The following is a 115,343-nucleotide window of genomic DNA, read 5'->3' as shown; positions in this document are numbered from 1 at the left end:
TAGTTCCTGTTTTAATATTTAACAAGTCATCTAGCAATATATGCAAATCATGGACTGAGCGCATAATCTTTTGTCCTTGCTTATACACTATATGTCCTGCATCCGTTAACTCTACATGTCTTGTGGACCGATTCAATAGCTCAACATGGAGATTATCCTCTAATTTTTTTATGCTCTTACTTAATGACGGCTGGGATACAAAAGACTCATTTGCCGCTTTTGTAAAACTTCCATATTCCACCACATCCATAAATGCCTTTAAATCACGTAATTCCATTTAATGACCCCTTATTTATTCTTATTTGTTATAAATAAAATTCTAAAAGTATTTATTAGTAATAAATTCTATTCCTTCTCTTTTAATCCTTCTTCCATACCGTAACGGTAATAAATTCAAGAATAATAAGGTTTTCTTATATGTTCGATAATATTTAAATAACTAATTTCAGGAGAGCAGTCACAATTCTTTATTTCTATTTTACGTTTCTCTTACTGTTCTTTATACGATTTTTTTCTTTATTTACTAGTCACCCTATGTAATATTAGGAATAAGGGATGGTAGAAATAAAAGGGGGAGTATTAGATTGAAAACGTTAACAAAACTATCGAATGCTATTATGGAAAAATATTTGCCTGACCCATACATATTTGTCACTATACTCACAGTACTAGTGTTATTATTAGGGGTCACATTAACAGATTCCTCTCCATTAGATATGGTTACTTACTGGGGAGACGGCTTTTGGGAGTTATTATCCTTTACAATGCAAATGGTCATTGTTTTAGCTGCTGGACATATTTTAGCGAATAGCCCTGTCTTTAAAAAAGGCTTATCAGCAGTGGCTAGTAAAATTAAAACGCCAAGCATGGCAATTATAATTGTGACTTTTATTTCATTAATTGCCTGCTGGATTAACTGGGGATTTGGACTAGTCATAGGGGCACTTTTTGCAAAAGAAATTGCACGTCATGTTAAAAAAGTGGACTATCGTTTATTAATTGCCAGTGCTTATTCAGGGTTTGTTATTTGGCACGGAGGTTTAGCAGGTTCCGTTCCATTATCAATTGCAACGGAGGGGCATCCTTTTGCAAATATTATGGGTGTAATCCCAACAGATGTTACACTTTTCTCTTCATACAACTTATTTATTGTCATTGTCATTGTACTGACATTGCCATTATTTAACCGTTGGATGATGCCAAAGGAAGAGGATGTCGTAGAAATTGAACCTTCTTTATTAATCGAGGAAAAAATAGCGCTGCCAAAAGCTGAAAATCATTTTGCAAGCCGTTCAGAGCGCAGCTACATTCTAACAATATTAATTGGTCTTATCGGTGTTATTTATTTAATTCAGCATTTTATTACAAAAGGCTTTGTTTTAAATTTAAATGTTGTAAATACGATTTTTATTGTACTGGGGATTATTTTTCATGGTACACCGCAGCGTTTTCTTGCCGCTGCCCAAGATGCAATTAAAACAACAACAGGAATAGTATTCCAATTCCCTTTTTACGCCGGTATTATGGGGATGATGACCGCTTCTGGATTAGCGGCGGTATTTTCTGAATGGTTTGTCAACATTTCAAACGACCATACTTTCTATTTATTCACATTTTTCTCTGCGGGGCTTGTCAACTTTTTTGTACCTTCTGGCGGTGGTCAATGGACGGTTCAAGCACCCATTATGTTAGATGCTGCAACGACTCTAGGTGCGGATTATGCCAAAACGGCTATGGCGATCGCTTGGGGAGATGCTTGGACAAATATGATTCAGCCATTTTGGGCCCTCCCAGCACTCGCAATTGCAGGTTTAAAGGCAAAAGATATTATGGGATTCTGTTTATTTATCCTGATCTTTACAGGAATTATCATTAGTATCGGACTGTACTTCTTCTAGTTAATATTGAGTTTTTTAGAACCTCACAAAGAGCGTTAATACCGTTCTTGTGGGGTTTTTTGGTTTAGTTTAAGACCTAAGTAACCATTTTATTTTTTATAACGTCGATATATTAGACTAGTTGAGAGTTTTTTGAGAGTTTCATTTCCTATAATCAAATAAGAAATTTGTCATAATTTATCAAAGATTGGAGATAGCACAGATGTTGAAGCAATTGCTTGAAAATCGTACCGTTAATTTGGATTATATGGGTTTCTCATTTCAGCACCACGTATATGAACTACAAAATTGTGTAGAAGTATTAGGAATTGAAGCGAAGTGGCTACAAGTTGAAAATAATCAAATTGCAGTGGCTTATATGGACGATAATAGTATTTTTATAAAAAGTATGCACTACGGGAAAACAATGATGAAGTTAACAGATGGTATTCATGAAGCAAATGTACAGCTATCTGTTTTACCTTCAGGAGAAATAAATGTAGAAGTTAAGCCTTACATAGGAAATGCTAATATTGTATCTGTTTATTTCCGAGCAATTTTAGCAGATACTGCGATTGCCATTGATTTAAAAGGGGCACTGAAAAATTTCCTCATTGCTAATCGGTTTATGAACGATGGGGACAGTATTTTGGAAGTACACTATCAATCCATGCATCCCAATGTCTTAAAAGATTCTTATGCGGGTAATTTTGTATTAGGTTGTCATCCTATGGGCGGTTCCATTACAAATTGTAATGAATATGCTTTGGCTAATCGTATAGCAAATTTAAAATTTACAAAAATCATTATTTTACAAGATGGCGTACACAAAATTATTGCCTTAAAAATGTTATTATCTTTCGTCATTAGCAATCGAATTTTTGTTAATAATGAGCTATCAATGGACTCTCATCTGTCGTTGTTTTAATTATGCTTTCGGATGGACTAAATTGATTCTGTTAGGATGTTCATTATTACTGTTAAAAAGACAAATAATCTTCAGCGACGTGTAGCCGGCAATTGCAGCATGTACAGGAAACGATTTGCGTGCAGCCCCTTCTCCCTATACAGAGGGAACGTCATTATAGCTACACCAATGTTCTATCAAATTATATAAAAAGGAATTTTTTTGATGCTGATTTTTTTAATACTGTTTTTTGTCGTTATCATAGGAAGCTATTTGATACGGAAAACGCTGCATATTAGAAAGTGCCGTATGGAAAAGAAAAAGGTTATGGAGGAACGGCTAAAGCACCTTATTATTACGAACACTAAGCAGCCACAAAAATAATTTAAACGCACTTTGTTATAAACAAAAAATTTAAATACAAACTATACTTTTTATTTCATTTCTAATTAGTTTAGTGTTAAACTATCTATTGTTATTTAAATAAAGTTATATTGACTATGATTTATTTTTAACTGTCAATACTCTGTTTATCACTCATTCTAGGAGGAGTTATGTATGAAACGTGTGGAAAATAAAGTAGCGCTTGTTACTGGCGGCGCGTCAGGAATTGGTTTATCCGCAGCAACTTTGTTAGCGAAAGAAGGAGCAAAAGTTGTTATTGCTGATTTTAATATTGAAGGAGCTAAAGAAGTTGCAGCTACTTTAGTGAAAGAAGGTTATGAAGCATCAGCAGTGTTCTTAGATGCAGGCGATGCTCAATCTATTGAAGATGCCGTAGAATTTACTGTTGCACAATACGGTACGATTACTGTTTTATTTAATAATGTTGGTTTAACAAACTTACAAAAAGATTTAGATGTTGTAAATATTGATTTAGATGAGTGGGATCGTCTAGTAAATGTAAACTTAAAATCAGTTTTACTAGGTAGCCGCTTCGCTATCCCTCATATGCAAAAAGCTGGTGGTGGTTCTATCATTAACACAGCTTCTATGGGCGCATTTGCAAGTGACCAAATACGTACAGCATATGGTACGACAAAAGCCGGCGTTGTTCACTTAACTAAATATATTGCCACTCAATATGGTAAAGATAAAATCCGTTGTAATGCTATAGCGCCAGGGTTAATTTTAACACCTGCAGCTAAAAATAACTTACCACAGGATTTACTAGATATTTTTACAAAATATAACGCGCTACCATACAACGGTGAAGCTGATGATATCGGCTACGCAGTAGTGTATTTAGCATCTGACGAATCGAAATTTATGACTGGTCAAACACTTCAAATCGAAGGCGGCCATTACATGGCAAACCCAACTATTGCAGATACAAATATTTGGGCTGCCAATCTACAAAAATAATTACCTTTTTAACTAATTGAAGTCGTTTGCACTTACAAACAGTGTTTAAATTTCTCGATATTTATCCCCTTGTTGTCTAAGGCTGTAGATACATTCTGAACTAAAGGAATTGTCTACAGCCTTTTTTAATTGTTTGAGTACCTGGCAACTATCCCTTTTCGAAGGCTAATTTAATGCCGAAGCCAATTAAAACGGTGCCTGTTAGACCTTCGATTACTGCCTTTGTCTTAGGCTTCTTCATAAAAGCACTAATTTTATCTAATAAATAGACATAGAAGACAAACCATAAAGCGGTTAAAGCGGTATAAATAAGCCCCATTAATAGAAATGGCAAAAATGTGCTGTTAGAACCGTCTACAAATTGCGGTAAGAACGTTAAAAAAAAGACTGCTACTTTTGGATTTGTAACATTGGTTAAGAAGCCTTGTTTAAAGCAAGATTGATGTGCATATTTGTTGTCGATTTGCGTCTCCTCATCGACAACTGGTGACTGCGCTCGCATCGTTTTTAATGTCCATAATGTCTTGACACCTAAGTAACATAAATACACCGCTCCGACGTATTTTACAATCGCAAATAGATAAGCAGATTTTACAATTATCGCTGAGAGGCCAATAACCGGCGCTAATGTATGAATAAATAATCCACAGCAGGAGCCTAGAATCGTTTGTAAGCCCCCTCTTTTATTGTTGGTTAATGTATTTTTTGTCGCAATAGCTGTATCAGGTCCCGGCAAAATAATTAATAAAATACACATCAGTAAAAACATCGGTATATTCTCCATGTTAACCGCCCCCTCTTGATTCGTCTGAAAATTATAAAAATAATTTTACCATACGTAATCTGCTTGAAAAAGATTGAAAAAGAGCGGACTTCAAAATCTTTTTCATTCTAATTAATTGACATATAACCATAAGGTGTTATATATTCTTAACACCTTATGGTTATATTTTTTAAAAAAGAGGAGACTTTACGATGTCAGAGCAACTGCAAAATATTGTGAAAACCGTTACATTCAACGCGCCTATTGAGAAGGTTTGGGAAACTATTACAAATGCTGAAAAACTAGGATCTTGGTTTATGCCCAATGATTTTAAACCAATAGAAGGGCATGCATTTACACTACAATCACCCTTTGGACCATCGCCCTGTAAAGTTGAAAAAGTAGATGCACCAAATTTTGTGCGTTTTGCTTGGGATACTGATGGGTGGTTTGTTACATTTGAGTTAAAACCGTCTGGTGAGCAAACAGTATTTACATTAACTCATGGTGGCTGGAAAGATGCATCTCATCTAATTCCAAAAGCAAACATGCCTGCGGACGCTGTTCGTCAAAATATGGACAATGGTTGGTCAATGCTTGTTGGCAAAAAATTAAAAGAGACTGTGGAAAATGCATGACGCAGCTTGCAGACAAGGTTGATGTTTTTCAAGCAATTGCTGACCCGACAAGACGTCATGTACTACAACTATTAGCATCAAGCGATAAACCGATAGCACTAATTGCTGACCACTTTACAATTAGTAGAACTGCTGTCGTCAAGCATCTACACGTTTTAGAACAAGCCGAGCTAGTATCCGCCCAAAAGAAAGGGCGAGAGAAAATTTACACTTTACACATGGATCGATTAAAAGAGATTGAAGACTGGCTACAATATTTTGACTTGTTTTGGGATAATAAATTGGCGCAGTTGCAACATATTATTGACAACGAATAGCGTAAAACATAAGCCGCAACAATATGCAAAATTGTTGCGGCTTACATGTTTTTATCTCATATAAAATAATCCACCATTTATAATTTCTATTTTAATTTTTGCATCATATTGTTCTTCTAATGCTTTTTTCTCAACCTCATAACACTCTGGCTTTTCCTCTATATCTTCATAAAAGTAGTCTAAAACGCGTTGGTCTCGTTGCCATCTCTTTTTAGCTTGTTCAGCCCATGTATGGTCATCCTGTTGAATAATTGCATCGATTGCTTTGTCCAAGCGTTGAAGTGCACGTTCTGGCTTAATAATATGCTGTACATAAAATGCATTTTCAGATTGCGTGCTATCCCAATCGATGCTAATTATTGCTTCATGGAAATTATTATTTATCGTTCCTGTCAGTAAGTTAATACCAAAAGAGTACAGCATTTCTTTCGTTCGATCGCAACAATACGACACTTTATAATTTACGCCTAGCCACGGGGTAAGCAATACTTGCCCTGTCCCTGCATCCACTTTTTGAAACATTTGAACAAAAGCTCCTAGCTCTCTTGTTGCTTGAAATATTTGATTGAGCCTGGGTGAGCCAAAATGGACAACTTCCCCGATTACTTTTCCTGACATTGTATTTTGATCTGTAATAAAGGTAACTTGTGCAGGGTTTGGTTCGCCATTGGTTGCTTCTACATATTGCCAGTAAAAAGGGCGGTTCATTATTCTTTTATCCATAGCAATCGTTAATTGTACTGTTAAATAATGTTCATCCTCAAAGACCATATCACATTCATTTTCTAAGAAAAATTGCCGTAAATAATTATGAACTTGTTGTGAATACATGCCCCTCTCCCCTTACAATAACAATCTTTTATTTCATTCACTTAGGCTCCATTTCCAAATTTCATAAGCAACAATGCACTTCTACTATGAAAGCTTAGACGGTTTTTTTGATATTCGTTAAAATGGCATCTAAGTCACCAACTACCTTTTCAAAAACATCGATTTTTGTATGCAGCAATGCCAAAATATCTATTTCAATCGTGTCTTCTACTGCAAGATTATAAATATGAACATCATGTTCTTGACCCAGACGATGCACACGACCTATGCGTTGTTCAAGCTTCATTGGATTCCAAGGCAAATCGTAGTTGATGACGTGATGGCAAAATTGAAGGTTAATCCCCTCTCCACCTGCCTCAGTTGCAATCAGCACTTGCGCTTTTTCCTTAAATACGTGTTTCATGTAATCCCGCTTGTTTTTATTAAACTTACCATTAAATAAAACACTCGTAATACCGTGTGAGTGTAAATACCACTGCAAGTAAATTTGTGTTGCACGATACTCTGTAAAAATAATGACTTTATCTTTTGCTTGTTCAATAATCTCAAGCGTTTTTTGGGCCTTTGAATTGACTTCTAACGCCATTACTTTGGCTAAAATTTCTTCTAACTCTTCACGTTCAGTACTGTTTTCAAGCATTTTAGATAATGTTAGTGCAGTTGCCTCTTTGCTGCTGCACATTTCCTTTTGCAACGTAATTAATGAAAAAGAGGCTGTAGATGTTAGCGTCCCAAGCAGCTGATACACTTCCATTTCCTCTGGGCTAAACTGAATTGGCACAATTTGAACACGTCTATTGGTCCACTCAATACCCGTGTCCTCTCTTCGATTTCTTACCATCACTTGATTGACTAATTCTTTTAAATAGTCATCATGCTGTAAATCGTGCTTGCTTGCAGAAAATGCAGACTGGAACGTTTCATAATTACCAAGATGACCTGGTTTTAGTAGCGAAATAAGATAATAAAGTTCAAAAACATCATTTTGAATAGGAGTTGCCGTTAGTAATAAGCAAAACTTCTTCTTTAATCCTTGTACGAAATCGTATATTTGGGTTTTATGATTTTTTAATTTATGCGCCTCGTCAATAATAATCATGTCATAATCTTGCGCATAAATAAGTTCTTTATGTGGGCTTTTTTTGGCGGTATCCATGCTCATAATAACAATATCGTAACGCTCAATTGGGCAATTTTTTTTATACGCTATTGCGGGAATGTGGAATTTTTGATTCAATTCTTCTATCCATTGGTTAATCAGAGATGCTGGTGCTAAAATTAAAGCCTTTTTTACAAGCCCTCGTATCAAATATTCCTTTAAAATAAGACCTGCTTCAATCGTTTTACCAAGTCCCACCTCGTCTGCTAGTATCGCTTTCCCATTCATACGTTCAATAACGGTTTGCGCTGCTTCTAATTGATGGGCAAGTGGTGTTAGTTTGGGCAAAAATTTAGGCGCTTGTAAACCAGTAAATTCCGGAATTAAATTCATTTTCACAATTTCATAGTTCATTTTGTACAAAGTCCAACTATGCCATTTTTCAGCATTATTTAGCCTATTTAAAAAGCCTTCTTGCCAATCGGACGACCTCTCCACTATCATGATCATCACCTCATGCTATTATTTCTAAATTAGGTTGTCCAAAAAAGAAAAAGCTATGACCATTATTTATAGGAATATCTCAGTAAGTAAGACGATCTTTTAATCGAATAAAACCAACCCTATTTTCTAGTTTTCGTAAAAAATACTATTTTCCTTTGATTTTTAGTTCTATTTTCAAATTTTTCGAAATAAATTTACATTTATAGGCTTATTTAATATTCTTAGTAGAAATAAGCACACAATATTGCACTAAGATTTTAGTAATTGCTTTGGAAGACGGTAATTTTTGCTAGAATAACAAAAATATAAATGTTGAGGAGAGGGTTCCATGTCAACTAATAGTCTTTATCAAAAAAATTATTTTAATCGTTTAGGTGAATTCGCTAACCTTTCACCTGAATCGTTTCATGCCTTTGTTAAATTCGATACACTCGCATTAAAGGAAGGGAAATTATCGGCTAAATTAAAAGAGTTAATCGCCATTGCTGTGGCTCATACGACAGGTTGTCCTTATTGCATTGAATTGCATATTACACAGGCTAAACAAAAAAATGCTTCAAAAGAAGAGGCTAGTGAGGCTATTATGATTGCTACCGCACTCAAGGCGGGTTCCGCTCTAGCCCACGGGGTCAATGCCTTAAACGCCTATGATGGCAATGCGGATGAGGAACTATATAAAGAACAGTATTTTTTACGAATTAAAGAATTTTCTTCTCTACATTCTAGCGCCTTTAATGCTTTTATTGACTTTGATACAAAAGCAATGAAGGACGGGCTATTAACAGGATATGACAAAGAACTCATTGCTATCGCTGTTGCCCATACTACAGGCTGCCCTTATTGCATTTCTCTACATGTCCAAGCAGCAAAAAAATTAGGCGTTTCCAAAGAGGAAATTGCTGAGTCTATTATGGTTGCTACTGCATTAAAGGCTGGTTCTGCTTTAGCCCATGGTGTCAATGCCTTAAACGCCTTCGATCAAGTAGCCCTTCTAACGTAAAATATTTAGACTGTTTTGTTAAAAGAGCAAGGTGTTAGATTGACCGCAATCAATCTAACGCTTTTTTTTGCGGTAATCGTTATTATTCGCTAAGGTAACTCGCTTACAAATTCAATGTTTTTTATTAAATGTACGCTTTAAATACTTTTTGTTACACTATTGGAAAAAGAGGTTACTATGAAAAGAAAAAAAATCTTTATTCTACATGAAATTTACGGTGTAAATGATTTTATAAAAGATCAAGGACAAACATATAGTGATTCAAATACAAACGTAGAATGTATTTCTCTGTATTCCAACGGCAAAGTATTTTCATATAGTCAGGAAAAGGAAGCTTATCAATATTTCACGCAAGAAATCGGCTTTGATCGCCCACTTGAACGACTAACACTTCGTCTATTAGAAGCAAAAGTACAATATGATGAAGTGGTTTTAATCGGATTTAGCGTCGGTGCAACATTGGCATGGAGACTCTCTAACTTACCAATTCATCGTATTATTTGTATTTACGGCTCACGAATACGTCAATACTTAGACGTCCATCCTACATGTCCAACACTGGTCATTTTACCTAGTCATGAAAAAAGCTTTGATGTGAATGAATTGAAAAAGGAAATAGAGCGATTGCCGTTTGTACAAACTGCTCAATTAAGTGGGAAGCATGGCTTTATGGACTACAACAATTCAAACTATTGCAAAAATAGTTATTTACAGGCGCAATCTGTCATTCATCATTTTTTACATAAGGAACAGCTATAAGGAGTGCTTAGCATGAACCAAAATAAATATATTGAAATCGAACCTTATATTGAATCAGGAAATATTATTTATCCAAGCTTTCAATTTCCACTGCAACCAGACTGTATTATTGGCATTTATACTGACGTTGCTAAAATCAAGCCATTAATGGAATGGTTTTTAAAACAACCTAATTGTTATACTTGTTTGCGAGAAAGTGCTTTATATGAACGCCTGACAGTGATGGAGTATATTCAATTTTGTTTGAAGCTTTATACAATTCCCTTGCACAATAAAGACGAAATTTTAAAGCTTTTAACACTTACCGAACACAAAAACAAAAAAATCAATAAACTTCAAAACGGTGAAAAGCAACGTTTAAAACTGCTTCATACATATCTTAATTCAGCACAAATTCAAATAATCGAGGAACCATTTCAAAATCTAGATGAATTTTCAAAGCATAGCGTACAACAATTACTTGCCGCTCTACAAAAAAAAGAAAAAACCGTTATTTTACTGTCAAATAATTTGGAAGACTTAATTACTTCGAGTGGCGAAATATATAGATTAGATGCATTAGGTTTACATGCACTGGATGTAAAAGAGGATGAAATTGAAACAGTTTCCACACCAATCGACAATGCACCTATCCGCTTTGATAAAATCCCAACAAAGAAAAATGACAAAATCATTTTATTTAACCCACCAGAAATAGATTATATTGAAAGTGTGGAAGGCGTTGTGAGCGTATATGTTGCAAATGAAGCCTATCCTTGCACACTATCTCTTAATGACTTAGAACAGAAATTGACACCATTCGGCTTTTTTAGAAGCCATCGTTCTTATATCGTTAACCTCCAAAAGGTACGCGAAATCATTACTTGGACCCGCAATAGCTACAGTCTTGCGTTAAATAGCAATGAAAAAACGGTTGTCCCTTTGTCGAAAAACAAACTTGCGGATTTAAAAGAAATACTCGGAATATAGTAGATTTCCCAGGAAATAAACGACTCCTGTCAGCTAAATATTTCTCCATTGAAGGTCATTTTTCTGCCTTTCACCTGTAATTTAATGTCTACTTCTCCATCACACTGTAAAGTTAAGTTAACAACAACTACAGGAGGTTTACACATGGAGACAGTTATTGATGTACAACATTTAAATAAGGTGTTTAATAGGGAAACTGCCTTGCAGGATGTTTCTTTTACAATTAAAAAGGGTGAAATATTCGGTTTTCTTGGCCCAAGTGGCTCGGGCAAAACGACGACTATTAAAATTTTAACTGCACAAACAGAAAAAACTGCAGGTGACGTTTCATTATTTAATCGACCTGTCAGTGAAATGAAGAGCAGTCAAAATCGTCAACGCTTTGGCATTTTAACTGATAATAGTGGACTGTATACGCGACTTTCAATCGAGGAGAATTTATTACTCTATAGTAGTTTATATCAATTGACCAATTCAGCAGTAAAGGAAGCATTAGATTTTGTGAACCTTTATGCAGAACGTAAAAAGAAAATAAGTCAACTTTCTAAAGGGATGATACAGCGTGTGACATTAGCTCGTGCCATTATGCACAAACCTGAATTACTATTTTTAGACGAGCCAACTTCAGCACTTGACCCTGTTAATACGCAACATATTTACAATGGCTTACGCAAATTAAATGAGCTCGGGACAACAATCTTTTTAACAACACATGATATGAGTGAAGCAGAAATACTGTGTGATCGAGTTGCCTTTTTACATCAAGGTAAAATACGTGCGATTGGTTCACCAAAGCAATTAAAAAAAGAATTTGGAGATGAAACTATTACGGTCGAATTAACAAATGGTCAATACGAGACGATTCAAAATGGCGAACAGGATGCACAAAAACTATACGATTGGATGCAATCGAATGCAGTTGCACGTCTATACACAAACGAGCCAACTTTAGGAGATATTTTTATGCAAATAACAGGGAGTGATTTAATATGAACATGTCATTTACACGTATTCAAGCAATTTTTATGAAAGACTACAAGGAATTTTCACGAAATTATGCAGTATCTGTTATGGTTTTTTTACCCCTTATATTAGCGTTTGCTTACAACAAGATTGGCACGAGCAGTATTGATGCATACTTTTTACCAATCAACTTAGTATTCGCAGTTGTAACTGCCTATGTACAATGTTGTTTAATTGCTGAAGAAAAAGAGAAAAATACGCTTCGAAATTTAATGCTATCCCCTGCTTCACTGGCAGATATTTTAATAGGAAAAAGCTTGTTCGTCTTTATTGTTACTGTTGTTGTAGTTAGTTTGGCTATTTTCCTTGTTGGTTATGAGCCTGCCAATCTTTTAATCCTAGCGATTGCCCTATTGCTCTCTACCGTATTCTATATTGCTTTAGGAACATTATGTGGATTATTTGCCAAAACGATTATGGAAGCATCCATCATCGTGATGCCCGTGATGTTTATTTTCTCCTTCGGACCGTTTGCCCTATCACTGGCTTCTGTCTACCCAATCTTAGAATTGGCGAAATGGCTACCAAGCTCACAGCTAGTGCTATTAGCAGAAGCTTTAGAAGGTCCCTATACGATGATGGATTGTATTATTCCAATCGTTACGATTACCGTTTGGTCGTTGTTAACATGGGGAATCACAGGATTTATTTATAAAAAATTAAATTAGGTAGATTAAGTGCCAGGCACTCAAACAATTTAAGTGCCAGGCACCCAGACAATTTCACTTATTTAAAGTAATTGTTGTTCAAGTTGTTCGATTTCTTGTAATGTATCAGCATACCAAATACCAATAAATCGCGATGCTACTTTATTTTCAAAATAATCCCCATCATAAAAGGATAGTGGCAATAGAACACCTTGTTTAATACATTGCTCGATTGTTTGAAAAAATGATGCATTCTCCTCTACACCTTTTGATGCATAGGAAGCAAATTTATTAACCGGTTTGCCTAACGCTTCATGAAACATAAGCATAGATGTCGAGCCGTTTTGACGGAAGTTTAAATCAATCGCTTGCACATCTCCTGCTTCTGTTACGATTAAATCAAATCCCGCAACACCCACAAAGCCCTCTGCTACACCACGCTCCATTATATGGCTTCCTACTTCAATCACTTTTTCTGGTACTTTCTCTACAATAACATTTCCTTCGTATATGCCATTGTCATCTGTCATTTGTTTAGAAGCACCCAAATATTGTATACCAAGCGCTTCTGAATAGACGAACTGGCAACTATAATTATCCTTTGCTTGCAATAACTCTTCAATAATAATACTTTCTGTCCCATTCATTCGAAATTGACGTAAACCTTCTGTGAGCTCATCCTGATTCTGGCAAATAATAACGCCGTACCCACCAGAAGTGGGCGAATCATCTCCAGGCTTGAGTACAACAGGTGGCTTCCAATTTTTCATTGCATCCGATAATTTATACAGCTCAATGTTTAAACGGCTTGGCACGTATTTACTGTCAATTAAATGATCAATGTAAGCTTTCGTATTAAGCTCATTAAATTTTGCTGCATCCATCCAATAACAATTTCGATTCATATCCTCTGCGTCATGTAAATACTGACAAACAATCGTCTTCCCTTCCGCACACCATGCATCTAATTGTGCTAAATATTCTTCTTGCGTTTCATACGTATACGGTTGCTCTATCCAAGCTAAACCAGCTAAATCGTGTAGCTTTTTAGCTTTTGCTGTTTGTGTTGCACGGTGCACTAAAACGGGAATATCAGCAATGGCTACTTCCCTTGAGGTTAATGCATCTAGTTTATGACAATCATCCATCATCCATGGATTATCGCTATATGGTGTACGAGGTGTATAAACAGCATTGTCACCATATATTTGTCGCAATGTTAATTTTGGCTTCAACATACTAATCCCCCACTTTTCAAAAATAGATTTTAAATAATCTACCCTTGAATAACTAAAACCACACTTTTTTTGACAAAAACTAGATTATTAGACTACTAACCATCCATTTTTTTACTGATTTTTAATAAGTAAGAGGAAGCGCTACTGTGTTTTGAAGTTACTCCATTTCTAACAACATTTCTAACCGTGCCTTTACTTCTGGCCATTCTTGTAATGTAATACTATACATCACTGTGTGCCGTGTTGAGCCATCTTTACGAATCATATGATTGCGTAGAACCCCCTCTTTTGTAGCCCCTATACGTTCGATTGCCTTTTGTGAACGTATATTGTCATAATCTGTTTTAATTTGAACTCGTTGTAGACCAAGTACTTCAAAACAATAGGTAAGTAATAAATATTTACAATTCGTATTGACCGCAGTACGCCAAAATGAAGGAGTCAACCAAGTAGTCCCTATTTCTAACCGTTGATGCTTGCTATCAATATCCATAAAACGAGTTGAGCCTATAATTTGTCCTGATAACTTATCCACAATGACAAATGGATACTCCTTCATGAGGCTTTTGTTAGACAATGCATTTTCCACAAAGTTCTGCACATCACTTTTATCCTCAATCGTTGTGGACATATATGACCAAATCTCTGGATAACTGCCTGCAACCAATAGCGCTTGACTATCCTCTCTCACTAAAGGTCTTAATAATACAACGTTATTTTCTAACATGTTAAATTTCATTGTCCTTCACTCCTTTTTTCATTATTAAACAGGATTTTTGATATGATGAATATAACCAATTTTCAAAATTTCAACCATACCAAGGAGCTGTGAAATGAAATGGAACTAGCTATCTCCTTTATCGGAAATAAGCCTAAATATGCACAGATTTATGAAAACATAAAACATGCTATTCTTTCGAAAAGGCTTCTAGCCCATGAACAATTGCCTTCCAAACGAATGCTTGCGACAACATTACATGTTAGCGTTCATACAATAAAAGAAGCCTATGAGCAACTGCTTGCAGAAGGTTATATTTATAGTAAAGAGCGCTCAGGCTACTACATTGCGCAATTGGAGTTTGAATGGCTCCAACCATTACAAACAGAAAAATCGGCTCCTTTGCCTATGACCGAACAATCAGTAACCTATGATTTTAGTAATGGTCATGTGGATAAAGACGCGTTCCCCTTCTCCATTTTCCATAAGTTAATGAAACAGCATTTTACTATTAACAGTTTATCAACAAGCCCATGGCAGGGAGAAGCAGCTTTACGACAGGAAATTGCCAAGTATGTTGGACGCTCCAGAGGTATTCATTGTGAAGCATCACAAGTATTTATCTATAGTGGGACACAAAGCCAACTGCAAGCATTATGTCATTACTTTGGCCCACAAACGCATGTTGGCTTAGAGGAACCTGGGTTTAAACGTGTAAGGGCTACGTTACAGCAATGTGGTTTACCCATCTATCCAATTGCTGTGGATAACTTAGGTGTAACGATACCCCAACAGACTATTCACATGTTATACACAACCCCAGCTCACCAGTTTCCACTGGGGATGGTTATGTCGGCTGAACGACGGGCAGCACTGTTACACTGGGCGAACTTAAACGAGGCATTTATTATAGAGGATGATTACGATGGGGAATTTCGTTATAAGGGACTTCCAATCCCCTCTCTAGCAAATATGGATCAACTACAGCGGGTCATTTATTTTGGGACATTTTCAAAAACACTACTGCCGTCTCTTCGGATTAGTTATATGATTTTGCCTAAATCGCTCATTGCATCATTTTCTAGTTTTTATCAGGAACAAAAGTCCGTTGTGTCAAAAGTAGACCAGCTTGTACTAGCGGATTTTCTTGGACAAGGGCTATTTGACAAACATTTAGCCAAAATGCGTACGATTTATCGAAAAAAACAGCAAACCCTACTAGCAGCTATTGCTAATCATTTCTCCAATGAATTTATAGTTATAGGCGAACATGCTGGTCTACATATTATTGTAAAACTACCAAAAAGATTATCGGAACAAGATGCTCTTCATCTTGCTCATACAGTAGGCGTTAATGTTTATCCTTGTTCAACTTCATTTCAATCCCCTGCTGAACATGCGATGATAATTATTGGCTATGGAGGATTGTCACTAGAACAAATTGAAGAAGGTATTTCCTTACTTGCTTCTGTATGGCATGCCTCTTAATCTATATTCATTAATGTTTATGCATGTACTTGAAACTTTTTAAACTAGATTACGTATTCTAACTAAATGCATTCACAAGGGGAGTAGATAAATGGAGAATCGAGAGCAATTAATCAGCTATTTACAAGAAATTGAAGCGTGGGAGAAAGACCAAAAAGGACTATGGTTTTGGGAGAAATTAGGGCGCATTCCATTTAAAATTTTAGATAAGATGACCCCTGCCTTTATTCAACAAAAACTAGCTTTACTTGTTGATGAGCTAGGAAGTTATATTCAATCTGGTGGAAAATATTTAATTAATGAACAAATGATGATTCAAAAAATCCGTAACCAGTCTTCGAATCCTAATTTATTTGCAATTTCTGATATCGGGAATATTCCTTTAGAGGAGATGATCACTCTTAGTGACAAGCTTCAAAAAGAACGCGTAAAATTAGCAACCGTACAAGGTGCTTCGACTGGTTTTGGTGGTATTTTCACATTGGCGATTGATATTCCTTTTATATTAGGTATGGCTTTAAAAACATTGCAAGAAATAGCCATTATTCATGGCTACGATCCGAATGATAAAATGGAACGTATTTTCATTGTGAAATGTCTACAATTTACGTCAGCGGATATTGTGGGTAAAGAAGCTATTTTAGAAGAGCTGTCCTCTATGCACGACAGCAAGAACGCATCAGAAACGATGATTTCACAGCTTCAAGGTTGGCAGGAAGTATTTTTCACGTACCGCGATCAAATGGGCTGGAAAAAGCTTTTCCAAATGGTACCGATTGCGGGCATGATTTTCGGAGCATACGCTAATAAAGGCATGATGCAAGATGTTGCGGAGACAGGCATCATGCTATATCGAAAAAGAAGAATATACGAAAAACTAAATTAGTGCCAGTCACTCAAACAATTCTCACACAATTTAGCAAGAGCCTGGGAAAGGCTCTTGCGGTGCCAGTCACCCAAACAATTCTTACACAATTTTAATTAGGATTTTTCCTTGATGTTGACGGCTCTCCATAAAGGCATGTGCCTTTTCCATATCCTCTAAAGCAAACTCTGCTGCTATAGGCACTTGGAAACTTTCATTCTGTAATAAAGAAAATATTTCTGGAGCTACATGTTGCAATAATTCCGGCTTTAAAGCACGCGTCGTTCCTAAGCTAAAGCCTTTTACATTACGGCAACTACTATGTAAGTCAGATGTTTTTATTTGACCTGCCTGACCGCTACTGTTACCAAATTGCACAAGAGTACCGTATGGAGCTAAGCAATGAAAACTTTCTTCGGTAATGGCTCCTGCAATCGAATCAAAGACAACATCGACACCAAGACCATCTGTATAGTCATTTACTTTGGCACTAAAGTTCTCATATGTCAGAACATGATGTGCACCTAACTCATAGGCAATGGCTGCTTTTTCTTTAGTGCTAACAGTACCTATTATTTTCTTCACTCCACGCCTTTTTGCCATTTGAATAAGCATCGTTCCTACTCCACCTGATGCAGCATGAATTAAAATACTATCGTCTGTACCTAGTTGTGTAATTTGATGTGTTAACATATACGATAAAAATAAAACTGTTGGTATAGCAGCTATCTTTTTAAGAGGTACGTCATTCGGAATGTGGAACACTAGCTGTTCATTTGCGACAACATATTGTGCATATGCACCATTTTTAGGAAAAGCAATCACTTGGTCTCCTTTTTGAAAACCACTGCTATCATCAAAAACCTCTTCTATAACACCCGCAACATCTAATCCAAGGATCATTGGAAAATTCGCTTTCGCTTTATTGCCCGTTCTGTTTTTGATATCCGCAAAATTAACACTTGTATAGGACGCCCGTATTAGCACTTCCCCTTTGGAAATTGCTGGTTTTGGACAATCCACAAGTGTTAATACGGAAGGTGGTCCAAAAGCATTTATTGTAACAGCCTTCATCATTATCCCCCTTTCTGTTATAGTAAAATTATAACTAACTTTACATAAAAAAGTTACCATTTTTCAAACCGATAGGAGGATTGATGATGATAAAACCTAGGAAAGATACTTACAATGGCATTGACTGCAATTTCTTTGATATGAATAGTGACAAAATTTGTTTTATGTTCTCTGGTACAGGCTACAACTATGACAAACCCTTACTACATTACGCTACTTCATTGATGCTTGACTTCGACTATGATATTGTCCAAGTATGTTATACATTTGAACAACAATTGTTCCACAAGCCGCCAAACGTTATATCTGAAAAAGTTTTTAATACTGTCGATTCTATCGTGACCTATTATTTACAAACAAAAACTTACCAAAAAGTTGTTTACCTTGGAAAATCGAGGAACTATGCCAATTATTGATTTTTATATGCAACAGGAGACCGTTTTACCTTCCCACTATATACTGTTTACACCACTGCTATCTTTGGAACATACTATGCAAAATTTAATCCATCGACATTCCTTTTTAGCTATAGGAACAGCTGACCCTCACTTTACAGTGGAAAGACTTAACCAACTAACTTCTCATCAGCTTGCTATTGTAGAAAATGCAAACCATTCACTTGAAATAGCAAACAATACACTAGAGTCGATTAATACCTGTCACACTATACTCACCGAGCTTAAAATTTTTCTTCAAAACGGTAGTTCTTTCTAAAAAGCTCAAGATACAGAAAACCCTAAGAACGGTCATGAATAAATGCCGTTAAAGCAATATTAAGATTGCAGTGTTAAAACACCATCTTCCATGCGGTACACTCGGTCACAGTAAGTTAACATACGCTCATCATGCGTTACCATGATAGCCGCCTTTTTACGCTTTTTAACCTCATTAGAAATTAGCTGCACGACTTCGAAAGCACGCTTAGAATCTAAACTAGCTGTTGGTTCATCTGCTAAAATCACACTTGAATCATTCATAAATGCTCGGGCTATTGCGACACGCTGACGCTCTCCCCCAGATAGCTCATTTGGGAATTTTTCAAGCTTTTTTTCTAGTCCTAAATCTGCCAACAATTGCTTTGCAAACTGCTGATCAGCACTTGATACTTTACCTGCCATTTTTTTTACTAGCAGTAGTTGATCTAGTACATTTAAATAAGGAATTAGGTTAGATGTTTGTAAAATAAACCCTATTTCATTTAGACGGAATTTAGCAAGTTCTTTCTCCTTTAGCGTCTCAATTTTTTTACCATTGACGATGACACTACCTGAAGAGGGCTGTAACAAGGCTCCAACTGCCGATAATAATGTACTTTTTCCTGAACCCGATGGACCAATAATGGCTACTATTTCACCTGCATCTACTTCCATTGACACATTGTTAAGAGCTGTAATTGTTGAACTGCCTTCGTCATAGGTTTTTGTCATATTTCTTACTTCTAAACGTTTCATCTACTCCACTCTCCCTAATGCTGTTAATGGATCTACTTTAGATACTTGGCGAACACATACAAATGAACTTAACACACTAATTAGTAAAAGTGCGAAACCGTAAAGTACAACAAGCGTAGGGTCTAAATTAAAAGGCATGTCTTCCGGAAAAACTAGTGCTGTTAAATACGTAAGCACTACGCCTACTAAAATACCTACTAAAGAAATGATAAACACTTGGGAAACAATTGCCTTTGTTATAAAACTATTTTTTGCACCAATGGCTTTCATTACACCAAATTGTTGCGTCTTTTGAATCGTTAAAACATAAAAGAAGACCGCAATGACAAACGCAGAAATGGCAACGAGAAACACTAACATCATTACAATTGTCCCGTTCTCTTCCATATATCCTGGCATTCCATTAATTGCCTGACTTTTCGTTGCAGTTTCGATGCCCCCGATTTTTTCACTAAAATTCTCTGCATCTAAGTTAGGTGCCTGTAGCGCTATCGCATTTACTACATCATCAATGCCGTTATTGGCACCTGGTGCAGCAAATTGATAGGCTCTCCATTGTTCTACTGTGCTAAATAATACTGGTAAATGGTTATATGTTTCGTTTTCAACAAAGCCGACAATTTTTAATACAATTGTGGAACTGTCCACTTTGATTTCGTCACCAATTGCATAGCCTTTGTCTTGTAACGTTTTATTGGCTAAAACACCATTTTGAATATTTTTATCTAACTTCTTACCTTCTATTACTTTGGGTTCGATAAACGACCCAGGTTCAATTCCTAGAAGTGCAATATCTGTTTTTTCATCAATACCCTTCTTAGAAACAGCCGCCATTGCAGAGCCAAATAGTGCACTATCTTCTACTTCACTTTGTGCATCAATCTTTTCTTTTAAAGATGCGGAAATTAAAGATTTACTAAATTTTGAACCTGAACCCTCCTCGTATACTACATAATGAGCATCTAGATTTTTGATAGAAGCTGCACTTAATGTCGAAAGTCCATTTCCAAGCCCTGACAAAATAAACGTTAACCATGCTATTAACACAATAATCATTGTAATCATTGAGTAGCGTAACTTTGCATGTTTAATTTCTTTTAAAGCTAAAAACATCGATTGTTTCCTCCTAGTATTTTTATAAGTTACACATGTGTCACTTTTAAATAAAAAAGTACACATACGCAACTAGTATTATACTCATTAGTTACACATGTGTCACTTATTTTTACCTCTCACACCGTTTAAAATTAATAGTTTCGTAAAGTTAAAAAACTGTACTTCATCCATTTGACTATGATTTGGAATATTAATACTCTGAAAAATAAATCCAAGGACAAGATCATTAGGAATATCATCATCCACAAACCCTTCTTTTTTTCCTTGTTGGACGATACGCATTAAAGGTCCATACATATTAAAATGCATCGCTGACAGCTTTTCTTTTTTTTCTTGCATGTGAGGTTTATTAGTTGTTGGAATAATTTCAGCAATACCTAATAGTAAATGTAAATCCTTTGAACGAAAAATACTATGCAATAACTCGTCTAATTGGTCAAGATAAGATAACTCCGCAGGAATTGATAATAAATCTTTTACACTTTTATCCATCTCATGTAACATAAAATCCATCAGTAGTTCATCTTTATTTGTATAGTATTTATAAATGGCAGCTCTTGAAACTTCTAATGATTCAGCTAGTCGAGCAATCGTAAATCCTTCATAGCCAACAGCTAATACCAATTTTTTCGATTCCAAGAATAAATCGAGCGTACTAAACTTACGATCGCGGCCCATATATTCCTCACTCCCTACACGAATTGTTGGATACTTTTAGCATACGCTACAATTAAATAGTTCACAATAATTACTGTACTTTCTATTAGTGAAATAAACACTAGAAAATGACTGCACAAAACTAAAACACCCCGTTAAATGTTAGTTTTCACATTAACATCCACGGGGCATTTTATTTAGTTATGATTAAAAATTAATATGCTAAGCCGAATAATGCTTTAATGTGTGTCAGATAGCGAATGTTAGACGCTTCTTTCATAAGTGTTGCAGGTAGACCTTTAAGTTGTGTGTTGCTAGCTCCAATTGTTGCAACTGCATCTTTACGTCCTAGGCTGGCAAGTGTACCAGAGTTAACTGCAGAGAATGTTTTCATCTCTTGGTTTTTGTATTGTGCAAATAAATTGTATCCTGCACATTCACCCATTTGCCAAGCAACTTGTGCAGTTGGCGCATAAAGTGGACGTCCGCCGTCAGCTGGTAATGCCACAGAAGCATCTCCGATTACAAATACATCTTCGTGTGATGTAGATTGTAGGAATTCGTTGATTGTTGCTTTGCCACGGTCAGCTGCAAGGCCTGATTCAGCAACGATTGGAAGTGCAGCTACACCACCAGTCCAGATGAATGTATTAGCAACGATTGACTCACGATCTTTAAGTGAAATAACGTTACCATCAACGCCTGTTACTGGCGTACCTGTGATAAATTCTACACCACGTTTTGTTAAGCTTTCCGTTGCACGTTCAATTAGTACATCTGGAAGTACTGGTAAGATTTTAGGACCAGCTTCAACTAGCTTAATTTTAAGATCAGCAAAGTTTACACCGTGTTGTGCAGCGATTTTTGGGAAGTTGTCCACGATTTCACCAACAAGCTCAACACCTGTTAAACCGCCACCGCCGATAACGATTGTTGCATCTGCTTCGTCTTTAGATTGTGCATATGCTTTAATACGATCTTCAATGTGACGGTTAATTTTGTTTGCATCGTTAACAGATTTAAGTACCATTGAATTTTCTTCTAATCCTGGGATACCGAAGAAACCAGTTTGGCTACCTAAAGAAACAACTAATGTATCGTAAGATAAAGTGTAACCAGTATCTAGGTCAACCTTTTTAGTATCTACATTAAATTTCGTTACTTTAGCGATTTGTAAATCAATATCTAAACCTTTAAAGATTTTTTTAAGCGGTAGCGCTACTGCACCTTCTGCAATAGTACCACCAGCTAAACGGTGAAGTTCAGTGATGATTTGGTGCGTTGGGAATTGGTTTACTACTGTAATTTTAGCTTCATCAGCTGATAAATACTTACGTGCTGTTAATGCAGTTAATACACCTGCGTAACCAGCACCTAAGATGACGATTTCTTTTGACATGATTAATTAATCCTCCGTCCTTACGAATTGAATATATCTCGAACTTTATTTTGATTTACGTTCAGCGTTAACTTGTAAAAATGCATTAACAAAACGGAAAACATTTTGAACTTGTGGGTCTTTTATCATTTTCACAAGACCAAATAAACCGATGACTTCTTGGCTTTCAGAAGCGCGATCTTTTGCCTCAATAGCTGTTGCTGCAAGTTGTTTAGCTGATCCTACTACTGGTCCAGCCATTTCTGTTACAGCACCAACAGTATCGCTTTTTAATACGTCGTCTGTTGCAACTGCTTGTGCAAACTCATATGATTTAGTTAATAACGTCATCATTTCAGTTAGCTTTGGTAATTGTTCAACTAAAGTTGTTAGAGATTCTTGCACCTCAGGCTTTAATAGTTGGTCTAGTACATCTAATTGTTCTTGACTCACAGTTAATTGTTCAGACTGTGCTTGGTTATTCGTTTCTGACATTTTGAACTCTCCTTTGCCGTCACTAATACTATTTTTTATATTGCCTCCATGTAAAAAAGACCATTAAGCGATCTTCTTAACAGTCGTTACAGCGGGTATCTTACATTCACCAGTCACAAGGGCTGGAAAGCGAATTTCATGATTTGTTACATATTCTCCATTTTGCACAAAGCGCATCACAATTCCATCCTTATCTTATCTTGGTGACATTACAACATCCATTATAAGACTGTTTGCGCATTATTTCAATCAACTATGGCACAATCTTTGAAAAATAGTTTAATCGTAAACTAATTTTAGCGGTCTGCACTCTTTTTCTTCTTTTTTTGGAAGAAAAATCAATTTTACTCATGCAATTTAACAACTCAAATGCCATAAATTATGTTATTAGCTACAATTTTTCTCACTTTTCGATGGATAACCAAAAGAAAGTAATAATTTCTTTTGACGCCAAAGATACTGTGTCAAAAAGCCTTTTTCCTTCACCATCTTTAAAGTAGCCCACTGACATTAGCGCCATAAACGTATGGGCAAAAAATTCTGCATTTCCTTTGCGAATTGTCCCTTTGTCCATTTCACTTTGCATCGCTCGCTCAATCGTTTTATACATCTCATTTTCTGCAGCATGTACTTCTTTCAATTGTGTTTGTGATAAATTGATGGTCGCCTCTCGCATAAAGTTCTTCATATCAATATCAACAGTTGCTGATAAATGGACTTCAATGAGTTGCTCTAATCGGTCTTTAAAAGGAATCGGTTGCTCTAAAATTCGTTCAATATGATGTCTAATTCTATGCATCATTTCAACTAAGGCCGATGTATATAAATCCCCTTTAGTTGGGTAGTAGTAATAGATAGTGGCTTTTGTAACATTACAGGCTTTGGCAACATCATCCATGGACACGTTTTTGTAGCCATCCTTAATAAACAGCATTGTCGCTGTTTCTAAGACAATATCTTTTGTAGGTTTAGCCTTGTCATCATGGCGAGGTCTTCCTAGAACACGCGGTGATTGTTTCAACAAGATCGCCTCCTTATAATGTGTAGTACTAAACATATTATAACATATCAATACTTCTGTATTGATTAATTAACCTTCTAGTATATATAATTAGTGTACATTACATGAAACGGAGGTTTTCCAATGAAAAAACATCCACTTGAGCAATGGGGCTCAATGGTATCCAGTAAAAAAGGGCGTTTTCTTGCACTTGGATGCTGGGTATTACTTGTTCTCGTCCTTTCGTTTGCTTGGCCGCAAATTAATAGCATCGAAAGTGAAACGGGTAAAAACTTGCCTGACACCGAAATGTCCGAGCAAGCAGCAGCCATTATTGCTGAAGAATTCCCAAATGATGCAGGTACACCTTTATTACTCGTTTGGCATAGAGAAAGCGGCCTAACACCAGCTGATTTTGGAGCTATCCAAAAGGTTTATGCAGAGCTAAATCGCAACCCTTTAGAGCATCAAACATTAGTTCCACCATACGATAAAATGCCACCACAGGCTTTATCAGCATCTGCATCTGACAACGGTTCTACAATTGTCACACCTGTTTTCTTTGAAAAAGATGTTGCCACAGATGTTTTACAAGAAAGTCTAGATACATTATCAAAAACAATGGATTCAAACAATGTTCAACTGGATCAAGATTTATCAAGCGACGCACTACATGTTCGCTATTCTGGACCAGTCGGTATTGCAACGGATGCTGTTAGCTTATTTTCACAAGCTGATGTAAAACTAATGATAGCAACTGTCCTGCTTGTATTAGTGTTATTAATTCTAATTTATCGTTCGCCATTACTTGCCATTATTCCTTTAATTGTTGTAGGGCTTGCCTATGGTGTTATTAGTCCAACACTCGGTTTCTTTGCAGAGCAAGGATGGATTGACAAAGATTCACAAGCTGTATCCATCATGACGGTTTTATTATTTGGTGCTGGTACGGACTATTGCTTATTTTTAATTTCAAAATACCGTGAAATTTTACTTGACGTTGAAGATAAAGCGACAGCGATGAAGCTCGCTGTGAAAGAATCGGGTGGCGCTATTATGATGAGTGCCCTTACCGTTGTTATTGGTTTAGCTACACTTAGTCTTGCCCATTATGGCTCCTTCCAACGCTTCGCAGTGCCATTTAGCTTTGGCGTATTGATAATGGGCATTGCTGCACTAGTTGTTTTGCCAGCAATTCTTGTCGTTATAGGGCGAGTAGCCTTTTTCCCATTCACGCCACGTACAGAAGAAATGGCAAAAGCAAAGGGCAAAAAACAGCATAAACCTTCCCATAAAGTGAGTCATAAAATTGGACATTTTGTAACGCATAAGCCATGGATTGTTATTGCAGTCACTGTCTTGCTCCTTGGTGGCTTAGCGGCCTTTGTACCACGCATTCAATATACTTTCGACTTATTATCTTCTTTCCCAGAAGATATGCCATCACGTGAAGGCTTTACTTTAATAGAAGAGAATTTTTCACCTGGCGAACTGGCACCTGTTCAGCTAGTAATTGATACGCAAGGCTCGGATGTTAATTTACAACAACAGCTTACAAAAATTCCATATATCGATAATGTGTCTGATGTACAAATTGGTACGAAAAATAATTCGATACAATTGTATGAATTATCATTGAATGCCAATCCATATGCACAAGAGTCTTTAGAGCATATCCCTGAATTAAAGGCTGAAGTTGTTAAGCTTCTTAAAGATTCTGGTTTAAAAGATGCTGACTCACACGTATGGCTTGGTGGCGAAACAGCAAGCCAATATGATACAAAGCAAATTACCGAGCGCGATGAATCTGTTATCATGCCGACAATGATTGCTTTAATCGCATTATTATTATTTGTTTATTTACGTTCAGTAACAGCAACTGTTTATCTGCTTGCTACAGTAATTATTTCTTACTTTGGTGCGCTTGGCGCTGGCTGGCTTATTTTGCATCATGTCATGGGTGCAGAGGCAATTTCAGGCTCTATCCCGCTATATGCCTTTGTATTTTTAGTGGCACTTGGTGAGGATTATAATATTTTCATGATTTCAGAGATTTGGAAGAAACGAAAAACGAAGGACCATTTAACAGCAGTAGAGGAAGGCGTTGTGCATACAGGTAGTGTTATTACATCTGCTGGACTCATTTTAGCAGGTACGTTCGCAGTGCTTGCTACATTACCAATTCAAGTCCTTGTACAATTCGGTGTTGTAACGGCTATTGGTATATTACTGGATACGTTTATCGTACGACCTTTACTTGTACCAGCCATTACTACGGTGCTTGGCAAATATGCATTCTGGCCAGGAGCACTCTTTAAAAAAGGTCATTAAATGGTGACAGGCACTCAAACAATTTAGCATTTAACAATACAAAATAATAAAAATCCCACCGACAGTTTGAGCGGTGGGATTTCTTTGTCTATCTTATGAATTTGTTGGTTTTTTTAAATCCATTGTAGCTGCCGCACTTTCAACTTTTACACGTTTTAAGAAGAACGCTAGTATTAGTGCTAGAACCGTCACAAAAGCAGCGATTAAGAAAGAATGTGTAATGCCGTCTAGTAAAGCTGTTTGCATAATTTGCTCTTTCATTTGTTGCATTTGCTCCGCTGTTGGTGCAGCACCAGATTGAGCTGCATGTGCTTTAGCCTCTGCAATTAAATCTTCTGCTGTTGATTTTGTACGGTTATTCATAAATGTAACTAATACCGCACTACCAATAGCTCCAGCTACTTGTTGCAAAGTATTATTAATAGCTGTACCATGTGGATTCATCATCTGTGGTAATTGGTTTAAACCATTTGTCATAATTGGCATCATAACCATCGACATACCAAACATCCGAATTGTATACATCGATACGATAAATGTATAACTAGAATCCATCGCTAATTTTGTTAAGCCGAAAGTAGCCATTGTTGTTATTGTTAGACCGATTATCGCTAATATACGCGGTCCAAATTTATCGAAAAGTTTACCAGTAATCGGAGACATAATCCCCATTGCAAGGGCACCAGGAAGCATCATTAAACCTGCTTCGAATGGTTCAATCCCACGAATTGATTGTACATACGCAGGTGTTAAAATCATCCCCGAGAACATCGCCATTGAAACGATTACGGAAATCGCAGAACTTAATGCAAACATAGGATATTTGTAAATACGTAATTCTAGTAAAGGCTGTTCCATACGTAATTGCTTAAAGATAAAAATAATTAAAGCAACAAAGCCAACTACAATCGTACCGTATACCCAAGGACTCGACCATCCTTTGTCACCTGCCGTACTGAAACCGTATAAAATTCCACCAAACGCTACTGTCGATAATAATACAGAAGGAACATCTAAGTGTACTTCACGTGTTTCCATGACATTGTCTAATTTCCAAATACCAAATAGTAGACTAATAATGGCAAATGGTATAATCATTTGGAACAACATACGCCAATCATGATGTTCAACGATATAACCAGATAATGTCGGACCTATTGCTGGTGCAGCAATCATAACTAAACCGAAAATACCCATTGCCGCTCCACGTTTTTCTTTTGGGAAGCTAGTTAGCATGACGTTCATTAATAATGGTGACATACTAGCAGCCCCTGCCGCTTGCACCATACGACCTGCAAGTAACATGCCAAAGTTTGGAGCAAAGCCAGCCATAATTGTACCTATCGTAAAGATAGACATCGCCGTAATAAATAAATGTCTATTTTTAAAGCGCGTCACAAAGAATGCTGATGCAGGTACTAAAATACCGCTGACCAGCATATATCCAGTTGCAAGCCATTGTACCTTTGCATACGTAATACCAAAATCTTTCATGATTGTTGGCAACGCAACATTTAACAATGTGTTGTTAAGAAAAGCAACAAAAGCACCCACGAACAAAATAGCAATCATGCCATAAGGGGGCTTTTTCATTGTTAAGTCATTATTCATTTATATCCCTCTATTCTCTCTTGTTGTTTACGATAAAACTTATTTTATACTCGCAGTCTACTTTTTTCAAGAATTAAGATTAAAAAATTTCAAAACGTTGATATAACAGCGTTTACATTGTAGAATACTAGTATAATAACTTTAAAAAGGTGAGGTCATGAATAAAAGAAAAAGACAAATAATTACTGCAGCTCGGGAACTTTTTATAGAAAAAGGATTTTTAGATACGTCCATTAACGATATTATTAGTGCGGCCAAAGTTTCAAAGGGCACTTTTTATAATCATTTTGTTTCTAAAAATGAATGTTTGATTGCCATATTGGATGAGGGGCGCGAGGAGGCTAGTAATCGTCGACACGAGCTTCTTTATGGAAAGGATCCCACTGATTTAGAAATATTAACACAGCAAGTGGCTGTGTTGATGCATGTCAATCGCGAGCATAACCTCGTACAAATTTTCGAGTCGATTTTCCATTCACGGGATAGTGAACTTAAAAAAATCCTTTTGAATTATCACTTACAAGAATTAGAGTGGCTTGCCAATCGACTTGTACAGGTTTTTGGTGAAGAAATTAGACCGATGAGCTATGAATGTGCCGTACAAACATTGGGGATGGTGAACCTGTCCTTACGTGCAGTCCTAATAGCGGACTACAAATATATAAATCGCGAAGCCATTGTACGGGTAGCATTGCGCAATATAAGTGTCATTATACCTACCATGCTTGAATCCAATGAAGTCCTTATAAGCGCTGAAATGTTTAACGCGATACAAAACGTAATTAATTATCAACAAGTAAGTAAAGATGTCGTCATTGACCAATTAGCAGGCTTTACTAAAGGGCTGTCAGAGCATGACACGCTTGAAGGTTTTGAATATGCAACATTTCTTTTAGAGGAATTGCAGCAACAAAAACCAAAACTCTTTATTATCGAATCATTGCTCACTCCTTTCAGAAAAGCATTCGTTGGAACGGAACATGCTGCTGAAGCACGCGATATTGCCAATAGTTTATGGCGCTATGTAAAAATGCAACAACCATCAGAGCAATGTAAAAGATAATCAAAACCCCCGATTAGCATGCTAATCGGGGGTTTTAGTGGTGCCAGTCACCCAAACAATTTTAACGATTTACTTTACGGTCTTTCGGGCCTACCCAGAAGCCAATTATAATACTTAAAGCAACCACTAGAAACGGTGCATAAAAAATAATAAATTGATTCACTGTAAAACCTCCTATACGTGGTGATTCCGTTTACCACAAGCATAATCACGATCAAATACAAACCATTTCATCACTAAATAAAGTGAAGGTATGAGTAAAACAAGACCACCAATAAAGGCAATGACCAATGCTATCGCCATCGATTCATTTGTAAAACTATCATGAACCGATAAATATGGGTACAACAAGTAAGGATAATGAGAAATACCATAGCCGAAAAAGGCGAAGCCAAACTGCACGACCAATAATATAACGGCCAGCCCATATTTTTTCTTAGCACCTAAAAGAATTAGAGTCATGATAAAAAGAGCACCTGACATGGCGAATAGCCACCATAAATTCAGCATATTTTCATAATGCGCAGGATTGTGTCCCTTTAATTCCACCATAATCCCGATAACACTTGCAACAAGTGGAATTGACCAGCCAAGTGCATATTTTCTCATTAAATCGGAAGCGTGTTCATCGTTCGCTCTTTTACCGTACCAAGTTAAAAATACTGCGGAAATATACAGAACCGCTACAACACTTAACAACACGATTGACCAAGTTAATGGACTAGTAAAAAGTTTCGCAATTTCCAAATGAGGCTGATCCTTTACCATTGTTACGAATCCACCCTCGGAAATCGTTAATACAATGGAAAGTGATGCTGGGATAAATAAACCAGTGACACCGTACATTAGCTTATAGCCAATGTGTCCACTTTTTGCACTATAAGATTCAAATGCATAATAACTGCCCCGAATTGCAATTAAAATTAGAGAAATACTTACGGGTACTAGCAAAATTGTTCCATAATAGTAAGCTGATTGCGGAAAGAAACCAACAATACCTACAAAGAAAAAAACTAAGAAAACATTTGTAATTTCCCACACTGGTGATAAATAGCGTTTTATCACTTGTGATAAAATATGATCTTTCCCAATCATGACACTATAGGCGTTAAAAAAGCCTGCCCCAAAGTCAATAGATGCAACGATGACATAACCAAAGAGAAATAACCATAGTACAGAGATGCCCAAAACTTCTAAGCTCATGGTTCTTCACAACCTTCAACTAATTTATGTTCTGCAAGTTCACGTTCAATTGGATTGTCACGGAACATCCGAATAAGCGCTATGATACTACCAATTGCTAAAACGATATATAAGCCCGCAAATAGAATTAACATCGTATCTACTTGCCCACTCGTAGTCGCACCTTCCGATGTTTTCATATACCCTCTTAAAATCCATGGTTGTCGCCCTACTTCTGCTAACCACCAGCCCGCTTCTATTGCAATAAGTGCAAGTGGACCACCTGCAACAATTACTCTTTTAAATAGTTTAGACGAAACAAATTGCCAATTTCGCCATTTACCAAGAACATAAACAGCTGCCACTACAATTAATAACGTGCCAATCATCACCATTACATCGAATAAATAGTGAATATAGAGTGGTGGCTGTTCATCTTTCGGAAATTGATCAAGCCCTGTCACTTCTGCAAACGGATTATTATGCGCTAATACACTTAAAGCATAAGGTATTTTAATAGCGTATTTTATGTCTTCTCCATCCAATACACCAAATAAAACAAGGGAAGCGTCTTCTTCCGTTTCAAAATGCCATTCTGCTGCTGCTAATTTTTCAGGTTGATATTCCGCTAAATATTTGCCTGAAAAGTCTCCTACTACAAGTGCTGCCAGTGAAAAGACTAACCCTAATTTCATTAGTAAATACAGCGCTTTTTTATGATATACGTGCGCAGACCCTCGTAGCATGCGATAGGCAGCAATGGAAGCTAATAAAAAAGCTGCCGTCATATAAGATGTTACTAAAACGTGCGCTACCTTTGTCGGCATTGCCGGATTAAACATGGCTAGTACGGGCTGAATATTAATCAGTTCCCCATCCACAATATCAAATCCTTGCGGTGCATTCATAAAGGCATTCACGATTGTAATAAATACTGCTGACATAGAAGCACCAATGGCTACTGGTACTAATAATAGTAAATGTCTCTTCGGATTTTTGAAGCGATCCCATGTATACAAATACAACCCTAAAAAAATGGCTTCAACGAAAAACGCGAACGTTTCCATAAATAGTGGTAGAGCGATAATTTGACCAGCTAATTCCATAAAGTTTGGCCATAATAAAGAAAGTTGCAAGCCAATTGCAGTTCCTGTCACAACGCCAATTGCTACTGTAATAACAAATCCCCGTGCCCAACGTCGAGCGAGTAATAAATAATGCTCATCTTTATTTTTAATCCCAACCCATTGAGCGATCATAATCATCAGCGGTATACCAACACCAATTGTTGCATAAATAATATGGAAAGATAATGTTAATTCGGTTAAGGCACGGCTCCAAAATACAGCTGAATCATTCATATTTATACATCTCCTAGCTACTAAATATTCTCCCTATAATAGACATCAACATTATCCCAGCAACTATAAAACTAATAAGTATTAACTTTTTCTCTTGGGATTTATATGCAATACGATTTTGTTGTTTATTTACCATACGAATCAACCCTTTGATTCCTCATAAAATTGCATCTCCTTTTTCTTCTATGCCACCAGTATAAGCAACCCAACTTTTTAGAAATATAGGGGTTTTCCACTATAAAAAAACGACATTGACAACTTTGTGAATGGCATCAAACTTTCTATTTACATAAAAAAAGATTACTCCCAAAACGAGTAATCTTCTGCATTCATATTTTGTTGGTGTCATCATCTAATGAATAGTCCCACCCCTGATAATTAAAAAACTTCTGTATGATTAAACATTGATTATCATAAGGGCAATTTTTTATTTTTCAAGAAATTTCAATTCAAAGACAGTACCATTGTTATCAGAATGTACGCATATTGTTGCATTATGCAAATCAATCAGTTGTTTTGTAATGGCTAAGCCAAGACCTGTGCCCGTTGCATCATCTGTTGTATTTGTACCACGATAATAGCGTTCAAAAAGATTGTCTAATTCATCTTGTGGAATACCTGGTCCTTGGTCTGTAATCGTTAACTTAATGCCTTTGTCTATATTTTGAGCCTCTACAAGAACCTTCGTACCTTCAGGTGTGTATTTTTTAGCATTGGTAATTAAATTATCTAATATGCGCTTTAATAAAAGCTCATCGGCTTCAAGCATAACGTCCCCATATACTTTGATTGATACTTGTTCATCTGCAAATTGGGGTAACCATGTGGCAAGTGCTAATGATACTTTCTCGAGCTGGATTGCTTTATTCTTTAGTTGATAAGAATACGTTAAATCTTGTATAAGTAAGTCCATATAGGTTGCTTTTTCACGCATTGTATTCGCGAATATTCGCATCTCTTCTTTCGTCCATTCATACTCTTCGGAAGCAAGCATCGTGGAATACCCATAAATCGAGCTCAATGGTGTCTTTAAATCATGCGATAAACCCGTTATCCATTCCTCGCGTAGTTGCTCTGATTGCTGGATTTGTCTTTCATTTGAAGCAAGGCGTTCAGATAAATGATTAAGCGATTCATCAACAGGTTGGAATAATTTAAATTTCCTTTTCAATTTCCCCGTCTTTTGATGATGGATTTTATTATCACTTACTTCCCGATAATCGAACTGCGTTAGTCGTTCAATACGAGAGATTACATATACAAGGGGCCGTACAAATTGACGTGAAATGCTCATGGATAACAAAATAATTCCTACCAACAAAATACTATGCCCGCCAAAAAATATGGACACAAATAAAATCATTGCTTTATTAAAAGGCTCTTCAAATGGCTTATAGGAGGGGTTTGGCATACGTACTATTAGCGTTGAACCATCTTCTAATGACGTACTTTGCCTAAGCTCGGCTTGCTCAAAAATATCATATTTTTCATCTAGCAACTGCGGCTTATGCAATTTCTTATAATGCTCCCCGATTACCTTTACACGATTCCAACGCTCATTATAAATTTCAATCGCAATCTGATTAGCTTGTAAGCGTTCGAGTAGCTCCGAAGGGAATTCTTTCTTTTCACGAATCACCTGCAAGACCTCATTGAACATAGGCTGCAGAGGCGATGTAGGTAAAAACAACAAATAGTATTTGGGTATTTCCCACGTATGCATGCCTGGACGTTTAAGCGCCATAATTTCACGGTCCGTCATGCTACACAGCTCACAACTATCCCCTGTATAATCGACAATTTCCATGGCATTGTTCAATAAATATAACTGCCCTACATTTTCCTCTGCGCGTTTTTCTAAGAAATCGGCTATTTTTACGGATTTACCATTTTTCACAATTGCATTATCTTCAATTTCAAAAGAACTCATCGTATGGATGTTATCACCGACTCGTTCATTTATAAAAAGTCCAAAAACCACTAAACTAATAATGAAGCCCAAAATGATAAGTAAATAAAATATGATAAAGTAGGATACAAAACGCAGTGATAATTTCCCTGCCGGCTTCATACTTGATCATCTCCAACTAATTTATAGCCAATCCCTCTTACCGTAATAATGCAAGTTGGTTTACCAGGATTCCTTTCTATTTTTTCACGTAACTTGCGAATATGAACCATTACCGTATTATCGTCAAATAAAAAATCGCCCCACACACGTTCATAAATTTGTTCTTTCGATAATACTTGCCCCTCGTTTTCACATAAATACTTCAATAAGTAAAATAAACGACCACTAATCAATTCTTTTTTTCCGTCTACAGTTATTTCTGCTGCATCTATATCAAAAGTAAAACGGCTACATGTGTAAACGTGACTTCCAGATACATTCTTTTGCTTCATATATCGAGTAAATTGGACTTTTACCCTTGCTACTAGCTCAAGCGGATTAAACGGTTTCGTAATATAATCGTCTGCGCCATTCATAAACCCTCGAAGTTTATCTGCATCACTGCTCTTGGCTGTTAAAAAAAATAGCGGTGCATCACTTTGCTTTCGAATAACTTCCGCCAAATCAAGCCCACTACCGTCTGGTAGCATGATATCTAATAAATAAAAATCAAAAACATTATGCTCAATCGCCTTTTTTCCATCTTCTATCGTCGTGCATAACGTAATGTTTTCAAAACCTTCTTTTCTTAAAATAATTTCGATCATTTCCGCAATCGCACGTTCATCCTCTAACACAAATATCGCCGCTTCTTGCACCCTGTCACCTACTTTTAAGATTACTTTAAGGTAGTCGTTATTTCACTATAAGCTTTACCAACTACACTATATATAAGTTAACCAATAAAGGAGTTAAAAGGCAATGATAGCAAATCGTGTACGCTTCATCGATGCAATGCGTGGATTTAGTTTATTTGGTATTTTAATGGCCAACTTGCTTATTTTTCAGTTCGGCATTTATGGAAAAGAAAAACTAGAACATCTATCGACTCTCGATACAGGGGCGTTATATTTTGTAAAAATTTTTATCGAAGGTTCTTTTATGCCCATATTTACAATGCTGTTCGGTTTTTCTCTTATTAAATTTATACAGTCAATCCGTAATAAAAAAGGGAAAAGTCGCTGGTCCATTTTACGTAGGGCAACGGGATTAATCACACTTGGATTTATTCATTCTACGTTTTTATGGGAAGGTGACATTTTACTGTTTTATGGAATTATGACATTATTTTTAATTCCATTCATAAATCGCAAACCAAAAACATTATTTATTTGGGCTAGCGTATTATTTGTATTGGCAACCGCTTTAACATATGGTTCAGACGAAACAACAGAAAAAGAAGAAAAAAAAATGGCCGTATATATTGATAAAGCAAATACCACCTATGCGAATGGTAGCTATCAAGAAATTTACGACTTTCGATTAAACGTCATGCCTCCTGACGTAGATGACCCACTTATGATCTATTTCATAATCATTTTTGCGCCATTATTTTTTGCACCATTATTTCTTTTAGGCATGGGGCTAGCGAAAAATCATGCTTTTGAACATATGCAAGATGAAAAGAAATGGTATATCCTTGGCTCATTATTTGTACCAATAGGCATTACTTGTAAAAGTATTAGTTTTATAGATAGCCCATTTTCTACTATGTTGCTTGTAGGTGGCTCAATGGTGTTAGCTGTTGGTTATATTTGTTTGGCTGCTCTACTATTTCATTCTCGACCTATTCAACGTCTGTCTACCGCTTTTGAAAGCGTGGGGAAATTATCGCTAACCAATTATTTATTACAAACGGTGATTTGTACGACCGTGTTTTACGGTTATGGACTCGGCTTATTTGGCAAATTGGGCGTGTTTGGCGGCGTTATTTTGGGAATTGCAGTATATAGCTTGCAATGCATTTTAAGCATTGTTTATTTAAAGAAATTTAAACGGGGTCCATTTGAAGCGCTGCTCCGTATATGGACAAATTGGTCTTGGAATGGACGCATTAAACAGAAAGGAAGTAAATCCTATGAATAGTGAAACGAAAGAGGATTTCTCAGACACTTGGTGGTTTCTTGGCATTTGCGCAACAGCAACTGTAGTCTTAACAATTTTTGCATTTTAAGCGTCATTATTTTCTTGGGAACAACCGTAAAATAAATATAAGAAAACATTACATTGATACCAACTGGATTTGTCATTCGTGTTCATCCGTCCCCTGCTGTATACTTGATACATACAAACAGCTTAGGGGGCGTTTTAGTGCTTCAGCGAATGATTATAACAGGCTACAAACCACATGAACTAGGCATTTTTAATGATAAACATCCTGGTATCCCTATTATCAAAAAAGCTTTAGAAAATCGCTTAAGAAATCTAATAGATGAAGGTTTAGAATGGGTCATTATTAGCGGGCAGCAAGGTGTTGAAACATGGAGCGTGGAGGTTGTCTTAACATTAAAAGAGGAATTTCCTGACTTAAAATATGCAGTTATCACACCCTTTTTAGAGCAAGAAAAAAATTGGCAAGAAATGAAACAAGAAAAGTATTTATCACTAGTAGCGCAAGCAGACTTTGTAACGAGTGTGACAAAAAAGCCGTATGAGGCTCCTTGGCAGTTTACAGAGAAAGACAAGTTTATTATTCAAAATTCGGACGGTTTGTTGCTTGTTTATGATGAAGAAAACGAGGGCTCTCCGAAGTATATCAAGCGGTTGGCAGAAAAATATATGGAAACCCACGACTATACGCTTCTAACCATCAATTCCTATGATCTTCAAGTAATTGCAGAGGAAATGCAACAGCAAGATTGGTAAATTACCCTATCCCTCCCCTACAAGTTACATTTCTTAATTCTTTACTATAGATAAATATTGATATAATTTTCTGACAATTTTATAATAGAGAGAATAGTAATGAATCTTGAAAGGAGCTGTTGTCATTTGAATAGAAAAATCGAAATGACCCTTGAGTCTTCACCTGTGAATGTCTCACACGATACGTATCGCCGAGAGTGCCAATATACGCGAGGAATTCATATTGAGGAACAGGAATTTAAAGCCATTTTAAATTCAATGTGCCACGATTCGCGCTTATATTTTGATTTTCACAATCCACGGAAAGAAGTTAAAAAGGGAACTTATTTAAATGGACACTCCGGTTTAGCACGCAATATTTATGATTACTATAAAACGCATTACAACATTGAATTAACTGACATTATAAACGGCAAAGACTTTTATGTAAAAATTATTTAACTGGGTGCCAGTCACTCAAACAATTATCCTGAAAACAAAAACTACACCATGACTTGTCTAGCAAGTTAGGCGTAGTTTTTAGTTTGCCAATTAATATCTTATTTCCACAGTCCGTTTTGCACCATTTTTTCTTTATTGCGGAAAGCAACTAAGACAGAAACAATATTAATGATTAACATGATTACAATAATGTATAAAACAGCTGTGTAGCTTCCTGTGAAATCAAAAATATAACCATAGGCTGGAAGTGCAATAATACCCGCTACTGCCAAGCCAATTGAAACGGTCGAATAGATTTGACTGTAATTTTTATTACCAAATAAGGCAGAAGTAATAGCAGGCGCTAATGTTCCTATACAAGCTGTGACAAATCCGAAAAGGCCAACAGCTACAACGATTGCAATTGTACTTTCAACAAAGAAGAGCAATAAAATCATAGACACTAAGCCAATCGACATGGCGATAACGGTTGTATTTTTAGCACCAATTTTATCAATTAAATACCCGAAAATAATTGACCCTAACAATACACCAACCATTAAAGCAGCCATCACATTACCAGTAAACTTCACACTAAATCCTTGATTTACAAGATACGTTGGAATATGGATTGAAAAACTTGCTATTGACGTAATAATAAAGAAGAACAAAATTAACAATAAAAATGATAAAGACTTTTTAGCATCTGCAAACGAGATTCCGGTATTGCTAGTATCTGTTTCTACTTTCTTCTCTACATTGTTATTGTCCGCTGCACCATAAGGTAATAATCCTTTTTCTTGTGGTGATTTTCTTAAAAATAAAATAATTGTTGGTACGATAATAATAATCGCTGCTACACCTACAATAATATAAGCACTTCGCCAACCTTGAGTGGCAATTAAGTTACCAATTAAAGGTTGTGTAAACGCTCCGATCAAACCTCCAGAAGCAGTAATAATACCTAAAGCTAGTCCACTGCGCTGTTTAAACCATTGATTGACTAATACAGGTCCTGCTAATACTGTAATTAATACGCCACCAATAGCTAATGGCATTGCAAGGATATACCATCCCCATACAGAGTTCATCATACCGAATAAAGCAAAGGCACCCGCTTGTAAAATAATAGCAACGCTAAGTAAAATACGGGTATCATACTTCGCCATTAATCTCCCACCAATCGGTAAAAATACCATTGTAACGATAGATGAAATACTTAGATATAACGTTAAATTTCCAAGACCTACACCAATGTCTTCAGATACGGGTGATAGGAATAGTCCTGCCGAACTGTTTAATCCCGACTTAGCTAAACCAACTGAAATACATAAACCTAGTAATACTAGCCATGCAAAGTGAAACCTTTTCTTATTAGCACTCATTTCCCTTTTTCTCCTTTTATATAAACGACTTTGTTTTACATAAAACGCCAAAATTCGCCATTTAGCTACAAATTGGCACATATGCCATGATTTATTTTGTTGTATATTTACATTACTTAACTTGTCCATTAGCCTAAGCTTATGCACATGGTTCAAGTAAGAACTACTTCATAAAAAGAATGATCGGCTTCATTGTTTAAAAGAACAAATGCTGAGGAATTCTTGTACACAGATTGCCTCTAAAAAGCTACTACTTTCTTTTTATTAAATCTGCGGTAGCTTACTTTTCACATTTCTGCAAGCGAATTCGCAGTTGACCATTTATCCTCTAAAACCGCGTTATATTAGACTTTATCCTGCTTTCTCCCCACATAAACACCTCCAATAATTGTGAAACTTTTGTGACCTGCAATTTATTTTAACATTAAACTGTTTAATATTAAATTAATTAATTTCACAGAAAATTTATTTATTGAACGAGAAATACTTGACATAACATTTTCCCTCTATTTGAAAATTTTTTTACAATTTCAAAATTGATTACGTAGGTAGTTCTAACTAACATCGGTAAAAATTGAAAATAATACTTTACTACTTCCAGTTAAAATAACTATAATCAATTCTAATAACTAGTTTAAAGATAAACATTCCACTTAATTACTATTTTAAAATAATAAATTAAACAGGAGGTCTTTAGTGCAATATGATTGAGCAATTACAATTAATGGACTTGAAAAATAAAAATAAGCTGATGCTTTTTACTTATTTAGCTTCAACAATTTTAGGTTTACTCGGCACATTATCTTTAAAACCAGATTTTTGGATTATCTTTTTTTATAGCTTTCAAATTATTTTTTATCCATTGTTATATATAGTCAGTAATCGTTATCAAAAAGAGTATGTCTTCCCCTATTTGATCGTGATCATTATGAATGTCTTTAATATTGGTTTAGTCATGATTTATGGTGGGGAATTATCCACTGCTCTTTCAATTTTTTTCTTTGCTATCTTTTCTGCTGTTCAATTTAATACCAAAATATTTAGTATTGGCTATAGTCTAGGGTTTATAACGCTTGGTTTAATTTATCTCTTCCCTAAACCTGAATTTGCTAGTGAAAAAATTACTTCTTTTGTTATCATTTATTTGTTTATTGGATTTCTGTTAACAATCTTAATCCGTATGAATCAAAACCAATTTAAAAAGTTACAAGCATATAGTGAAATCGCAGAAGCCGATGCAAAAACAAAAGAAGAACATAGACTTCATTTAGAAAGCGAAATCGCCGTTATTGCTGAAAGCATTAGTAAAATTAACGAAAAAGTTCAATTTGGTTTAAGATCGCAAGAAGAAATTCAACTAGCCATGAATGAAATCTCATCAGGTAGTATGTTGCAAAGTGAGCAAATATCTAAAATAGCGGACAGTGCACAAAATAACTTAGCAGCAATCCATTCCATGAATGACATAACAGTTCGTTTAATAGATGACTCTATTCAATCTAGTAACTTAGCGGATGAAGGCCAAAATAAAATAAATCATCTTACAACGGAGATGAATAGTCTGCAAAATGTAATATCCAACTTAAGTGAAAACTTCAAAACCTTAACGGAAAAAATTGAAGAAACAAATCAGTTTGCCAATGATATTCAACAAATAACGGAACAGACAAATTTATTGGCATTAAATGCTTCGATTGAGGCGGCTCGTGCTGGGGATGCTGGAAAAGGATTTTCTGTTGTGGCTCAAGAAATACGAAATTTAGCGGATTTAACGAATAATCTTACTGTCAAAATCAGTGAAAATTTAACGGAAGTCAATACAACCAATAAATTAGCACAGGTGAACATGACAAGAAGTAGCGACACATTGCATCAAAGTGTAGAATCTACAAAGTTAGTTAATTCAAACTTTATTCAATTAAGCAATATTTTACATTCATTAAAAATAAAATTTGATGAATTTGAGCATTTATCAAATGAAGTAGCTGTAAACAGCAAAAATGTTGACTCGTCGACAAATGATTTTGCTGCCATTATTGAGGAAGCTACTGCAACCTTACAACAAATGAATGCATCAATTGAAAACATCACAGCTGACAACCATATTATTGCAAAGTACATTGATGACACAGCCAAAAGCACTGAAAACATAAAAAATACTTATTGACTGTACAAAAGAGAAAAAGTGTTAGATTGACTTCAATCAATCTAACACTTTTTTGCTATGTTTGTTATTTTCCAAACTCATTTTACAAGCCTATAAGTCAGAAACTTGTGCGCTAACAGCTTTATTATTATATATTTCTGTATCCAACTCTTTCGTTACACGTGCTGTTGTAACCCCTGCTGTCATTGATCCACTTACATTTAGAGCGGTACGCCCCATGTCGATTAATGGCTCAATTGAAATCAAAATACCGGCAAGTGCAACGGGTAGATGAAGCGCTGATAGCACAAGAATAGCTGCAAATGTTGCACCACCACCAACACCTGCTACCCCGAACGAACTAATTGCAACCACTGCAATAACTGTCATGATAAATACAGGATCTAATGGATTAATACCGACAGTTGGTGCAATCATAATTGCAAGCATTGCAGGATATACACCAGCACAACCGTTTTGACCAATTGATAAACCAAATGAACCTGCAAAGTTTGCTATCCCTTCTGGTACACCAAGTCTACCAGTCTGCGTTTTAATATTCATAGGTAGAGTCCCCGCACTTGAACGTGAAGTGAAGGCAAATAATAGTGTTTCAAGCGATTTTTTTAAATACGTAAACGGGTTTAGACCGCTTAGAGAAATAATTAGTAAATGAACAAGGAACATAATAATTAACGCAACGTAAGAAGCAATAACGAATTTACCTAAGTTGTAAATTGCCCCGAAATCAGATGTTGCGACTGTGCGTGCCATAATGGCTAAAATACCATATGGTGTTAAGCGTAAAACAATTGTTACAACACCCATTACTAATGCATGCACTGCATCAATGCCTTTTTTAATGGTTGCAGCCATCTCTCCATCTTTACGTGCGACACGTAAATAAGCAAAACCTAAAAATGCTGCAAATATAACAACTGCGATTGTAGATGTCGAACGAGCACCTGTTAAATCAAGAAATGGATTCGCTGGGAACAATTCAATAATTTGCGTTGGTAAATCAGGTGCAGTCATGCCCGTTGTCTTTTCTTCTATATATGCCCCACGCTCTGTTTCAGCGTCGCCTTGCATAATTTGAGTAGCATCTAAATCAAATATTGTTGCTGAAAGAATCCCTACTGCTGCTGATACTGCTGTCGTACCGATTAAAATTGCTAAAATTAAAGCGGCCATTTTGCCAAAATTTTTGCCAATTGTCATTTTCGTAAAGGCAATCAAAATAGAAATAAATACTAGAGGCATTGCCACCATTTGTAACAGTTTCACATAACCCGTACCAATAATGTTGTACCAAGATGTTGTCTTGGCTAAAATTTCCGAGTCAATACCGTAAAATAATTGCAACCCTAGACCTAGTGCGATACCTAAACCTAGACCAGCAAAAACACGATTTGAAAATTTCACGTGTTTTTTATTCATAATAACTAAAATTCCAACGCAAGCAAGTAACAGTGCTACGTTAAGAATGACTTGTAAAGTTGACAATAGAAAGCCTCCTAAGATGTTTTATTTATAATGTAAACCGAATTATATACCTATAATACCTATTATTCAAGTATGTTTTATTAAGATTAAGATTTTTAAAAATGTAAGCGGTTCAATTTCTTTGATTTAACGACTAAAAAGGACTACAATCAAATTAGTTTAACAGTAAACTTATTGTGAGAGAGGGAAATAATTTTGGGAAAATTGCAAAATAAAGTAGCGATTGTTACAGGTAGTGGAGCAGGAATCGGTAAAGAAATTGCGCGTAAATATGCACAAGAAGGGGCAAAAGTTGTTATTGCAGACTTCAATGAGGACGCATTAAATGCAACTGTTACTGAGTTTAATAAAGCTGGCTTTGAGGCATTTGGTGTCAAAGTAAATGTTGCGGTAGAAGAAGATATTCAAAAAATGATGGCTAATACGGTTGCTCATTTTGGTCGTATAGATATTTTAGTCAATAATGCCGGAGTTGGTGACAATATGCAGGCGGCGGCGAATGTCGAAGATGCAGTTTGGCAACGTGTCATGGACATTAATGTAAGTGGTGTAATGCGAGCTATTCGACAAGTATTACCAATATTCATTGAAAATGGCGGTGGAACAATTGTCAACATGGCGTCCATTGCAGGATTAACGGGCGGTCGCGGTGGACTAGCTTATACTACAGCGAAACACGCAGTTGTAGGTATGACAAAAAATATTGCATCGCACTACGGTTCACAAAATATCCGTTGCAACGCGATTGCACCCGCACATGTAGAAACTGGCTTTGCTGCAGCCATGACGAATGTTGACCCATTTGGTATGCAACAATCTGTACGCGGTGTACAACTTATGCCAAAAGCTGGTCAAGTTTCAGATATTGCTAATATTGCACTATTTTTAGCTTCTGAAGATTCCAGCCTTATTAATGGTGTCGCTTTAGCAGCTGATGCTGGCTGGAGTGCTTACTAATAAAAAAACCTACCTCGTTTATAAGACGAGGTAGGTTTTAATGCTGTTCGCGAGTATTTTGCTTTGTTCCGCGGGTAATTCACCTTTCTTCGCGGGTAATTCACCTTTTTTCGCGGGTATTTCTCTCTGCTCCGCGGGTAAACCTCTCTTCTTCGCGGGTATTCCTTCTGCTCCGCGGGTAATTCACCCTACATCTTCAATATTTAATGTATAAGGTAGGTTGCTTTGTCATTAATTAGATAACAGCTTCCATATATCTTTTTGCATTCCTTTTTTAATCGTGCTACTGCATCTGATAGTTGGTCAACTGAAGTAAATTGCTGGTATTCGTTTGTAATAACCGCAATTGATAATGAAGTACATGAAAAACGCTCTAATTTTCCAGCTCTATTAGGAACTTGTAATTTCACTAAATCCTCCAGCTCATAAAAATCAATAATTTGCGCATCAAATTCTTCTATAATCGTTTGACAGATGATTGCTACTTCATAATGTGGGAGTATAGCAACAAAATCATCGCCACCAATATGTCCTAAAAAATCTTCTCCACCTGCAATATTTCTTTTGAGAACATCTGTTAAATACAGTAAAATTTTGTCTCCTTTATTAAAACCATAGGTGTCATTATACGTTTTAAAATGATCCAAATCAAAATAAATGAGACTATATGTTTCAAGATGTAATGCCGCTTGTAATTTTTCTTCTATTAATTTATTGCCAGGTAAGCTTGTAAGTGGGTTTAAAAAGCTGGCAATGGCTACTTGCGTCTCTACAAGCTTTAACAACAGTTCTCTAATACTGACCACACCAAAATAGACACCTTTTTTAATGACAATGATATCATCGTACAGGTCCTCTGCTCGTCGGCCCATCGCTTCTGTACTGACTTCGATAATAGGTGTGTCATAATCTACAATTAGAGGATTTTCTTTAATAATCAGCTGGTTTTGTCGACCCATAAATAGATTATAGCCATAGCGTGTACCAATTTTTTGATAGAAATGTGTGCGGGTAATATGTCCAATTGGACTGCCATCTCGTACAACAACAACACTTCGCAATGATGGATTGCTTGTAAAAAGTAAATCTACATCTTTGTTTTTCACAAATTCATCAATACTAGGAACGTTTTCTGTGACTTCTCCTATCTGCATGGTCATCCACCCTTAATTCCCCCAATTGAATGTCTTTTGATGGCCTCCCTAACGCATACCCTTGTGCATAATGGATGCCAATGTCTTGTAAATAATTGATCTCCTCTTGCCGTTCTATGCCTTCTGCTATAATTTTTGTTCCAGCTTGCTCCGCATATTTCATAAGCAATGTAACAAGCTGCTGCTGCTCACTGTTTTTATCGATATATTGAATTAACGAACGATCCAACTTAATAAATTCGGGTTTTAAATAAATCAATGTTTTTAAACTATTATAACCGGACCCCATATCATCCACTGCAATTCGATAACCCTGCGAACGATAATGTGATAATACCCTTTCGAACTCTACAAAATCTAACACAGCGCTACGTTCCGTTAACTCAAAGACTACTTGCTGTGGTTTAATACCTAGCTCTTTTAATAGTTGTAATGTCTCTCCACTATTATATTTTTTATCCAGCAATACATTGGGATGGATATTGAGAAATAGGATAAAATCTTCGTTTAGTAACTCCCCGTGAAGGCGCTCTTTGAAGCGTTGCAATGATAGGTTCCGACAAAAGCATTCAAATAAAAACACGCAATCCGTTTGCCCTACAAATTCATAAAATTGATCGACATTGTTAAATAAATTAGAAGGCGTTGGTCTATTCAATGCCTCAAATCCCATTGTTTGTTTTGTTTGTAAATCCACAATTGGCTGAAAAAAAGTATGTAAATCTTTTGTTTCGATAATTTTATTTAATGCTTTTAACCGTTTTATATATAAAGTATTGCTTTGATGCTGTTCATATAAATGATTTAAATATAAGAATAAATTGCTTGTCTTTACGCTTTGTCTCACAACAGACTCCATTTCTGCACCTCTTAAATTGGTTATTAGTATCCATTGTAAGCTTTCATTGTAAACGCTCTGTGAAGTAGTTGTAAAAAGAACGATGTTGATTTCCGAAAAAGTGACTGGCACTGAAAATAATTAATTACATGAACGCAGGCTCTATTGAAACATTTAAATTTGCAATAAAAGACAATAACTATATTCATTTATCTTAAAATGATGGTACGATACTTAATAATAAATTACTGGAAAGGTAGCTAGATTCCAAAATGAACGTAAAAAACTTTTTGCAATTGCCGATTACAAAGGATTTTACAGTCGTTGCAGGTAGCAATGGTTTACATAAACCTGTCCAAAATGTTGAAATTCTAGATTTTGAATTTTCGCCTGATATTCACACTGTTCGAGAAACGATATTTACACCAAATAGTGTAATTCTTAGTAGCTTATTATTTGCAAAGCAACAGCCTGATTATTTAGTAAATGCTGTAAAAAATCTGATTCAGTTAGAAGCAAGCGCATTAGCATATAAGCCTGTTATTTATAATGATCTACCAGAAGAGGTACTCGCATTAGCCAATGCACATCATTTCCCAATCCTGCGATTTGGTGGAGATGAATTTTTTGAAAAAATTATTTTAGAAACAATGGCTTATGCAAAAACGCAAGACTATACATTCTTTTTAGAAACCATTATGAAACGCCTCATTAACGAAGATGTCTCTGCAGAGCAAATCACATCTTTTTTACAACAATTGAACAAACCGTTTGAAAAATATGTATTCGTAGCGAATTTTCAAATGCAAGCCGTATCGAATACACAATGGATGCAACCTTTTTTGCAATTGGAACCACTATTAAAAACAGGAGTTATTTGCAAATACAAAAATAGCCTCTTTATCTTAATGACCAATCTATCACAGTATTTTCAATTCGAAAAATTTCTTAATGAATGGCTTACAATGTATGATATTTCTACAGACAAATTGACTGTTGGCTATAGCCAGGTGCATATCACACAAACGGCACTTCACCTTGCAGTACGGGAAGCTTTCGCTGCCCGCTTAATGGCAGAAATTGATATGACTCCTACTTGTCATTACACTCAGCTTGGTTCTGATAGCTTGCTAATTGAGTTACATCGCAAAGATCCTCAATTTGCCATGCATTATGTAAAAAACTATCTAGGGCCCTTACTTGATGAAAAGAATGATACTGATTTCATCAATACCGCAATCACCTATATTGCAAAGAAAGGTAATATAAAAGAAGTGGCAGTTGCGCACTTCTGCCATCCCAATACTATCCGATATCGCATGACAAAAATCCGCCAATTGGTAGCACCGCTAGATAATGATTATGTTTTTTATGAACGCTTATCAGCAGCCGTTAAATTGTACTTATTACATAGCAAAATAGCCGATTAAATATTCGCTTTGGAATAAGTACAAAAAAACGCCTGAAAGTTTAGAAACAAAGTCAAAATATTTTCTTCCTTCTCATGCTATTCTTATTGGAGTTAGGAGGAAGAAAGATGAAACAATACATAGCTGATGGCATGCTGCTTACAACTGCTATCGTTTGGGGTAGTGGGTTTGTTATTACAGCCATTGCACTAGAATATTTAACTGCTTATCAAGTGATGGCAGGAAGATTTATATTAGCTTCGATTATACTAACCGTCATTTTTGGATACAAATTAAAAAAAGCAACAAAATCAGTCGTTTGGAAAGGTGTTTTACTAGGCACGATATTGTATATTGCCTTTGCCCTTCAGACAGTTGGTTTACAATATACGACTCCCTCTAAAAATGCATTTTTAACCGCTGTTAATGTAATCGTTGTTCCACTTATTGCTTATGCCGTCTATAAACGCCGAATCGATGGTTACGAAATCATTGGCTCTATTATAGCGCTTGTTGGAATTGGCTGTTTATCATTACAAGGTTCCCTCACAATGAATATAGGAGATGCCCTTTCTCTAGCATGTGCTGTTGCCTTTGCTTTCGATATTTTTTGTACAAACCTTTTTGTACAAAAGGAAGATGCAATCGCTCTTACCATTGTGCAGTTTATAACAGCATCCGTTTTGGGTATCTTGGTCGTCGTCAGTCAAGGCGATATCCCTACTAATCTTGAAAAAGAAGCTATCTATTCAATCATTTATTTAGGGATTTTTTCAACTACTATTGCGTACCTTTTCCAAAATGTAGCAAATCAATATACAACGGCTACAAAGGCAGCCATTATCTTATCAACAGAATCCTTTTTCGGTATGGTGCTTTCGGTAATTTTTTTGCATGAAGTACTGACAGGCAGAATGGTTATTGGCGCAGTATTAATTTTATTAGCTATTTTAATTGCGGAAGTAAAACCCGCCTATCCAAAAAAGCGGATGATGAATAACTGACCTTAACCTCATCTATAAATAGTTTCAGTGTTTACTGAAGCTATTTTTTATTTTGCATAACTGGTTATCATACTTGTCGTAATACCAACTACTAACACAGTAATTATGGAAAGGATTAGTGTATTAGAAGATAATAGAAATCCACCTAAAACGATAACAATCGAATCAATAAAAAAAATAAGAATCCCCACATTAATGCCTGTTTTATCACTTAAAAACTGTGCAACTAGATCTGTTCCACCAGTGCTTGTCTGAAAGCGAAGCATTAAACCGATGCCAAAACCAACTAAAATGCCCCCAAAAATTGCACTATAAATCGCATCGATTTGAATTATATTTCGTATAGGCTTCAACAGGTCAATAATAAAAGACGAAGCAATTAAGCCATGTACACTATTGTAGAAATAAGCTCTGTATTTAAACCAAGCGATAACAAATATTGGAATGCTTAAAATAATAATCATAAGTCCGATTTTTAGTTGATACAAATAGTACAAAATAAGTGCTACCCCTACAACGCCTCCGTCTAGTATTTGATAAGGTGTTAAAAATAGATTAATGCCTAATGATATACAGATACTACCTATTATGATGACCAAGCCTTTCTTCAGAAAAAACATACAACCCCCCTCCGAGACTAAGCATGTCTTATAGTATGAAAAAATTGATTTGAACATGTTTGTGGACATTACCTTTACAACAAGAAAGAATATTTTCTCACCTAGAAATTTTCTTAGAATTGAAACGTATACATCGTGACATGCTCATTCATTGTGTAAGTGTAGGGAGGAGGATTTAGAACGAAAATAGAAGGTCAACTAGCCTCCTATCTTAGTGTCTCACTTACTACTTGTGAAGGAAGCTATAGATGCAGCAAAGATTATTCGCCAGAAAATAATGAAAAAAGAGACATTACCCAAACAAAAGGATAGCGTCTCTTTTTATAAGTTGAAAACTTTAATTTGCACATGCTTTTACCAACAAAATAATAACGATTATCATGACAAGCGAACCAATATTGACTAAACACCCTTTGCTAGGTGAACCGGTATGCGCTTGTGCAGATGCACTGTTCAAAGCGCCTCCAGGATTTTTTCGCTGTTCTTTCACTTTTAAATTTTCCCGTTCTTGTTCTGACATGAAAGCCCCCCTTTTTCAAATTGAACTTCCTCTTACTTCTTTCATAGTATCATTTCCAACAAACGATTCCGCATAAAATCAGAATATTCATTAATTCAACTATATTGCATGCAAATTAAGGAAGTAGAAAAATGTTTAGTATTGGTAATTTTTAATTTAAAAAATATTCTATTGAAATATATATGTATTGGTTATATACTACAAACGATAGTGATAATCATTATCAATTATTTTTTTTAATAGGAGTGTCATTCTAATATGAATTCAAAGCGTTACTTTTCATTATTTACAATGTTATTTATAGCTATTTTTTCTTTAGCTTTAGCTGGATGTGCAGAAAAAGAGTCCGGTGCTGCATCTAGTGATTCAAAACCAGAATCTGATGCTAGTGATACACAATATCCAATCGTTATTAAGCATGCTTTTGGAGAAACTGTAATTGATAAAAAACCTGAACGCGTTGCAACGATTGCTTGGGCAAACCATGATGTGGCATTAGCACTTGGTGTTGTGCCAGTGGGCTTCTCTGCTGCAAACTACGGCGTACAGGATGATAGTGGCATGCTGCCATGGACAGCTGACAAGTTAAAAGAGTTAGGTGAAGAAAATCCTAATATTTATCAAGATACGGATGGTTTAGATTTTGAGGCAATTGCTGATTCAAATCCTGATGTAATCTTAGCTGCCTATTCAGGTATTACACAAGAAGACTACGATACATTAAGCCAAATTGCGCCAGTTGTTGCATACCCAGAAATTCCATGGGTTATTTCATGGCGTGACCAAATCCTATACAATGCAAAAGGTATGGGTATGGAAAAGGAAGGCAAACAATTGATTGCTGATACAGAGAAGTTAATAGCTGATAAGGCAAATGAATTACCTGAATTAAAAGGTAAAAAAGCAGTATTTGCTTCGTTCAATGCAACTGATTTATCTAAGTTTTATATTTATACGCCTGCTGATCCTCGTGGTGAGTTTTTAGAAGAATTAGGTATGGAGTACCCACCAAGTATTAAAGAGCAAGTAAAAGATGACTCTAGTTTCTATATTGAATTAAGTGCTGAAAATGCAGATGCTTTAAAAGATGCAGAAATTTTTATCACATATGGTGATGAAAAAACTTTGGCTGCACTACAAGCTGACCCTATTTTAGGAAAAGTGCCAGCAATCCAAAATGGTTCAGTCATTGTCATAACTGATAATACGCCATTAGCTGCAGCAGGTAATCCAAACCCATTATCCATTCAATATACAATTGACGAGTACTTAGCATTAATCTCTGATGTTGCGAAAAAGTTGAAATAATATGATGAATACTTCCGTTTCAGAAAATAAGCATGTATGGATGCCACGTCACTTCGGTAAGCTGATTATTTTGCTTGCTATATTACTTTGTCTAAGTGTGATGGCATCGCTTATATTTGGTTCTCGGATGATTACTTGGACGCAACTTCTGGATGGTCTATTCCATTCAGAAGTTGCTTCTCATGAGGCAAGTGTTGTTCGACAAAGAATTGTTCGAACAATTTTTTGTTTTATGTGTGGTGCCGCTTTAGGTGTTTCAGGTGCATTAATGCAGTCTGTAACGCGTAATCCAATTGCGGATCCAAGTATACTAGGTGTAAATACAGGGGCATCCTTATTTGTTGTTTGTGGGATTGCCTTTTTTAATATTAGTTCTGCGGATCAATATATTTGGCTGGCAATTGCAGGGGCAATGATTACCGCTATTTTTGTCTTTACTGTTGGTTCAATCGGGAGTGGCGGCGCAACACCAATCAAACTCGTCTTAGCCGGCGCTGCTACAAGTGCCATACTATCATCACTTGTCGTGGCTGTTATGATTCCACGTACGAAAGTGATGGACCAGTTTAGATTTTGGCAAGTTGGTAGTGTAGGTTCTGGTAGCTGGGATAATATCTCACTGTTTATCCCGTTCTTAATAGTTGGAATTTGTATTGCTATCTTCTCTGCGCCAGCATTGAATGCACTAGCATTAGGAGAGGATGTAGCGACTGGCTTAGGTGTTAAAACGGGGACAATACGCTTGCTCGCTTCATTTGGCGGCGTGTTATTGTGTGGTGTGGCAACAGCATTAGCTGGACCGATTGGATTTATCGGTTTGTTAGCAACTCATTTAATTCGATTAATTATTGGTCCAGACGTGCGCTATGTTATTCCCCTTTCAGCATTCGCTGGGGCAATTATTTTAACCATTGCTGATGTGTGTGGAAGACTATTAGGGAGTCCGAGCGAGCTTGAAGTAGGTATTGTAACTGCCTTTATCGGAGCTCCCCTATTAATTTTTATTACAATGAAAGCGAAAATGCGTGCATTATGATGAATGAAACAATGATGTCTATTTATAGTTCAAGAATGAAACGAAAACGTCGTTTCCTACTTATGACGGGTTTGTTAGCAGTTATTTCGATTGTACTTATGGGTTTAATGCTTATGCTTGGCAATACCATTTATCCAGTAAAAGATGTTGTCAGCGTATTATTAGGTGCGGAGGTAAAAGGAGCTTCTTTTGCAGTCGGTACAATTAGATTACCACGAATGATCGTTGGACTATTTGCTGGCTTTGCATTTGGGGCGGGTGGCTACATTTTTCAAACAATGTTGCGCAATCCATTAGCCAATCCAAATGTAATTGGCATCACTGCTGGATCAAGTGCTGCTGCTGTCTTTTGCATTATTGTTCTGCATGCGAGTAATGCATTTGTCTCGATTGCATCAGTAATAGGCGGTCTTTTAACTGCTATCGTTATTTTTATATTATCTAAAGGTAGCTCGTTCTCAATTGGTCGATTAATTTTAATCGGCATCGGTATTCAAGCAATGTTAAATGCGTTTATTTCTTATTTAATGGTTATTGGGAATACGCATGACCTCCCTTCGGCTATGCGTTGGTTAAGCGGAAGTTTGAATGGTGCGAAAATAGAAAATCTTTATCCATTAATTATGGCTGTTTTAATTTGCACCCCCATTGTTCTTTTTTTGGCTAGTCGATTAGAAATATTAGAGCTTGGTGAACTAGCAGCGACATCACTTGGCGTTGCTACAAACAAAACGAGGTTGGTGCTCTTGCTTAGCTCGGTTTTAATGATTGCGTTGGCTACAGCAGCTGCCGGACCGATTGCCTTTGTTGCCTTTCTAGCAGGTCCAATTGCCAAAAAGATTGTTGGTGTAGGCTTTTCAAATATCGTGCCTGCTGGCTTAATTGGCGTTATTTTAGTATTGGCGGCCGATTTAATCGGTCAGTTCGCATTCGATACCAGATATCCTGTTGGCGTAATTACGGGGATTATTGGGGCACCGTATTTAATTTATTTATTAATTCGTATCAATCGAAAAGGAGATTTGTAATATGAAGCCAACACATACATTTCGAGCGGAACAAATTACTGCTGGTTACGACAATAAAACGATTTTACAAGACGTTAGTGTAACGATTCCTAGCAATAAAATAAGCATAATTATCGGAGCAAACGGTTGCGGAAAATCTACGCTACTAAAAACGATGGCACGACTCATTACGCCAACTTCAGGGCAAGTAACATTGGATGGGCAAGCTATTCAAAAAATTCCACCGAAGCAACTTGCCAAAATACTAGGCTTGTTACCACAAACGCCTATCGTTCCAGAAGGAATAACAGTTGCCGATTTAGTTGGTAGAGGGCGATTCCCCCACCAGAGCTTTTTAAAAGGTTGGTCTAAAAAAGATTATGAGGCTGTTGCTGAAGCGTTGGAAATGATGAACATTACAGAATTTGCTGATCGCCATATTGATGAATTATCAGGTGGACAAAGACAGCGTGTATGGATTGCCATGGCATTAGCGCAGCAAACAGATATTTTATTTTTAGATGAGCCAACAACGTACTTAGATATTACGTACCAAGTAGAAATTTTAGATTTACTGACTGATTTAAATCGTAAATATGGCACGACCATCGTCATGGTGTTACACGACATTAACTTATCAGCACGTTATGCAGATTATATATTTGCCCTACATGAAGGGAAGCTCGTAGCAGAAGGACCACCATCTGACATTATTACAAATTCATTAATTAAAGATATATTTGCACTCGACTGTATAGTAATGGAAGACCCTGTATCCCATTCACCATCCGTCGTACCAATTGGACGACACCACAACCAAATTGACAATATAGCGCTGAAATCAAAATCAAGCTAACAAAGTAGCGATGCATTTCATTGACATGACAAGGGAAATTGAACAGGAGTTAGACGCTTGTTTCCTTTCCCTTGTCTTGTTTCTTTTTCTCATAAAAAAATGCCACCTCCTTTGATCAGGAAGTGGCATTGTTTGATTTAAATTTCTCCATGCATCGGGTCATTTTTATACTTTGGCCCAATCATGTTAAATAAAATGTTTAAGATAATCGCTGTAACCGAACCACAGACGATACCGTTTGACGTAAGAACCGATACGTATGATGGCAATGATGCGAAAATATCTGGAACAACCGATACACCTACACCAAGGCCAACTGCAATCGCAGCAATCATGGCGTTTTCCGCTGATTCGTTCATAACAGGTACAAGCATGCCCATGCCTTGTGTAATAACCATACCGAACATCGCCAACATTGCCGCACCAAGTACTGGTGTTGGAATAATTGTTGTGAGTGCTGCAATTTTTGGTAGGAAACCAAGTGCTACTAGTAAACCACCTGTGATGTAGATAACTTTGCGATTTTTTACGCCAGACATACGTGTAAGTCCTACGTTTTGTGAGAATGTAGTATATGGGAAGGCATTGAAAATACCACCAATAACAGAAGCAAGACCTTCTGAACGATAACCACGTGCTAAATCTTTTGAATCTAGTTTTTTATTGCAAATATCGCTCAATGCGAAATAGACACCTGAAGATTCTACTAAAGAAACCATCGCGACAAGCGTCATAGTTAAAATCGCTGTCGCATCAAACGTTGGCATTCCGAAATAGAACGGTTGAACCATATGGAATACACCCGCATCTGACACAGGACTGAAATCCACTTTACCCATAAATGCGCCAAGCACTGTACCGACAACTAAGCCAATTAAAATTGAAATGGCACGCACAAAGCCTGTAGTAAAACGGTAAACGACTAAAATAATTACTAATGTAATAAATGCTAAAGCCACATTAGAACCCGATGCAAAGTCTTCTGCACCTTGTCCACCCGCCATATTGTTCAATGCAACTGGTAATAAAGAGATACCAATAATGGACACAACAGAACCTGTTACAACTGGTGGGAAGAATTTTACAAGCTTACCGAAGAAGCCTGCAATGACCATAACGATTAGACCTGATGCAATAATGGAGCCATAAATATCGGTAATGCCTTGTTCAGGGTTTGTCCCAATTGCAATAATTGGACTTACTGCTGTAAAAGTACATCCTAAAACTACTGGTAAACCAATACCGATAAATTTACCTGAATACACTTGAAGTAATGTTGCGATCCCACACATCATAATGTCAATCGCTACTAAATAAGTCATTTGCTTTGAATCAAAACCTAAAGCGCCACCAATAATAAGCGGAACTAAAATCGCACCTGCATACATCGCAAGTAAATGTTGAATAGCTAGCGTCGTTGACTTAAAGGCATTCATTACGCGCGATCCTCCGTTGCAAATGTTACTTTGCCGTCTTCTAAAGAATCCACAATTGCTAATGATTCAACGCGAACACCTTGCTCACGTAATAATTTTCCACCGTCTTGGAAGCCTTTTTCAATCACGATGCCGACACCGACAACATGAGCCCCTGCTTGCGCTGCAATATCAAGTAATCCTTTTACTGCTTCACCGTTTGCTAGGAAATCGTCGACGATTAAAACATTGTCATCTTTACTTAAAAAATTACAAGATACTGAAATATCATTTGTTTCATTTTTTGTGAAAGAATGTACTTTTGACGAATAGAGATTGTCTGATAATGTTAAAGATTTACGTTTACGAGCAAATACTACTGGTGCACCGATTTCAAGACCTAACATTACAGAAGGTGCAATTCCTGAAGATTCAATTGTTAGCACTTTAGTAATAATTTCATCAGAGAAGCGATTTGCAAATTCATGCCCAATTTCTTTCATAAGCTGTGGATCAATTTGATGATTTAAAAAAGAATCAACTTTTAATACAGACGAAGATAAAACTTTACCTTCCTGCATAATTTTGTCATGTAATAACTTCATTGCTGCTTTTCCTTCTTTCTTAAAATAATAAAAACGCTGAATACTTTGATTCCATTCATCTACGAGTGGAGCAAGGCATTCAGCGTAAAAACGTCGAAACTAATAGAAAACATCATCGCTAGTATGAGTTTTTCTAAAGCAATGCTACCCATAGTCGATTCATTTACGGTAAATCGGTAGAAACTTACGAGCCATATTCTCGCTATTATATGAGTGAAACAGTATTAAGCTGGTTGAACTTTCTTATTATAAATATCCATTTTTATAATTTCAATATGAATATGCATAATAAGCTGATGCATGTCTTCTTTCGGCAGATGCTTATATCTAGTGCTGAAAAAAGTTTAAATTTTCGGAATTTAATGGTATTTACACATTATTTCATGGTAAACGTTCGTGTTTTGCAATCAATGCTCTGATTATATCAGACTATTTTCGACCTTGCTAGTCATTATTTAGATAAATGGAAAGGTACGGTCATAATGACGACATTTTTGTGAAATAACAGCGATGTACGAATTAATAAACTCGACTGATTGTGTAACATGTGATGCCAACCTTTCTTCGGTAAAAACTGTGGAATGACTACTGTTACTTGATAGCCTGTTTTCGCATATTGGTGTTCTACCTTATCAATAAATTTTTTTAAAGGTTGCGTAATACTTCGATATGGCGAATAGTACGTAACGAGACGTATATCTGGTTGCCATGCCTTCCACTTTTCCTCAAAGGCTTTAGCATCAGCCTGATCAAATGCTACATAAAAGGCAATAATTTTTTCCACATTCAACGATTGCACATAATGCAGTGAATTTTCTACCACTTTTGTAATCCCCGCTACCGGTACAATAAAAACATTTCCGTCTACTATCGGCAATGCTTCTCCATTTAGTCGTAGTTGTTCTCCGACTGCATTGTAATGCTGCTTAATGCGATGAAACATCCAAATAATCATTGGTAAAAAGATGAATACTGGCCATACTTGAGGTAATTTTGTAACAAAGAACATCATCGCCACTACAAAGGAAATGGCTGCACCTATTGTATTTATAGCGAATTTCGTCACCCATCCATTTGGCTTTTCACGCCACCATTTTCGCATCATACCAGTCTGCGCTAATGTAAATGGTATAAAGACCCCTACTGCATAAAGAGGAATTAAATGCTCTGTTGCACCGTCGAACAACACAATAAGGACAATCGCTGCTAATCCGAGCATCATAATCCCGTTGGAATAACCAAGTCGATCTCCACGAATTTGAAAAATTCTTGGTATAAAGCCATCTCTTGATAAATTAACTGCGAGTAAAGGAAATGCTGAATAACCTGTATTGGCAGCAAGTACTAAAATCATAGCTGTCGTACCTTGCACGATATAATAAAATACATTGCGTCCAACACTCGCTTCAGCAATTTGAGAGACAACCGTTGCTTGAGCGTTTGGCACAACTCCGTAAAAATAAGCTAAGCCAACGATACCAATAAACAGCACTGCTAAAATACTTCCCATTGCTAATAGCGTTTTCGCTGCATTATTTGGTGCAGGGCTTTTAAAATTCGGGATAGCATTGGATATCGCTTCTACGCCCGTCAATGCCGAGCTTCCTGAAGCAAATGCCTTTAATAGTAAAAACAAACTAATGCCCGCAACTGGCGTCCCGATTTTTGGATGCAACTCAGCGGGAACTTGCCCCGTTGCGACGTTATAGATACCTATCCCAATAAGCATTAACATCACAACGACGAACAAATATACAGGATACGCTAAAACAGATGCTGATTCTGTAACGCCACGTAAATTTAATAGTGTTAGGCAAATAACAAAAAACACTGCAATCGGTACATTATAAGCATGTAAACTTGGAAATGCTGATGTAATAGCATCTGTCCCAGCAGACACACTAACTGCAACCGTTAAAATATAATCAACGAGTAATGACCCACCTGCTACAAGACCTGCATTAACGCCTAAGTTTTCACGGGACACTACATATGCCCCGCCACCATGTGGATAGGCGAAAATAACTTGTCGATAGGATAACGTGAGTGCCACAAGGAGCACCACTACGCCTGCTGCAATCGGTAACGAATACCAAAAGGCAACCGTACTTACTGTCATGAGCACAAGTAAAATTTGCTCTGGTCCGTATGCTACTGATGACAATGCATCAGATGATAATATAGCCAATGCCTTTGTTTTACTAAGCTTTTGTTCCCCTAATGCATCGGATCTCAATGGTTTACCGATAACATAACGTTTGAATGAGGATTTCATTTTTAACACCTTCTAGATTTTTAGAGTGTGTTTCGCCTTTCTAAATCAATTACACCTTTGCATAATCGCTCTTTCTAGCTACTGGGGCTTGGGATGCCAAATGACAACAAAAAACGTCTACAAGTCATCACAAATACGACTTGTAGACGTTGTAACGTCTGACAAGCTCCAACTTTTCTGCTCTTAACGCTTACGAGGTTAGCTGTCGGATTCGGGCCTGAGTAGCCCTACTCTTGTAAAGAGATTCACCCCAAGAATTGTAGAGACAATCCATCAAAATTGGGTCCCCCGCGTTTAGTTGCTTCAGCGATTTAGAAATTTGAAACTTTTATAATGATGTCATATTACGCCTGTATTAATAAAAAGTAAAGAACAGATTATATAGTTTTCGTAAATTTTTTCCTTATATGTAGAAGCCCATTACTGGTAAACGTTTCGGATTATTTTTGCTGATTTCCATGGTTTTATCCGCGATTTAACTCACTTCAGCAGTGATTTCCCATTGTTTTTTGGCAATGATAAAAAAAACAAGCAAACTTCTTCACATTTTTCAGTTCTAGCTATAGAATAGTAGTATCATTATTTTCCTATAGGAAACTTTATTTCACTAACGATACTTTTTGAAACGAGGGAACAACATGGCCTATAAACCGATTAAGAAGTCGGCAGCCGAAGCTGTTTTAGATGGCGACATAAAAGGCTGGCAACGTATTTTACCCTTTCTAGGTCCGGCATTTATTGCAGCGGTTGCCTATATCGATCCCGGCAACTTTGCCACAAATATTACAGCTGGCTCGCAGTACGGTTATTTACTTCTTTGGGTTATTGCCTTTTCTAATTTAATGGCTGTACTAATTCAATCTTTATCAGCAAAACTTGGCATTGCAACAGGAAAGAATTTGCCGGAAATAGCAAGAGAGAACTTTTCTAAAAAAACTTCTATATTTTTATGGATACAGGCTGAACTTGTAATTATCGCAACTGATCTTGCAGAGTTTATCGGTGCTGCCCTCGGTCTATATTTATTATTTAACATCCCAATGCTACCAGCGGCACTAATTACGGCAATCGGCTCATTCGCCATTTTAGAGCTACAACGCAGAGGTTTTAGAGCTTTTGAAGCTGGTATTTCTGGTATGGTGCTAATTGTGGTACTCGCATTTGCGTTCCAGACATTTTTAGCTCAACCTAATTGGGGTGAAGTAACACTCGGAATGCTGACACCACATTTCGAAGGAGTCGATTCCCTATTACTTGCAACAGGTATTTTAGGGGCTACTGTTATGCCGCATGCAATCTATTTACATTCTTCCTTAACGCAAAATCGCGTTATTGGTCGTAATGACAATGAAAAGCGACGTATTTTCCGTTTCGAGTTTATCGATATTGTAATTGCAATGATTATTGCCGGCGCGATTAATATGAGCATGCTGATTATTGCAGCAGCGGTGTTCCATACGCAAGGATTAGTAGTTGAGGATTTAGATATTGCCTATAATGGTTTACGGGATGCTCTTGGCCCTATGGCAGCCGTTTCTTTCGGTCTTGGTCTTCTTATTGCAGGGCTTGCAAGCTCTTCTGTCGGTACATTAGCAGGAGATGTTGTTATGCAGGGCTTTATCCAGCGTAGAATTCCTCTCTATTTGCGCAGAGCCATTACAATGATTCCACCACTGGTCATTATTGCATCTGGCGTCAATGCAACCTATGCGCTTGTATTAAGCCAAGTCATCCTGTCATTCGGTATTGCTTTTGCGCTTATCCCGCTTGTGATGTTCACAAGTAAAAAGGACATTATGGGTAGCCTCGTCAATCACCGTATCACAACAATTCTTGGCTGGTGTGTCGTTGTCATCGTCGTAGCGTTAAATATTTACCTATTATGGGAAACGCTATTTGCTTAATAAAATAAAGATGAAATAATAGAAAAAGTGTTAAAGCGACTGCGTCACTTTAACACTTTTTGCTATGACAATTATCTGTTACTGCGGGGTTTATTGGCTGACAGATGTGTACAACAAAAATAAAAACTGCCCTAACATTTAGGACAGTTCTCATTATTATTTATCCACTTTTAAATCACATTTTTGTAGTGGAATCATTTTTGTTTTATGTTTTATTTTATAGCCTAGCCACAATATAACAAAGAGTGGGATACCAATATATGAAACAAGAACGCCATACCAGTCAATTGAATCACCAGTGAATGCTGTATAGTTTTGACCAATGACTACAATCATACATACGGTGAAAGCAAAGAGCGGACCAAATGGATATAGCTTTGCTTTATAAGGTAGTAATTTTGAATCCAACCCTTGTGCTTCAAACGCTCGGCGGAAGCGATAATGACTAAAGGCAATACCAAGCCATGCAATGAAGCCTGACATCCCAGAAGCGTTTAGAAGCCACATATAGACAACGCCATCACCAAAAAATGATGCTAAAAATGCTAGACAGCCTACTGCCAATGTAAGCAGTAATGCATAAATTGGAATGCCGCGACGGCTTAATTTTGTGAAAATTTTAGGTGCATGTCCATCTACCGCTAATTGCCATAACATACGTGATGATGCATATAAACCAGAGTTACCTGCAGACAACATTGCAGTTAAAATAATAGCATTCATTAATGAGGCAGCAAAAGCAATGCCTAAGCGATCGAATACTAATGTAAATGGAGATACCGCAATATCTTCAGATAATAAGCGCGCATCCGTAAATGGAATCAACATCCCAATCGCCGCAATCGCTAAAATGTAAAATAAAATAATACGCCAGAAGACGGATTTTACAGCCTTTGGAATGTTCTTTCCAGGGTCATCCGTTTCGCCAGCAGTAATACCTAATAATTCTGTTCCTTGGAACGAGAAACCAGCTGCTAAAAATATACCGAATGTTGCAAGGAAGCCACCATGGAATGGACCATCACTTATAAAGAAATTCGTGAAACCAACCGGTGCTTGCCCTCCTAAAATACCAAAAATCATCAATAGGCTGACGATAATAAAAACAATAACAGTCGCCACTTTTATCATGGCAAACCAATATTCACTTTCACCATAGCTTCTAACAGATAGTAAATTGAATGTTAGTACAATCATAATAAATACTACTGTCCATAATGCAGAGGAGCTATCAGGAAACCAATACTTCATAATAAGCGAAACAGCTGCAATTTCTGCTGCAATTGTGATCGCCCAGTTATACCAGTAGTTCCAACCAAGGGCAAAGCCAAGAGCAGGATCTACGAATTTTGTTGCATACGTACTAAATGAACCCGATGACGGCATATAAGCTGCCATTTCGCCCAAGCTAGTCATTAAAAAGTAAACCATTATACCGATTAATGCGTAAGCAAGTAGTGCACCACCTGGTCCAGCCTGTGCAATAGCGCCACCACTTGCTAAAAATAGCCCAGTCCCAATAGTACCGCCTAATGAAATCATCGTAATATGACGACTTTTTAATTCTTTTTTCAGCTTCGGTGCTTTATGGCCGAGCTGATTAACTTTTATCTCACTCACGTTAAAGCTTCCTTCCTTTTATAAGAGGCAAAAAAATGCCATCACATGAACGTTGTGATGGCTAAGTAAATCCTCTGTTTCTTCAAAATGATAGCGCAACACGTTGTCCAACGTGACAGTTCTGTTCCTTTCGGAGACAGCCCCAGCATGAGGTTTTCAAGTCCCCTCACACTTCGGCGATATTTCCTTTCAGCTAACATCTTTAATGCTTGTCATTTCCATTAGCGTACTCATAAATACCGCGACCTCTACCTCAATACAAACATGAGGCATATAATTATTAAATTTATGATGTGTCTTAGTTTAACATACGACCTTAGACATTTCAATAAAACGATTAATGTTCCGTATTTTATGAATTTTCTACTATTTTTAATAGTGTGATAAAGTGTTATAGTGGTTCGAATTATAATTGTTCTATCAGGGAGGTACTAGTTTTGACAACGAACGAACAATCTACTTATCCTAGCAAAAAGATTAACTGGAAGGGAACAACCCTACTGTTAGTTATCGGTGTGATTTTTCTTGCATCCACATTACGTATGCCCTTAACAGTAGTAGGGCCAATTATATCCTTTATACGTGAAGATCTTGGTATATCCAATGTACTTGCAGGCTTTCTTACAACGATCCCATTACTTGCATTCGCAATTGTATCCCCTTTTGCACCCATCGTTGCAAGAAAACTCGGACTTGAATTAACACTATTTTTATCAACAATTTTATTAGCTGGAGGCATTGTCCTACGTTCACTTGGAACAACGGGATTACTCGTATTTGGTACAATGATTATCGGTGTCGCCATTTCATTTGGTAACGTCCTTATTCCAGGTCTACTAAAATTAAAATTTCCATACCATGTTGGTTTACTAATGGCGTTTTTTACAATGTCTATGAATTTAACAGCAGGGATCGGGGCTGGTATTAGCTACCCTATAGCCAATGCAGTGCTGGGCTGGCAAGGTGCACTTGCTATTGCTTTAGCGCTAGTCATATTAACAATTGTGATTTGGCTACCCCAATTAAAATTTAATAAGCCCGAATCAACTGTAATCTCTACAAAAGCGCGTATACCGTTGTGGAAATCACCAGTTACTTGGGCAGTTACCGGGGCAATGGGACTACAATCGTTATTATTTTATACTACCGCAGCTTGGATTCCTGAAATTTATATTGCACAAGGCGTAGCCGCGGATCGTGCGGGTTGGATGTTTTCCATCATGCAAATCTCACAAGTGCCCATGGCATTAGTTGTGCCTATAATCGCTAGCAAAATGACATCCCAGCGACCACTCGTTTTAATGTTTACAGCATTTTATATCATTGGTTTTACAGGCGTTGTGATGGAATGGACTAGTCTTGCTGTGTTGTGGATGATATTGCTTGGCTTAGCAGGTGGGGCTTCATTTGCACTTGCCATGATGTTCTTTACATTACGTACACGTACGGCTTTTGAGGCGGCAGATTTATCTGGCTTTGCACAATCCTTAGGTTATTTATTAGCCGCAGTCGGTCCAATTTTATTTGGCTATTTACATGATTTATTTGGCGGCTGGAATATCGCTGGGTGGCTATTTGTTGCCGTTACAGCTCTACTCTTCTTCTGTTCATTTAGAGCTTCTAAAAATGAATATATCAATTAATAAGAGGCAGTTCATTTTCTACAATGAGCTGCCTCTTTATCATTAGTATGGGGGTTTTTGGTAAAAATAATTAGGTGTATGATAGACATTTACATACGGCTTATGGAAAATATGTGTCGTTGCAGGCGATAATGGTGGAATCAACCAAGTCCAGTTGCCTGTTAAATCGCGCCCTGCCTTGTGCTCTGCTTCTTCAAATAGCTTAAATTGCTGTGCTGCGGTATGATGATCAACGATACTTACGCCATCTTCTTTAAAGGAATGAAGGACAGCAATATTTAATTCTACTAGCGCACGATCACGCCAAAGAGATGCTTGCTTTGTTGTATCAAGATTAAAAATTTCTGCTATCTTCGGTAACATATCATAACGGTCATGATCAGCTAAATTCCGTGCTCCAATTTCTGTCCCCATATACCAGCCATTAAAGGGGGCTGCCTGAAAGTCAATACCCGCCATTTGAAAGCGCATGCTCGATATAATTGGCACCGCATACCACTTCATTCCTAGTTCTCCTACCCCTGACTGCTCAGGATGACGAATCGCAACCTCTAATACATCTTCACTTGGGATTGGAAACCATTGCGGTTTACGGCCATCTACTTGGATCACGAGTGGTAGCACATCAAATGCTGTTCTTGCTCCTTGCCAACCAAGTGACTCGCACACTTTTGTAAATGGCACCGAATGGGAATCACCAATAATCCCTGCTTCTGTTTCATAACCTGCATAACGTATAAGCTGATGATTCCATATTTTTACTCTATCAGAGGCAAATACCGTTATAGTCGGACGAATCTTACCACCATTTGTTGCATATCGAATATGGTGAAGTAATTTCTCAAAAATAGCATGCTCATCTAAAACCTCACGTGCATCCTCAACATGAAGTGATTGCCAAAATAATCTCCCAATACATTTATTACTATTACGCCATGCTACTCTCGCTCCAAAAGTAAGCTCTTCCGTTGTAGGAGTATATGCGCCCTCTGTGACAACTTGCTGTAATCTATTTGTAAGCCATTGTTCCGACTCATTTTGTTCCAATTGATAAAGTGCTAAAAAACGTTGTATCTCTTGTAAATTCATGTCGTTTTCCTCCATCTATCCCCATATTAGATGAACAGCATACAATTCACCACGAAAAAATCCGTAAGAAAACATACATCTTTTATATATGAAATACTTTGTTCAAATTTAAACGAAAAATTAAAAATTAGATGATTTACGCAATACTGAATGCCTTAGTGATAATAATTAAATACTTAAAAACACAAAAAAGCATGTAGCAACAATATGCTACATGCTTGATGACCCCTACGGGATTCGAACCCGTGTTACCGCCGTGAAAGGGCGGTGTCTTAACCGCTTGACCAAGGGGCCGTGGCTCCGAAGGCAGGACTCGAACCTGCGACAACCTGATTAACAGTCAGGTGCTACTACCAACTGAGCTACTTCGGAATATCTTTATAATGGGCCTAAATGGACTCGAACCATCGACCTCACGCTTATCAGGCGTGCGCTCTAACCAGCTGAGCTATAGGCCCCTCTTGGAGCGGGTGATGAGAATCGAACTCACGACATCAGCTTGGAAGGCTGAGGTTTTACCATTAAACTACACCCGCAAAAAGGATGGGTCAGGACGGAATCGAACCGCCGACACTTAGAGCTTCAATCTAATGCTCTACCAACTGAGCTACTGACCCGGAAAATGGAGGAGGTAGAGGGATTCGAACCCCCGCGCGGTGTTACCCGCCTGTCGGTTTTCAAGACCGATCCCTTCAGCCAGACTTGGGTATACCTCCGGAATGAAACAATTATGGTGGAGCCTAGCGGGATCGAACCGCTGACCTCCTGCGTGCAAGGCAGGCGCTCTCCCAGCTGAGCTAAGGCCCCATTTTTTAAAAAGATGGTCGGAATGACAGGATTCGAACCTACGACCCCTTGGTCCCAAACCAAGTGCTCTACCAAGCTGAGCTACATTCCGTTCATTTATTGGCGCGCCCGGCAGGAGTCGAACCCACAACCTTCTGATCCGTAGTCAGACGCTCTATCCAATTGAGCTACGGGCGCTAAATATTAAAAATGGTGCCGAGGGCCGGAATCGAACCGGCACGGTAGTCACCTACCGCAGGATTTTAAGTCCTGTGCGTCTGCCAGTTCCGCCACCCCGGCACATTTGGAGCGGAAGACGAGGTTCGAACTCGCGACCCCCACCTTGGCAAGGTGGTGTTCTACCACTGAACTACTTCCGCATGTGCATAAGATTATTTATTCTGGCAATTATAAATTTGAAATATAGATGATGCGGGTGAAGGGAGTCGAACCCCCACGCCTTGCGGCGCTAGATCCTAAGTCTAGTGCGTCTGCCAATTCCGCCACACCCGCAAATATGATGAGCCATGAAGGACTCGAACCTTCGACCCTCTGATTAAAAGTCAGATGCTCTACCAACTGAGCTAATGGCTCATATTAAGAAATAAATGGCTGGGGTACTAGGATTCGAACCTAGGCATGACGGAATCAAAATCCGTTGCCTTACCGCTTGGCTATACCCCAATATTTTATTATGGGGCGACTGATGGGAATCGAACCCACGAATGTCGGAACCACAATCCGATGCGTTAACCACTTCGCCACAACCGCCATATGTAATATAACAGTAGTCTAACCTAAAAAATTTGGCAGGGGCAGTAGGAATCGAACCCACACCAAAGGTTTTGGAGACCTCTATTCTACCGTTGAACTATGCCCCTATTGAATAAAGAGCTGGTGGAGGGGGACGGATTCGAACCGCCGAACCCTAAGGAGCGGATTTACAGTCCGCCGCGTTTAGCCACTTCGCTACCCCTCCAAGGGATGGTGCCGGCGATAGGAGTCGAACCCACGACCTACTGATTACAAGTCAGTTGCTCTACCAACTGAGCTACACCGGCAAATAAGGACGGTCCCGACCGGGATCGAACCGGCGATCTCCTGCGTGACAGGCAGGCATGTTAACCGCTACACCACGGGACCTTAATTTTATTTGGTTGCGGAGACAGGATTTGAACCTGTGACCTTCGGGTTATGAGCCCGACGAGCTACCACTGCTCCACCCCGCGATAATAGTAATTTCATAATAAATAAATGGTGGAGGATGACGGGCTCGAACCGCCGACCCTCTGCTTGTAAGGCAGATGCTCTCCCAGCTGAGCTAATCCTCCACATAAAAAATAAGCGAAGCGACGTCCTACTCTCACAGGGGGAAGCCCCCAACTACCATCGGCGCTAAAGAGCTTAACTTCCGTGTTCGATATGGGAACGGGTGTGACCTCTTTGCCATCATCACTTCACTTATTCAGTTGAAAGAACTCGTTCTCTCAAAACTGGATAAACGTTCATTGAATGTTTCAAACTTTTTTGGTTAAGTCCTCGATCGATTAGTATTCGTCAGCTCCATGTGTCACCACACTTCCACCTCGAACCTATCTACCTCATCGTCTTTGAGGGATCTTACTTACTTGCGTAATGGGAAATCTCATCTTGAGGGGGGCTTCATGCTTAGATGCTTTCAGCACTTATCCCGTCCACACATAGCTACCCAGCGATGCCTTTGGCAAGACAACTGGTACACCAGCGGTGTGTCCATCCCGGTCCTCTCGTACTAAGGACAGCTCCTCTCAAATTTCCTACGCCCACGACGGATAGGGACCGAACTGTCTCACGACGTTCTGAACCCAGCTCGCGTACCGCTTTAATGGGCGAACAGCCCAACCCTTGGGACCGACTACAGCCCCAGGATGCGATGAGCCGACATCGAGGTGCCAAACCTCCCCGTCGATGTGGACTCTTGGGGGAGATAAGCCTGTTATCCCCGGGGTAGCTTTTATCCGTTGAGCGATGGCCCTTCCATGCGGAACCACCGGATCACTAAGCCCGTCTTTCGACCCTGCTCGACTTGTAGGTCTCGCAGTCAAGCTCCCTTGTGCCTTTACACTCTACGAATGATTTCCAACCATTCTGAGGGAACCTTTGGGCGCCTCCGTTACCTTTTAGGAGGCGACCGCCCCAGTCAAACTGTCCGCCTGACACTGTCTCCTGCCCCGCTAAGGGGCATGGGTTAGAATTTCAATACAACCAGGGTAGTATCCCACCGACGCCTCCTTCGAAGCTGGCGCTCCGAGATCTCTGGCTCCTACCTATCCTGTACAAGTTGTACCAAAATTCAATATCAGGCTACAGTAAAGCTCCACGGGGTCTTTCCGTCCTGTCGCGGGTAACCTGCATCTTCACAGGTACTATAATTTCACCGAGTCTCTCGTTGAGACAGTGCCCAGATCGTTACGCCTTTCGTGCGGGTCGGAACTTACCCGACAAGGAATTTCGCTACCTTAGGACCGTTATAGTTACGGCCGCCGTTTACTGGGGCTTCAATTCGCAGCTTCGCTTGCGCTAACCACTCCTCTTAACCTTCCAGCACCGGGCAGGCGTCAGCCCCTATACGTCACCTTACGGTTTTGCAGAGACCTGTGTTTTTGCTAAACAGTCGCCTGGGCCTATTCACTGCGGCTCTCATGCGCTTGCACGCTCAAGAGCACCCCTTCTCCCGAAGTTACGGGGTCATTTTGCCGAGTTCCTTAACGAGAGTTCTCTCGCACACCTTAGGATTCTCTCCTCGACTACCTGTGTCGGTTTGCGGTACGGGCACCTCTCACCTCGATAGAGGCTTTTCTTGGCAGTGTGAAATCAGGAACTTCGTCCATACGGACTCGCCATCACAGCTCAACGTTACAGTGTGCGGATTTGCCTACACACACGCCTTACTGCTTGGACGCGCACAACCAACGGCGCGCTTACCCTATCCTACTGCGTCCCCCCATTTCTCAAACGGTGAGGAGGTGGTACAGGAATATCAACCTGTTGTCCATCGCCTACGCCTATCGGCCTCGGCTTAGGTCCCGACTAACCCTGAGCGGACGAGCCTTCCTCAGGAAACCTTAGTCATACGGTGGACGGGATTCTCACCCGTCTTTCGCTACTCATACCGGCATTCTCACTTCTAAGCGCTCCACCAGTCCTTCCGGTCTGACTTCAACGCACTTAGAACGCTCTCCTACCACTGACATCGTAGATGTCAATCCACAGCTTCGGTGAATCGTTTAGCCCCGATACATTTTCGGCGCAGCGTCACTCGACCAGTGAGCTATTACGCACTCTTTAAATGATGGCTGCTTCTAAGCCAACATCCTGGTTGTCTGTGCAACGCCACATCCTTTTCCACTTAACGATTACTTTGGGACCTTAGCTGGTGGTCTGGGCTGTTTCCCTTTTGACTACGGATCTTATCACTCGCAGTCTGACTCCCGTGTATAAATATCTGGCATTCGGAGTTTGTCTGAATTCGGTAAACCGGGATGGCCCCCTAGTCCAAACAGTGCTCTACCTCCAGTATTCTCATCACGAGGCTAGCCCTAAAGCTATTTCGGAGAGAACCAGCTATCTCCAAGTTCGATTGGAATTTCTCCGCTACCCACACCTCATCCCCGCACTTTTCAACGTGCGTGGGTTCGGGCCTCCAGTAAGTGTTACCTCACCTTCACCCTGGACATGGGTAGATCACCTGGTTTCGGGTCTACGACCACGTACTAATTCGCCCTATTCAGACTCGCTTTCGCTGCGGCTCCGCCTTCTAAAGCTTAACCTCGCACGTAATCGTAACTCGCCGGTTCATTCTACAAAAGGCACGCTATCACCCATTAACGGGCTCTAACTACTTGTAGGCACACGGTTTCAGGATCTCTTTCACTCCCCTCCCGGGGTGCTTTTCACCTTTCCCTCACGGTACTGGTTCACTATCGGTCACTAGGTAGTATTTAGCCTTGGGAGATGGTCCTCCCGGATTCCGACGGAATTTCACGTGTTCCGCCGTACTCAGGATCCACTCTGGAGGGAATGAACTTTCGACTACAGGGCTTTTACCTGCTCTGGCGGACCTTTCCAAGTCGCTTCATCTAACTCATTCCTTTGTAACTCCGTATAGAGTGTCCTACAACCCCAAGAGGCAAGCCTCTTGGTTTGGGCTCTTCCCGTTTCGCTCGCCGCTACTCAGGGAATCGATTTTTCTTTCTCTTCCTCCAGGTACTTAGATGTTTCAGTTCCCTGGGTCTGCCTTCAAGACGCTATGTATTCACGTCAAGATACTACGCGATTAAACGTAGTGGGTTCCCCCATTCGGAAATCTCCGGATCAAAGCTCACTTACAGCTCCCCGAAGCATATCGGTGTTAGTGCCGTCCTTCTTCGGCTCCTAGTGCCAAGGCATTCGCCGTGCGCCCTTAATAACTTAACCTGCAGCTTCCGATATACATCGTAATCCAGCGTCAGCTTCATTCGTTCGGTCAGTCACGTACAGAGGTACGCTCCTTCTCTCACTCAATCGCTTCCTTGTCTTACTCGTATCTCGAAACCTTCATTTGTTATTAAGCCTATAAAAAACTTAAAAAAATAAATGTGTTTGTTACAATTTCAATGTCGTTTTATCCAGTTTTCAAAGAACAAATTTTGAAGTCATTCAGAAGAATGAACCTTCAAAACTGAACGCAAAACGTAATCTTACAAACCCAAGGTTTGTATTCCGAAAATATCCTTAGAAAGGAGGTGATCCAGCCGCACCTTCCGATACGGCTACCTTGTTACGACTTCACCCCAATCATCTATCCCACCTTCGGCGGCTGGCTCCAAAAGGTTACCTCACCGACTTCGGGTGTTACAAACTCTCGTGGTGTGACGGGCGGTGTGTACAAGGCCCGGGAACGTATTCACCGCGGCATGCTGATCCGCGATTACTAGCGATTCCGGCTTCATGTAGGCGAGTTGCAGCCTACAATCCGAACTGAGAACGACTTTATCGGATTAGCTCCCTCTCGCGAGTTGGCAACCGTTTGTATCGTCCATTGTAGCACGTGTGTAGCCCAGGTCATAAGGGGCATGATGATTTGACGTCATCCCCACCTTCCTCCGGTTTGTCACCGGCAGTCACCTTAGAGTGCCCAACTAAATGATGGCAACTAAGATCAAGGGTTGCGCTCGTTGCGGGACTTAACCCAACATCTCACGACACGAGCTGACGACAACCATGCACCACCTGTCACCGTTGTCCCCGAAGGGAAAACCATATCTCTACAGTGGTCAACGGGATGTCAAGACCTGGTAAGGTTCTTCGCGTTGCTTCGAATTAAACCACATGCTCCACCGCTTGTGCGGGCCCCCGTCAATTCCTTTGAGTTTCAGTCTTGCGACCGTACTCCCCAGGCGGAGTGCTTAATGCGTTAGCTGCAGCACTAAGGGGCGGAAACCCCCTAACACTTAGCACTCATCGTTTACGGCGTGGACTACCAGGGTATCTAATCCTGTTTGCTCCCCACGCTTTCGCGCCTCAGTGTCAGTTACAGACCAGATAGTCGCCTTCGCCACTGGTGTTCCTCCAAATCTCTACGCATTTCACCGCTACACTTGGAATTCCACTATCCTCTTCTGCACTCAAGTCTCCCAGTTTCCAATGACCCTCCACGGTTGAGCCGTGGGCTTTCACATCAGACTTAAGAAACCACCTGCGCGCGCTTTACGCCCAATAATTCCGGACAACGCTTGCCACCTACGTATTACCGCGGCTGCTGGCACGTAGTTAGCCGTGGCTTTCTAATAAGGTACCGTCAAGGTACAGCCAGTTACTACTGTACTTGTTCTTCCCTTACAACAGAGTTTTACGAACCGAAATCCTTCTTCACTCACGCGGCGTTGCTCCATCAGGCTTTCGCCCATTGTGGAAGATTCCCTACTGCTGCCTCCCGTAGGAGTCTGGGCCGTGTCTCAGTCCCAGTGTGGCCGATCACCCTCTCAGGTCGGCTACGCATCGTCGCCTTGGTGAGCCGTTACCTCACCAACTAGCTAATGCGCCGCGGGCCCATCCTATAGCGACAGCCGAAACCGTCTTTCAGTATTGTCCCATGAGGGACAATAGATTATTCGGTATTAGCCCCGGTTTCCCGGAGTTATCCCAAACTATAGGGTAGGTTGCCCACGTGTTACTCACCCGTCCGCCGCTAACGTCAAAGGAGCAAGCTCCTTCTCTGTTCGCTCGACTTGCATGTATTAGGCACGCCGCCAGCGTTCGTCCTGAGCCAGGATCAAACTCTCCATAAAAGAAATTTGATTAGCTCAAATTGTTTTGCTGGCATCAATTTTGATGTCCAAAATTTTGTTTCGTTCACTAACGAAGTTAGCTAGTAAAAACTATATTGATTACGTTTTGCTTGTTCAGTTTTCAAGGTTCATTTCGTCGCCGTTTGTTTTTAGCGACTTTTAAATCATAACATTTTATTTTTTTGTTGTCAACAACTTTTTTGAAATATTTTATCTTCTTTCAGAAGCGACAACTTTTATATCATACTATTTACAAACGTTCTTGTCAACACTTTTTTATATTGTTTTTAAGTAGTTTGTAATACTAATGTTACGTCGTCTTAGCGACAAGTAATAATTTATCACGATTCTATAACCTTTGCAAGTATTTTTTCTATAAAAATATCAAATTATATTAAAAACCTTTATAAAATTATACTTTATAAATTAGAAAATCGAAAACCTTCCTATATAAGTGCCCAAATTTTTTATTGCCCTATTAATTCTACTTTCTTTCTAAAACGCACATCTTTCTTTACTCGAATGCCTATCTTTACATAAAAGACTATTCCTAAAATAAATAAGTTCTTAATATAAAACAAACCTTATCCTCTTTCTCGTTTTCATTATACAATTTTCTATTTGCTTTAAATCTAATGCCATTGCTTTTCGCTTTCCACTGTAGCTTAACTAACACTACAGTGGAAAACAGCAAGAAACTAAACAAAAATACAAATTCTAAAACGGAAAGAAAAATGGAACTGCAAGCATCATCACAATAAACATAATAACTTGTAATGGTACGCCAATCTTTACAAAATCCATAAATTTATAGCCACCAGCAGTCATCACTAACGCATTAGTAGGTGAGGCAATTGGCGTGGCAAACGCCATACTTGCTGCTACCGCTACACCAATCATAAAGGTTGTAGGATTTGCATCCATTGCAATCGCTGCGTTCATCGCAATCGGCGCAAACAAAACAGCGGTTGCAGTATTACTAATAAATTGACCAAAAATAACTGTCAGTACATATATCCCTATCAGTACCCCGTAAGGACCGTATTTACCAAGAACATCAATTATGCCGTTGGATAAGATAACCATGCCCCCTGTTTTCTCTAAGGCTGTAGCCATCGGAAGCATCGCCGCAACGAGCACAATACTTTCAAAATTCATATTGTTATACGCATCTTCCATATTTCGCAAACAGCCAGTTATAATCATCAATACTGCCCCAACCATAACAGAAATAACAGCAGGGAATACTTCAAAAGCCATAAGCCCAATCATCAGCAGCATAATCGCACCAGCTATTCCTGCTTTACCAGTTGCCGCTGCAACACTCGCATGCTCTTTCGGTTGGCCGACAACAACAACATCCTGTGTCTCTCGAGCGAGCACTAATATTTCATCCCATGCGCCTTGTACTAAGATGGCATCCCCGAATTTCAGCTTATGCGTCACCATATCTTGAAGCTTATAGCCACCTCTATGGTTAATGCCAATAATATTGAGATTATACTTTTCTCGGAATCCTAGTGAACTGACCGTCTCATTAATAAAACTTGAGTTGGGTGTTAATAGTACTTCCGCAATACCAAGATGCTTTGTTACCAACTCATCCGCTTCATTCTCAGTCAATTCTTGCATCACTAAACCGTAATCTGCAGTTAAATTACCAATCGCCCCTTCCTCACCTTGTACATAGAGCTCATCTAAAGCATGGATAACACTCGTTGGCCCTGCCATTTCTTGATAGGTCATCGGGAGTAAATTCATTCCATCTTGTGATTTACGGTGAATTTTCATCATACAAAGTCCATACTTTGCGGGAAGCTTTAATTCTGCCAGTGATGTTCCTATAATTGTAGAATCCTCAGGTACAAACACCTTAAATAATCGATTGTTTAAATCATATTGCTTCATAATTTTCTTTGGCGAGAGCTTATAGCCAGTAGATGTTTGCGTTCTTTTTTTATCATTTGGTAACAGAATATTACGCACAAGCACCAAATATAAAATACCGACAATCATCCCAACTAGTCCAATCGGCGTCACCTCAAAAAAACCAAGCTTCGGATAGCCTTGATCGACTAAAAGCTGACTGACAATTAAATTGGGCGGGGAAGCAATTAATGTCATTAAGCCCGACAAACTAGCGACATAAGAAAGAGGTAGTAAGAACTTCGAAGGACTTTCCTTCATACTGATGGCAATGCTGACAACAATCGGCATCATCAAGGCAACTGTACCCGTATTACTCATAAAAGCACCTACAGAACCTACAATAATGAGCAATAGGATAAATAACTTGAGCTCGCTATTACCTGACCATTTCAATAATAGTTGTCCAGCCATTGCTGCAAGACCCGTACGCAAAATACCAGCTCCAACTACAAAAAGGCCAGCAATCATTAGCACAACCGAATTTGAAAAGCCTGCCAAAGCTTCTGCTGGCGTTAAAATATTAGCGATAACAAATGCGAGAAGAGAGACAATAGCAACAAAATCTGCACGCACTCGATTCGTCATAAATACAATAATCGTCATTCCTAAAATAAGAAATGTTAATGTTAGCTGCACGTAAAGCATTCCTTTCTAACGATAGTAACAACTACATTCTATACGAAAAAAAGCATAAATAACGGAATTCTCCCTATTTATGCTTTTTCTGTAATATTTAATTGGTAAATCTATGCACAATTGAGATTAATCATTCACCAAAACTCTTTATTTATTACAAAACAATACCATGACGCACTACGACTTGCCCTTTTTTAATCACCGTATCGGTATGATTCATGCCGTAAAAGTATTGTAGCTGTTTGTAATTGGCAACATCCAATATAATAACATCTGCTTGTTTACCCGCTTCAAGCGTACCAATCTGCTGGCCTCTGTTCAATGCATACGCAGCATTAATGGTCGTAGCAGTGATTACTTCTTCTAATGTCAACCCCATATGCATACAAGCTAAATTCATTATAAATGGCAAACTCATTGTCGGCGAAGAACCCGGGTTAAAGTCTGTTGAGATGGCAACTGGCACTCCTTCATCAATCATTAACCTGCCTCTTGCAAACGGTGCGCGTAAGAAGAAGGCAGTGCCAGGTAGCAAGACGGCAATTGTTCCTGCTTCAGCCATATTTTGAATACCTTCATCCGAAGCAACTAACAAATGCTCTGCCGAGATAGCCCCCACATCAGCGGCTAATTCCGCACCGTTATACGGCTCTATTTCATCAGCATGAATTTTCGGTGTTAGTCCAAGCGCTTTACCCGCCTCTAAAATGCGTCTAGATTGCGCTGGTGTAAATACGCCTTTTTCACAAAACACATCATTGAATTCTGCAAGCTCTAATGCCGACACTTTTGGCAACATATCATTAATAATAACGTCTACATATTCATCTTCTCGTCCTTTAAAATCGCGTGGTACCGCATGTGCGCCCATAAAGGTACTAATGACATCTACCACATGTGTGTCCTGTAGCTTTTTAGCTACTTCCAGTTGTTTCTTTTCCGTTTCCCATTCCAGACCGTAACCTGACTTCGCTTCCACAGTAGTCACACCATGCTTTAAAAAAACATCTAAATGGTGCATCGTTTTTTCATATAACGCTTCAAAACTTGTTTCTCGTGTGTGCTTTGTTGTAGCATGAATGCCTCCACCTGCATTCATAATGTCCATATAAGTGGAACCGTTAAGTCTCATATTAAATTCCTGCTCACGTGTACCGCCATGTACTAAATGTGTATGGCAATCCACAAGACCTGGCATGACAATCTTTCCAGATGCATCTATAACCTCTGCTTCCTGCACTAAATGAGGGAAATCTATAACTAACTGTTCGTAAGCCCCGACAGCGACAATCTGACTTCCTGCTACGAGCACACTTCCCTTTTCTACAACGGCAATCTCTCGCATTTGTTCTTTTATTCGAGGCCCTTGTAAAACGCTTTTCAAAGTAATGACTTCATTTGCATTTTTAATTAACAGGGTCATTTCACATCATCCTTTAGCATTGGCATATGGACACCTTTATTCTTTGCTGTATTGATAGCAATGTCATAACCTGCATCTGCATGCCGAACAATGCCCATTCCAGGGTCTGAAATCAACACGCGCGCTATTTTCTCAGCCGCTAGTGTTGATCCATCAGCAACTAACACTTGACCTGCATGCTGTGAATAGCCCATTCCTACACCGCCACCATGGTGAACACTTACCCAGCTAGCTCCACTCGCTGTGTTAACTAGTGCGTTTAAAATCGGCCAATCGGATACTGCATCTGACCCATCCAACATCCCTTCTGTTTCACGGTTGGGAGAAGCCACTGAGCCAGAGTCTAAATGATCCCGTCCGAAAACAATTGGTGCAGACAACTCGCCATTTGCTACCATTTCATTCACCTTCAGTGCAAAGCGATGGCGATCACCATACCCTAACCAGCAAATACGTGCAGGTAGTCCCTGCCATTTCACCATTTTTTGCGCCATATCAATCCAATTGACAAGACCTTCATCTTCAGCAAACATTTCTTTCGCTAAAGCATCTGTTTTATAAATATCTTCCGGATCACCAGAAAGTGCTGCCCAACGGAACGGCCCCTTACCCTCACAGAACAATGGACGAATATACGCTGGTACAAAGCCTGGGAAGTCAAAAGCATTTGTCACACCCATCTCTTTTGCGTAAGCACGAATATTATTACCGTAATCAAATACTTCAGCACCTGCCTGTTGAAATTCAAGCATTGTACGAACATGCTCTGCCATCGTTTCTTTCGCCTTTTGCTCATACGTTTTGACATCATTTTTCCGTAACGCTAACGCTTCTTCAAACGTCATACCATTCGGTACATAGCCATTGATAGGGTCATGCGCAGATGTTTGGTCTGTCACAAAATCTGGGATGATACCTCGGTTTAACAATTCACGGTTAACATCTGCACAGTTGCCAACTAGCCCGATTGACGCTGGCTCTCGTTGAGCACGGAGTTGATTGACTAATGCCACCGCTTCATCTACTGTCTCAACAAGATAATCACAGTAGCCTTCTTTTATTTTCCGTTCAATACGAGCACGTTCCACTTCAACTACTAAAATGACTGCCCCTGCCATTTTTCCAGCTAAAGGCTGTGCACCACTCATACCACCCATACCACCAGTAAGAATGAATTTCCCGCGTAAGTCCGCACTACCAAACACTTTCTTTCCAGCCTCTACAAACGATAAATATGTGCCTTGTAATATACCTTGAGCACCAATATATATCCAACTACCAGCAGTCATTTGACTGTACATCATTAAATCACGGTCCTCTAGCTCATAGAAATGCTCCCAATTGGACCATGCAGGCACTAAGTTTGAATTGGCGATTAAAACGCGTGGTGCATGTTCATGCGTACGGAAGACAGCTACTGGCTTACCCGATTGAATAAGCAATGTTTCATCATTCTCTAATTCTTTTAAAGAAGCAATGATTTGTTCATAGCTTTGCCAATTTCGCGCCGCTTTTCCTATTCCTCCATACACAATAAGCTCATCAGGATTTTCTGCAACTTCAGGATCTAGATTATTCATCAGCATGCGCATCGCCGCTTCCTGCGTCCAACCTTTACATGTTATTTCATTCCCTCTTGGTGCACGAATATTAGTTTTATATACCATTCAAAACACGCTCCTTTAAAATAGTAAAAATGCTATTGGTGTTACAATAATTAAAGATAAGACGACACGCTCAAACCAAATCAGCAAGATTTCACGCAATGTCAATGGAATTTCTGATGATAAGATCAGTGGAATTACAGCAGAAAAGAATAATATTGAAGAAATAGATACGACAGACACAATAAATTTCGTTATCAATGTTGCTTGTGTGACAACAAGTGCTGGTAAAAACACTTCCGCCAACGATAAAGACAATGCTTTCGCTGTTAAAAATGGTTCTGGAACTTGTAATACATATGTAAAAGGAACAAAAATATACGCAAGCCAATCAAAAACAGGCGTATATGTTGCGAGTACAAGCCCTAGAAGACCAATTGATAAAATAGAAGGCATAACATCCATTGCCATCACAAGGCCATCCTTTAAATTCATCCATAAAATTTTTGCTAACGGCGGATTTTGCTCAACCGCCACCATCGCTTGACGCCACGCTTCTTTAAAACGATTTTGCATCACTATTTTTTCTGGCATCGGTGTCGAGCCTGCAAAGTATTCATCCTTCATTGAACGCAGTGGATACATACGTGCTGTTATTGCCGTAACTAGAAATGTCACAACGAGCGATACCCAAAAAAATGTATTCCAATGTGGCATAATATCGAGCGTGCTTGCAATGACAACCATAAATGTGGCAGATACAGTTGAAAAGCCTGTTGCAATAATTGCGGCCTCCTTCGCTGTATAACGACCTTCCATATAGACACGGTTCGTTAAAAGTAACCCGACCGAATAACTGCCAACAAATGAGGCTACTGCATCTACTGCCGAACGGCCCGGCGTCTTAAAAATAGGTTGCATAAAACGATGCGTTAAAACACCAATAAATTCAAGTAACCCAAAGCTAACAAGAATAGCTAAAAATAAAGAGCCTATCGGAATAAGTACCCCTACTGGCTTAATTAGTTTCTCCATTAAGTAAGGTCCGATATTTTCATTGGCAAGCCATGCAGGAGCAACATTAAAAATTAGCAAAACCCCAGCTACCATTCCACCTACTTTAAAAATTGACAACACAACATCAACTGTTGACTTACTCCATTTATCAGAAATAAATGGATAGATCGCTCCTCCAACAAGCATCATAACCACATAAACAGTGACAAGCGAGGGTGCTTCTGTACGAATATAATTCACAATATGATCGATTAGAATTGTGTTTTTTCCATGCCATTCAAACGAAATGAAAAAGCTGAATATTCCGACTAAGCTACAGATAACCATTTTTATAATTGAGGAAACTCTAAATGACGAGTCGTGCCTCAACGCCTGTTGCTTATAATCCATGGCAGTCCTCCTTGCTTATTTATAGCAAACCAGTCACCCAATAGTGCCCACCAAATTCATTTAAGTAAAAGAACTTGGCGGGAACATAAAGGATGTTATACAAGAAGCTTAAATGCTCTCATCTAATAGAACATCACTTGCTAATAAGTACTTCGCTAATGCTTCAATTTCGTCACCAATAGGTTGGTCTGCCAATAAAGGCGGACAGAATTCACGCACTTTTGCTAAATACTTTCTTGTTGTTGGCGATAACTGCTCTTCCGCCTTATCTAGATGGATAGCTTGCGACGCACAAATCATTTCTATTGCAATAACCCGAGCTGCATTGTGGACAATTTGTCGCACTTGACGAGCTGATGTTGTCCCCATACTGACATGATCTTCTTGATTCCCTGATGTAGGTATCGAATCAACACTTGAAGGATGTGCCAGCACTTTGTTTTCTGACACAATCGAAGCAGCTGTATATTGTGCAATCATCAGTCCACATTCAATACCAGGATTTGTTGCTAAAAATGGTGGCAAACCATCATTAAGTTGCGGATTGACCATGCGCTCTGTACGTCTTTCGGAAATATTAGCCCATTCACTGACCCCAACCTTTAAAAAGTCCATAGCTAATGCTATCGGTTGACCGTGAAAATGACCTCCCGATAGAACTTCTCCATTTTCTAAAACGATAGGATTGTCTGTTGTAGCATTCATCTCTATTTGCACACGCTGCTCCGCATAGAAAAATGATTGCCAAGATGCACCGTGTACTTGGGGAATGCACCGCAGAGAATACGCATCCTGCATCCTTATTTCCCCTTGCTTGGTCACGCGTTTACTGCCTTCAAGCCATTTGCGAATACGCCCTCCTACCAACTCTAATTCTGGATGTGGTCTTACAGCTAATAGTGCCGGATCAAATGCAGACGTAATCCCTTTTAACGCCTCTAATGACAGACTCGCAGCCATATCCGCGGCAAGCCCAATACGCTCTGCCTCGTTTAATGTCAAAACGCCAATACCCGTCATTGCTTGCGTACCATTTACTAGTGCTAATCCTTCCTTTGCCTGTAATCGCACAGGTGTTAAACCTGCTTTTTGTAATGCGATATCACCTGACACAAGTTCGCCCTTAAATTCAGCTTTCCCTTCACCTACAAGTACTAAGGCTAAATGGGATAATGGTGCTAAATCTCCACTTGCTCCAACTGATCCTTGGGATGGCACGATTGGATGTACCCCTTTATTGATGCAGTCTAGCAATAATTGCAATGTTTCTTGTCGAATACCAGAAAACCCACGCGCTAATGCATTTGCGCGTAAAATCATCATCGCACGCACGACATCCGTTGGAAACGGTTCGCCAACACCTGTTGCATCTGAACGAAGTAAATTTAATTGCAGTAACTCAATATCTGATTCTTCAATTCGTATATTACTTAACTTGCCAAACCCAGTATTGACACCGTAAATTACTTGCCCCTCTGCTAAGCGTTTTTCAATTCTTTCTCTACTTGCTCGAACGCGTTCCGTACTGTCAGTAGATAATACGACCGAAGCCTGCCCCTTCACGATTTTCTCAATTTGTTGCCTTGTTAACGTATTGCCATCAAGTTCGATGATTGTTTGCATACGATATCCCCCTATCCTTAACAGCTTATGTAAATGTACTTGTATAAAAAAGAATTTCTCTATCTCCATTGTACAAACTACTTTTTTCAGAAAATATAGAATTTTAAAAGAGAAAACAGGAATTATTTCAGATTTTTATGTTATTTTTAATAATATAATCGTATTTTTTTACGAAACAGGATTTTTTTAAGAAAGGCTGATTTGAATGAAATTATTATTAATTGATCGAGATCTTACGGAACTTTCGGGCATTCGTTGGTTTTTGCATACATACTTTCCAGGAGATTTATCAATTGAGATGTGCACAACTATTTCCGAGGCTGCAAAAAGCATTCAACAGTTTGTACCAGAAGTTATTTTATTAAATATCGACATGCTACCGAATAATCGTTTAACGGCTCTTTACGGGCTTTTACAAAAACACTCAGGCAAAATCCTTGCCATCACCACAGAGCCGTTATTTAAAAACGCATTAAAAGCAATAGATTTACAGGTGGCACATCTTTTTGTAAAACCAATTGATTTAGAAGTTTTAAAGCAAAAGCTTAGTGCTATATCGTTGCATACACCTCAAATCCCAAAAGCTAGTGCGGATGCGAAAGATGAATCTTTTTACTATCAATTATTTTTAGAGAACACAACTAACTCATTAACAACCGATATCCAGTTCACGATGATAGAACCTGAGTATCCAGAAACATTAAATAAATTGTTCATTTGGCTTCAACAAACACCGTTTTATTATCAAATGAGCATTTACCCGTTATCAGATACAATCATTTGCCTATTTCAAACAAGCGATTTGAAAATTATCGAAAAAGATATACGAACCTTGCTAAAGGAATGGCAAATGACGAATAACGGCGCTCTGAATATTGGCGTTTATGATGGTACGCCGACAACTTTAAAAGAAAAGTACGCATTAACAAAGCGAGCCCTACTGCAAAGCTTTTATGAAGGCTACGGCCATATTTTTTATGCAACGAAACAATACCAAACACACCCCCTCGACCCTTTACTAACACCAGAGGAGCAACAATTACTTATTAAAAGTTTAGAGGAAGGTAATATTGAAGCCGTAAAAGCGTTCTTATATCGCTTATCAAATGAAGGAATCTATTACGAGCAAGATGATTTGCGTATCCATCTTACCAGTGTATTGGCGCAAATCCGCCGATTTATGCTGAAATATAAACTGCATGAAAAAGCGGCTATCGAGCAAAATTATCGCCAACTTTTTCATTTGATTATTGAACACCCTATATTCTATACAATTCTCAATGGCATTATTTTATTCACACAGCGACTTATTGAATTAGCACGTGAAGCTCGAATGGAGAAGAAAGCGGACTATGTAGAATTAGCTTTAGAAATAATCGATTATCAATATCATAATCATGAACTATCCTTACCATTTATCGCGAATAAGTTAGGGATTAGCCCCAATTATTTAAGTACAATATTTTCACGGAAACAAGGTCAGCCATTTAAACGCTATTTGCAGCAAGTTCGTATTCAAAATTCAACTAAAATGCTTATTGAAACCGATTTTGCCATTAGTGAAATTGCACTGTTAAATGGCTTTGATGATCCGAATTATTTCAGCAAATTATTTAAACAACTCATAGGGACTACACCTAACCGCTATCGAAAGGAATGGAAAAATCAAGGAGGTATTACACAATCGTAATTTTCATTTAGGATACCCTATTTTCAATATCAATATTAAATAAGAAGGATTTCCAATTATACTTTGTCTTTAAACTTGTATACTAGCAAATCACTTATTCCTTTAAAACAACCGTAAAAACTATAAAAACAGTGAAAATATTCTAAAAAACTATGTATATCGGTTGAAAGCTATGCATATATTTATAGTTTATACATTGCTATATAAATTCTTTAACAATAATTATTATAATGTACTAGCAATTCTATTTTATATTTGTTATAGTTATTTACGAGGAGTTTGACTCACAATATTTTTCAGGAGGTAAACTAATATGACAAACGCAAATGATCGTAGCCGTCGTTTCACAACAGCAGGTGGTGCTCCAGTAGTAAGCAACCACGACTCTATGTCTGCAGGTCCTCGTGGTCCTCTTTTACTTCAAGATGTATGGTTAGTTGAAAAATTAGCAAACTTCAACCGTGAAGTTATTCCGGAGCGCCGTATGCATGCTAAAGGTTCAGGAGCATTCGGTACATTCACTGTGACACATGATATTTCTCAATATACGAAAGCTAAAATCTTCTCTGAAGTTGGGAAGAAAACACCAATGTTCGCTCGTTTCTCAACTGTAGCGGGAGAACGCGGTGCTGCAGATGCAGAGCGCGATATTCGAGGCTTTGCATTGAAATTCTATACAGAAGAAGGTAACTGGGATTTAGTCGGTAATAACACGCCTGTATTCTTCTTCCGTGATCCGTTACACTTTACAGATTTAAACCACGTAGTAAAACGCGATCCACGCACAAATATGAAAAACGCAAACTCCAACTGGGATTTCTGGACTTTATTACCAGAAGCGTTACACCAAATTACAATTGTTATGTCTGACCGCGGTATTCCAACAGGATATCGTAACATGCATGGTTTCGGCTCACACACTTACAGCTTCATCAATGCACAAAATGAGCGTGTATGGGTGAAATTCCATTTCCGTACAGAGCAAGGCATTAAAAACTTAACAGGTGCTGAAGCAGCTGAAATTATCGGTAAAGACCGCGAATCTTCACAACGTGACTTGTACGAAGCTATCGAACGAGGCGATTTCCCAAAATGGAAAATGTACATTCAAGTTATGACAGAAGAACAAGCGCGTGAATTACCTTATAACCCATTCGACTTAACAAAAGTTTGGTACAAAAAAGACTTCCCACTAATTCCAGTTGGCGAATTCGAGTTAAATAAAAACCCTGATAACTACTTTGCAGAAGTAGAACAATCATCGTTTGCACCATCTAACATTGTGCCTGGTATCAGCTACTCTCCAGACAAAATGTTACAAGCTCGTATTTTTGCATACGCAGATGCAGCTCGCTATCGCTTAGGTGTAAACCACCACAGCTTACCTGTAAACGCACCAAAATGCCCATTCCGCACATTCCACCGCGATGGCGCTATGCGTTTTGACGGCAATCTCGGTTCTACATTAAGCTATGAACCAAACAGCTATGGTGAATGGGAGCACAACTTAGACTATAAAGAGCCACCATTACGTATTGATGGTCATGCTGATATCCACGACTTCCGAGAAGATGACAATAACTACTTCGAACAACCAGGTAAATTATTCCGTCTGTTATCTGCGGAAGAGCAACAACGCTTATTCGAAAATACAGCAAATGATATGGCTTCAGTTGAAGAATTCATCAAACGTCGCCACATCTTACACTGCTATTTAGCTGACCCTGCATATGGTGAGGGTGTAGCGAAAGCAATGGGTCTATCATTAGAAGGCATGGATCTCTCAAATCCGTATGTAAAAAAAGAAGTAAAACAAGTAGCAAACATCTAATATTCCCCTGTATTGATATCCAATAAACTTGCTGTCATTGGCAAGTAGACAAAAGGTAGCGAGAATGCATTTCTCGATGCCTTTTGTCATTTTTACTTCGTTATTTTACTAGTCCCAATAAGTTTTATAACAAGTAGCTGCAGTGGAAGACTATCGTACATATTTCAATCTTCCTTCGTTCAAAAGCTTTCGCATCTGTCACTTAGACTATCATTACCGTTTACTATTCAGTAGATTGGCGCAAGCTGCCTCAACTGACTTAAAGGTAACTTCCCCACTCACTGAAAAAATAATATGCAGTGGAATTCAATTTTTTATTGTTTCCTTTTACTATGTATATCTCTCATCGTCATATAGGTGTTCTTGTATACCATTTATATGAAAATTTCCAACTTTGTACTGTTCTTATTCCTAATGTCGCTAAAATTTTTTGGGCATTGATACGTGACAACTATTACAAACAAAACTGGAATGGAGGAAAAAAGATGTCGATTCGAATGAAACTATATATTGGATTTAGTACAATCATTCTTTTATTACTAACTATTTCCTCAATCGCTTACTACCAACTGAATCACATTAATAATTTAAATAAAGACTTATTTGAAAACCGTGTTTATAAGCTTATTCAAGTCGATAAAATTGTCATTGCCTCTTCAATGCAGAGCAACTATCTTCGTTCATATATTCTTGAACCCAATGAAGCAACCATTAAAAACCTCGAGGAACAAGAAAAGTTGATTCAAGACAAGGTGGAAGAGCTAGATAGCTTATTCACTTCCGAAACGACACAAAAGCAAATGGAAGTTATTAAAGCCAATCAAGCGATTTTTGAAAAAGCAGTACTGGAGATTATTAATACATACAGTCCCGATAATTTACAACCTGCCATTGATATTCTTCGAACAAAAGCAAGCCCTGCTGCTGCTGCAATCCAACAAGCCGCACATGAAATTGCATTTTACGAGGAAAGACAAGTACAGTTAGCACGTGCTGAGTCGTCAAAAGTGGAAACAATAAGCTCATCGACTATCTTAATTCTCGCTGCCTTTTCCACAAGTTTAGCCTTTCTCATCGCATTCATTATGACAAGGATTATTACAAAGCCTGTCAATCGCCTAGCTAAGGCAGCAAATATCATTGCTACCGGTGATTTACGTCAAGAGGATGTGAAAGTAAAGACAAAAGATGAGATTCGAAAGTTAGCCGATTCATTTAATGTAATGAAAGCAAATTTGCGCTCTCTCATTGACAATATAGCGATAAATGTAGAACATACTACTACAAGTGCAGGAGAATTAGCCGCAAGTACTGACGACGTTACTTCTTCTTCAACTGACGTTGCTAAACGCGTAGAATTAATGGCTCGAGGCGGTAGTCAGGCTGTCGTGACAGGGCAAGAAACTGCTATGGCTATGGACGAAACTGCACGTGGAGTCCAGCGCATCGCTGAAGCCACACAGATGCTTCATTCGAAAGCGCTTGATACACAAAGCGTTGCGACTAATGGTGAAAAGATGTTGCAAAAGACCGAAAATCAAATGATGGTTATTCAACAATCTTCAGATAAGACAAATGCGCTTATTAAACAGTTAAGTACGCAATCGACTGAAATTGAAAATATAACGAAAGTCATTACTGAAATTACCGATCAGACCAACCTGCTGGCTTTGAATGCTGCCATCGAAGCAGTGCGTGCTGGCGAACATGGGCAAGGATTTGCCGTCGTTGCAGATGAAGTACGTAAATTAGCAGAGGAATCCAAAATATCAGCCAACCAAATCATTAACTTAATTAATGATATTCAGCAAAATACATTGGAAGTCGAAAAAGCGGTGAGCGTTACAGTACAAAATATTGATGAAGGTGTTTCTTACATTCAACATGCGCAAAACGCCTTTAATGGCATTATGGGCGCAATTGAAGATATGGCATCCGAAATAGAAGACGTTTCTGCTTCTACTCAACAAATTTCTGCAAGTACTGAAGAGGTTGCTGCATCTGTCAATGAAATGTCTGCGGTAGCAAAAAACGTGGCAGAACAATCCGAAACGATTTCAAGCGCAATTGAAGAACAAACATCCACCATCCAAGAAATGAATGCTGTTGCACAATCTTTAAACGACGGGGCTACCACCCTTCAAGCACATATAAATAAATTTAAAGTCTAAAAAGCTACGACAAAAAAGTGTTAGATTGATTGCAGTCAATCTAACACTTTTTGCTACTATGGTGAATCAGATGTTGTCTACGGTTTATCGGTTATTTCTTTTGTTATTGATACAATTGGCTACCAGCTTTTTTAAACTCTTGAGCCTTTTCCTTCATTCCTTGATGGATAGCTTCTGTCGTATTTAAATCTTTTTCTTTAGCATAGTTACGAATATCTTGAGAAATTCTCATACTGCAAAACTTAGGGCCACACATTGAGCAGAAATGGGCTGTTTTTGCTCCCTCTGCAGGTAATGTTTCATCGTGATATTCTACTGCTCGTTCTGGGTCTAGTGATAAGTTAAACTGATCGCGCCAGCGGAACTCAAATCGCGCTTTGGATAGCGCATCATCTCTTTGTTGTGCCCCAGGGTGCCCTTTCGCTAAGTCAGCCGCGTGTGCCGCAATTTTATAGGTAATGACCCCTACACGAACATCTTCTCGATTTGGTAAGCCTAAATGTTCTTTCGGTGTCACATAACATAGCATCGCTGTGCCAAACCAGCCAATCATCGCTGCGCCAATGGCAGATGTAATATGGTCATAGCCTGGCGCGATATCCGTTGTAAGAGGCCCCAATGTGTAAAAAGGTGCTTCTTTGCAAACTTCCAATTGTTTGTCCATATTTTCTTTAATGAGATGCATCGGTACGTGCCCAGGTCCCTCTACCATTACTTGTACATCATGTTTCCATGCAATTTGCGTTAACTCTCCTAACGTATCAAGCTCCGCAAACTGTGCCTCATCATTGGCATCAGCAATTGAGCCTGGGCGTAAACCATCCCCTAATGAAAAAGCAACATCATACGTTTTCATAATTTCACAAATTTCTTCAAAATGGGTATATAAGAAGTTTTCTTGGTGATGGAACAGACACCATTGAGCCATAATCGAACCACCACGCGACACAATGCCCGTTACGCGATTAGCTGTGAGTGGTACATAACGAAGCAACACGCCTGCGTGAATCGTAAAGTAATCCACCCCTTGTTCCGCTTGCTCGATCAACGTATCACGATACACTTCCCATGTTAAATCCTCCGCTACACCATTGACCTTTTCAAGTGCCTGATAAATTGGCACAGTTCCTACAGGTACAGCCGCATTACGAATAATCCATTCGCGGGTTGTATGAATATGCTTGCCAGTAGATAGATCCATTATATTATCTGCGCCCCATCGTGTAGCCCATGTCATTTTTTCAACTTCCTCTGCTATAGAGGAGGAAACAGCCGAATTACCAATATTGGCATTAATTTTGACATGAAAGTTTCGGCCAATAATCATCGGCTCTGCCTCTGGATGATTAATATTAGATGGCATAATGGCACGTCCTGCAGCAATTTCTGCACGTACAAATTCTGGTTCAACATGTTCACGAATCGCTACAAATTCCATTTCCGGGGTAATAATTCCTTGTCTCGCATAATGCAGTTGTGTCACGTTGCAGCCTTTTTTCGCACGTAATGGTTTTCGGGAAAGCTCCGGGAAAACATTTTCCTTCATACGTGGATCATCTGCTTTGCGGAAACCATTATCCTCTGGTTTAATCGTACGCCCTTCGTACTCCTCTACATCTCCACGTTCTTTAATCCACGCACTACGCAATGCTGGTAAACCTTTTGTAATATCTACTTTGTAAGTTGGGTCCGTATAAGGACCGCTCGTATCATAAACACGCACTGGTGCATTATTCTCTTCTCCAAAACTACCTGTTGTTGGGCTTAGCTGAATTTCACGCATCGGTACTAAAATATCTGGGCGTGTTCCTTCTACATATACTTTTTTGCTTCCGTCAAAACTTGTCATAATGGCAATGTTCTTTTCGCTAACTGTTGTCATATAGTATTCCGCTCCCTTTTCCATAAATGTTTAAAAAGGACCGAATCTAGCTCACGCCAATAGGTAGCATTACAAATAAAAAGCCGAATCCAAAAATATTGGATCCGGCTGTACATGTAAGGTTTATTTATCGCAAAAAATTCTAGGAGTGCGATGTTCATTAACTTTCCCACGCTGGTATGAGCCAGATCAGGTCCAAAGGGTCAAGAAACCTCTATGCGTTTCCCTCTCAGCCCGACTCATCGGACTCCCCTAGTTATAGCTATTCAGTTTGATGATAGTGTAACAGATTTTTCTAATAGATGGAAGTTATAATTAGATTTATCTTGCTATTATCCTCGAGTAATTACGTAAATAGCAGTTCTGCTAGATAAATGACAATTGTTACTGTAAGACAGCTAACAATTGTTGAAAAAAGAACCGTTTGCGCAGCAGTTGCCGACTCAACATCATATTCTAATGCCAAGCTTGAGCTATTACGTGAGGTCGGAAAAGCACTTGCAATGAAAAGTGACTGGGCGACAACACCATCTAAACCGAGGACAAAAATAATAAGCAATGCAACAGCTGGACCTACTACTAGACGTGTAATGCAGCTAACAAACACCGTTTTATTAAACATGGATTTGATTTCAAGCTGTGATAGTTGTGCACCCAGTGTAATAAGAGCTACAGCAATAAAGCCATCTGCTACGTGGTCAATAGGAATACGGATAAATTGTGGAATGCCAATATTAAAGAAATTCATTGCCACGCCTATTATAAGGGCATGAATAATGGGCATTTTCAGGAAGTCCTTTATGATTGCCATCCCTGATTTAGTCGACGAGATTAAATTATATAAACCATATGTATAAGTCGTCATATTTTGAAAAATAACGAGAATCACTTGAATTGCCACCCCAATTGGCTGCGTTGCGAAAATCATTTGTGCTACTGGAATACCATAGTTGCCAGAGTTAATAAGGACAACACTATTTTTAAAAACTGCCGTCTCTGTTTTCGCTAGTCCAAGCCCCTTCGCTAAAAAATGACTAAGCACCATTTGACTGCCGATAAAGAGCACAATAAATAATGCCACTTCCCCTAGCACTGATAACTCCACACTTGTTTCATATAAATTCACAAATACAGCAGCTGGCATAAAACAATACGTAATAAGCTGAGATAATGCTTTCAAATTAAAAGAAAATTTCTTTTGTAAAAATGCACCAAGTACAAGCAACACTAAAATAGGGGCAACTATTTTAAAGAAAATCATACCGAGATACATCATGGAGGTGACCCCCTTTCATCTCTTTCTATAGTAAAACTGTTCACAACATGGGTCAATGCTCCGCCGCTAGTATAAGTTTACATAAAAAAGGACTGTCCCTTGCTAGGACAGCTCCTTTTTATGTTTGTAGGTTTTTGCTCTGCTTCGCGGGGAAACCTCCTTGCTCCGCGGGTAAACTCCTTGCCCCGCGGGTAAACCTCTATGCTTCGCGGGGAAACCTCCCTGCTTCGCGGGGAAACCTCCTTGCTTCGCGGGTAAATCTCCTTGCTTCGCGGGTAAACCTCTATGCTCCGCGGATAAATCACCCTGCTCCGCGGGGAAATCTCTTTGCTCCACGGGTATCACCCTGCTTCGCGGGTAAATCTCCTTGCTTCGCGGGTAAACCTCCTTGCTTCGCGGGTAAATCTCCTTGCTTCGCGGGTAAACCTCTATGCTCCGCGGATAAATCACCCTGCTCCGCGGGGAAATCTCTTTGCTCCACGGGTATCACCCTGCTTCGCGGGTAAATCTCCTTGCTCCGCGGGGAAATCTCCTTGCTCCGCGGGGAAATCTCCTTGCTCCGCGGGGAAACCTCCTTGCTCCGCGGGGAAATCTCCTTGCTCCGCGGGGAAATCTCCTTGCTCCGCGGGGAAATCTCCTTGCTCCGCGGGGAAATCTCCTTGCTTCGCGGGTAAACCTCCTTGCTCCGCGGGGAAATCTCTCTGCTCCGCGGGAAATCTCCTTGCTTCGCGGGTAAATCTCCCTGCTCCGCGGGGAAATCTCCTTGCTCCGCGGGTAAATCTCTCTGCTCCGCGGGTAAATCTCTCTGCTCCGCGGGTAAACCTCCCTGCTTCGCGAGTAAACCTCCCTGCTTCGCGGGTAAACCTCTATGCCCCGCGGTAAATCTCCTTGCTCCGCGGGTAAATCTCCTTGCTCCGCGGGGAAATCTCCTTGCTCCGCGGGGAAATCTCTCTGCTTCGCGGGGAAATCTCTCTGCTCCACAGGGAAATCTCTCAACCCTGCAGGTAAACCCTCTCTACTTTGCGTGTATCTCCATCTCGCTTTATTTAGCAAGTTTAAATCGATTCACGACCTCTTGGAGTTCTTTAGAAATTTGGTTCATGTTGTTGATAGATTCTGCGACTTTTTCCATTTCTGCTTGTTGGTCTGCGGCTGATGCACTCACCTGTTCTGCTGAAGCAGCAGTTTCCTCTGAAACAGCGGAAATACTTTGAATCGCCGTAATGGCTTGGTCTTTTTGCTCCAACATTTGTGAAAGCTCTGACAGTAGTTCGTTAATTGCTGTTGCAATTGATTGAGATAGCTCGTTATTATCTTTAAAAGCTAACTCTGTATTTTGTACCGATTCATTTTGCGCTTGCATTAAGCTTGCATTGGAAGCAATAACGGATACCGTTTGCTTTGAATCTGCTAGGATGCTAGAGACCGTTTGTTTAATGACTTCTGTTTCGTTTTTAGACTGCTCTGCCAGTTTACGCACTTCCTCTGCTACTACTGCAAAGCCTTTCCCATGTTCTCCCGCTCGAGCAGCTTCTATACTTGCATTCAGTGCTAATAGATTCGTTTGCTCTGTTATTCCTTGAATAGATGCAATAATTTGATTGATATTGTTAATATTGCTAGACAAAGATTCCATTTGACGTTGGATACGTCCATTCATTTCATTCGTTTCCGCATTTCGGTCACGTAAACTTTCCACTTCTTTCATGCCCTGTTCTGTAGAAGTTTGTGTTTTGATTGACAGCTCGTCCATTTGCTTTGACAGCCTTGTAATGGCGTCAATTTGGTCAGATAAGTCAATCATTCGATAATTCGTTTCTTCTGTATCCTCTGATTGTTTTGATGCACCTTGCGCTATTTCGTTAATTGCGACAGATACTTCTTGACTTGATGCTACAATTTCATTAAAGGCTTCATGAACATGGTCCGATGATTGATTGAGCAATGTTGAAGAATTTAATACCGTATGTATGGCATCATTCGTCTTATCCAGCATATTATTATAAGCTAATGCAACAGCGCCAATTTCATCGGATTTTATAAATTTATCATCTATCTTTTTCGTTAAATCGCCTTCTGCTGCTGTTTCAATCGATGTACGTAAAACCTTTAAAGGCTTCAACTGCTTATATATAAACATTGCACTAGCAGCGGCCATTAAAATTACCATAATAATTGCTGATACAATCGTGAAAACAAGGATTTTATTATACGTTTCTAATATTTTGGAATTAGGTAAAACTAATTGCACTGACCATACCTCATCAATATTTTCTAACATCATTGGAGCAAAAGCATTAAATGATTTTTCTCCAAGCTGCTTAGAGTCTACATAAAGACTGTCCGGTTTTCCTTCATCCATAGATTGTCTAATGCTTGCCCAATCAACTGCATCCTGCATATTCGTCCCATCTAGCTTTTCGTTAATACTATTGACTGTTAACATACCTTGATCTGTAATAATGCCTGCATAACCACCATCAGGCTGAATAGAGTCAGCTAACTCCTTTAAAAAGTCGATAGATAAGTCTGCCGTTAACACGCCAAAATATGTACCTGATGCGTTATACAGTGGCACAGAAATAGTCGTCATCGAGATAGTTTTACCGTTCACATTATAATCATATGGCTCTGTTAATACAGCACGCCCTTCTCCTTTTGGAATCCGATACCAAGCATCTTCGGCTTTCGGATCGTCAATTCCTTCTATAGGGTCTGTGTTGATTTGGTTGCCATCTTTAGTTAGATAAGGAATAAAGCGATTTTTCACATCAATTAATGCCGTATCAGTAGTTGGTCCAACTTTTACTGCACCATTCTCTATAACGGCCCCTACACCAAGTAAATCATCATTATTCGTTAAATTCGTATTCAGTATATCCATTACACTTTCTGTCGAAAGCGCATCATTTTTTTCCATTGCTTCAACAATACGTTTTGTTGTTTGTAATGTATCATTAGCTTTTTTAAACCGTTCGCTCATTTTTGCAGCAGATAACTCCGCATTTTGCAGCGTTGCCTTCTCTGAATCATCAACACTTTGAGTATGCAGAGTAGCGCTAGTTACCAATGTATAAGCAACAAATAATACTAAAAATACACCTAAAATTAAAGAAGTGAGCTTTAATGCAATACTTTTGGATTTTTTCATTACAAACACCTCCATTTTTATAAAATAATCATAATGTATCATTGGTAGTATAACAATAAAAGTTTCACTGAATTTACCAAGCAACGCAAAGTTTTCAATTAATACAGTCTGTTTACAATCATATTTGTCATAAATAAGACGTATTGAGCTTAAAAAAACATCGGACCTTTTTACCTATTCAGCTAAAATATGCATAAAAAATCCTTAAGCTATGATAAAATTAAGTATAAAATATAGGAGGTTTGCCCATATGAAACACAAAAGAAACCTAGCCTTGCTTGCACTAGTAGCAGTACCTTCACTTATCTATTCAACACCTATAACGTCTGCCTCAGCTGCTGATCATTCGGCACATGCCAAGACTGCTTACATATATAATAATTACTATAATTCTAATGTTAACAACGTTATCCAGTTGATCTCCAATATTAATGATACATCCTTCTCGTTTCAGCCATACTTAGAAGCTGCACTAAAGGCATACAATGCGTTAACAGAAACTGAAAAGCAATATGTAACGAATTATGGGACACTATCCAATCATCAACAAACAAGAGTAAGTTATCGCCGACTAGCTGCACAAATAGAAGAAAAATTAGCTTCCGTTGACTCTACTTCTGTTAACTATTATCAAAATGTAATTGAAACGAGAGATTGGTACAATAGGTTAAATGCTGCGCAAAAAACCTTTGTAAGTGACGCAACACAAAAAATACTGACGTCAACAATTACACCTAATACTTCTGTTGATAAAGTTGTTAATAAAATTCAATTGTTAAACTCTTCTCGACTTAGCTTCCATAAAGATGTGGCAGAAGCACGGGCTGAGTATAATGCATTGCGAAAATTCTCCAATGTTGTTTTACCTGCAGGGATTGAAAAACAATTATTAGATGCCGAACAAGTCGTTCAATTGGATAAATCCGCAGCGAAGCAAGTAGAAAATGCCATTGCTGCCTTATCGCCAAAAACGTCTACAACACAGGATGTCCAAGCAGCAAAAAACGCTTTTGAAGCATTAACACCCGTACAACAACAGCTTGTTCCAAACGTTTGGAAATTAGTCGACTTTGTAAAAGGGAAATATAAACTACCTGAAAATGACCAGTCAATCACTACACCAACATTGTCAGACTCGGCAGCAGTACCAGGTAAAAATACACTAATGTCTAAAAGTAGAAAAAACACATATAAAGCAAAAATTAATGTTGCGGATTCTGAAAATACAAATGAACGTTTTGTTTTAACAACGAAAGCTAATATGGTCTTAATCATCCCACCGCTCAATACACTTGTTAATAAGGATTCGGGCGTAATGGATGTTCAGCTGACAAGAAACTTAAATCGCATTACTTTCCAAGCAGTATTAAATAATAAACCTGTTAAATTTGATGCGAATATCGAAATCATTTTAGAAAATTTACCTGACAATGCTTCCATTGTTCAGCTCAATGAATTTGGTGACCAAGAGCCTGTTTCCTATACAGTCAATGGCAATCAATATATTATAGAAACTCAAACTTCTGGTACGTTCCAAATTATTAGAAACTAACTTATAGAAATCCCATACCCTGTCTTAGTGGTGTGGGATTTGTCATTTCAAATAAACCACAATTAAACATAAAGGGGCTGGGACATAACTAAAAAAATTTAAGAAACAGACGAAAGGTGTTCATAATTTTTTGCTATATGGAGACCTTAGCTATTCTTGCTTTTGTAATTAAAAAAATTAGAAGTGTTCACTAGTTGTTGGTAGCGAAGGCGGTGACTCCAGCGGGAACAGCACATAATGTTAGACGCAACAGACCGCGCGTTAGCGAGGGTTGCGGCTTACGGTGTGCCCGCGGAAAGCACCGCCGTAGCGGACAACAACGGCATAGCAAAAAAGTGTTAGATTGATGGCAGTCAATCTAACACTTTTTCTCTTATGTCCCAGCCTCTTTCTCTTTTTATATTTATTGTGTTCTAGGTTGAATTAATACATAATCTAAAGCTGCTGGATCTGTTGAAGCTTTTGCATACACAATATTTCCATATTTATCTTTCGTGAATAGATAAATTCGTTGATCTTTTTGGAATACGTTTGTTGAATTTGGATCACTACCTGTTTGAATCGCTGTGAAAGTCTTCGCAGAACTTGCATCAGAAGGCGCTGTAATCTTACCTTTACCATAGGAAACAATTGCTCCCCCAGGAATATACGTAAAGTTATTACTATCTGCTTTCGTAATAACATCCATAACATTATCAGGCGTTAGATCATATCCTTTGTTCAGTACAGCATAGTAATACTGTTGATCCCATGTAATATCGGCATTCAGATTCGCAACAACTTCAACTTTCTTAGAAATATTTAAATTACTTGGGAATTGCGTATCTGGTAATAATGTCGCAGAAGTAATTGTATTCTCTTTTGTAGGATATTTATATTCTGCTCGATCCTTACTAAATGTCCAACCGCCTTTATCTTTCGCTGCAGCATTGACACTAATATCGAAGCTTTCTTTTACTTCGGTATTAAACTTGATAATGAGCTTGCGAGATTCCCAATCATTTGTACCCGTAACATCTTTCCAGCTATGTGTGTAAGTTGGTGAAATAGGCGTTGTTGTACCTGGTTGTACTAATTTAAAATCAAATCCTGTATCAACAGCCTCTGAAAATGTTACTTCAAATGTTTTGCCATCAATTCGTTTATAGATTGGATCTTCTACCTTTGGTGGTGTCCCATCTGCAAAGAATGTATATTTCATAACACCCGTACCATTTGAACCAGGCGTTAGAGTTATAAGTTTATTTTGCTTCTCATCAAATGTGTAAACTTTTGATTCTGTCCCTTTTTGTACCATCGTGACATTATTATATCGGTCTTTTACTGCTACATATAGCTCATACTCTTGATGTGGCTCAAGCGTTAAAGAAATCTCATTGGTATCTTTACGCATGCTGCTCGTAATTCCCTTAGCCATTACTTCTTCAGGCGTTGTTGGTCCAGGCGTAGGATCGCCAACCTTTCGAAGGACGTAGTAATACGAACCATCCTCATCTGACATAAATTTAAAGGTTGCTTTCCGATCACCTTCCAATATTTTAATTGACGTATTGTCAATAACAGGAGGTGTACGGTCATCAATTACATGTTTTGTTTGAATATCCGAGACATTTCCTGAACGGTCTCTCAACACCATATAAATGGAATAGCTCTTAAACGGATCTAACGGCGGAATTGTATTAGGAAGCGGAACTGTTACCTTTTGTTTCCCTAATTGTGCTGGTTTATTGCCACCACTACCGATAATCGGGATATTTTTGCCCCCTACATTAAAATCTTTTGCATTTAGTTGTACAGCTTCGATTAATCGTAGACGGTCATCTCTTGTTAAATTTAAATCGGATTCCATAATTAAATAATGGTAGGTTCCCGCTTTTGTCGCATTAAATTCGACTAGTGTTTGGTCTTTAGCAGCGTTAATAGCAGGTTCTCCAATAATCGTTAAATATGGCCACTCACCATCTTTATGAATATATTCTGCAGTATTGCGTGGAACAGTATTCACTGGTGTATTGTTAATATTTTCGAATTCATTATCAGCAAGGTCTTTTACATTTGGAGATATCGTTACAACCAAGTTATCTCCATTAACGAAACCTGTTAAAGAAGGGATAGTGAACGTTAATCTTTTTTGAGCTTTATTATATACAACCTTTTCTGGTCGAATTGGCTTTTGTAATCCTTGATTGACAATACCTGTTCCCGTCAGTTCATAGTTTTCAACTTTTTCAGCTGCAATCGGATCTAACTCCTCACTGACCGTTACATAAAATTCATTTTTAATTTCATCTTGTAAAAAGAGCTCTCCACCCACAATATATGGAGGTAGATTGTCTAAAGCACCTGTTTTGAATTCTTTGATTGCTTCTTTTGGAATAGGATCAATTGAATTGTTCCCTGAATCATCCTTCATCACTACAAAAAGTTGATATTCTTGTTCAGGGTCTAATCCTGTCAGCAATCCGGAAATTCCTAATTTACCTGCAAGTGCCTTCCCTTTACCTGTTGGGTTACCTATTACATCTGCAGTTGTCGGATCGGCGGCAGTTGTCTTTTTACGTACATAGTAGAAGTATTCCCCAGGTTCACTCGCCGTAAATGTAAACTCCGCTCGTGTTCCACCATGTAGAGGGGTTACCGTTAGCGATTTTACCGATGGTGGCGATGAATCTTTCATTTGGAACGATTGCGATTTAATATCTGAAGCATTTTTCGCTCCGTCCACTACCATGACATAGACAACGTATTCTTTTTTCTCACCTAAATTAGAAATTTTGAACGTATTTTTACCGTTTACCGCTGCACCCGTGCCACTTGCAGCATTATCTGTAGAAATGCGATTAACCATTTCTCGTTTAGTTGGTACTTCTACGCCCTTTTCTCGCACAATATAGTAATACGTTCCTACTTTATCTGACGTAAACTCTACTTGAACATCGCTACCATTTAAGACCGTTAACTTGGTAATATCAATTAACGGTTTTGTTTTATCCGCTGGCTTTTGGTTATCAATATCATCTTTATCGATTGGTTTACCGTCAGGGTCAGTAATATTCCCCACATTATCTTTATCATTTAAGAAGTCATCAAAAATATTATTTGGTCCTTCGTCTTTTGGCAGAATTACTTTATCGATATATGTGTAATCACCGATATCAACCCAGCCATATGCATTATCTACATAAAGCGTGCCTACGCGACCATCAATATACAGTTGTAAATCGGTATAGCTATTGTAATTTATCCAGTCGATATTGCTATCTCCGTATATAGTAAGGGCTGTTTCTGTATCTAAATTTAACGTACCGATATTACCTTGGATTTCAAACTCACGTACGTTTCCAATAATATCAACACGCGGTAATTTTGTATTTGTTTCAATTTTTGTACCGCTTTGCGACACAACAAGTCGTGATACGGTACTATTGTAAAACTCAATGCTCTTTTCGACATTTTTCATTGTCACTTTGTCTTTTGACCAGTTTTCAAAAGGTTTGTTCTTATCTGGATTTTGATTGGAATCAGTCCAGTTTTGAAGATCGCCTGATGGGTTGCTATTAGAGCTTTCATCCTCTGGCTTATCTGGATTTGACCAGTTAATAAATGAAAAATTATTGCTTGCTACACGGCCAATTGCTAATGGCTTATAGTACGAAACATCTAAATGTAAAGGTGGACGAACTGTTTCATTTACTAACATTGTGCCAGTTAGCGTAACATTATCGAAATCAATATAGTTCCCATTGACAACGATTGTGCCACCAAACGATTTATAGTCACCGTCAAACTGTAACTTTCGAGAGCTTGTCCCGCTTGCATTCAACGTTAACTTTGCAACTGAATAAATAGATTTCCCTGAAATATCTCCCTCAATAAATGCACCCTTTAATACATCTGCATTGTATTCATTGAAAATATGTGAAAGGCTTTCAGGTACTGAATAAGGTTCAGAATTTATGTAAACAGTATCATCTTCAACACCAGTAATCTTATAAGTTGATACATTCCCCTTTTTCTCTTGGGAACGAACAATAAAAGAAGCAATTTGACCTCGAGTTACTGCATTGAACGGAGAAAATGTGACAGGTGTTGTTCCTTCTGTAATCTTTAAATCTACTAATGTTTGAATATAGTAAGCATTGCTTGTTTGGCTATTAATATCTTGGAAACTATGATTAAAATTCGATGCTACCTCGAATTTAAAGCCAAGCACTAAAATTTTGGCTAGTTGCCCGCGTGTAATGACTTCATTTGGCATAAATGTACCATTCGCATAACCAGACATAATGCCTGCATTTTGCAACGCCGCTACATACTTATAATATTCATTGCTCTTTGGTACGTCTCTAAAATAGGGATCTTCTACATTTTTTAAATCTAACTTTAAAACCGTAGCTAGCATTTTTGCTGCTTGACCACGTGTTACATTTTGATTTGGTCGGAATGTTTTATCTGCAAATCCACTAATTGCACCTTGAGCATATAGTTTTAAAATATTGTCATAGTGACTTGAATATTGGTTAATATCTACAAATGGTGAAGTAGCTGCTGCTACTTTTTGTGGTGGTGGTACGACAACAGCAATCCCGCTAGTAGCAAAAACAGTTGCGATCAGTGCTTTGTTCACTTTTTGGATTTTTGTTTTATCCATCTCACTCTTCCTTTCACATATAATTGATACGCACAAACTTCATTTTCATCATACCCTTTATATCGACAGGTAGATAGCGAACCTTCATAGTATTTCTAAAATAATGGAAGAAAGTATTGGCCAAATTAAAAAGCCAAGAAGCATCGGTGCTCTCTTGGCTTTAACAAAATATAGGCATACATCATATCATACTTGTTTTGTCATAAGGGAAAGGGGGATAACCTTAAGTCTTGTCAAGTTTGATCGAGAGATGTGTCCCGAGTTTACGTATCAATTTAGTAGTATGCGTTTGTCACACGAGGATGACTTATACTTAAGCTTGCCCAACTAATCGTCACATTAATCAAGTACCCTTAAATAAAAAATGTAAACATCTTTTTTATGAAAATTCTATCAGCGATTTCCTCCCATTATCAGCATTTCTACCAGCTTTCACTACCAGTGCGTGTCCTCCACCATCTAAATTCTAAATTTTTTTACTTTTATTGTTATTCTGACATATAATTTTCTGATAAATTAATTTATAATGAAAATTAACATAGTCAATCTAATTGTTCATCTGTTATAATACTGATTAAAATAAATAAAATCTGTATTAATACAGAATGGTATAAAACTTGCTTTTCACACTATGGGGATAATGAGAAAAGCGCTACCAATGCTTGTTAAACGACTGCATTGTAGCCTACACAAAAAGGGGTTGGAAGATTTGGGTATTTTAAAGGGGTTAAAAATTCTCGATTTTTCTGCATTACTACCAGGGCCAATGGCGACAATGATTTTTGCTGACCTAGGTGCGGAGGTTATTCATGTAGAATCCTCCAAACGTGTTGACTTAACGCGTATTATGCCTCCCTATGATGAAGATCATGAGGCATATATTCATCAACACTTGAATCGTTCTAAAAAGTCTCTTACATTGAATTTGAAAGCGCCTGAGGCTATAGAAATTGTAAAGACACTCGTACAAGAATATGACGTTATCATTGAAGGTTTTCGACCAGGGGTCATGCAAAGACTTGGTATCGGCTATGAAACGTTAAAAGAAGTGAATCCAAAATTGATTTATTGTGCAATTACAGGCTATGGTCAAACGGGTCCGTATAGCAACCGACCTGGGCATGATAATAATTATTTGGCACTAGCAGGAGTGCTCGATTACTCTCGTCATAAAGACAAAAAGCCCGTTTCTATGGGGATTCAGCTAGCAGATATTGCTGGCGGTACGATGCATGCTGCCATCGGGGTACTTGCTGCTGCACTGCACCGTGAAAAAACTGGAGAAGGCCAGTTTGTTGATATTAGTATGACCGATGCGGTATTTTCTCTTAACGCAATGTATGGCTCTGCCTATATCGGCGGTGGTCGTATACCACAACCTGAACAAGAAATTTTAAATGGCGGTAGCTACTATGATTTTTATAAAACAAAGGATGGTCGATTTTTCTCTGTGGGCAGTCTTGAGCCACAGTTTCGTAGGTTGCTCTGTGAAGCACTAGATATTCCTGAACTAATTGATAATACGTTTAATGATTCGTACTATACACAAATTCGCTTTAAAGAGGCTGTGCATGATGCCTTTTTATCGAAAACCTACAACGAATGGCTTGAAGTCTTTAATGAAGATTTTGAAGGTTGTGTCGAGCCAGTGTTAACTTTTCCAGAAGCATGCGAGCATCCACAATTACAAGCTCGTGGCATGATTGTGGAGATTCCGAAAAACGATGGTACGACGCAAAAACAAATTGCATCTGCTTTTAAATTTGATGGCGTCAATCCAGCGTACAAGCATGTTGGCGCAAAGCTTGGTGAACATAACGAAGAAGTACTTACATCACTTGGCTATAGTGCTGAACAAATCAACGCACTTCAAGAAAAAGGGGTTTTAGAGTAAGCAGTGCCAGGCACGCAAACAATTTAAAAAATTAAAAGAGTGTCCAATAAGTCATTGTTTGACTTCAATGGACACTCTTTTATCTATTGCACATACGCACGAATAAATATCCGTAATTGTTCGAAATGGTCTTCAACAAGTAAATATTTTTTATATACTTCGATTAATTTCTCAAATAGCTCAAATTGTTCCGTAACAAAAAGAATTTTTAATATATTAATCATATGCAATGAAGCGCTTTGAGCGACTAAATAATACGGGCTATCAGGTTGACGATAATGTTGGCGCCATTCTTCCACAGATAGTCCAATATGTTGTAATGAGTTATTAACATGAAGGGCAATATCCTTTTGCACAGATGCCTCAAGAGCGATTAATTGCTCTTTACTGTAGTCTTGCTGTACCAGTACGGCGTTTATTTTTTTATTGGATGCCAGTACATGTTCTTTTAAGAGCAGTAGCCCCTCTCCGTAACGTTCCATTCTGACATACGTATCTAGCAATACCGCATACAAATTTTCTAAATAATTAAGATGATAATTTTTAATAATGGCAGGCGGTGTTGGCTTTCGATTTGGCAGTAAATCCTTATATTCTAGCAAAATTTCGATAGCGTAGTTATTAAGCCGTTCATCTTCTAATAAATATTCGCCATACCGAAGAACATTGTCATAATCCCGTTCTTGATGCGCTATATGCAGTAAAATATAGGCAATTAAGACTTTTTCTTTCTCTGTTAATGCATACATAGAATAACGCCAATCAGCCTCAAATGAAGTAATTAAATCTTTAATATGTTGATATTGCCCCTCTGACAGCCGATAGTGGGTCACAATTTGATAAAGACGTAATTGTTTTTTCGCTAAACAGGAAGAATTGCATTTATCCACATAAGTTATGCACTTATCCAGATTTTTTCTGTAATTATACACAAAGTTATTCACATGTGTATAAGTAATTGCTGAAGATTGTTCAAAATGCCCCATAATTTCATAAATAAATGTGAATTGTTCTAATGGTTTGTGGATAAGCAGTGAATAAACTTTTTTCATAAACAGCCAATGCCAAAATAAATGATTTTCTTTATAAATCATATGCACAAAATAATCATTTTCAAATTTATATAAATAAATCGTTTGTAAGTCATCTTCGGGCAACTGTACCTGCCATCGCTTGCCAAACACAAGCCAAACTAAACGCTCCAAATCCATTGTATGCTGGGCAAAAAGTTGCTCAAAAAAGATTTCCTTCCCTTTTTGAGTGTAAAAAAAGGCATTCAGCCGTTCATTCACATATTTTGTATCAAGACCCTGCTTAGTAAAAAATAGTTGTAACGTCGTAGAAACACGCCCCCAATATTTTCGAGCTGTCGAAAATGCAATGTTCATCGCCGCTTCTTCATTCACTAAAAATAATTGTGGTGACAAAGCAGAACCTAATATTTTAGGATCAGCTTGTGATGTAATCTCAGCCTCTGCCCATTTTGAAAGTAATTTTTCGGCTCCGTTTTCGCCACTTTGTCTATATGTTATGAATAATTGTTCATCACAATCCAACAGCATACAACCAGAGCCCCCCATCAATTTCACGCAACAAAGATCTTCCCCTATCATGATATAATTCATTTTAAAATTATTTTCATTCTTTCTTCAATATAACAAATCCTATCCAACATATGCTATTAAGTTATGAGTAAGCACAGACAAAAGAGCTAAAGTGTTCATCAAGACAAACACTTTAGCTCTATTTAGTAACATTGATAAGCTTACAAAGCTCATTACATTTTATATTAAGGCAAATGAGCGCATCTGACAACTGCTCTTAAGTTGGTAGCCCAGTGCGTTGTCTTAGACGGCTCATTGCTGACGCTATTTTAAGTAACGTCCATTTATTAAATATTTAAAGTATATGTGTTTCAAAAGAACACTTTATACTTTACTTCGTAGGAATAGACGGACAATGAAACAAAATAGTTACACATTTTGATAAAAAATTTTTTTAAAAATTTGTTTACCAAAATTGTGGGTACTTTCTCGTTTGTCGCAAATTATTAATTAGCAAGCCAAAAATGACAATAATCACTGCCCCTATGAATACCGGCATTATTAAATAGCTCCAGCCGTAGCCACCTAAAATAATGATAATCGGGTTCGCTCCTGCCGGTGGATGTATCATCCCAGCAAGTGCCATAAAGAAAATAGTCAAACCGACTGCAAGGCTAATCGAAATCACGCTCGAACCTAATAATGAATACATCGCCACGCCGATAAAAGCTGAAATCATATGCCCACCTATAATATTTCGAGGTTGTGACAGCGGCGCATTCCATACGACAAATACCAGTACACAGCTCCCCCCAAGTGATGCCATTAACCAAGGTGTCCCTGTATAGTTTGTTAAACAAAGTAATACAAAGATGCATAGTAAGCCACCAGCAGCACCTGTTAGCGCATCCGCAAAATTAGTTCTAGAAGGAGCATGTCCACCTCCACTCATCTTAGCTAAATAGGCTTTAAAGCGATGATTTTTTACTTCTTTTTCTTGTAAACGTACAAAATCAGCCATAGTCACCATCCTAGAAATCAACTTTATATGAATTGTCATCCTATATACATGTAGAAGCTTTTTCTATTATATCAGCTAAAAATAAGATTTCAATTTTAGAACTTCATATTTTTGACAATGCTGAAAAGTTAAAATAGTAAAGCACGAGCCCAGTGTACACTAGGCTCGTGCTGGAAGAATTTAAGCTCTCGTTTTTGTGTTAAGAGTTTTCATTTTTACCTGTTTTTAATCATATTGCTTTTTAATCGGTTTGTATATTCGTGCTTTTTTTAGCACCGTCTTCGGAACTTGGAATGTTACCGTAACGACACCTGGATGGCGGCCGATTTCAATGGAACCCGTAATGGTTGCACGATTCATTACTTCCGGCTCACTCATGTCAAATAGTTTTGCGGCTCTGCTAATTGCATTAGTTGTCGCATCATTTAATGTTGTACCTGTACCCACTATAGACACAGGGAACACTTCTTCCACCTGTTTGACACCAAATTCCTCCGCAAGTTCGCGGGCTCTACGTTTTTCTTCTTTTGAAAAAGGCTTTGCTGTGTATGGAAGATCTTCTTCATTTGGTAATAATATCGGGCCTTCAAGTGCTACTTTTTTCAATACACTTACCTGTAGCTGTACGATTCCTGCGACATCTGTTGTATGTCCAGCAATTTCACCGTCTCCTTGCATGGCATGCATATCGCCAATGTACACGCCACCACCTGGTACCTTTACAGGGCAAATAATTGTAGCGCCTTCGCGAACACGGCTAATATCCATATGTCCATCTGTTCGATGAGTATCTAATTCTGCTTGCGTAAATGCATATTCATGTGGAGCTCCTATTAAAAATGAGCCAAAATCACCAGCATTATGTGAATCTGGCATCGCCTTCGAAGGCGTTGTCCCTAGCTGACCTAAAAATGGTCGCATTCTTGCCATGACGCCGATTAAGTCACTTGGCGCTAGAGCAACGACAGGGTTTTGCACAGAGTTTTCAGGCGTGCGCATATAATTTTTTGCATCCAATGCAATACGTCTTGCACCCTCTCGTCCTACGGTTAAACCGATATTCCCCTTTTGGTCTAGTGCCATTGTATAACCATTTGTCATTTTAAATGGCGCAGTTTCTGTATCACAAGTTGAACAGCGTATTGCTTGAGGTCCAATTCCATTCACTACAGTAGATGGATGGAGCTTACCACAGCCAGGACATTTTACTGATACGAACGGATCACCGATAAAACGGTCAAGTATTGCCTCGTCATGCCCAGATGCCGTTGCAAGTGATGTTACCTGTATAGATTTTATTGTAATAACAATTGCATCGCCTACTTCGGCACCTTCTACAAAGACGGGCTTCGTTACTTCGTGTCCACCACGAATGGTTGGCGTTAACATCGGCCCCCAACATCCTGGTGTCGTATTGGCAATAATTGTGCCACCATTTTTGACAGGACCTAGCATTTTTTGCTGTGGATCTAAAATACCGTCTATGAATTCATTCACAAACAATGTTTCCACAGCTTTAGGCTGCTGTACACTTTCGTCATTTTCTGGTTGATTAGCTTTTTCATGCATTTGTAATTCCGTAATCATGTTTATTCACTCTCCCAATCCAAAAAATTATTTTATGTAGTCTACACAAGTGTAAAAGAGAGCTCTCCACTTATACGAGCAGAGAGCCATTATTATTAGTATTTAAGAACAAATCTACTATGTGAGAAGACTTCATTTAAAGCTTATTGCGTTTAACGATAGCTACGCATCACTGCGTATACCATTAATTTCGACAGCGAGTTCGATAGTTCCTGCAAATACGAGTAAAACCACACTAAATTTACAATTAGTAGCTATCATCATGTCGAAGTAGCACGTTGCTAGTTGACAGCTAATAGTTGTTACTTGTTGCTCTATTCATCGTGCTTCGTCTTTCTCGCTCTTTCATTTATAATAAAGCTGATAAAGAAGTAATATTTAACAACAAGACCTTTATTTAAAGTAAAAATAGAAAGGGTGTATGCATCAAATGGCAGAACCAACCATTTTAATTGTAGAAGATGAAGCTGATTTAGCCAATCTTCTAAAGGTCAGTCTCTTAAAAGAAGGCTATAAACAAATCCATATTGCTGACTCCATTGAAAAAGCTTGGTTAAGCTTTCAACAAACCCCCCCCGACATTGTGCTCCTTGATGTCATGCTTCCAGACGGTGAAGGCTATGATTTGTGCCGTCGAATTCGTGAAGTTTCGCATATCCCAGTGCTGTTCTTGTCAGCCAAAAATGAGGAAATCGATAAAATATTAGGGCTTGCTATTGGTGGTGACGATTATATTACAAAACCTTTTAGCCCTAAAGAAGTGGCTTATCGTGTAAAGGCTCAGCTACGTCGAGCCGGCTATCAAATACAGGAAACGCCATTACCTGTTGCAAAGGCGATTCAAGCTGGACCATTCGTGCTCAATAGCGATGAAACGGAAGTACATAAAGACGGTACTTTATTAGAGTTAACAGCTAAGGAGATTGGTTTAATGGCTTGTTTTATGCATAATCCTAACCGTATTTTAAGCAAGGAAACATTATTTGAGCGTGTATGGAGCGAGGATTTCTTTGGCTCTGACAATACAGTTATGGTGCACATACGGCGTCTTCGTGAAAAGATTGAAGTAGATCCATCCAAACCGGTCTTTATTACAACCGTTAAAGGGCTTGGCTATAAATTAGTTGTGCCAAAAGAGTTACAACGATGAAATGGCGATTAACAGCACGCTTTTTACTTTCCATCTTATCGATTGTCATCATCGTTATTTTTGTTAATACCGCTATTTTATTTGGACTAATTCTCTATCAGCAATTTAATAAATTTAATGATGCTACTGCTGATACCGAGGAAATTTTTGTACGCGAGTTCCAGCAGTATATTGATGTGGGCACTGGGCTTCCTTCTGTCAGTAAAGAAGGACTTCAACAATTACACCAACGAAATGCTTGGATTCAATTGCTGGATGTAAATGGGCAAGTGACTGGTGCTTATTTTGAACCTCGAGAGGCACTTTCTCACTATGCGCCCATTGATTTAATTCAAGTTTACAAATATAAAGAATTCGATGTTGATACAACAGTTTATGTAGGAAGTAAAGATAACATTAACTATTTAATCGGCATTAAAGGCAGTGGCGTTTCAAGATACGTGGTTCATCTTTCAGGCGCATCTACATTACAACTTATCGGAAAGTATGGTTTGCTGATCATTATCGCCGATTTACTAGTTGCAACGCTTGTTGGTTGGTTATTCGGTCGCACGCTCACTAAACCTCTTTACGCAATGATTGAACGCATTCAGCATTTAAAAAATCACAAGCATCTGCCTATAAAAGTGCCAAAAGGTCTGTATCGTCCAGTATTTGAAAATTTAAGTGAAGTATCGAGCGAGTTGGCTGCCCATGAGCAAGAACGGAAACGTTTAGAGATAATGCGTGAGGAGTGGATTAGCAACGTCTCACATGATATGAAGACACCACTTGCATCCATTCGGGGTTATGCAGAGTTACTACATGATCGGAACTTATCGCCAAGCGATCGGACGGAATATGCCCAAATTATTGAAAAGCAGTCATTGCATATGCAAGAATTACTGGATGATTTAAATTTAACAATGCGTCTTAGACACCAGCAACTTCCGCTAACTTTAACGGAAGTGAATATGGTACAGTTTATGCGCGAAATTGTCATCGACACACTCAATACACCTCCCTATGAGCAAGCAAATATAGACTTTGATGCTACAGCAGAGGTTATTCTACATGCTATAGATGAACATTTTATGCGACGGGCTGTAGTGAATTTTTTATACAATGCATTGCTGCATAATCCTCCCGATGTAAACGTACATGTAACGGTTGATACGAACACCATTACAATAGCCGACAATGGTCGGGGCATAAGTGCCGAAGATTTAGCACATATTTTTGAGCGCTATTATCGTGGGACCAATACTGAGCAAATACAGGGTACTGGACTGGGAACTGCAATTGCACGAGATATTATTGAAGCTCACGGAGGAACCGTAACCATCCTATCTGAAGAGCAAAAAGGAACTACAGTCACTATTCAATTATAAACTACCAAAATATAAGAAGAGCAGTCCTCATATTATGGACTGCTCCTCTCTATTATTTCATTTGAGCCTGCACTTTTGCTGGCATATCGTCAAATTGTATTTCATCATAAGACGTCACTTCATTTTCTTTTTTCACGTAAAGCTTCAAATAAGCGTCCAGACGCAGATTTTTTTGTGCAGAAAATTTCAATGTCATCTCTTCTCCGTTTTCTTTAAATGCTGGTAGCTCATACCAATACGTTTGGAGTATTTGTCCATCATCAGCCTTATATTCTTCCAATTTTCCATCCGCTGTGATATGCACATAGTAAGTATCTTTATTTAAACGGTTAAAGTCTACAGTCATTAGTACACTTAGACCTGCCACAAACAAAATAAACAATGCCCCAATACTGATAAACATCTTTTTCATATTAATTCCCCTGTCTCACAATTTTATAAAACGACCGTACAGTAAAGAGATAATACAAGCCGTAAATTACTGAATATGCAATCATCCATAATAGTACAGGCTTCGTTATATCCATATTAAATAATTGTGAAAATGCTAGCAGCGCGAAAGCACTGTGTACAATACCAACCACAAGTGGAGCACCAAATATGACGGCAACCTGTCCCGCAACAGTCCTCAATATTTGCTTACTATTCACACCGATTTTATTTAATACTGCATACTTCGCCTGATCTTCTTCTGCCTCTGTTAGCACTTTAAAGTAAATAATACTGCCGGTAGCTGCTAAAAATACAAGCCCTAAAAAACTGCCTACAAATAGTAATGAGCCGACTGTACCTAAACCATCCTCGTAGCTTTGCGGAACACTTGAAAACCACTCTTGTTGCTCCGTTGATAGTTGTTCATAAATTTCTTTAGACACACGTTGCTGCTTCAAATCATTCTCCATGCCAACAACCTGCATCGTTACCGATTCGGCATTCGTCGTATCAAATGTTTGGTCGTTTACGACAAGCACCGTACCAGCTGACATAAAGTTTAGCACACTATCTGTGTACATTTTGTCGATATAAAAGGATTCCCCACTCTGCAATTTAAAGTGTTCACCGGTAAAGTCATGTGAAAAACGTTCATCAAAATTAACATCAAGTAGTATAGCTGAACCATCTGCTATATGCAGTTCACGATTTGTATCCTGTAATGTCGCTAAACGATTGTAATCCGATTCCTTCAATAATGTATATTCAAAAAAAGCAAATTCATTATCGACACGTAAATTTTTGGCATCAATCGTTTCATTGTATAAGACGTTCTGTTGGTCAAACTCTACTGCTTCACCTTTCCACATAAATGTGTTTGGTGATACAAGACGCACTGATGCTTCGGTATTGTAGTACATTCCAAAAACGCCACCACCTGCCGTAATCGTTGTAGCGCTTAGAATCGCGATGATAGACAACGATTTAGCATTTGCACGTATACGATACAATAGCTGTGAAACACCTATTAAATTTAGCCCTCTCCACGACCATGAAGTAGCGTTTTTCAGCGCCGTCAGCACAAACACGCTGACACTATGGAACAATAAGTATGTCCCTGTAATTGTCATACCTATTACTAGAAGTGGTGTACCAAGAATCGTGAATAGTTTCCAAATAGAGCTTGTGAAAATATCTGTAGAGGCCGTGTAATAACTAAAGCTAATAAACACTGTGCCTAGTATTGCTGCCAAAAGGGATGCACGGGGAATTTTCTCCCCTTGCTTCTCTGCATGAAACAAATCGATTAGTTTAAATTGATAGATAACTCTGTAGCCCTGTAAGGAAGTAAATAAGAATAACACCGCAAAAATCCCTGCTGTTTGAAGCACTGCTTCTGGTGTAAATGTTAAATTTGCTACGACTTGATAGCCCATCAGTCGCACTAAAATTGTTAATAGCACCTTTGACATAAAAAAGCCTAGTACAATGCCTAAAATCAATGATAAAAGCCCAATTACTAAGTTCTCAAAAAAGAGCATTAATCCAATTTTTTGCTTACGTACACCTAATAGTGAATAGAGTGCCACTTCTTTTTTCCGCTTCTTCATAAAAAACGAATTGGAATACGCGATAAAAATCACAATGAAAAATAAAAGTACAATCGACGATGCATTCATCAGTCCTTTAATTTGTTGCGACATATTTGTTGAAGCCGTAAGCTCATCATTGTATTTTAACGTGACAAATGTAAAGTAAATGACGATGCTAAACACCATCGAAGCGATGTATAAAAAATAATTCGACAAATTGCGCTGAATATTTTTGCGCGCCAAGCTAAATAACGTCATTTACTCCACCTCCGATGCCTGCAAGCACCTGTAATATCTCTTGGAAAAACTGCTTTCTCGTTTGTATCCCACGATGAATTTCCTTGGAAAGCTGCCCATCTTGTATAAAGAGAATGCGTTGACAGAAGCTTGCTGCAAACGCATCGTGTGTCACCATCATGATGGTTGCCGCATGGGATTGATTCAAATCACTTAAACTTTCAAGTAAATCTGTCGCTGATTTTGAATCGAGTGCTCCTGTTGGTTCATCAGCGAAAATAAGCTTTGGCGCTGTTACTAATGCACGAGATGATGCTGTTCTTTGCTTTTGACCACCTGAAATTTGGTAAGGGTATTTATCGAGTAGGTTACTAATACCAAACAACTGTGCAATACGCTCTACCCTTGTAGCAATTTCTTTCTGAGGTACCTTTGCAATGGCAAGTGGTAGTACAATATTTTCACGCACTGTTAATGAATCGAGCAAATTGTAATCTTGGAAGATAAACCCTAAATTATCACGACGAAAATCTGCTAACTGCGTATCTTTCATATGCGCTAAATTTGTATTACCTATTACAATATCACCCGTTGTTGGCGTATCAATGGTTGCTAAAACATTTAAAAGCGTCGATTTCCCTGCACCTGAAGGTCCCATTACACCGACGAACTCACCTTGCGCTACTTCAAATGTTATATTTGCTAGCGCTGTAAATGTATTCGCGCCTTTGCCATATGTTTTACATACATTTTTTACTTTTAATAATGGCGTCATATACGCTCACCTCTTTCTGATTACAGTATACGACCCCAAACTTACAGCAAAATTGTCGCAAGCTTACAGCAACCTTAACTTTATACAGCACAAAAAGGATTCATACACAAAATGTGCATGAATCCTTTGTTTTGTTTACGTTGTATTCATCTGTTCGCGGGTATTGTATTCTATTTCGCGGGTATTTCTCTCTACTTCGCGGGTATTCATACCTTTTCCGCGGGTATCACTCTCTACTTCGCGGGTATTCACACTTTCATCGCTAACTATTTACTATATCCGTCCATTCATTCTTGCAGCTTGCTGTAATGGATCCCATACTCCATTGAAAGGTGGTGCATACGCTAAATCTAAATCGAGTAAGTCCGGTAATGTCATTTTATTGTATAAAGCGGTAGCAAAAACATCAATGCGTTTATCTACACCAGCAGGTCCAACGATTTGTGCACCTAACAGTTGCTGATCTCTCTTTTGGACAACGATTTTAATATACATCCGTTGTGCGCCTGGGTAGTAACCTGCAATATGACGTGCTGAAAATTTATATGCTTCGTAATCGAACCCAAGCTTTTTGGCCGTGTTTTCATTGATGCCTGTAGTGGCGATTGTCAAATCAAAAAATTTCATTATAGAGGTGCCGACAATGCCCCGAAACGGTGCAAACTTTCCAGACATATTAAGCCCAGCTAAGCGCCCCTGCTTATTTGCTGTCGTTCCAAGAGGTATATAATCTAAGCGTTCCTTTACAATATGAAAATGGGTTGCACAATCTCCAGCCGCATAAATATTCTCAACCGACGTCTCTAAATGGCGATTCACAACGATGGCTCCATTTTTAGCTAGTGCAATGTTTGTCCCATCTAAAAATTGTGTGTTTGGTTTTATGCCAGCAGCGACAATTACTAAATCCGTCTCTAACACGCCATTATTTGTAATGATTCGTTCAACTCGCGAAGAGCCTTCAAAGCCTTCAACATGCGTATTTAATAGAAGCTCTATACCTTGTTTTTTCGCCTCATCATGAACATGCTTTGCTAGTTCTTCATCTAAAATATTGGCAACTTGACTACCTCGTTGTATCAGTCGAACTTTTTTATTACATGCATGAATCGTTTCGGCCATTTCAAGTCCGATATAGCCTCCACCAAGAATGGTCACCTGTTCGATATTTGGCGATAAATCGGCCAATAAATCTTCTAATCCAGGTATTGTTTTAATTTTATGAATACCAGCTAATTCTGCACCTTTCTTTACTGGCATTATCGGATCCGCTCCAGTAGCGATCAGAAGCTTATCATAAGCAATTTCGAATGGTTCGCCTGAAAATTGCGTACCCATAACAAGCTGGTTCTCCACATCGATGCGTTCGACCTCATGTCCAACGCGTGCATCAATCCCATATTTATCACGGAATGTCTCCACATCTCGCGCGATTAGGCGCTTTGTCGATGAAATCCGACCATCTACTACATAAGGCAATCCACATTGTCCATATGAATAAATAAATCCACGCTCTAAAGAGGTAATTTCTGCTCCTGGTACATTTCTATAAATCTCCATAGCGGCTGACATTCCCGCCGCATCTCCCCCAATGATTACGAACTTCATCCTACGAGCCCCCTTATTTATCTATCACTAATTCTACATACTAGTTCATATATAGATGCGTATTCCGCCACTGACAGCGACTTTATAAATCAATGTTAACAAAAAGCGAAATACAAATGCACGTTTCCAGTACTACCATTTTCTAAAATATCGTGACAAAAAAACAGGTAAAGAAAAACAATTGTTTTTCTCTACCTGTTTTGCATACTTAGGCTTTTGTTATTTCTTCTTTGCAGAACGTTAAAATTTCTTCTAATTCATCCTCTTCCAGTGCAAAGTCTAAATACTCTCCCTTTGCCTTTTCCATAATGAAATAATTTAGAATAAATGGAGCTCCTTCTTTTTCACCAATTAAAACACGAATTTCAATACCTGCTTCATGGTATAGCTCATCCTCTTCGTCAATGTCCACATCTAAAATAAATTCAAAACGTTTACCTTCAATAATATTCGTCGGATCTAAAATTTCTTCCATCGAGAATTGTGTAATATCCATTTATACTAGCTCCTTTATCTTTACCTATTCTTTTCTATAATAAATCAATTTCAGCATGGGTCAACTAGAAAACCTGTATACACCTCCATGCAATTATGCCACAATAAAATAAAACTTTTAGCCTTCTGTTTTTTTCAGCAATTCAAATTAGCTAAAAGTTAACATTTGACAAGCTACATACTTATTACATAAAGGAGGCTTTTTAATGAAAGAGCTACTATATTATCAAAACGCTATGCAACAGGAATTTACAGCAACGGTTGTACATACTGGTAGTGAGCCTGATGGACGCCAGTACGTTGTGCTTTCTAATACCGCCTTTTACCCAACAGGTGGTGGTCAACCACATGATACAGGTACTTTAAACAATACTAAAGTAATCGATGTCGAAAAAATTGACGATGAAATTCGCCACTATATCGAAGGTGAAGCTTCCAATTTCTCTGGTGAAGTACATGGCAAATTGAACTGGAAACGAAGATTCGATCATATGCAACAGCACGCTGGACAGCATATTTTAACAGCAGCATTTGTCGAACTTTTTGATGCACCAACCGTAAGCTTTCACCTCGGTAGTGAGCAAGTTACGATAGATATTGCTGTAGATTCATTATCAAACGAACAGCTTGCGGCGGCTGAAGCTCGGGCAAATGCTATTATTTTAGAAAACCGTCCAATAGAAACAAAATGGATTACCGAACAGCAACTTGTTGACTATAACTTGCGTAAAGAGGTAGCTGTCACAGGAGATATTCGATTAGTCATCATCCCTGATTTCGACTACAATGGCTGCGGCGGTACACACCCGACATCTACTGGACAAGTTAGCGCAATTAAAATTCTAGGGACAGAAAAAATGAAAGGCAATGTGCGTGTCTCCTTTGTATGCGGAGGGCGAGTTTTAGCAGAGCTAGCAATGCGAAAAACCGTACTGGCGGACGTGGCAAGGCAGTTAAGTGTGCCTGAAACCGAAGCAGCAACTGCACTTACAAAGCTTTTAGCAAGCCAAAAAACGACAGAAAAAGCGCTTGTAGCCGCAAGAGAAGAATTGCTTGATTTTGAGGCAAAAGCATTAGCTTCTAGTGATACACATATTATCGCTACTGCTTTTCATAATCGCACGATACAAGAGCTCCAAAAATTAGCTCGTTTTATTGTTGCTGAACGTGCTGATGTTATTGCCCTACTTGTTTCAGAAAATGAAGATAAATTACAATTTGTTGCTGCTCGTGGTACACAAGTAGAAGCTAGCATGAAAGAGCTTGCTGCAAAAGCTTTACCATTTATTAATGGTAAGGGTGGTGGTAGCGATCAGATGGTGCAAGGCGGTGGTGAGCGCATGATTACTTGCGAACAACTGCTCACTGCTATGCAAGATGCGCTACAATAAATCTGTATACAGTAACAAGCCTCGCAAAGCAAAACTGCTTTGCGAGGCTTGTTGTATAATGGCTTAATTTTTTTAATCAATTAACTTTGAAGTTTTTAGGAAGCGCTCGATTATTACTGCAACCTCTGCACGTGTAATATTATCTGTTGGGGCTACCATTTGATTGCTTCTTCCTGTCACAAGGCCTGTTTTCACTGATAGGGCAATGTAACGTTTTGCATCATCGGCAATTTTTTGATTGTCACTAAATGGCGCTAAAATTGTATTAACTTCTTCCTCTGTGATATCTGTATTGATATCCGTTAGAGACAATGCTCTGGCTAAAATCGTCATCGCTTGCTGACGTGTTATTTTATCATTTGGTCCAAATTTGCCGTTACCATAGCCTTGAATTAAATTATATTCTGTAGCTGTATTTAAATAGTGCGCGTACCATGCATCTTGTGCAACGTCACTATATTTGATTGTACCTTCACTTGGCTTCAACCCTAAGCCGCGCACCATTATGGCAACAAATTGCGAACGTGTAATATCTTTATTTGGTTCAAATACACCCTGACTCGTGCCATCAATAATGAAGCGAGAGCCAAGATTATTAATGCTATCCTTTGCCCAATGGGTTGTTACATCATTAAATGCAACAGGATGCCATACAACAGTATATAAACTATTTGTTAAACTATTGATTACTGCATAGTACTTTCCTTCTTTTTGAACAACTTTCGTTGGCACGTGGTAAGTTGTTCCATCCGGTCTCACGACAACACCTGTTGTGATTTTGCTTAAATCCGTATCGTTTGGAAGTGCAATCGTACGTTCTATATAGGTGTTAAATTTACTTATTTCACCTGTAGTGTTTCCAAATGTATAAGTCACTTTAAAGTCAATTGGCTTTGTCACTAAAGAGAAATTCTGTTCATTTGCGGTAGTATCTACTATATGTGCTGCTTCTGCCGTTACTTTAGTAAGCTCTATACGAATTTTAATATCTTTTAGAGCAACTGTTGCGCCTAATTGTTGCGAGATGGCATCAATATTAATTTGTTGGGCTGGTAATTTATAAGAGGCTGTCGGTGTTTGGACGACAATTGTTGCCTGCTTATTCTCCATAGTTTTCACGATTTCACCATCTAGTTCACCGATAATCATGTCTGCATTGGTGTCACTAATAGGAATCGTTATGATAGCGTGATTCCCTGAAGTTTGTAGCTTTTCTTGAAGTTTCGCTGAATCCGCCAGCAGTGTAATCACCTTCTGATTATTAACTGTCGATTTTATAGCCTTACCAAGTGACATCTCTTCGCCGTTGACGATAATAATTGCTGCATCTGTCGGTGCCGGATCTGGTGTCGGCGTTGTGCTTGGTATGTCAGAGCTATTGTTACTATCACTTGTAGCAGGAGGCGCTTCCTTTGAAATTACAATGGTGTACTGCTGATATGCTCCATCAACAGCTGTTACCATCACAGAAATTGTATTTAAACCTATTGCTAGTTTTACAGGCTGTGTAGCTAATGTTCCGTTTACAGTAACTGTGGATTTGCTATCTTCTACGGTCGGTGTAATGATGACACTATCTACTCCAGCAGAAACTTTTGCTGTATATGTTTTTATATGTTTGTTAAAGGCAGGGCTTAATGTACCGCTTGAAATCGTTAAATTTTTCAAATTCGCATTTGTAGAATTTGATAAAGCTTTCACAATAATTGTGAATGTTTTCGATTCTGTTACATTTCCTTTTGAAATAGTAGCCGTTAACATAACTGTTTGATTACCCTGCAATGCAGTCGGTCGAGTCACCTTGCCATCATTCGCTATAATGTCAGACTTATTGGATGACCAACTAATTGTTGTGCCATTCATACCTACAGTCGGTAATGTAAGTTTTTGTGTGACTGATGTTGCTGAATCCCCTGCGCTATATAACACTGCCAAGGAACTTTTATCGTTTTGCACTTTATTCGACAGCACTTGATAAAGTATGGTATTGATTTCAGTTTGTAACATTTCTATTTTATCAAAACCTTCAGTAGGTCGAACTTGAAGCAATTGTTTACACACTTCATCTTGTTCTTCCGTAGTTAACAAATTGTAGTCATTCAAGTCCAACTGTGTTTCTTCTTCAAATACTGTCCATAACTCAAAAGCATCAGCAGCACTATTGACATTTATTAAAAATGAACGAGCTGTGAGAGCATTTAAATAGGTCTGTCTTAACAAAGTAATTGAATTATAACCAGCTTGTGGACGCTTCTCTATCATCCAATTGGCTAATTCATTCTGATCCGCTAATTTGAAATTTAAATACAATTGATATGCACCCGCTGTATAGTGTAATACATTCCAATCTTTCAGCATTGCGGATTTCATATCCTCTATATTACTAGCATTATTAAAAGAACCTAAGTCATTTTGTGCTGCTGAGGCGTTAGACATTGGCGCTAAGCATAGCGCCAATGCAATTAAAATGAGCAATAAGCTTGATCCTTTATTTTTTTTGTATCGAATACGACTCACCCATTTCTGATCAAAATATAAACTTATTAGTTCGCTTTATTTAATAGTAGAATAATCACCAGGCTGTAACTGTCTCCATTCAGAGCTTTCAAAGATTGAAGACCCTGATTGGAATCTGCTATATCGTGCAAGACCACCATTATTCGGTAAAAGAGCAGTTGTCGAAGCTGGATCTCCTAGTAAATCGACGATTTGACCATTGCTCTCTAAAGCGATGGCTACAATATAACTACCATTTGCAACATGGAACTCTGTATTATAATATGTCGCATTTGTTAGATCAAAAAAATCATAAAATAATTCATTAATTACGACGTAACTTGCAATATTTGAACTAAACATCTCTACTCTCTCAACATTGCGAGTACTCGTTGTTGGATTATACTGATGGAGTACAATTTCATATCCAAAAGCGTCTTCTAATTTAGGATTAGATAGTTGGATAACATCTCTACCGTTCCCACCTTGCAAAAAGTCAGATATAAATAATGTCGGTGCTTCAATTGCTACTATAAAAGTCGTTGACACTTGTCCACCATTACCATCTTTA

General features: G+C 38.4%; 84 protein-coding genes, 21 tRNA genes, 3 rRNA genes and 4 riboswitches (2 of these 112 only partly in view). Of the genes, 36 read left to right on the top strand and 72 right to left on the bottom strand.

The annotated features are described in order from the left end of the window. Positions 1-277 carry the start of a LysR family transcriptional regulator gene (locus MHH88_RS01790; protein ID WP_339261230.1) on the bottom strand. 605 nt of this gene lie to the left of the window's left edge, so the window shows 277 of its 882 coding nt (coding positions 1-277); it begins with the start codon at positions 275-277; its stop codon lies beyond the left edge, outside the window. A gap of 307 nt (positions 278-584) precedes the next feature. Between MHH88_RS01790 and MHH88_RS01785 the strand changes: the two genes are divergently transcribed. From MHH88_RS01785 to MHH88_RS01775, 3 genes are all read left to right on the top strand, one after another. After that, a complete protein-coding gene (locus tag MHH88_RS01785) occupies positions 585-1,898 on the top strand; it encodes a short-chain fatty acid transporter (protein ID WP_069512988.1) in 1,314 nt (437 codons plus the stop codon). 202 nt (positions 1,899-2,100) lie between these two features. Continuing rightward, positions 2,101-2,805, top strand: coding sequence for a hypothetical protein (locus tag MHH88_RS01780; protein ID WP_339261228.1), 705 nt, complete (start codon positions 2,101-2,103; stop codon positions 2,803-2,805). A 537-nt stretch (positions 2,806-3,342) separates the two neighbouring features. Then, positions 3,343-4,149 (top strand): SDR family oxidoreductase, encoded by an 807-nt coding sequence (locus MHH88_RS01775; RefSeq protein ID WP_069512990.1) that lies wholly within the window; start codon positions 3,343-3,345, stop codon positions 4,147-4,149. A 148-nt stretch (positions 4,150-4,297) separates the two neighbouring features. On the opposite strand, the gene MHH88_RS01770 is transcribed toward MHH88_RS01775, so the two are convergent. After that, the gene (locus MHH88_RS01770) at positions 4,298-4,933 is read right to left on the bottom strand and encodes a LysE family translocator (protein WP_339261226.1); all 636 of its coding nucleotides are present in this window, start codon (positions 4,931-4,933) and stop codon (positions 4,298-4,300) included. A 191-nt stretch (positions 4,934-5,124) separates the two neighbouring features. On the opposite strand from MHH88_RS01770, the gene MHH88_RS01765 reads away from it, so the two are divergent. After that, entirely contained in the window at positions 5,125-5,550 is a 426-nt protein-coding gene (locus MHH88_RS01765; RefSeq protein WP_069512992.1) for an SRPBCC domain-containing protein, read from the top strand. Beyond that, positions 5,547-5,867 (top strand): metalloregulator ArsR/SmtB family transcription factor, encoded by a 321-nt coding sequence (locus tag MHH88_RS01760; RefSeq protein WP_339261223.1) that lies wholly within the window; start codon positions 5,547-5,549, stop codon positions 5,865-5,867. Before MHH88_RS01765 ends, MHH88_RS01760 begins: the two co-directional genes overlap by 4 nt. Before the next feature lie 51 nt (positions 5,868-5,918). Here MHH88_RS01760 and MHH88_RS01755 read toward each other — a convergent pair whose 3' ends face one another. Beyond that, positions 5,919-6,698, bottom strand: a complete 780-nt coding sequence (locus MHH88_RS01755; RefSeq protein WP_339261221.1) for a YqhG family protein — start codon at positions 6,696-6,698, stop codon at positions 5,919-5,921. Between the two features lie 94 nt (positions 6,699-6,792). Further along, complete coding sequence (locus tag MHH88_RS01750; protein WP_339261219.1) at positions 6,793-8,301, bottom strand: SNF2-related protein; 1,509 nt, start codon at positions 8,299-8,301, stop codon at positions 6,793-6,795. A 328-nt stretch (positions 8,302-8,629) separates the two neighbouring features. On the opposite strand from MHH88_RS01750, the gene MHH88_RS01745 reads away from it, so the two are divergent. The 5 genes from MHH88_RS01745 (at position 8,630) to MHH88_RS01725 (ending at position 12,720) form a co-directional block, all read left to right on the top strand. Then, positions 8,630-9,301 carry a carboxymuconolactone decarboxylase family protein gene (locus MHH88_RS01745; protein ID WP_069512996.1) on the top strand — a complete coding sequence of 224 codons (672 nt, stop codon included), beginning with the start codon at positions 8,630-8,632 and terminating at the stop codon, positions 9,299-9,301. 177 nt (positions 9,302-9,478) lie between these two features. Beyond that, entirely contained in the window at positions 9,479-10,060 is a 582-nt protein-coding gene (locus tag MHH88_RS01740; RefSeq protein ID WP_339261216.1) for a dienelactone hydrolase family protein, read from the top strand. Positions 10,061-10,072: 12 nt separating this feature from the next. Then, positions 10,073-11,029, top strand: a complete 957-nt coding sequence (locus MHH88_RS01735) for a LytTR family transcriptional regulator DNA-binding domain-containing protein (RefSeq protein ID WP_339261214.1) — start codon at positions 10,073-10,075, stop codon at positions 11,027-11,029. A 144-nt stretch (positions 11,030-11,173) separates the two neighbouring features. Continuing rightward, positions 11,174-12,022, top strand: coding sequence for an ABC transporter ATP-binding protein (locus tag MHH88_RS01730; protein ID WP_339261212.1), 849 nt, complete (start codon positions 11,174-11,176; stop codon positions 12,020-12,022). Next, a complete protein-coding gene (locus MHH88_RS01725; RefSeq protein WP_339261209.1) occupies positions 12,019-12,720 on the top strand; it encodes an ABC transporter permease in 702 nt (233 codons plus the stop codon). The genes MHH88_RS01730 and MHH88_RS01725 overlap by 4 nt, the downstream gene beginning before the upstream one ends. A gap of 62 nt (positions 12,721-12,782) precedes the next feature. Here the strand turns inward: MHH88_RS01725 and MHH88_RS01720 are convergent, their stop codons facing one another. After that, positions 12,783-13,937 (bottom strand): ATP-grasp domain-containing protein, encoded by a 1,155-nt coding sequence (locus MHH88_RS01720; RefSeq protein ID WP_339261207.1) that lies wholly within the window; start codon positions 13,935-13,937, stop codon positions 12,783-12,785. Between the two features lie 157 nt (positions 13,938-14,094). Beyond that, positions 14,095-14,676 carry a GNAT family protein gene (locus MHH88_RS01715; protein WP_339261205.1) on the bottom strand — a complete coding sequence of 194 codons (582 nt, stop codon included), beginning with the start codon at positions 14,674-14,676 and terminating at the stop codon, positions 14,095-14,097. A gap of 99 nt (positions 14,677-14,775) precedes the next feature. Between MHH88_RS01715 and MHH88_RS01710 the strand changes: the two genes are divergently transcribed. Both MHH88_RS01710 and MHH88_RS01705 read left to right on the top strand, forming a co-directional pair. After that, positions 14,776-16,143 (top strand): PLP-dependent aminotransferase family protein, encoded by a 1,368-nt coding sequence (locus tag MHH88_RS01710; RefSeq protein ID WP_339261203.1) that lies wholly within the window; start codon positions 14,776-14,778, stop codon positions 16,141-16,143. A gap of 91 nt (positions 16,144-16,234) precedes the next feature. Then, on the top strand, positions 16,235-17,029 hold the full coding sequence (locus MHH88_RS01705; protein ID WP_339261201.1) for an EcsC family protein: 795 nt from the start codon (positions 16,235-16,237) through the stop codon (positions 17,027-17,029). A gap of 81 nt (positions 17,030-17,110) precedes the next feature. Here the strand turns inward: MHH88_RS01705 and MHH88_RS01700 are convergent, their stop codons facing one another. After that, positions 17,111-18,085 (bottom strand): zinc-binding dehydrogenase, encoded by a 975-nt coding sequence (locus tag MHH88_RS01700; RefSeq protein ID WP_339261199.1) that lies wholly within the window; start codon positions 18,083-18,085, stop codon positions 17,111-17,113. A gap of 83 nt (positions 18,086-18,168) precedes the next feature. Between MHH88_RS01700 and MHH88_RS01695 the strand changes: the two genes are divergently transcribed. After that, positions 18,169-18,498: a hypothetical protein gene (locus tag MHH88_RS01695; RefSeq protein ID WP_339261197.1), complete on the top strand. Its 330-nt coding sequence runs from the start codon at positions 18,169-18,171 to the stop codon at positions 18,496-18,498. 357 nt (positions 18,499-18,855) lie between these two features. Here the strand turns inward: MHH88_RS01695 and MHH88_RS01690 are convergent, their stop codons facing one another. From MHH88_RS01690 to MHH88_RS01665, 6 genes are all read right to left on the bottom strand, one after another. Further along, complete coding sequence (locus MHH88_RS01690) at positions 18,856-19,533, bottom strand: ABC transporter ATP-binding protein (protein WP_339261195.1); 678 nt, start codon at positions 19,531-19,533, stop codon at positions 18,856-18,858. Beyond that, positions 19,534-20,646: an ABC transporter permease gene (locus tag MHH88_RS01685; RefSeq protein ID WP_339261193.1), complete on the bottom strand. Its 1,113-nt coding sequence runs from the start codon at positions 20,644-20,646 to the stop codon at positions 19,534-19,536. Between the two features lie 102 nt (positions 20,647-20,748). Then, positions 20,749-21,327 (bottom strand): TetR/AcrR family transcriptional regulator, encoded by a 579-nt coding sequence (locus tag MHH88_RS01680; RefSeq protein ID WP_339261191.1) that lies wholly within the window; start codon positions 21,325-21,327, stop codon positions 20,749-20,751. A gap of 193 nt (positions 21,328-21,520) precedes the next feature. Further along, the gene (locus MHH88_RS01675; RefSeq protein ID WP_024360862.1) at positions 21,521-22,705 is read right to left on the bottom strand and encodes an NAD(P)/FAD-dependent oxidoreductase; all 1,185 of its coding nucleotides are present in this window, start codon (positions 22,703-22,705) and stop codon (positions 21,521-21,523) included. Between the two features lie 45 nt (positions 22,706-22,750). Beyond that, complete coding sequence (locus tag MHH88_RS01670) at positions 22,751-23,179, bottom strand: DUF1641 domain-containing protein (RefSeq protein ID WP_069513015.1); 429 nt, start codon at positions 23,177-23,179, stop codon at positions 22,751-22,753. A gap of 403 nt (positions 23,180-23,582) precedes the next feature. Beyond that, positions 23,583-24,200, bottom strand: a complete 618-nt coding sequence (locus tag MHH88_RS01665) for a TetR/AcrR family transcriptional regulator (RefSeq protein ID WP_339261188.1) — start codon at positions 24,198-24,200, stop codon at positions 23,583-23,585. 123 nt (positions 24,201-24,323) lie between these two features. Between MHH88_RS01665 and MHH88_RS01660 the strand changes: the two genes are divergently transcribed. Further along, positions 24,324-26,510 carry an MMPL family transporter gene (locus MHH88_RS01660; RefSeq protein ID WP_339261186.1) on the top strand — a complete coding sequence of 729 codons (2,187 nt, stop codon included), beginning with the start codon at positions 24,324-24,326 and terminating at the stop codon, positions 26,508-26,510. Positions 26,511-26,603: 93 nt separating this feature from the next. On the opposite strand, the gene MHH88_RS01655 is transcribed toward MHH88_RS01660, so the two are convergent. Further along, positions 26,604-28,121, bottom strand: a complete 1,518-nt coding sequence (locus MHH88_RS01655) for an MDR family MFS transporter (RefSeq protein ID WP_339261184.1) — start codon at positions 28,119-28,121, stop codon at positions 26,604-26,606. Between the two features lie 157 nt (positions 28,122-28,278). Here MHH88_RS01655 and MHH88_RS01650 point away from each other — a divergent pair, with 157 nt between their 5' ends. Further along, positions 28,279-29,184 (top strand): TetR/AcrR family transcriptional regulator, encoded by a 906-nt coding sequence (locus tag MHH88_RS01650; protein ID WP_069513019.1) that lies wholly within the window; start codon positions 28,279-28,281, stop codon positions 29,182-29,184. A gap of 174 nt (positions 29,185-29,358) precedes the next feature. Here MHH88_RS01650 and MHH88_RS01645 read toward each other — a convergent pair whose 3' ends face one another. The 4 genes from MHH88_RS01645 to MHH88_RS01630 form a co-directional block, all read right to left on the bottom strand. Then, positions 29,359-30,387, bottom strand: a complete 1,029-nt coding sequence (locus MHH88_RS01645; protein WP_339261181.1) for a cytochrome d ubiquinol oxidase subunit II — start codon at positions 30,385-30,387, stop codon at positions 29,359-29,361. Continuing rightward, positions 30,384-31,727, bottom strand: coding sequence for a cytochrome ubiquinol oxidase subunit I (locus tag MHH88_RS01640; protein ID WP_339261179.1), 1,344 nt, complete (start codon positions 31,725-31,727; stop codon positions 30,384-30,386). Before MHH88_RS01640 ends, MHH88_RS01645 begins: the two co-directional genes overlap by 4 nt. Before the next feature lie 427 nt (positions 31,728-32,154). Continuing rightward, positions 32,155-33,798, bottom strand: coding sequence for a HAMP domain-containing sensor histidine kinase (locus tag MHH88_RS01635; RefSeq protein ID WP_339261177.1), 1,644 nt, complete (start codon positions 33,796-33,798; stop codon positions 32,155-32,157). Further along, positions 33,795-34,496: a response regulator transcription factor gene (locus MHH88_RS01630; protein ID WP_069513023.1), complete on the bottom strand. Its 702-nt coding sequence runs from the start codon at positions 34,494-34,496 to the stop codon at positions 33,795-33,797. Before MHH88_RS01630 ends, MHH88_RS01635 begins: the two co-directional genes overlap by 4 nt. A 103-nt stretch (positions 34,497-34,599) precedes the next feature. On the opposite strand from MHH88_RS01630, the gene MHH88_RS01625 reads away from it, so the two are divergent. The 3 genes from MHH88_RS01625 to MHH88_RS01615 all read left to right on the top strand — a co-directional run bounded on the left by MHH88_RS01625 (position 34,600) and on the right by MHH88_RS01615 (position 36,984). Beyond that, positions 34,600-35,763 carry a DUF418 domain-containing protein gene (locus tag MHH88_RS01625; RefSeq protein WP_339261174.1) on the top strand — a complete coding sequence of 388 codons (1,164 nt, stop codon included), beginning with the start codon at positions 34,600-34,602 and terminating at the stop codon, positions 35,761-35,763. A gap of 225 nt (positions 35,764-35,988) precedes the next feature. After that, a complete protein-coding gene (locus tag MHH88_RS01620) occupies positions 35,989-36,543 on the top strand; it encodes a DUF1273 domain-containing protein (protein ID WP_339261172.1) in 555 nt (184 codons plus the stop codon). A 126-nt stretch (positions 36,544-36,669) separates the two neighbouring features. Next, entirely contained in the window at positions 36,670-36,984 is a 315-nt protein-coding gene (locus tag MHH88_RS01615) for a hypothetical protein (protein ID WP_081328018.1), read from the top strand. Between the two features lie 98 nt (positions 36,985-37,082). On the opposite strand, the gene MHH88_RS01610 is transcribed toward MHH88_RS01615, so the two are convergent. Beyond that, positions 37,083-38,348 carry an MFS transporter gene (locus MHH88_RS01610; protein WP_069513027.1) on the bottom strand — a complete coding sequence of 422 codons (1,266 nt, stop codon included), beginning with the start codon at positions 38,346-38,348 and terminating at the stop codon, positions 37,083-37,085. Positions 38,349-39,051: 703 nt separating this feature from the next. Between MHH88_RS01610 and MHH88_RS01605 the strand changes: the two genes are divergently transcribed. Continuing rightward, positions 39,052-40,515: a methyl-accepting chemotaxis protein gene (locus MHH88_RS01605; protein ID WP_339261169.1), complete on the top strand. Its 1,464-nt coding sequence runs from the start codon at positions 39,052-39,054 to the stop codon at positions 40,513-40,515. A 90-nt stretch (positions 40,516-40,605) separates the two neighbouring features. On the opposite strand, the gene MHH88_RS01600 is transcribed toward MHH88_RS01605, so the two are convergent. Beyond that, positions 40,606-42,000 carry an L-cystine transporter gene (locus MHH88_RS01600; protein ID WP_339261167.1) on the bottom strand — a complete coding sequence of 465 codons (1,395 nt, stop codon included), beginning with the start codon at positions 41,998-42,000 and terminating at the stop codon, positions 40,606-40,608. Between the two features lie 195 nt (positions 42,001-42,195). Here MHH88_RS01600 and MHH88_RS01595 point away from each other — a divergent pair, with 195 nt between their 5' ends. Next, entirely contained in the window at positions 42,196-42,957 is a 762-nt protein-coding gene (locus tag MHH88_RS01595) for a glucose 1-dehydrogenase (protein WP_339261165.1), read from the top strand. A gap of 203 nt (positions 42,958-43,160) precedes the next feature. Here MHH88_RS01595 and MHH88_RS01590 read toward each other — a convergent pair whose 3' ends face one another. Continuing rightward, a complete protein-coding gene (locus MHH88_RS01590) occupies positions 43,161-44,111 on the bottom strand; it encodes a GGDEF domain-containing protein (protein ID WP_069513031.1) in 951 nt (316 codons plus the stop codon). After that, positions 44,077-44,970 (bottom strand): EAL domain-containing protein, encoded by an 894-nt coding sequence (locus MHH88_RS01585; protein WP_069513032.1) that lies wholly within the window; start codon positions 44,968-44,970, stop codon positions 44,077-44,079. The genes MHH88_RS01590 and MHH88_RS01585 overlap by 35 nt, the downstream gene beginning before the upstream one ends. A gap of 251 nt (positions 44,971-45,221) precedes the next feature. Here MHH88_RS01585 and MHH88_RS01580 point away from each other — a divergent pair, with 251 nt between their 5' ends. Then, a complete protein-coding gene (locus MHH88_RS01580; protein WP_339261162.1) occupies positions 45,222-46,379 on the top strand; it encodes a PucR family transcriptional regulator in 1,158 nt (385 codons plus the stop codon). A gap of 107 nt (positions 46,380-46,486) precedes the next feature. Continuing rightward, a complete protein-coding gene (locus MHH88_RS01575; protein ID WP_069513034.1) occupies positions 46,487-47,362 on the top strand; it encodes a DMT family transporter in 876 nt (291 codons plus the stop codon). Positions 47,363-47,409: 47 nt separating this feature from the next. On the opposite strand, the gene MHH88_RS01570 is transcribed toward MHH88_RS01575, so the two are convergent. Beyond that, entirely contained in the window at positions 47,410-47,982 is a 573-nt protein-coding gene (locus MHH88_RS01570) for a YitT family protein (protein ID WP_069513035.1), read from the bottom strand. A 337-nt stretch (positions 47,983-48,319) separates the two neighbouring features. Further along, positions 48,320-48,502: a DUF6366 family protein gene (locus MHH88_RS01565; RefSeq protein WP_069513036.1), complete on the bottom strand. Its 183-nt coding sequence runs from the start codon at positions 48,500-48,502 to the stop codon at positions 48,320-48,322. Positions 48,503-48,760: 258 nt separating this feature from the next. Here MHH88_RS01565 and MHH88_RS01560 point away from each other — a divergent pair, with 258 nt between their 5' ends. The 4 genes from MHH88_RS01560 to MHH88_RS01545 are packed head-to-tail and all read left to right on the top strand — an operon-like array spanning position 48,761 to position 52,709. Beyond that, on the top strand, positions 48,761-49,810 hold the full coding sequence (locus MHH88_RS01560; protein WP_103977560.1) for an iron-siderophore ABC transporter substrate-binding protein: 1,050 nt from the start codon (positions 48,761-48,763) through the stop codon (positions 49,808-49,810). Position 49,811: 1 nt separating this feature from the next. Then, positions 49,812-50,846, top strand: coding sequence for an iron ABC transporter permease (locus MHH88_RS01555; RefSeq protein WP_176723225.1), 1,035 nt, complete (start codon positions 49,812-49,814; stop codon positions 50,844-50,846). Beyond that, positions 50,843-51,874 carry an iron chelate uptake ABC transporter family permease subunit gene (locus MHH88_RS01550; protein WP_339261155.1) on the top strand — a complete coding sequence of 344 codons (1,032 nt, stop codon included), beginning with the start codon at positions 50,843-50,845 and terminating at the stop codon, positions 51,872-51,874. Before MHH88_RS01555 ends, MHH88_RS01550 begins: the two co-directional genes overlap by 4 nt. A 1-nt stretch (position 51,875) precedes the next feature. Further along, positions 51,876-52,709 carry an ABC transporter ATP-binding protein gene (locus MHH88_RS01545; protein ID WP_339261153.1) on the top strand — a complete coding sequence of 278 codons (834 nt, stop codon included), beginning with the start codon at positions 51,876-51,878 and terminating at the stop codon, positions 52,707-52,709. 137 nt (positions 52,710-52,846) lie between these two features. Here MHH88_RS01545 and MHH88_RS01540 read toward each other — a convergent pair whose 3' ends face one another. The 3 genes from MHH88_RS01540 to MHH88_RS01530 form a co-directional block, all read right to left on the bottom strand. Beyond that, the gene (locus MHH88_RS01540; protein ID WP_339261151.1) at positions 52,847-54,145 is read right to left on the bottom strand and encodes a nucleobase:cation symporter-2 family protein; all 1,299 of its coding nucleotides are present in this window, start codon (positions 54,143-54,145) and stop codon (positions 52,847-52,849) included. Further along, positions 54,145-54,729: a xanthine phosphoribosyltransferase gene (locus tag MHH88_RS01535; protein WP_339261149.1), complete on the bottom strand. Its 585-nt coding sequence runs from the start codon at positions 54,727-54,729 to the stop codon at positions 54,145-54,147. The genes MHH88_RS01540 and MHH88_RS01535 overlap by 1 nt, the downstream gene beginning before the upstream one ends. A 131-nt stretch (positions 54,730-54,860) precedes the next feature. Next, positions 54,861-54,962: riboswitch (purine riboswitch) on the bottom strand. A 218-nt stretch (positions 54,963-55,180) separates the two neighbouring features. Then, complete coding sequence (locus tag MHH88_RS01530) at positions 55,181-57,004, bottom strand: APC family permease (RefSeq protein WP_339261147.1); 1,824 nt, start codon at positions 57,002-57,004, stop codon at positions 55,181-55,183. Positions 57,005-57,177: 173 nt separating this feature from the next. Continuing rightward, a riboswitch (cyclic di-AMP (ydaO/yuaA leader) is annotated at positions 57,178-57,323 on the bottom strand. A gap of 319 nt (positions 57,324-57,642) precedes the next feature. Here MHH88_RS01530 and MHH88_RS01525 point away from each other — a divergent pair. Next, positions 57,643-58,908 carry an Nramp family divalent metal transporter gene (locus MHH88_RS01525; protein WP_339261145.1) on the top strand — a complete coding sequence of 422 codons (1,266 nt, stop codon included), beginning with the start codon at positions 57,643-57,645 and terminating at the stop codon, positions 58,906-58,908. Between the two features lie 156 nt (positions 58,909-59,064). Here the strand turns inward: MHH88_RS01525 and MHH88_RS01520 are convergent, their stop codons facing one another. Then, positions 59,065-60,528, bottom strand: a complete 1,464-nt coding sequence (locus MHH88_RS01520) for an amino acid permease (protein ID WP_339261143.1) — start codon at positions 60,526-60,528, stop codon at positions 59,065-59,067. Between the two features lie 83 nt (positions 60,529-60,611). Then, positions 60,612-60,787: riboswitch (Lysine riboswitch) on the bottom strand. Between the two features lie 178 nt (positions 60,788-60,965). Between MHH88_RS01520 and MHH88_RS01515 the strand changes: the two genes are divergently transcribed. Continuing rightward, the gene (locus tag MHH88_RS01515; RefSeq protein WP_339261141.1) at positions 60,966-62,171 is read left to right on the top strand and encodes an MFS transporter; all 1,206 of its coding nucleotides are present in this window, start codon (positions 60,966-60,968) and stop codon (positions 62,169-62,171) included. Between the two features lie 42 nt (positions 62,172-62,213). On the opposite strand, the gene MHH88_RS01510 is transcribed toward MHH88_RS01515, so the two are convergent. The 30 genes from MHH88_RS01510 to hutH all read right to left on the bottom strand — a co-directional run bounded on the left by MHH88_RS01510 (position 62,214) and on the right by hutH (position 78,976). Continuing rightward, positions 62,214-63,260 (bottom strand): nitric oxide synthase oxygenase, encoded by a 1,047-nt coding sequence (locus tag MHH88_RS01510; RefSeq protein ID WP_339261139.1) that lies wholly within the window; start codon positions 63,258-63,260, stop codon positions 62,214-62,216. 222 nt (positions 63,261-63,482) lie between these two features. Then, positions 63,483-63,554, bottom strand: a tRNA-Glu gene (locus tag MHH88_RS01505). A gap of 1 nt (position 63,555) precedes the next feature. Beyond that, positions 63,556-63,632 (bottom strand) — tRNA-Asn (locus MHH88_RS01500). Between the two features lie 12 nt (positions 63,633-63,644). After that, a tRNA-Ile gene (locus MHH88_RS01495) sits at positions 63,645-63,718 on the bottom strand. A gap of 4 nt (positions 63,719-63,722) precedes the next feature. Continuing rightward, positions 63,723-63,796, bottom strand: a tRNA-Gly gene (locus MHH88_RS01490). Between the two features lie 8 nt (positions 63,797-63,804). Then, positions 63,805-63,877, bottom strand: a tRNA-Phe gene (locus MHH88_RS01485). A 6-nt stretch (positions 63,878-63,883) separates the two neighbouring features. Then, positions 63,884-63,976: transfer RNA gene (locus MHH88_RS01480), tRNA-Ser, on the bottom strand. A 15-nt stretch (positions 63,977-63,991) separates the two neighbouring features. Further along, a tRNA-Ala gene (locus MHH88_RS01475) sits at positions 63,992-64,067 on the bottom strand. Positions 64,068-64,081: 14 nt separating this feature from the next. Then, positions 64,082-64,158: transfer RNA gene (locus MHH88_RS01470), tRNA-Pro, on the bottom strand. 9 nt (positions 64,159-64,167) lie between these two features. Then, positions 64,168-64,244: transfer RNA gene (locus MHH88_RS01465), tRNA-Arg, on the bottom strand. A gap of 13 nt (positions 64,245-64,257) precedes the next feature. Then, a tRNA-Leu gene (locus MHH88_RS01460) sits at positions 64,258-64,346 on the bottom strand. 5 nt (positions 64,347-64,351) lie between these two features. After that, a tRNA-Gly gene (locus MHH88_RS01455) sits at positions 64,352-64,426 on the bottom strand. 51 nt (positions 64,427-64,477) lie between these two features. Further along, a tRNA-Leu gene (locus tag MHH88_RS01450) sits at positions 64,478-64,559 on the bottom strand. A gap of 8 nt (positions 64,560-64,567) precedes the next feature. After that, positions 64,568-64,640 (bottom strand) — tRNA-Lys (locus MHH88_RS01445). Between the two features lie 15 nt (positions 64,641-64,655). Then, positions 64,656-64,730: transfer RNA gene (locus MHH88_RS01440), tRNA-Gln, on the bottom strand. Positions 64,731-64,741: 11 nt separating this feature from the next. Next, positions 64,742-64,817 (bottom strand) — tRNA-His (locus tag MHH88_RS01435). A 36-nt stretch (positions 64,818-64,853) separates the two neighbouring features. After that, positions 64,854-64,927 (bottom strand) — tRNA-Trp (locus tag MHH88_RS01430). 14 nt (positions 64,928-64,941) lie between these two features. Continuing rightward, positions 64,942-65,025: transfer RNA gene (locus MHH88_RS01425), tRNA-Tyr, on the bottom strand. 6 nt (positions 65,026-65,031) lie between these two features. Further along, positions 65,032-65,107 (bottom strand) — tRNA-Thr (locus tag MHH88_RS01420). Between the two features lie 9 nt (positions 65,108-65,116). Beyond that, a tRNA-Asp gene (locus MHH88_RS01415) sits at positions 65,117-65,189 on the bottom strand. An 11-nt stretch (positions 65,190-65,200) separates the two neighbouring features. Then, a tRNA-Met gene (locus MHH88_RS01410) sits at positions 65,201-65,275 on the bottom strand. Between the two features lie 26 nt (positions 65,276-65,301). Then, positions 65,302-65,377 (bottom strand) — tRNA-Val (locus MHH88_RS01405). A gap of 13 nt (positions 65,378-65,390) precedes the next feature. After that, positions 65,391-65,506: ribosomal RNA gene (rrf, locus tag MHH88_RS01400) — 5S ribosomal RNA — on the bottom strand. A 67-nt stretch (positions 65,507-65,573) separates the two neighbouring features. After that, a 23S ribosomal RNA gene (locus MHH88_RS01395) occupies positions 65,574-68,501 on the bottom strand. Positions 68,502-68,802: 301 nt separating this feature from the next. After that, a 16S ribosomal RNA gene (locus MHH88_RS01390) occupies positions 68,803-70,354 on the bottom strand. The 16S, 23S and 5S rRNA genes sit together here with 21 tRNA genes alongside, the layout of an rRNA operon. A gap of 717 nt (positions 70,355-71,071) precedes the next feature. Continuing rightward, the gene (locus MHH88_RS01385) at positions 71,072-72,928 is read right to left on the bottom strand and encodes an SLC13 family permease (protein ID WP_339261137.1); all 1,857 of its coding nucleotides are present in this window, start codon (positions 72,926-72,928) and stop codon (positions 71,072-71,074) included. A 145-nt stretch (positions 72,929-73,073) separates the two neighbouring features. After that, entirely contained in the window at positions 73,074-74,342 is a 1,269-nt protein-coding gene (gene hutI / locus MHH88_RS01380) for an imidazolonepropionase (RefSeq protein WP_339261135.1), read from the bottom strand. Next, complete coding sequence (hutU, locus tag MHH88_RS01375; RefSeq protein WP_339261133.1) at positions 74,339-76,009, bottom strand: urocanate hydratase; 1,671 nt, start codon at positions 76,007-76,009, stop codon at positions 74,339-74,341. The genes hutI and hutU overlap by 4 nt, the downstream gene beginning before the upstream one ends. Before the next feature lie 15 nt (positions 76,010-76,024). Then, a complete protein-coding gene (locus MHH88_RS01370) occupies positions 76,025-77,353 on the bottom strand; it encodes a YjiH family protein (protein ID WP_339261131.1) in 1,329 nt (442 codons plus the stop codon). Between the two features lie 108 nt (positions 77,354-77,461). Next, positions 77,462-78,976: a histidine ammonia-lyase gene (hutH, locus tag MHH88_RS01365; RefSeq protein ID WP_339261129.1), complete on the bottom strand. Its 1,515-nt coding sequence runs from the start codon at positions 78,974-78,976 to the stop codon at positions 77,462-77,464. A gap of 205 nt (positions 78,977-79,181) precedes the next feature. Here hutH and MHH88_RS01360 point away from each other — a divergent pair, with 205 nt between their 5' ends. The 3 genes from MHH88_RS01360 to MHH88_RS01350 all read left to right on the top strand — a co-directional run bounded on the left by MHH88_RS01360 (position 79,182) and on the right by MHH88_RS01350 (position 84,668). Next, positions 79,182-80,666, top strand: coding sequence for a helix-turn-helix domain-containing protein (locus tag MHH88_RS01360; RefSeq protein ID WP_339261127.1), 1,485 nt, complete (start codon positions 79,182-79,184; stop codon positions 80,664-80,666). Between the two features lie 313 nt (positions 80,667-80,979). Continuing rightward, a complete protein-coding gene (locus MHH88_RS01355; protein ID WP_339261125.1) occupies positions 80,980-82,497 on the top strand; it encodes a catalase in 1,518 nt (505 codons plus the stop codon). A 485-nt stretch (positions 82,498-82,982) separates the two neighbouring features. Then, positions 82,983-84,668: a methyl-accepting chemotaxis protein gene (locus MHH88_RS01350; RefSeq protein WP_339261123.1), complete on the top strand. Its 1,686-nt coding sequence runs from the start codon at positions 82,983-82,985 to the stop codon at positions 84,666-84,668. A 103-nt stretch (positions 84,669-84,771) separates the two neighbouring features. On the opposite strand, the gene thiC is transcribed toward MHH88_RS01350, so the two are convergent. The 3 genes from thiC to MHH88_RS01335 form a co-directional block, all read right to left on the bottom strand. After that, positions 84,772-86,550 (bottom strand): phosphomethylpyrimidine synthase ThiC, encoded by a 1,779-nt coding sequence (gene thiC / locus MHH88_RS01345; RefSeq protein WP_339261121.1) that lies wholly within the window; start codon positions 86,548-86,550, stop codon positions 84,772-84,774. A gap of 149 nt (positions 86,551-86,699) precedes the next feature. Then, a riboswitch (TPP riboswitch) is annotated at positions 86,700-86,814 on the bottom strand. Between the two features lie 82 nt (positions 86,815-86,896). Next, a complete protein-coding gene (locus MHH88_RS01340; RefSeq protein ID WP_024360749.1) occupies positions 86,897-87,826 on the bottom strand; it encodes an AEC family transporter in 930 nt (309 codons plus the stop codon). 1,042 nt (positions 87,827-88,868) lie between these two features. Continuing rightward, on the bottom strand, positions 88,869-90,977 hold the full coding sequence (locus MHH88_RS01335) for a methyl-accepting chemotaxis protein (RefSeq protein ID WP_069508825.1): 2,109 nt from the start codon (positions 90,975-90,977) through the stop codon (positions 88,869-88,871). Between the two features lie 250 nt (positions 90,978-91,227). On the opposite strand from MHH88_RS01335, the gene MHH88_RS01330 reads away from it, so the two are divergent. Then, complete coding sequence (locus MHH88_RS01330; RefSeq protein ID WP_339261117.1) at positions 91,228-92,529, top strand: hypothetical protein; 1,302 nt, start codon at positions 91,228-91,230, stop codon at positions 92,527-92,529. Positions 92,530-92,932: 403 nt separating this feature from the next. On the opposite strand, the gene MHH88_RS01325 is transcribed toward MHH88_RS01330, so the two are convergent. Next, positions 92,933-97,180: an S-layer homology domain-containing protein gene (locus tag MHH88_RS01325; RefSeq protein ID WP_339261115.1), complete on the bottom strand. Its 4,248-nt coding sequence runs from the start codon at positions 97,178-97,180 to the stop codon at positions 92,933-92,935. Positions 97,181-97,889: 709 nt separating this feature from the next. On the opposite strand from MHH88_RS01325, the gene MHH88_RS01320 reads away from it, so the two are divergent. Beyond that, a complete protein-coding gene (locus tag MHH88_RS01320) occupies positions 97,890-99,074 on the top strand; it encodes a CaiB/BaiF CoA-transferase family protein (protein ID WP_069508820.1) in 1,185 nt (394 codons plus the stop codon). A gap of 83 nt (positions 99,075-99,157) precedes the next feature. Here MHH88_RS01320 and MHH88_RS01315 read toward each other — a convergent pair whose 3' ends face one another. The 3 genes from MHH88_RS01315 to MHH88_RS01305 all read right to left on the bottom strand — a co-directional run bounded on the left by MHH88_RS01315 (position 99,158) and on the right by MHH88_RS01305 (position 103,226). Continuing rightward, complete coding sequence (locus MHH88_RS01315) at positions 99,158-100,699, bottom strand: hypothetical protein (RefSeq protein WP_339261113.1); 1,542 nt, start codon at positions 100,697-100,699, stop codon at positions 99,158-99,160. A gap of 385 nt (positions 100,700-101,084) precedes the next feature. Next, positions 101,085-101,639 carry an HPP family protein gene (locus MHH88_RS01310; protein WP_069508816.1) on the bottom strand — a complete coding sequence of 185 codons (555 nt, stop codon included), beginning with the start codon at positions 101,637-101,639 and terminating at the stop codon, positions 101,085-101,087. A 225-nt stretch (positions 101,640-101,864) separates the two neighbouring features. Next, positions 101,865-103,226 (bottom strand): acetamidase/formamidase family protein, encoded by a 1,362-nt coding sequence (locus MHH88_RS01305; RefSeq protein ID WP_339261108.1) that lies wholly within the window; start codon positions 103,224-103,226, stop codon positions 101,865-101,867. 430 nt (positions 103,227-103,656) lie between these two features. Here MHH88_RS01305 and MHH88_RS01300 point away from each other — a divergent pair, with 430 nt between their 5' ends. Together MHH88_RS01300 and MHH88_RS01295 are read left to right on the top strand one after the other, a co-directional pair. Further along, positions 103,657-104,376 carry a response regulator transcription factor gene (locus tag MHH88_RS01300; RefSeq protein ID WP_339261106.1) on the top strand — a complete coding sequence of 240 codons (720 nt, stop codon included), beginning with the start codon at positions 103,657-103,659 and terminating at the stop codon, positions 104,374-104,376. Next, complete coding sequence (locus MHH88_RS01295) at positions 104,373-105,746, top strand: HAMP domain-containing sensor histidine kinase (RefSeq protein WP_339261104.1); 1,374 nt, start codon at positions 104,373-104,375, stop codon at positions 105,744-105,746. Before MHH88_RS01300 ends, MHH88_RS01295 begins: the two co-directional genes overlap by 4 nt. Before the next feature lie 52 nt (positions 105,747-105,798). On the opposite strand, the gene MHH88_RS01290 is transcribed toward MHH88_RS01295, so the two are convergent. The 5 genes from MHH88_RS01290 to MHH88_RS01270 form a co-directional block, all read right to left on the bottom strand. Next, entirely contained in the window at positions 105,799-106,158 is a 360-nt protein-coding gene (locus tag MHH88_RS01290; RefSeq protein ID WP_069508807.1) for a YxeA family protein, read from the bottom strand. A 1-nt stretch (position 106,159) separates the two neighbouring features. After that, complete coding sequence (locus MHH88_RS01285; protein ID WP_339261102.1) at positions 106,160-108,028, bottom strand: ABC transporter permease; 1,869 nt, start codon at positions 108,026-108,028, stop codon at positions 106,160-106,162. After that, the gene (locus tag MHH88_RS01280) at positions 108,015-108,782 is read right to left on the bottom strand and encodes an ABC transporter ATP-binding protein (RefSeq protein WP_339261100.1); all 768 of its coding nucleotides are present in this window, start codon (positions 108,780-108,782) and stop codon (positions 108,015-108,017) included. Before MHH88_RS01280 ends, MHH88_RS01285 begins: the two co-directional genes overlap by 14 nt. A gap of 273 nt (positions 108,783-109,055) precedes the next feature. Beyond that, the gene (locus tag MHH88_RS01275; RefSeq protein WP_339261099.1) at positions 109,056-110,390 is read right to left on the bottom strand and encodes an FAD-dependent oxidoreductase; all 1,335 of its coding nucleotides are present in this window, start codon (positions 110,388-110,390) and stop codon (positions 109,056-109,058) included. A 208-nt stretch (positions 110,391-110,598) separates the two neighbouring features. Beyond that, positions 110,599-110,886: a DUF6509 family protein gene (locus MHH88_RS01270; RefSeq protein ID WP_069508800.1), complete on the bottom strand. Its 288-nt coding sequence runs from the start codon at positions 110,884-110,886 to the stop codon at positions 110,599-110,601. Between the two features lie 205 nt (positions 110,887-111,091). On the opposite strand from MHH88_RS01270, the gene MHH88_RS01265 reads away from it, so the two are divergent. Further along, positions 111,092-112,276 carry a DHHA1 domain-containing protein gene (locus tag MHH88_RS01265; protein WP_339261097.1) on the top strand — a complete coding sequence of 395 codons (1,185 nt, stop codon included), beginning with the start codon at positions 111,092-111,094 and terminating at the stop codon, positions 112,274-112,276. 72 nt (positions 112,277-112,348) lie between these two features. On the opposite strand, the gene MHH88_RS01260 is transcribed toward MHH88_RS01265, so the two are convergent. Further along, positions 112,349-114,793, bottom strand: coding sequence for an immunoglobulin-like domain-containing protein (locus MHH88_RS01260; RefSeq protein WP_339261095.1), 2,445 nt, complete (start codon positions 114,791-114,793; stop codon positions 112,349-112,351). Positions 114,794-114,829: 36 nt separating this feature from the next. After that, on the bottom strand, positions 114,830-115,343 hold the 3' portion of the coding sequence (locus MHH88_RS01255) for an Ig-like domain-containing protein (RefSeq protein WP_339261093.1). 911 nt of this gene lie beyond the right edge of the window; 514 of the gene's 1,425 nt are visible here — the last part of the coding sequence; its start codon lies beyond the right edge, outside the window; its stop codon occupies positions 114,830-114,832.

The sequence above is a fragment of the Lysinibacillus sp. FSL K6-3209 genome (assembly GCF_037976175.1).
Classification (GTDB): domain Bacteria; phylum Bacillota; class Bacilli; order Bacillales_A; family Planococcaceae; genus Lysinibacillus; species Lysinibacillus sphaericus_D.
Note: the sequence above shows the minus strand (reverse complement) of the source record. Positions and strands in the feature narration are given on the sequence as shown.

What these genes read in the sequence shown, in the direction of transcription:
- MHH88_RS01780 (WP_339261228.1), top strand. Translation starts at nt 2,101, where the DNA reads ATGTTGAAGCAATTGCTTGAAAATCGTACCGTTAATTTGGATTATATG.
- MHH88_RS01775 (WP_069512990.1), top strand. Translation starts at nt 3,343, where the DNA reads ATGAAACGTGTGGAAAATAAAGTAGCGCTTGTTACTGGCGGCGCGTCA.
- MHH88_RS01770 (WP_339261226.1), bottom strand. Translation starts at nt 4,933, where the DNA reads ATGGAGAATATACCGATGTTTTTACTGATGTGTATTTTATTAATTATT.
- MHH88_RS01765 (WP_069512992.1), top strand. Translation starts at nt 5,125, where the DNA reads ATGTCAGAGCAACTGCAAAATATTGTGAAAACCGTTACATTCAACGCG.
- MHH88_RS01760 (WP_339261223.1), top strand. Translation starts at nt 5,547, where the DNA reads ATGACGCAGCTTGCAGACAAGGTTGATGTTTTTCAAGCAATTGCTGAC.
- MHH88_RS01755 (WP_339261221.1), bottom strand. Translation starts at nt 6,698, where the DNA reads ATGTATTCACAACAAGTTCATAATTATTTACGGCAATTTTTCTTAGAA.
- MHH88_RS01750 (WP_339261219.1), bottom strand. Translation starts at nt 8,301, where the DNA reads ATGATAGTGGAGAGGTCGTCCGATTGGCAAGAAGGCTTTTTAAATAGG.
- MHH88_RS01745 (WP_069512996.1), top strand. Translation starts at nt 8,630, where the DNA reads ATGTCAACTAATAGTCTTTATCAAAAAAATTATTTTAATCGTTTAGGT.
- MHH88_RS01740 (WP_339261216.1), top strand. Translation starts at nt 9,479, where the DNA reads ATGAAAAGAAAAAAAATCTTTATTCTACATGAAATTTACGGTGTAAAT.
- MHH88_RS01735 (WP_339261214.1), top strand. Translation starts at nt 10,073, where the DNA reads ATGAACCAAAATAAATATATTGAAATCGAACCTTATATTGAATCAGGA.
- MHH88_RS01730 (WP_339261212.1), top strand. Translation starts at nt 11,174, where the DNA reads ATGGAGACAGTTATTGATGTACAACATTTAAATAAGGTGTTTAATAGG.
- MHH88_RS01725 (WP_339261209.1), top strand. Translation starts at nt 12,019, where the DNA reads ATGAACATGTCATTTACACGTATTCAAGCAATTTTTATGAAAGACTAC.
- MHH88_RS01720 (WP_339261207.1), bottom strand. Translation starts at nt 13,937, where the DNA reads ATGTTGAAGCCAAAATTAACATTGCGACAAATATATGGTGACAATGCT.
- MHH88_RS01715 (WP_339261205.1), bottom strand. Translation starts at nt 14,676, where the DNA reads ATGAAATTTAACATGTTAGAAAATAACGTTGTATTATTAAGACCTTTA.
- MHH88_RS01710 (WP_339261203.1), top strand. Translation starts at nt 14,776, where the DNA reads ATGGAACTAGCTATCTCCTTTATCGGAAATAAGCCTAAATATGCACAG.
- MHH88_RS01705 (WP_339261201.1), top strand. Translation starts at nt 16,235, where the DNA reads ATGGAGAATCGAGAGCAATTAATCAGCTATTTACAAGAAATTGAAGCG.
- MHH88_RS01700 (WP_339261199.1), bottom strand. Translation starts at nt 18,085, where the DNA reads ATGATGAAGGCTGTTACAATAAATGCTTTTGGACCACCTTCCGTATTA.
- MHH88_RS01695 (WP_339261197.1), top strand. Translation starts at nt 18,169, where the DNA reads ATGATAAAACCTAGGAAAGATACTTACAATGGCATTGACTGCAATTTC.
- MHH88_RS01690 (WP_339261195.1), bottom strand. Translation starts at nt 19,533, where the DNA reads ATGAAACGTTTAGAAGTAAGAAATATGACAAAAACCTATGACGAAGGC.
- MHH88_RS01685 (WP_339261193.1), bottom strand. Translation starts at nt 20,646, where the DNA reads ATGTTTTTAGCTTTAAAAGAAATTAAACATGCAAAGTTACGCTACTCA.
- MHH88_RS01680 (WP_339261191.1), bottom strand. Translation starts at nt 21,327, where the DNA reads ATGGGCCGCGATCGTAAGTTTAGTACGCTCGATTTATTCTTGGAATCG.
- MHH88_RS01675 (WP_024360862.1), bottom strand. Translation starts at nt 22,705, where the DNA reads ATGTCAAAAGAAATCGTCATCTTAGGTGCTGGTTACGCAGGTGTATTA.
- MHH88_RS01670 (WP_069513015.1), bottom strand. Translation starts at nt 23,179, where the DNA reads ATGTCAGAAACGAATAACCAAGCACAGTCTGAACAATTAACTGTGAGT.
- MHH88_RS01660 (WP_339261186.1), top strand. Translation starts at nt 24,324, where the DNA reads ATGAAAAAACATCCACTTGAGCAATGGGGCTCAATGGTATCCAGTAAA.
- MHH88_RS01655 (WP_339261184.1), bottom strand. Translation starts at nt 28,121, where the DNA reads ATGAATAATGACTTAACAATGAAAAAGCCCCCTTATGGCATGATTGCT.
- MHH88_RS01650 (WP_069513019.1), top strand. Translation starts at nt 28,279, where the DNA reads ATGAATAAAAGAAAAAGACAAATAATTACTGCAGCTCGGGAACTTTTT.
- MHH88_RS01645 (WP_339261181.1), bottom strand. Translation starts at nt 30,387, where the DNA reads ATGAGCTTAGAAGTTTTGGGCATCTCTGTACTATGGTTATTTCTCTTT.
- MHH88_RS01640 (WP_339261179.1), bottom strand. Translation starts at nt 31,727, where the DNA reads ATGAATGATTCAGCTGTATTTTGGAGCCGTGCCTTAACCGAATTAACA.
- MHH88_RS01635 (WP_339261177.1), bottom strand. Translation starts at nt 33,798, where the DNA reads ATGAAGCCGGCAGGGAAATTATCACTGCGTTTTGTATCCTACTTTATC.
- MHH88_RS01625 (WP_339261174.1), top strand. Translation starts at nt 34,600, where the DNA reads ATGATAGCAAATCGTGTACGCTTCATCGATGCAATGCGTGGATTTAGT.
- MHH88_RS01610 (WP_069513027.1), bottom strand. Translation starts at nt 38,348, where the DNA reads ATGAGTGCTAATAAGAAAAGGTTTCACTTTGCATGGCTAGTATTACTA.
- MHH88_RS01605 (WP_339261169.1), top strand. Translation starts at nt 39,052, where the DNA reads ATGATTGAGCAATTACAATTAATGGACTTGAAAAATAAAAATAAGCTG.
- MHH88_RS01590 (WP_069513031.1), bottom strand. Translation starts at nt 44,111, where the DNA reads ATGCAGATAGGAGAAGTCACAGAAAACGTTCCTAGTATTGATGAATTT.
- MHH88_RS01585 (WP_069513032.1), bottom strand. Translation starts at nt 44,970, where the DNA reads ATGGAGTCTGTTGTGAGACAAAGCGTAAAGACAAGCAATTTATTCTTA.
- MHH88_RS01580 (WP_339261162.1), top strand. Translation starts at nt 45,222, where the DNA reads ATGAACGTAAAAAACTTTTTGCAATTGCCGATTACAAAGGATTTTACA.
- MHH88_RS01575 (WP_069513034.1), top strand. Translation starts at nt 46,487, where the DNA reads ATGAAACAATACATAGCTGATGGCATGCTGCTTACAACTGCTATCGTT.
- MHH88_RS01570 (WP_069513035.1), bottom strand. Translation starts at nt 47,982, where the DNA reads ATGTTTTTTCTGAAGAAAGGCTTGGTCATCATAATAGGTAGTATCTGT.
- MHH88_RS01565 (WP_069513036.1), bottom strand. Translation starts at nt 48,502, where the DNA reads ATGTCAGAACAAGAACGGGAAAATTTAAAAGTGAAAGAACAGCGAAAA.
- MHH88_RS01560 (WP_103977560.1), top strand. Translation starts at nt 48,761, where the DNA reads ATGAATTCAAAGCGTTACTTTTCATTATTTACAATGTTATTTATAGCT.
- MHH88_RS01555 (WP_176723225.1), top strand. Translation starts at nt 49,812, where the DNA reads ATGATGAATACTTCCGTTTCAGAAAATAAGCATGTATGGATGCCACGT.
- MHH88_RS01550 (WP_339261155.1), top strand. Translation starts at nt 50,843, where the DNA reads ATGATGAATGAAACAATGATGTCTATTTATAGTTCAAGAATGAAACGA.
- MHH88_RS01545 (WP_339261153.1), top strand. Translation starts at nt 51,876, where the DNA reads ATGAAGCCAACACATACATTTCGAGCGGAACAAATTACTGCTGGTTAC.
- MHH88_RS01540 (WP_339261151.1), bottom strand. Translation starts at nt 54,145, where the DNA reads ATGAATGCCTTTAAGTCAACGACGCTAGCTATTCAACATTTACTTGCG.
- MHH88_RS01535 (WP_339261149.1), bottom strand. Translation starts at nt 54,729, where the DNA reads ATGAAGTTATTACATGACAAAATTATGCAGGAAGGTAAAGTTTTATCT.
- MHH88_RS01530 (WP_339261147.1), bottom strand. Translation starts at nt 57,004, where the DNA reads ATGAAATCCTCATTCAAACGTTATGTTATCGGTAAACCATTGAGATCC.
- MHH88_RS01525 (WP_339261145.1), top strand. Translation starts at nt 57,643, where the DNA reads ATGGCCTATAAACCGATTAAGAAGTCGGCAGCCGAAGCTGTTTTAGAT.
- MHH88_RS01510 (WP_339261139.1), bottom strand. Translation starts at nt 63,260, where the DNA reads ATGAATTTACAAGAGATACAACGTTTTTTAGCACTTTATCAATTGGAA.
- MHH88_RS01385 (WP_339261137.1), bottom strand. Translation starts at nt 72,928, where the DNA reads ATGCTTTACGTGCAGCTAACATTAACATTTCTTATTTTAGGAATGACG.
- hutI (WP_339261135.1), bottom strand. Translation starts at nt 74,342, where the DNA reads ATGACCCTGTTAATTAAAAATGCAAATGAAGTCATTACTTTGAAAAGC.
- hutU (WP_339261133.1), bottom strand. Translation starts at nt 76,009, where the DNA reads ATGGTATATAAAACTAATATTCGTGCACCAAGAGGGAATGAAATAACA.
- MHH88_RS01370 (WP_339261131.1), bottom strand. Translation starts at nt 77,353, where the DNA reads ATGGATTATAAGCAACAGGCGTTGAGGCACGACTCGTCATTTAGAGTT.
- hutH (WP_339261129.1), bottom strand. Translation starts at nt 78,976, where the DNA reads ATGCAAACAATCATCGAACTTGATGGCAATACGTTAACAAGGCAACAA.
- MHH88_RS01360 (WP_339261127.1), top strand. Translation starts at nt 79,182, where the DNA reads ATGAAATTATTATTAATTGATCGAGATCTTACGGAACTTTCGGGCATT.
- MHH88_RS01355 (WP_339261125.1), top strand. Translation starts at nt 80,980, where the DNA reads ATGACAAACGCAAATGATCGTAGCCGTCGTTTCACAACAGCAGGTGGT.
- MHH88_RS01350 (WP_339261123.1), top strand. Translation starts at nt 82,983, where the DNA reads ATGTCGATTCGAATGAAACTATATATTGGATTTAGTACAATCATTCTT.
- thiC (WP_339261121.1), bottom strand. Translation starts at nt 86,550, where the DNA reads ATGACAACAGTTAGCGAAAAGAACATTGCCATTATGACAAGTTTTGAC.
- MHH88_RS01340 (WP_024360749.1), bottom strand. Translation starts at nt 87,826, where the DNA reads ATGATGTATCTCGGTATGATTTTCTTTAAAATAGTTGCCCCTATTTTA.
- MHH88_RS01335 (WP_069508825.1), bottom strand. Translation starts at nt 90,977, where the DNA reads ATGAAAAAATCCAAAAGTATTGCATTAAAGCTCACTTCTTTAATTTTA.
- MHH88_RS01330 (WP_339261117.1), top strand. Translation starts at nt 91,228, where the DNA reads ATGAAACACAAAAGAAACCTAGCCTTGCTTGCACTAGTAGCAGTACCT.
- MHH88_RS01325 (WP_339261115.1), bottom strand. Translation starts at nt 97,180, where the DNA reads ATGGATAAAACAAAAATCCAAAAAGTGAACAAAGCACTGATCGCAACT.
- MHH88_RS01315 (WP_339261113.1), bottom strand. Translation starts at nt 100,699, where the DNA reads ATGAATTATATCATGATAGGGGAAGATCTTTGTTGCGTGAAATTGATG.
- MHH88_RS01310 (WP_069508816.1), bottom strand. Translation starts at nt 101,639, where the DNA reads ATGGCTGATTTTGTACGTTTACAAGAAAAAGAAGTAAAAAATCATCGC.
- MHH88_RS01305 (WP_339261108.1), bottom strand. Translation starts at nt 103,226, where the DNA reads ATGATTACGGAATTACAAATGCATGAAAAAGCTAATCAACCAGAAAAT.
- MHH88_RS01300 (WP_339261106.1), top strand. Translation starts at nt 103,657, where the DNA reads ATGGCAGAACCAACCATTTTAATTGTAGAAGATGAAGCTGATTTAGCC.
- MHH88_RS01295 (WP_339261104.1), top strand. Translation starts at nt 104,373, where the DNA reads ATGAAATGGCGATTAACAGCACGCTTTTTACTTTCCATCTTATCGATT.
- MHH88_RS01290 (WP_069508807.1), bottom strand. Translation starts at nt 106,158, where the DNA reads ATGAAAAAGATGTTTATCAGTATTGGGGCATTGTTTATTTTGTTTGTG.
- MHH88_RS01285 (WP_339261102.1), bottom strand. Translation starts at nt 108,028, where the DNA reads ATGACGTTATTTAGCTTGGCGCGCAAAAATATTCAGCGCAATTTGTCG.
- MHH88_RS01280 (WP_339261100.1), bottom strand. Translation starts at nt 108,782, where the DNA reads ATGACGCCATTATTAAAAGTAAAAAATGTATGTAAAACATATGGCAAA.
- MHH88_RS01275 (WP_339261099.1), bottom strand. Translation starts at nt 110,390, where the DNA reads ATGAAGTTCGTAATCATTGGGGGAGATGCGGCGGGAATGTCAGCCGCT.
- MHH88_RS01270 (WP_069508800.1), bottom strand. Translation starts at nt 110,886, where the DNA reads ATGGATATTACACAATTCTCGATGGAAGAAATTTTAGATCCGACGAAT.
- MHH88_RS01265 (WP_339261097.1), top strand. Translation starts at nt 111,092, where the DNA reads ATGAAAGAGCTACTATATTATCAAAACGCTATGCAACAGGAATTTACA.